This is a genomic window from Streptomyces sp. Root431 (assembly GCF_001426585.1).
Lineage (GTDB): Bacteria > Actinomycetota > Actinomycetes > Streptomycetales > Streptomycetaceae > Streptomyces > Streptomyces stackebrandtii.
In genome coordinates, this window is the sequence record NZ_LMEI01000006.1 from 238,956 (window position 1) to 352,170 (window position 113,215).

Consider the following 113,215-nt stretch of genomic DNA (forward strand, 5'->3'; position numbering starts at 1 on the left):
ACCCGCCAGACCCGCCAGACCCGCCAGACCCGCCAGACCCGCCAGACCCGCCAGACCCGCCAGACCCGCCAGACCCGCCAGACCCGCCCGCCGGAACCGCCCCGTCCTTCTCGTCCGTGATCGCCGGAGAGGCGTACCGGTACGCGAAGTGCAGGTCGGGCGCGTCGAATTCCCTGAGCGGATCGGAGTCCGCGATCTCCCGGCCCAGTGCGGCGCGGGCCCGTTCCCCCTCCTCCGTGTCGTCGCGCAGCGCGGCGGAGAGCCGGCGGTCGACGGTCCGCCGGAGGTTGCGGTGGCTCTCCTCCAGGCTGTTGACGGCGACGGGCCGCCGTTCGCTCTCGTACGTGTCGAGCAGCCCGGCCCCCGCCCAGCCCGCAAGCTCCGCCGCCAGCTTCCATCCCAGGTCGGCCGCGTCGCCCACGCCCGTCGCGAGACCGAACCCGCCCGAGGGCGACAGCGTGTGCGCCGCGTCCCCGGCGAGGAAGACCCGGCCGTCGCGGTACCGCGAGGCCACCCGGTGGGTCAGGTGCCAGGTGGTGTCCGACAGCACCTCGACCGGCACGTCGAGCACAAGCGCCCGCCGTACCACCCGCTCGGCGTCGGCGGGCCCGGCCGGACACGTCAGCCGGTACAGCTCCCGGCCGTCCATCGCCCGCAGCGGATAGCGCAGCCCGCCGGGCTCCGTGACGAAATGGACCAGCGCCGCGCGCGGCCCGAGCAGGGCGCCGAGCCCGGGGCACCGGAAGAGGATGTTGCGCAGGGTGCGGGTCCGGTGCCGCTCGGGCGCGTCGATCCCGCAGGCCTTGCGCACGGGAGAGGAGGCCCCGTCGCAGCCCACCACGTACCGGGCGTGCACCGTCGTCCGTACCCCCTCCCCGTCCACGAGCGCCGCGCCGACCCGGTCCGGCTTCCGGTCGAGCTCGACCAGGCGGGTGCCGAGCCGGACCGGTCCCAACGGCCGGACTCCCAGGCGCTCGGTGAGCAGGGGCGCCAGCCAGTGCTGCGGGCAGATCGCCTCGGGCTCCGGCGTGTACGCGGGCGGGGGCCGGTCACCGGCCGTGCCGAGCCGCAGCCGGTGCAGCTCGTAGGCGCCGACGGCCGTCACCCACGCGACGTCCAGGGTGTGGTCCGCCGGCCAGCCCGCGCCGCGGATCGCGTCGGCGACGCCCCAGCGCCGGAACGCCTCCATGGCGCGCGGGCCGACGGTGGAGACCTTCGGGTGCGCGACCCGGCCGTCCCCGGCCTCCACCAGGACGAAGTCCACGCCCCGGTGGGTGAGATCGAGGGCGAGCGCGAGCCCCACGGGCCCGCCGCCCACGATCAGCACCTCGGTCTCCTCGGTCCTCCGACGGGTCCTGCCGTTGTCCGACACGGTCTCAGCTCCTCCCCTCGTGTGCGAAGCGCTCCGCGTACCAGGTCATCAGCTCCGGCACGCGCTCCGGCACCCCCTCGCACTCCCGGGCCATGGCCGCGAGATGCCGGAAGCGCATCGCGAACCCGCGCCGGGCCACGTCGGGGCGCGCGATGTACGCGGGCGGCTCCTCCAGCTCGAAGGACGGCCCCGCCGTCCGCCCCCGCCACCCCGACTCCAGCGGCATCACCTGCTCGGCGAGCGGGCGCATCATCCCCGTCATCACGTCGATGGCGGCGTTCATCAGCTTCGAGCGGCGCAGGCTCGCGTCCGGGCTCTCCCCGAAGTGCTGCACGATCAGCTGGAGCATCATGAAGTAGCAGCGGTTGAAGAGCCGCATCACCTGCCGGGCGTGCGGATCGCTGACCGCCGCCCGCCCGGGGTGCCCGGGGGCGAGCGTCGGATTGCGCAGGCTCGGGTACGCCGGGTGCCACGGCGCCCCCTCCCCGTGCGGCCCGTCGGCGCGCTCTGTCATGAGCAGCTCGGCGAGGCGGACGAACGTCTCGTGGTGCGACTCGGAGCCGGCCTTCTCCGTGTCGAGGACGCCGCCCTCGCCCTGCTCCGTCACGAAGTCGACGGCGAAGAGCGCGCTCGACAGGTCGTCCACCTCCAACTGGTAGTCCGGATGCACGGCGTTGACCGCCCCGCCGATGAAGAGGTGGTGCTCGCCCCCGCCGCGCCCGCGGTCGACCGGGAAGAGGTCGGGGACCCGGATCAGGCCCTCCCGGATGCCCGCGTACAGCTCGCTCGGCGAGCCGAACGGGCCCGGCCCGTCCGTGCGCCCGGTGCCGCCCGCGAGCCGCTCGGGCCGCTCGATGGCGATGAACCGCTGGAGGCTGCCCAGGTGCAGCGGTTCGAGCGCGAAGTCCAGCGGCAGCGGCAGCCTGCCCGGGGTGCCGAAGTCGATCTCCGGGGCGTGGAACGGCTCGCCCATCGCCATCAGGATGTTGTTGACGACCAGGAAGTGCATCATCTCCTCCCGGGCCACGTCGAAGAGGCTGTCTCTGACGCCCTTGGCCAGGGTCTCCCCGCCGTCCCCGCAGGCCAGCCGCAGCTGGCGCGGAGTCCACACCCCGCTGCGGACGTACTCGAAACCGGTGCCGTGCGTCGGCACCGAGTACCCCGCGTACAGGTACTGGAGCGAGGTGGCGAGCTCGACCGTGACGGCCTGCCAGAGCGCCGACCGCAGCTGGGCCCGTGTGGTGATCTGCGGATACGAGCGGACCGGTGAGGGCACGGCGGCCGGGGGTACGGCCGCCGCCGCGCTCTGCGCGCGCAGGTACTTCAGGAGCAGCCGCGCCTTGGGCAGGGACAGGTCACGGGTCGGCGGCATGTAGTACGTCCGGTCCTTGTTCGCCGGATCGCACATCTGCCAGATGAGCTTCGCGTACGTCTCCACCTTGCAGCGGTCCGCCAGGCTGAACACCTCGTCGCGCATGAACGGGAACAGCTGCTCGTAGTACGCGAACACCTCGCGGTGCAGCAGCTCGAAGGTGACGTCCTGCTGGAGCACCGCGTCCAGCTGCCAGTCGTCGGGCAGGACGCGGACGGCGGCGGAGCCCGCCCAGGGCCAGAAGCCGAGTGCGTCGTCGTGGTCGTAGCAGGCCTCAGCGGAGCCCGGGGCGGCCGGATCGTGGGGCGGCAGCTCCTCGGGACCCGCCGCGAGCAGCAGCCGTGCCGTGCCGGCCCGCGCCCCGGAGACGGTGAACCAGCCGCGCCCGTGCGCGTCCGTGGCCAGTCCGCACCAGGACGATCCCGCCCCGCCGGGCCCTTCCTCGGCGAGCGGCTTCTCCCCGGCCGTCCTGCCGGCCCGCAGCCGGACGATCTCGACGTCCCCGCAGCGGGCCGCCGCATCCGAGGCCACCGGATCCAAGGGGAGGGCCCGGGGGTTGGCGAACTGCCGGACGACGACCCCGTCGAGCGCGGCCGGAACACCCCGCAGGAAGGTCCGCACGGGCACCTCGACCGCGTGCTCCTCACCGCGCTCGGGGTCCGGATGCTCCAGGATCAGGCAGGCCTCGTCGGTGAGGACGACGGCCTCGCGCTCCCGCAGCAACACCGCGCGCCCGTCCCCGCCGTCCGCCGCCGGGCGCACCAGCACCAGCCCTTCCTCCGCGGCACGCCGGACCCCCTCCGCCGACCCGGCCGGCACGGTCACCACCGCGCCTCCCTCCGCCGCTCCGGCCGGCAGCACGGCGACCGGCAGGTCCGAGCGGGCGGTCCGCAGCTCCAGGGCGGGTCCCCCGTCCCGTACCGCCGCACCGGTGGCGTCGAGGCGGTGCGCGAAGGGCCAGTTGAACGCCACCGAGTCCGGGGAGACCCTCACGGTGCACGGCCCCGGCGTCCCGTCGGCGTGGGATTCCCTCCCGTGCGGGACGAGCAACCGCCCCGCCGGATGCGTGCGCGGCTCGTCCGGCCGCCACGGCGCGACGGTGCCCCGCAGCCGCCACACCCCGGGCGCGTCCACCGGCTCCCGTACGCCCTCCGGGGGCGCGGCCGGCCGCTCCAGTACGAACTGGACGACGATCCCGCCGCCCTCGCACTCCTCCACGGCCGCCCGCAGGGCGCGGACGGCGGGGGAGTCCGCCGCCCCGGCCGGCCAGTCGAGCCCCTCACCGGCACCGATCGCGAACTGGTGCAGCGTGCGGCGCACCGGCGTGAAACCGTGCCAACGGGGCGGCATGAAACCGCCCACGTCCCCGACGCACAGATAGCCCGCGTCGTGCGAGCGACCCTCGCGCCCGAAGGCGAACCGGCCGCCCATCAGGGTCGTCGTCCACGCGGAGGCGGGATCGACGTCGAAGACCCGGGCCCGGTTCACCGTCGTGCCGAGATACGGGTTGTAGTGCCCCCACAGGTCCACGGCCCGCCCGACGACCGGATCGGCCGTCTCGACGGCGCCGTCCGCCCGCTCCACCCCGGTCACCCGGGCGTCCAGGACGAGATGGCCGTTCCCGGAGAAGTGCCCGCCGCGCGCGCCGTGCTCCGCCAGGTGCTCGTGGAAGGCCTCGGCGGGCCCGTCCTCCCCGAACGGGCCCACGGCCGACGGACGTTCGGAACCACCGCCCGCACCCCGCAGGGCCGTGTTGCGCGCGAGGTCCACCAGGCCGCCGTTCGGCCCCGTGGGCAGCCGCGTCACGGCCGTACCGCCGAAGTGCAGACGGGGCAGGTCGAACACGCTCATGCCGCCTCCAGTCCGGCCCGCGGGGCCACGCCCCGGCCCGGCGCGTGCCGGGCGATGAGGTCCACGGCCTCCAGGGCCGACTCGACCGCCCCCTCGATCCACGCGGGCTCGGTCGCGCAGTGCTCCCCGGCGAAGAACATCCGGCGCTGCGGCCGCACGGCCCGCCGCCGCTGCTCCTCGCACGCGGCGGCGTCCTGGCCCCACCGGATGGTGCAGCCGCCCTCCGTCCACGGATGCTCGCCCCACGCGAGGCTGGCGACGCCCCGCACCATCCCGCGCCGCAGCAGCTGCGGATGCATCCGGCCCAGCTCCTCGACGACCGTCCGGTGCCGCAGCGGGGGAGGCATCCGGCCGAGGTGGTCGGCGTCCTCGCCGATCGTGTAACTGGCGAGCAGGGCCGCGCCCTGGGCCGGATCGGTGGACCCGCCGGTCCCGGCCCCGTCGGCCGCCGCCGGCGGATAGTACGTCTGCCGGATGCGGCCCCCGCTGAAGGAGGCGCCGCCCCGGATCCCCTCGCGCTCCCAGAACGGCTCGCGGCAGTGCACCGCCACCTTGGTCGCCGGGCAGTAGTCCACCTCCCGCACGACCGCGAGCTTGTCCTCGTCGAAACCGGTCAGGGTGAGCCCCCGCAGGACGGAGAACGGCACGGTGCACAGCACGTAGTCGCAGCGCCGCACGGCCGCGCCCGGCCCGCCCCCGATCCGTACGAGGACGTGGTCGGCGGCCACCTCGAAGCCCGACACCCGCTGCCCGAGCCAGATGGGACCGCGCACGCGCGCGGCGAGCCGCTGCACGAGCTGGTCCATGCCGCAGGCGAGCCGCACCAGTTCGGGACTGGTCTCAGTGAGGATGTCGTCGAGGAAACCGTTCAGGCGCGTCCCGCAGCCGGCCCGGATCCCCGGGTGCGCGGCGAAGAGACCGTGCACGTCGATCCGGTCCTTGGCGTGGCCGAGGAGGTGCGGGGACAAGTCGACGTCCTCGACGAGGTCGAGGAGGTTGCGGGCGAGGTCGGCGCGGAGCCCCGCCCGCAGCCCCGGCGGGGCGACCGCGTCGACCACGGCCGCGAGCCACGCGCCGAACACCACGGTCTCCTCGCGGTAGTCGGCGCCGGGCAGCGAGGCGCGGACGTCGGCGATCAGCGCGCGGGGCGCGTCCCGCAGCCGGACGTGGCCGGTGCTGGTCGCCAGGTAGGCGTTCTCCTCGGACAGCAGGGTGGTGAACGGGCGGACCTGGTCGGCGAGGCCGAGGTGCTCGACGTACCGCATCGTGCGGTGGTGCGCGGTCGGGATGCGCATCGCGCCGAGCTCCACGAAAGGGGCGCCCTCGGACGCGCCGAACCGGTGGGTGTGGACGCGGCCCCCCAGCCTGCGGCTGCCCTCGATGACCTCGACGCGGAACCCGAGCCGCTCCAGCTCGTACGCGGCGACCAGACCCGCCATCCCCGCGCCCACGACACTGACCGTGCTGTTGGCGCGGGTGCGGCGGCGGGCGCGGGGCAGGAGCTGCTGTACGTGACCGGGCCGCGTGACGGCGGCGGGCTGCGTCACGGTCTGCGTGACGGTTGAGGTCTGCATGACGGTCCGACTCCCCCTCGAATCAGCGAATCAGCGAATCAGCGAATCAACGAATCAGTGCGTGCGGTGCGGGTGGTGCTCCTCGGACCGCCGGACGGGCATCCGGGCCTCGGCGGCGAGCGCCACGAGGTAGGAGCGGAGCAGAGCGGGACGGTCCAGCGGAGCGACCAGGCCGACGTATCCGTCGGGCCGGACGAGCCGCAGGTCGTCGGGGTGACCGAGCCGCCGGGCCTCGGCGCCGTCCCAGGGCGTCACCGGGAGGACGCGGACCGGGGCCGGGAACCCGTCGCAGGTCTCCCGCAGGGCGTCGAGCACGCCGGCGTCGGCCCGTTCGGCGTGCAGGACGAGCGTCCACCGCTCGTACCCGAGCAGCGTGTGCAGCCGGACTGCCGCGACGCTCGCGACGGACTGGACGGCGGTCCCGGTGCCGCACTCGGCGGAGCCGGTGGCGAGGGCGACGTCCGGCATCCGGTCTCCCGCGCGCGGACCGCCGGGGCGACCGTGGCGGCCGGGCCGGTGCCGGGACAGCGCGCCGTCCCGGTGGTTCCGGCTCAGGTCGCTCAGCCGCAGGTCCAGCCGGCGCTGGATGCCGCGCCGGGCGAGGGCCGCGGGCACGGTCGCCGTGAACACCCGGTAGCCGAGCGGCGGGAGAGGCAGCTCCATGAAGTTGAACCGCATCTCGCGGATGTACCGCACCGCGAGCAGCCGCTGCTCGTCGCTGTACGTGTCGAGGAGCTCCTCGCCGGCCTGCCCGTGGTGCACGGCGGCCAGCTTCCAGGCGAGGTTGTGGGCGCCGAGGACGCCGACGTTCATTCCGTGGCCGCCGACCGGCGCCCAGGCGTGCGCCGCGTCCCCGGCGAGCAGCCCGCGCCCCGAGCGGAGCCGGGCGGCGACCCGGTCGCTGAAGCGGGCGCGGTTGAGCCAGAGGTGCTCGGTGGCCTCCAGGCGCAGTCCGGGCATCCCGGCGGTCTCCGCGACCAGGTCCCGGAGCTCGCCGATGGTGGGTGCGGTGGTGAGGGTGGGATCGGGGTCGTCGCGGAAGCAGAAGAAACGGAAGCCCCCGCCGGGCAGCGGGAAGACGAGCAGGGAGCGGTGCGGGGCCAGGAAGATGTGGCCCCGGCCCGGCTCCTCGCCCAGCTGCCAGGTCGGTTGGGCGTTGCCCTGGACGACCTGGAGGCCCGTGCGGCGGCGCCCCTCGAAGGGGATGCCCAGCCGGTCCCTGACGACGCTGGCGGTGCCCTCGCAGCCGACGATCCACGGAGCGACCGCGGACTCCACCGTGCCGTCCTCGTGCCGCAGGGTGAACTCGGCCCGGTCGTCGTGCACCTTGACGTCCGTCAGCTCCGTGTTCCACTCGACCCGGGTGCCGAGCCGGGCCAGTTCCTCGGAGAGGAGGCGCTCGATGTCGTGCTGTTCGATGTTGAGGGGCCGGGCGTGGGCCGACCGCGCCCAGCCGGTGGTGAGTTCGCCGAGGGCCCGGTCGCGGGCGTGGATGGTCACCACCTCCAGCTCCACCCCGTGACGCCGGAGCGTCTCGCCGACCCCCAGGGAGTCGAGCGCCTCCCGGGCCCGCGCCCACAGCACCAGGGCCCGGGCCTCGCGCTTGGTCGCGGGCGCCTTGTCGACGATCCGGACGCGGAGCCCGAGCCGGCGCAGGCCGATGGCGAGGGTGAGGCCGACCGGCCCCGCCCCGACCACGCACACGTCCACGTCGCCGGCCGAGCCCTTGGCACCGTCCCCGCCGGCGTCTCCGTCCCTGCCTGTGTCCAACCGGGCCACCCCCCGCTCCTCGCTCACCTTTCCCGGTGTTCAGCGTGCTTGCGGAAGATCACCTTCAACAGGGCGTGTACGGGGGCGCGGGGATCACTGCGACCTGGGGGTATTACTACCTGTGCATCATCTGGTCCGTTTGAGTGACGAGCGGTGGAATTCGGCCGCCCGCACCGCTCCGGAGCCGTGGCCCGCCCGTGGCGGGCCTCCGCTCCCTGGCCTGATCAGGACCCTTCGACGCGGGTTCGTCCTCCCCGAGTTGACAGAAGTACGCCTCGACGAACGGGAACCGGAAGGTGGGGGTGGCCCTCCCGGGAAGAGGCGCGTGGCCAGTTCTGGACAGGCGTCACCCGGCCGCCGCACGCTCCGCGCACTCCAGGAGCGTGGGAAGGGCCGCCTCCAGGGCCGCGGTCCCGTGCGCGTACGGCAGTCGGAGCCGGTCCCGGAAGCCGTCCACCGGGGAGAACGCCGAGCCCGGGACGACGGAGACGCCGCGGCGCCGCGCCAGTTGGGCGAGGGTCTCGGTGTCGGCACCCGGGACGCGCACCCAGAGGGCGGCGCCGCCCGCCGGCCGGGTCCACTCCCAGTGCGGCGCCCCGGAGCGCAGCAGCGCCTCGGCCGTGTCCCGTTGGGCCCGCAGCTCGGCCCTGCGCCGGGCCCGCGCCTCGGGCAGCCGGTCGAGCAGGCGGACGGCCACCAGCTGGTCCATGACCGAGCAGGACAGGTCGACCGAGGTCTTGATCTTCGCGAGCCGGGCCACCACCTGGGGGGAGGAGCGGACCCAGCCCACCCGCAGGCCGCCCCAGAACAGCTTCGAGAGCGTGCCCACGGTCACCGTCGACGCCATGGGCAGCCCGGCGACCAGCGGTTCCGGAGCGCCCCCGTCGTCTCCCGGCCCTCCGCTCGCGGCCTTCTCCCCCACCCCGAGGGAGAGTTCGGCGCAGGCCGTGTCCTCGACCGTGAACAGCTCCAGGTCCCCCAGGACCCGCCGCCACTCCCGGCGCGCCGCGCCGTCCAGCGTCCGCCCCGTCGGGTTGTGCACGGTCGGCTGGAGGTACACCAGCCGGGGCCGGCCATGGGCGCTCAGCCGTCGCACGGCCGCCGCGCCCGAGCCGTCCCCTCCGCCGTCCCCGTCCGTGCCGACCGGTACCAGCCGGGCGCCCCGCGCCCGCAGCGCCTCCAAGGCGCCCCGGTACGTGGGGTCCTCCACGACGACCGTGTCGCCCGGCTCCACCAAAGCCTGCGCCACGAGCCACACCGCCTGCTGCGACCCCGCGGTCACCAGGATCTGCCCGGCCTCCGTCGGCACGCCGGCCGCCCGGTAGTACGCGGCGATGCCCTCCCGCAACGCCGGGATGCCGTACGGGTGGTAGCCGTCGGCCACGAGCAGCCCGCCGAGGTCGCCGGAGGTCAGCGCCCCCACCGCCTCGCCGACCGCGCCGAGCCCCGGGAGCGCCCCGCTCGACAGGTCCGCGATGCCCGCCGTCCCCGTCCCCGTACGGGCGTCGAAGCTCACCAGCCGCCCCTCGGCGACGTACCGGTCGAGCGCCCCCGAGGCCCGCAGCCGCGAGCCGCTGCCGCGCACGCTCTCCAGCCACCCCTCGGCCTCCAGGAGGCCGTACGCGGAGGTGACCGTGGACCGGCTGACGGCCAGGACCAGCGCCAGTTCGCGCTGCGAGGGCAGCACGGTCCCCGCCGGTACGTCGCCGCGCTCGGCCAGCTCCCGCAGCGCGTCCGCCAGTCGGCGTGGCAGCGGTCCCGCGCCCTCCGAGGACCAGCCGGTGAGGAGTCGGGACAAACGGGTCGAAGCAATCCTGGCCATGGCACCCATAGTGCGCCACGGCGCAGGCCAATCCGGCCGGACTGGTCGTTGTCGCCGCAGGTGGCGCGACGGAGGATCGACGAGAACGGGACCGGACCGCGGTACCGGACGCGGGACCGGGAGAAGGGTGGGGGCATGGCGACCGTCGTGCTGGTCGGGACGCTGGACACGAAGGGGGAGGAGTACGCCTGGCTGCGGGAGCGGCTCAGGGAGTACGGCAGCGACGTCCTCCTCGTCGACACCGGTGTCCTGCCGCCGCCCGCGCACGCGCCCGTGCCCGACGTCTCCGCCGACGTCGTCGCGCGCGCCGCCGGTCACGACCTGGCCAGGCTGCGGGCGGCGGGCGACCGGGGCGCCGCCGTCTCCGCGATGGCGCACGGCCTGACCCGCGTCGTCCTCGACCTCTACCGCAAGGGGAAGCTGCACGCCGTGCTCGCCGCGGCCGGCAGCGGCGGCTCCGCGATCGCCGCCCAGGCGATGCGGGCCCTGCCCATCGGCGTGCCCAAGATGCTCGTCAGCACCATGGTCGGCGGGGACGTCTCCCCGTACGTCGACAGCAGCGACCTCACCATGATGTACAGCGTCGTCGACATCTCCGGCCTCAACGCCGTCTCCTGCCAGGTCCTCGGCAACGCCGCGGCGGCCGCCGCCGGCATGGCCCGCCGGTACGAGCGCAACCACGACGAACCCGCAGGCCGGGGGCGCCCGGTCGTCGCGGCCACCATGTTCGGCGTGACGACCCCGGCCGTCGACGCGGCCCGCGCCCGGCTCGCCGAACTGGGCTACGAGGTCCTCGTCTTCCACGCCACCGGCGCGGGCGGCCGGGCCGTCGAGAAGCTCGCCAGGGACGGCATGCTCGACGGCGTGCTCGACCTGACGACCACGGAGCTCGCCGACGAGCTGGTCGGCGGCGTGCTCAGCGCGGGCCCCACGCGGCTCACCGCCGCCGGGGTCATGGGCATCCCGCAGGTCGTCGCCCCCGGAGCCCTCGACATGGTCAACTTCGGCCCGGCCGCGACCGTGCCGGAACGGTTCACCGAGCGCCGACTGCTCGTCCACAACGCGACGGTGACCCTCATGCGCACCACCGCCGCCGAGATGGCCGAGCTCGGCACCGGAATGGGCCGCAAGCTCCGCACGGCGCGCGGCCCCGCCGAGGTCTTCTGGCCGCTGCGCGGCATCTCCGCCGTGGACACCGCCGACGGCCCCTTCGACGACCCCGAGGCCGACCGGGCCGGTCTGGACGCCCTGCGCGCGGCCGTCCGCGGCGGCGAGGTCCGCGTCCACGAACTCGACGCGCACATCAACGACGCCTCCTTCGCGGTCGCCATGGCCGACCGCCTCCACCAGCTGATCGCCGAGAACACCCGCGGACCGGGCTACTGAACGACCTGCCCACCGGGTCGCCGAACGACGTGATGAATCGACGTGACGACCCGCGACCCGATGACCGGCGACCTGATGACCGGCGACCTGATGACCGGGCCACCCCACACTCCGAGGAGACATCCACAGTGAACACCGGATCCACCGTCAGCCGTCAGGACGTCCTCACCCGGCTGCGCGCCCAGGTCGCCGCGGGCCGGCCGATCGTCGGCGCCGGGGCGGGCACCGGACTCTCCGCCAAGTGCGCCGAGGCAGGCGGGGTCGACCTGCTGATCATCTACAACTCGGGCCGCTACCGGATGGCGGGCCGCGGCTCCCTCGCGGGCCTCCTGCCGTACGGGGACGCCAACGCGATCGTCCAGGACATGGCCCGCGAGGTGCTGCCCGTGGTCCGCGACACCCCGGTCCTCGCCGGGGTCTGCGGCACCGACCCGTTCCGCCGCATGGACCTCTTCCTGGACGAGCTGAAGGCCATGGGCTTCGCGGGCGTGCAGAACTTCCCCACGGTCGGCCTGTACGACGGCACCTTCCGCGTCAACCTGGAGGAGACCGGCATGGGGTACGGCCTGGAGGTCGACATGGTCAGGGCCGCCCACGAGCGGGACCTGCTGACCGCCCCGTACGTCTTCGATCCGGAGCAGGCCGCCGACATGGCCGCGGCGGGCGCCGACGTCCTCGTGCCCCACGTCGGGCTCACCACCAAGGGCGCCATCGGCGCGGGCACGGCCCTGACGCTCGACCAGGCGGCGGCAGCGGTCCAGGAGATGCACGACGCCGCCAAGCGCGTGAACCCCGACATCCTGGTCCTCTGCCACGGCGGGCCCATCGCGGAGCCGGAGGACGCGCGTTACGTCCTGGAGCACACCACCGGGGTCGTCGGCTTCTTCGGGGCCTCGTCGATCGAACGGCTGCCCACGGAACGGGCCGTGACCGAGCAGACCCGCGCCTTCAAGGCTCTCACCCTCGGCTGACGGCTCCCGGCGCGGCCTCCGGGCGTCGGCCCTGTCGGTGGCGTGGCGTACAACTGAGAGCGGGGAAAAGAGCACGACCGCACGACTGCGCGACCGACGTGCGACCGCACGAGGGGGACTGTACGTGGACACCATCGCGGACCAGGGGTGCGCCGACCGCGCGCCCCTCGTCGGGCGAGCCCGGGAACTGGACCGGCTGGACGGGCTGCTGGGCTGCCGCACGGAGGGTGCGGGCCCGGTGGCCGTGGACGTCACGGGCGAGCCCGGCATCGGCAAGACCCGTCTCCTGACGGAGTTCGGGATACGGGCCAGGGGCCGCGGGGCGACCGTCCTGCGGGGCAGGGCCGGGACCGCCGAAGGGCGCGCCGGCACTCCCTTCCAGGCCGTCCTGGACGCGTTCGCCGACCTCGACCACCGGGAGCGCGCCACCACGCCGGCCCTGGCCGAACTCGCCCGGCTCGTCGAGCACGACGGGCGTGACGCGTCGGGCGTGCGTGACGGGCGCAACGGGCATGACTCGTCGGGCCCGCGTGACGGGCGTGAGGTGCGGGACGGGCATGACTCGTCGGGCCCGCGTGACGTGTGTGAGGTGCGGGACGTGGAGGACGAGCGCGTGCGGCGGATCGGCGCCGCGCTCGGCCGGGTGCCCGCGCCCGGGCTCGTGCTCCTCCTCGACGACCTCCACCGTGCCGACCCGGCCACCGTCGCCCTCGTCGACCACCTCCTCCGGCACCCCCTGCGCGCCCCCGTCCTGGTCGTCGTGGCCCGACGGGAGCGCCAGACGCCGCCCGCCCTCGCCTCCTCCCTCGCCCGGGCCGCCGACTCCGGCGCGCTCGCCCGGCTGGACCTCGGACCGCTGGCGGCGGAGGACTGCGCCGAGGCCCTCGCCCCCGGGGCGCCGCCGGACACGGTGAGCGAGCTGTACGCGGCCAGCGGCGGCAACCCGCTCTACTTCCGCGCGCTCGCCCACACCCGTACACCGCACGGCCGCGCGCCCGGCACCGGCCCGGTGGCCGTCCTCCTCGACGAACTGACACCGCTCTGCGGGGTGGAGCGGGCGATCGTCGAGGCGATCGCCGTGCTCGACGGGAGGGCCACCTCCGAACTGGTCGCGGCCGTGGCGGCGCCCGGTCGAGGCGAGGGAGCCACGGAGTACGGGGCGGACAGGGAGCAGGGCCGGGGCGGTCAGGAGACGATCGACGCCGCCCTGCGCGCGCTGGCCCGCCGCGACCTCGTCCGGACCGACGAGGCAGGCCGTACCCTCGGCCTGCGCCATCCGGCCCTCCCGGAACTGGTCCGGGGCGCGCTCGACCCGTGGCGCCGCCGCGAACTGCACCGCCGGGCGGAGGCCGCGCTGGCCCGGTCCGGCGCACCCGCGAGCGCGCGGGCCCCGCACCTCGTGGGCGCGGCGACCGGTCCGGATGCCGCGACCGCGGCCGTACTCGTCGAAGCCGCCGAGCGGACCGGGACCGTCGACCCCGCGCGCGCCGCCCACTGGCTCGCGGCGGCCCTCGACCACCTCCCCGACACGGCCGAGCACCTCGCCCACCGGCTCGAACTGACGCTCCGCCGAGCCCAGGCACTCGGCTCGGCCGGCCGCGTCGCCGAGAGCCGGGACCTCCTCCACCGACTCATCGACACGTGCCGCCCGGGCTCCGGCCGCGGCCCGTGCGACACCCCCGGCGGCCACCCCCAGGACACGGCGGGGATCCGGACCTCCGCCGTCCTCCTGTGCGCGTTCATGGAGCGCCACCTGGGCCGCTACCCCGAAGCGGACGCCCTGCTCCGCCGCGAGCTGGAGCGCAACCCCGACCCCCGGGCGGGCCTGCGGACCGGGCTCGTCGTCGAGTGGGGCGCCCGCGCCCTCTTCGCCACCCGCTACCCCGAGGTCCGCGAGGAGGTCGACCGGACCCTCGGCGAGGCGCGGCTCCGCCACGACGAGGCGCAGACCGCGGAGGTCCTGACGCTCTCGGCCCTCGGCGAGGCCTACGAGGGCGGGACCACCAAGGCCCGCGCCCGCGCGACGGAGGCCGCGGCCCTCACCGACGCCCTCACGGACGGCGAACTGGCCGACCACGTCGAGTCGCTGGTGCGCCTGAGCTGGACCGAGGCCTTCCTGGAGGAGTACGGGACGGCCGAGCGTCACACCACGCGGGGCATCGCGGTCGTCCGCCGCGCCGGGCGGCCCTTCGCGCTCTCGCAGCTCCTCCTCTGCTCGGCGTACGTCCACTTCCTCACGGGCAGGGTCGGCGCCGCGCTCGACCTGGCGGAGGAGTCCCTCACCGTCGCCCACCCCCTGGGCGGCGCCGAGCTCCTCGGCTTCAGCCGGGCGATGCGCGCCACCGTCCTCCTCCACGCCCGGCCGCTCGGCGACCCCGAGGCACTGGCCGCCGCGGAGGAGGCCGCGGCCACCGTGGGCACCGCCCAGAGCTGGTGGGCCACGCAGGCCCGCTGCATGCTCGCCCACAACGTCCCGGTCGGCCAGGACCCGCACCGGGTCCGGGGGGCGCTCCTGCGCGCGGGCGGCGACCGGGACCTGTCCCGGCTCCAGCCGTCCCTGCGCCCCGGCTATCTCGAACTCCTCGCCGCGGCGGCCCTCGTGGCCGGCGACCCCGCCGAGGCCGAGCGCGTGGCCCGGCGCGCCCTGACGGAGGCGCAGCGGCTCGGGCTGCCCGTGCAGCGCGGTGCCGCCCAGCGCGCGTGGGGGCGGGTGCTGGCCCACCGCGGCGATGCGGCGGCCGCCGCCGAGGCCTTCACCGAGGCCGCACGGGAGAGCGCCCGCTCCGGGGCCGGGCTGCGCGAGGCCCACAGCCTGCTCCTCGCCGCCCCGCACGTACAGGCCGCGGGCGACGGGCCACGGGCCGCCGCCCTGTGGCGCAGGGGCCGCCGCCTGGCGGCCGACGGCGGCGCCCGCATGCTCGTCGATCTGGCCGACCGGACGCGACCGGCCCCACCGGACGCCGGCGCCCCCGGCGGACGCCTCTCCGTCCTCACCCCGCGCGAGCGCGAGATATCGGTCCTCGTCGCCGAAGGGCTCACCAACCAGGCGGTGGCCGACCGGCTCTGCCTGAGCCCCCGCACCGTCGAGAGCCATGTCGCCCGGGTCTACCGCAAGACGGGTGTGGAGACCCGGGCGGGCCTCGCCTCCCTGGTCGTCAGGACCGGGGTGGGCGGAGTTCAGTCCTCGCGCGGATGAGTGGACGTCACCCGGCCCTTCGTGTCGGCGTTGATGTAGGCCGCGCCGTAGGTGTCGGACAGGTAGATGCTCAGGCCCGGGCCGCTCCCGAGCATCGTCGAGCCCGGGGTGACGACGAGGTACCGGCTGGTGGGCCGGTCGATGCCCAGCTCCTTGTCGGCGCGCTTCAGGAGCGCGGGCAGGGCGTCCCAGTCGTAGGCGTCCAGGTCGGTCGGGATCGCGCCGGGGAAGGCGGTGCCGCCGGGGCCCTGACGGACGGCCACGTCCTCGCCCCGGTAGATGTACCGGTCGTAGCGCTTCGTACTGCCCTTGACCATGGACTGGGCCACCGCGTAGTCCGGGTACACGACGAAACTGGTGACCTTCGCCCCGTCCGTGGCGGCGTGGACCGCGGCGACGGCCGCCTTGATCCCGGCCGGGGTGAGCAGATCGAGCTCCTTCGGAGCCGGGGCCGAGGTCTTCACCGGCGCCGTCGAGGCGTCGGGGCGCTGGGCGGCCGGGCCCTGCTGGGAGGGCGGCGCTGAGCTCGCACCGTCGCCGGCCTCGCCGGGCCGCCAGTCCCAGGCCATGGCGCCGACGGGGATCCCGACGGCGAGCACCACGACGGCGGCGCTGCCGAGGAACCGGGCGACGCGCCCCCGCCGCGCGGGAACGGGTACGGGTGCCCGTCCCGGTACGGAAGGCGCTGTCTCGGGATGCGCGGACGAGGCAGGAGAGGGAGGCGGGGGAGACGGGGGAGTCGACGACGCTGACGGAGACGAGGGAGGCGCGAGCCGGAACGAGGTCACCGACCCGTCACCGGCCGATCCGTCACCGGCCGGCCCGTCACCGGCCGTTCCGTCACCGGCCGTCTCGCCACCGGCATCCCCCTCACCGACAGCCTGCTCCTCGCCGCGGCTCTGCTCCTCGACGGCCCCGGCCCCGTCCTGTGCCGTCGGCTTGGCGTCCGCCGGTTCCGAGCCGGTCGCGGCGGCAGCCAGGGCGCGGTCGAGTTCCTCCGTGTCCGGGCGGGCGGACGGATCGCGTACCAGCAGCCGGGTCAGGACATCGGTGAGCCCGCCTGCCCGCCGGGGCGGTGGCACGTCGTCGGAGAGCACGGCGGCCAGCGTCGCCAGGGTGTTCTCCCGGCGGAGCGGGTGGTGGCCCTCCACCGCCACGTACAGCAGCATGCCCAGGGACCACAGGTCGGCGGCGGGGCCGCTCGAACGGCCGCGGATCCGCTCCGGCGCCATGTAGTCGGGCGAGCCGATGATCGAACCCGAGGCCGTGAGGACCGTGGACTCGCGGATCGCGGCGATGCCGAAGTCGGTGAGGACCGGCCGCCCGTCCGGACGCAGCAGGACGTTGGCGGGCTTCACGTCACGGTGCTCGATGTCCCGCTCGTGGGCGGCCGACAGGGCGTCGAGCAGGCGGCGCCCGAGGACGGCGGCCTCGGTGGGCGTCATAGGGCCCCGGTCGAGGCGGTCCTGGAGCGAACCGCCGGTGACCAGCTCCATCACGAGCCAGGGGTACGTGCCCTCGCCCGCGTCGACGATGTGGTGGATCGTCACCACGCCGGGATGGTCGATGCGGGCCAGCGCCCGGGCCTCGCGGAGCACCCGCGCCCGCAGCGTCCGGGCGCCCTCGGCGTCGTGCTCGGCCATCGCGGGATCCGGCGGGCGCACCTCCTTGAGGGCCACGTCACGGTGGAGGGCCAGGTCGCGGGCGCGCCAGACCGTTCCCATCCCGCCGCCGCCCAGTCGCTCCACCAGCTCGAAGCGGCCGTCGATCACTCTGCTCACACGCACCCCTGTACTCGGGTCCCCGGGGCGGTGGCGGCCGGTGGGCCGGCCCCGCCCACATCTCCGTACACGTTCACCTGGTAGCGCCCTGACACTTCGTACGGATCCGGCGGCAGCCACAGCCCGGGGCCGGTGTCGTCGTCCGCGCCGGGGGTGACGAGATCCGTCAGCTCCTCACGGATCAGTACGAGTTCGGCGCGCAGCCGCTCGCGCTCCGCCGGCGCCGGAACGCCGCGCAGCCCGCGCTGGGCCTCCCGGAGGGCCTCCTCCAGGATCACCTCGGCCCGGGCGGCGCCCCACGCCGTCCGCACCTGACGGGCCCGCGCGCGCAGGGAGCGGGCGGCCGCGCCGTGGTCGCCGACCGAACGCCACAGGTCGGCGGCGCGTTCGTAGGCCCGGGCCGACTTCTCCGGCGCCCCGGCCGTACCGAGGGCGTGCGCGGCCCGGTGGCTCAGGGCCGCGCCGTGGCGGCTGTCGGCCCGGAGCCGGGCCTCGGCCGCCGCGAGGGCGTACTGCCGGGCGGCCCGTTCGGGCTCGCCCAGGCGCAGCGCGCAGAAGGCGAGCCAGGCCCTGGCCCGTACGCGAGCCGCCTCGTCCCCGTCCCGCGCGGGCCCGGCCAGGACCTGCTCCAGGACGGCGGCGGCCTCCTGCCACCGGCCGCGTGCCGCGTGGGCGGAGCCGAGGCGCAGCCGGGCGAGGGCGCCGAGACGGGGGTCCTCGCCGGAGCGGTCGGACAGGCGGACGGCCTCGGTGAGGAGGGACACGGCCTCCTCGTCGCCCGGGTGGCCCGGCCCGCCGTCCTTGTCGTCACGGCCCTTCCCGCCGTCCCCGCCCCGCGGGTCGAGTCCGTCGCTCGTCTCCGGTCCTTCGAGCGTCCGCGCGAGCGCGAGACGGAGGCGGGCCCGGTCGGCGGCCCGGAGCAGGACGTTCTCCTCGCCGGAGCCGACGGCGGTACGGAGCACGGTGGCCGCCTCCGTCCGTGCCCCGGTCGCCCGGAGCACCCCGGCGAGCAGCAGCTCGGCCTCCGTGGGCGGCCAGGGCCGTCCCGAGGCGCCGTGGTCGGCGACCGCCGCCCGAAGGTGGGCGAGGGCCGCGGGCGGGTCGTCCGGCGCGGTGACCCGCCCGAGGAGCGCGCGGGAGTCGGAGAGAGGGCCGAGGACGGCGGGGTCCGCGCGGTGCGGCAGGGCGAAGGCGACTAGCCCGGCGAGGTCGCGGCCCAGGGCGGCGGCCTCGGCAGCCGGGTCGGGCGTCGTGTCGAGGAGGTCGGCGCGGGCCCGGCAGCGCAGCAGGAGGACCGTCGCGGTCTGGGCGACGGTGGCGCGGCCGGCCGCGTGCAGGCCGGCGGCCCGCTCGCCGAGTTCCGCGAGTCCGGCGCAGACCGTCACCCCCGGCTCCGGGCCGGTGAGGAGCGCCCGGGCCCGGGAGATGAGCGCCTTGCCGAGCTGGCCGGACCGTTCGTGCAGTTCGGCGGCGCGCGAGAAGAGGGTCTCGGCGGCGGGCCGCGCCCCGCCCCGGCAGTCGAGGGCGGTCGCGTCCAGCGCGTCGGCGTGGTCCGCGGGCGTGATGGCCCCGCCCGCCCGCCGCAGGGCGGTCGCGGCCCGCTCCCAGGCCCCGCCCGCCGAGGGGTGCCCGCCGGCGGCGGAGAGCCGCCGGGCCCGGTCGAGCAGGGCGTGCGGGTCCTCGGGCTCACCGCCGCCGGGCCCCCGGTCGTACGGACGCGCGTCGGACGGGGGGCTGGTCATGCGGGGTACTCCGGGAACGGGAGGTGGAACGGCGGCACACGGGGACGCATACGTATCGGCGACGCATACGTATCTGCACGGATGGATGCGCATGCATGGAGGTCGCGACGACTCTCGCAGACGCCGGCCGCCCCGCACATCCGTAGAACTACGGAAGAAACGTGTAACCCGCCGGGCACCCTCCACCCCCCTCCACACTCTCTCCCACCACGCCCCCTCCGACTCCCCCCGGCCCCTCCGGACTCCCTTCGGACTGCCTCCGGACCGCCTCCCTGCTCCTTCCCGGTCCCTCTCCCGGCACCGCCCGGAATCGGACGGCCGCACTGCGCAGAGCCCGTAGTCAACGACTCCGCTAGGGTGATTCGGTAGGGATTGCGCCCTCTGGGGCCAGGCCGATGCGTAGGTCGATGCGTTGAAGACTCATCAGTCGTCGAGCAGGGTTCCGCAGCCGCCCAGGGCGGCCGTCGGGGACGCGGGCGTGCTCCGCGAGCTGCTGCCCATCGCCCTCTGGCGGGAGGACGCCGAGGGCCGCATCGTCGAGTGGTCCCTCGCCGCCCAGGACCTCCTCGGGCACCGGCCCGAGCACGTGCTCGGGCGGCTCGCCACGCCGCTCCTCGTCCCGGACGCCAACCGCGACCTGGCCAAGCGGCTCACCCAGCGGGTCCAGTCGGGCGAGACCATGGTCGGCACGCTCCCCGTCCGCCACCGCGACGGCCACTCCATCGCGATGGAGATGTGGATCGTGCCCGCCGCCGACCCCGACGGGCGTCCGGGGGCCATGCTCATCGCGGTGGAGACCTCCGAGGTCCTGCGCATGCGGGAGAACCTCGCGGCGATGGAGAGCCTCTTCACCCAGTCGCCCATCGGCCTCGCCCTCCTCGGCCCCGACCTGCGCTTCCTCCGCGTCAACGACGCCCTCGCCCGGATGAACGGCGTCCCGGCCGCCGCCCACGTCGGCCGCCGCCTCACCGAGGTCGTGCCCGGCGTCAACGCCGTCTCGCTCGAATCCCTGATGCGCCAGGTCCTCGACAGCGGAACGGCCGTCGTCGACGCCCGCAGAGTGGGCCGCACGCCAGCCGACCCCGACCGCGACCACATCTGGTCCTGCTCGTACGCACCCCTCAGCGACCCCACCGAGGAGCCCCTCGGGCTCATCGCCTCCCTCGTCGACATCACCGAGAGCCAGGAGGCGCACATCGAGGTCGAGCGGGCCCGGCACCGCTTCGCGCTGCTCGCCGAGGCCGGCGCCAAGATCGGCACGACCCTCGACCTGGAGCAGACGGCCGAGGAGGTGGTGCGCTTCCTCGTGCCCCAGCTCGCCGACTCCGCCGACGTACAGATGCTGGAAGCGGTCCTCGAACCGGACGACCCGGCCGCCTCCACGCGAGGAGTGCTGCGCCGCCTCGCGGCCGGCTTCCCCGACCCGACCGCCCCCACGTCCCTGCTCACCGCGGGCCAGACCTTCCAGCTCCCGCTGGACTCCGTGTACGAGCAGGTCGTTGCCAGGGGGAGACCCACGAACCTCTACACCTCCGACCTCCCGGCGCTCTTCACCGACCCGCGCACCGAGGCGCTCCGCACCTACTTCGCGACCCGCATCGGCTCGGCACGCCTCGTCCCCCTGGTGGCCCGGGGCAAGGTGCTCGGCGCGGTCACGGTGACGCGGCTGCGGACCCGCGAGGCCTTCGACGAGCAGGACTGCGTCCTCATCGACGAGGTCGTGGCCCGCGCCGCCCTCAACATCGACAACGCCCGCCTCTACACGACCCAGCGGGAGGCGGCCCTCACCCTCCAGCGCAGCCTCACCAACAGCGCGTTGCCCGCCGTCACCGGACTCGAACTCACCGGCCGCTACCTGCCCGCGAGCGCCCATGACGTCGGCGGCGACTGGTTCGACGTCATCGCCCTCCCCGGCGGCAGGACGGGCCTGGTCATCGGTGACGTCATGGGCCACGGCATCCACGCGGCGGCCGTCATGGGCCAATTGCGCACCGCCGTACGGACCCTGGCCCGGCACGACATCGACCCGGCCCGGATGCTCAGCTCGCTGGACGCCGTCGTCGCCGATCTCGGCGAGGACGAGATGGCCACCTGCGTGTACGCGGTCCACGACCCCGCGACCGGGAGCTGGGTCATCGCCCGCGCCGGGCACCCGCCGCCCGCGCTCGTCACCCCGGACGGCACCATCACCTTCCTCGAAGGCCCGCCCGGCACGCCCCTGGGCACGGGATCCCGCGACTTCGGCACGGAAGAGGTCGCCCTGCCCGACGGCGGCCTCCTCGTCCTCTACACGGACGGCCTCATCGAGGCCCGCGACCGGGACCTCGACGAGGGGATGAGCCAGCTCGCCCACGCGCTCCGGGACCTCGACCGGCCGCTGGACACCCTCTGCGACGAGGTCCTCGCGCAGCTCCTCGCGGGACCGGCCCAGGACGACGTGGCGATCCTCATGGCCCGCACGCGGACGACCCACTGAGACCCACGGGCGGGGCGGTGTCCCCGGGCCACCGTGAAGCCGGCGGGCTCAGAGCGTCACGACGGTCACCTCGGTCGCCTTGACCCCCGTCCACACCGGCACCCCGTCCGCGAGCCCCAGCTCGGCCGCCGCCTGCGGGGTGATCTCGGCGACGAGGTCCGGGGCCCGGTCGGACGTCACCAGGACCCGCAGCCGGCTGCCGCTCGTGGTGATCTCCCGCACGGTTCCGGGCCAGACGTTACGGGGACTGCCGCCCGGCTTCTCGCGGTGCACCGCCACCGCCTCGGGCGCGATGATCGCGAGCGCCCGTGTGCCGGGCGGCGGCGGCTCGGCCGCCACCAGGGCGCCGCCCCCGTCGAGAGCGAGCCCTTCGGCGCTCGCCGCCCCCGGCCACGCGTTGCTGCCCAGCATCCTGGCCACCCACGGCGACCGGGGGTGGCGCGACACCTCGGCGGGGGAGGCGTCCTGGAGGGTGCGCCCCTCTTCGAGGACGAGGACCCGGTCGGCCAGGGACACGGCCTCCACGGGGTCGTGGGTGACGATCAGGCAGACACCGCCGAACCCGGCGAGATGGCTGCGCAGGGTGTGCCGCACATGGGCCCGGGTCGTCTGGTCGAGCGCGGCGAGCGGCTCGTCGAGGAGCAGCAGCCGGGGCCGGACGGCCAGCGCACGGGCGAGGGCGACGCGCTGGGCCTGGCCGCCGGACAGCTGCGCGGGGCGGCGGTGCGCCAAGTGCCCCACGCCGAGCCGGTCGAGCCAGGCGCGGGCGGCCCGCCGCGCCTCGGCGCGCGGAACGCCGTGCGCCCGCAGGCCGTACGCGGTGTTCGAGAGCGCCGACAGGTGCGGGAACAGCGCGCCGTCCTGCGGCACCCACGCGACCTGCCGCCGGTGCGGAGGCAGACCGGTGACGTCGGTGTCGCCGAGCCGCAGCACGGCGTGGGCGCGGGGGGTGAGGCCGAGGAGGGCCCGGAGCAGGGTCGTCTTGCCGGCGCCGTTGGGGCCGACGACGGCGATGGTGGTGCCGGGTTCGGCGTCCAGGGTCAGCTCGGTGAAGCCGTCGACCTCGGCCCGCAGCGCCCAGCGCCCGCCGTCGGGCTCCGGGCCGGGTCCCGGTTCGAGAGTGGGTTCCGGGTCGGGGTCGGGGCCGGGATCGGGATCGGCGGTCGGGGCCGGCGGGGTCCGCCGGGGCGACGCGGCCGGTGTGCCGGTCCAGCGGCCGCGCAGGGCGACGAGTACGGCCATGGCGATGGCGAGCAGCAGCAGCGAGACGGAGGTCGCGGCCTCGGGTTCCTCCTGGAGCAGGAGGTACACGTGGAGCGGCAGCGTCTGTGTGGTACCGGGCAGGTTGCCGGCGAAGGTGATGGTGGCGCCGAACTCGCCCAGCGCCCTGGCCCAGGTGAGCGCGGCGCCCGCGAGCAGCCCCGGGGCGACCATCGGCAGGGTGACGGTGAAGAAGACCCGTACCGGCGAGGCACCGAGGGAGGCCGCCGTCTCCTCGTAACGGGGACGCAGCCCGCCGAGCGCGCCCTCCAGGCTGATGACGAGGAACGGCATCGCCACGAACGTCGCGGCGAGGACCGCACCCGAGGTGTGGAAGGGAAACGTGACGCCGAAGGTCGACTCCAGCCACGGCCCCAGGAGTCCGCGCCGCCCGAACGCGAGGAGCAGTGCCACACCCCCCACGGTCGGCGGCAGCACCATGGGCAGCAGGACGAGGGAGCGGACGATCGCCTTCCCGCGGAACGGCACCCGCGCGAGCAGCCAGGCCAGCGGGACGCCGAGCAGCAGCGACAGACCGAGCGACCAGAAGGAGACGACCAGCGACAGCCTCAGGGCCTGCACGGTGCCCGGATCCGTCAGGTGCGCGGCGAAGGCCCCCCACTCCGTACGTGCCAGGACCCCGACGAGGGGCAGGACCAGGAACGCCACGGCGAGCACCGCGGGGACGGCGAGGACGACGGGCGTGCGCGGGCCGTGACCGGAGGGGCGGACGCTGAGGCGTTTCATCGGAGTTCCCTGGGACAAGGTGGGGTGGGGGCTGTCCGTCCCCCCGGACGCGGACAGCCCCCACGGAGTGCTCCGGGACTCCGTCCGATGGACGAGGCCGACGCCCCGGAAGACCGTGGATCAGGCGCGGTCCGAACGGATCACACGCCGTCGGTGCGCATCACGCGGGCGATGGCAGTGGTGATCACGCGCGGGCGATGGACGAAGGGATCACGCACGGGCGAGGGAGGCGGTGATCACGCACGGTCGATGTGGACGCTGGTCGACTTCACCCGGGCGGTGGCCTGCATGCCGACCTCGAGCCCCAGCTCCTCCACCGCCTCGCGGGTGAGGAGGGACACGAGCCGGTGCGGGCCCGCCTGGATCTCGACCTGCGCGGCGATGTCGCCGAGCTTGACGGCGGTCACGATCCCGGGGAAGGCGTTGCGGGCCGAGGTGTACGACTCGTCCTCGTCGCCCGTGCCGCCCTGGGCGATCTCGATCGAGAAGGCGGCCAGATCGCGGCCGTCGACGACCCGCCGGCCGCTCTCGTCGCGATGGGTCGCGACCCGGCCGGCGTCGGCCCAGCGGCGTGCGGTGTCGGGGCTGACGCCCAGGAGACGCGCCGCCTGCCCGATGGTGTAGGACTGCATGTGCGCCACGTTAGGCCGTACGCCCTCCTATCTCCAATGAATCGAGCCGTATCTCGGCGCATTCGCCAGCCTCGTTGGAGGAATGGACAACACACGGGTGCCGTGCGCTCAGGAGGCGCCCGACCTGCGCCCGACCGCCTCGACGAGGGGGAGCAGCCGGTGCGGCACCCGCTCGCGCAGCGCGATCTCGGTCCGGGTGCGGACCACCCCCGGAAGCCGGATCAGCCGCTGGATGACGTCCTCCAGGTGCCCGGCGTCACGGGCGACCACCCGGGTCAGCAGATCCCCGCCGCCGGTGATCGAGAAGGCCTCCACGATCTCCGGGACGCCCGCGAGCGCGTCGCCGACCTCGTCGAGGTGGCCCTGCGTCACCTCGACGTGGACGAAGGCGAGCACCGGGTGCCCCAGGGCGGCGGGGGAGAGGACGGGGCCGGTAGCCGTGATCACCCCGTCCCGCTCCAGGCGGTCGATCCGCGCCTGCACGGTGCCCCGGGCCACGCCCAGGACCCGCGCGTACTCGCGCACGCTCGTCCGCGGCTGCTCGATGAGGAGCCGCAGGATGCGGGTGTCGAGTTCGTCCACCGCCATGGCCGGTCGGCCTCCTTCGCTCCCAGGGGTCGGGATGTCCGGTTCTCGACTCTACCCAGGGCGTGGCCTGCGGCGACGCGCCGCCCGGCCCGCCGCCCGTACGTCTCCCGGCCGCTCAGTAGCCCTCGACGCCCAGCTCGGTGACGGAGGCGAAGAGATGCTCCCAGACCTCCGCGCCGGGCGCGTCCTCCGCCAGCGCCTCCGCGTCCACGGTGGCCATCGCCCGGAGGAACGTCTCCGGGCCCTCCTCGCCGGAGTACGGGTCCCAGCAGGCGCCCATGTGGCGGCGTACGCCCTCCAGGAACCGGACGAACGCCTCCAGATCGCGTACGAGGGGGAAGGCCGCGTCCCCGCCCGGACCGTGGCTGCCGTCGGGCTGCCGCAGGGCGACCGCGCCGGTCGCCGGGTGGACGAAGACCTCGCCGGGATCGCAGTGGCCGAGGTCGAACGCGCCGACGCGGAGCAGGCCGTCGGGGCCGGGGCCCAACAGCTCGTCGTCCACGGCGAACGAGGTGACGCCCGCGCTCCAGTGGTGGGGCAGGCCGACCTGGTCGAGCAGGGCCCGGGTCGGCGCGTGCGTGAGGGCCTCGGGGAGCTCGGCGGCCGGGACCCGGACGACCTGACCGTTCCCGAACACGTGCTCAAGCCGCCCGGCGGTGAGCGGACCGCTGCCGTCCCTCGGGCCGGAGAGGGCACCGACAGCGTCGCTGGGCATGAACCACGGCCCGCCGCCACCCGGCGCGGTCCACCCGCGCGGCCCCGATCCCGCCGCGGACGAGCCCGTCTCGTTCCCCTGGACCAAGACCACTCCGCGCGCGTCGAGGAACAGGAACCGTCCCCCGTCCACCACCGCGGCCGGTTCTTCCCAGGTCTCCGGGCAGTCGAACTGCCAGGGCTCGTCCGGGTCCACGTCGTCGAGGGGCTCGGCGGCATCCTCGGCGGGGGCGGCGCGCCGCTCCCCGGTCGCCAGGTCGAACCACGTCTCCTCGCACCACAGGGCCCACACCTTCACGAGCCGCCGACCCTCGGCCTCGTACACCTCGGCCGACCGGTCGCCGCTCAGGTTCGGCTCCGCCTCGTACGCGCCGACCGGCCGCCACCAGGCCCACACCGTCCGCCAGGGCAGCCCGGGTTCGGCGGCGGCCACCCGCTCCGCGTAGGCGTGGTGGCCCAGGACGGTCGCCGCGAAGTGCAGCCACGAGGCGAACTCGGCGGAGGACACGTCGGCGCCCCCGAATACGCCCTCGGCCTGGGTGAACACCTCGCGGCCCACGCCGCCGTCTCCTTCGGGCAGGGCGGTCAGCCGGGCGCGCAGTGCGGCGCGGTCGTGGCGGAGGACGAGGGCGGGGTCGTCGAGGAGGGTGCGGAGGTCTCGGTCGGTCATCCGAGCAGGGTGCCATCCGCCGGGACCGGTGCTCGTACCCGGCCCCGGATCCGGCGCCCCGGATCCCTCACCCCCCGGCGGACAATTCGGCGGTCAGAGCCAGCCGTTGCGGCGGAAGCCCCGGTGGATGACGACGCAGGAGACGGCGATGACGCCGAGGACCAGCGGGTAGCCGTAGGTCCAGCGCAGCTCGGGCATGTGCTCGAAGTTCATGCCGTAGACGCCGCAGACCATGGTCGGGACGGCGACGATCGCGGCCCAGGCGGTGATCTTGCGCATGTCCTCGTTCTGGGCGACGGTCACCTGCGCGAGATGGGCCTGGAGGATCGAGTCGAGGAGCGCGTCGAACGACGTGACCTGCTCCGCGACGCGGGCGAGGTGGTCGTTCACGTCCCGGAAGTACGCCCTGATGTCCGGGTCGATCAATGGCATCGGGTGGGTGGCGAGGTGCTGGAGCGGCCGGGCCAGGGGCGTCACGGCCCGCTTGAGTTCGAGGAGTTCACGCTTGAGCTGGTAGATCCGCCCGGCGTCCCGGCGGTCGGCCTGCTCGGAGAAGACCGCGCTCTCGATCGCGTCGAGGTCGTCCTGCACGGCGTCCGCGACGGCGAGGTAGTCGTCGACGACGTGGTCGGCCATCGCGTGCAGCACGGCGGAGGGCCCCTTGGCCAGCTGCTCGGGCAGGTCCTCCAGGGCCTCGCGCAGCGGACCGAGGGAGCCGTGGCCGCCGTGCCGGATGGTGATGACGAAGTCGGGCCCGACGAAGGCCATCAGCTCGCCCGAGTCCACGACCTCGCTGGTGGCGGTGAGTTCCTCGTGCTCGACGTAGCGGACGGTCTTGAACACGGCGAACAGCACGCCGTCGTACTCCTCGACCTTGGGCCGCTGATGGGCGTTGACCGCGTCCTCCACCGCCAGCGGGTGGAGCCCGAAGAGCTCGGCGAGCCCCGTGAACTCCTTCTCGTCCGGCTCGTGCAGACCGATCCAGACGAAACCGTCGCCCGCCTTGCGGACCTTCCGCAGGGCCTCCTCGGCCGAGCCGCGTCCGCTGCGCCGTACGCCGTCGATGTAGACCACGCAGTTGACGACCGCGCTGCCGAGCGGGGAGCGGGCCGGGTGGCTGAGGTCCACGGCACGCCGGTACGTCAGACGGACGGCTCTGCGCAGACGCTGGATCATGGACACGACGTGCTCCTTCGGCGGATCGACGCGCCAGTGTGCCACCGGCGGCGATGCCTCCGCGAGTGCCCGCCCGGCGGAGCCGCCCCCCCTACGGGGTGACGAGGTCCGTCGGATCGGTGTTGGCGCCGCAGAGGACCACGCAGACCGTCTCGCCGGGCTCGGGCCGGTATCCGGCGCCGGGGACGTCCGGTGCGTGACCGGCCACGGCGGCCAGAGCGGTGGCGGCGGCGTGCTCGACGGCGAGCCGGCGGTCGTCCCAAAGGGCCTGCCGGGCGCGGACGATCGCGGCGTCGGGCACGAGCAGGGAGCGGACGCCGTCCTGCTGGGCCGCGCGCACGGCGGTGGCGGAGACGCGGCGGGCGCCGAGGGAGTCGGCGGCGACGGAGTCGACCGCGACGTCGACGGGCCGACCGGCCTGAAGGGCCGCGTCGAGGGCGCGGCAGTTCTCGGGTTCGACGGCGATGGTACGGATGCCGTGGTGCCGGGCCGCGGTGGCGACCCCCGCGAAGAGACCGCCGCCGCCGACCGCGACGACGACGGTGTCGAGTCCGGGGACCTGCCGGCGGATCTCGTCGAGGAGCGTGCCCGCTCCGGCGGCGATCAGCGGATGGTCGTACGCGTGGGAGGCGAGCGCCCCGGTCGTCCGGGCGAACTCCTCGCAGGCCGCGAGGGCCTCGGCGTACTCCGTACCGACCAGCCGGACGTCCGCGCCGTACGCACGGAGGCGGGCCACCTTCACCCGGGGCGCGGTGGCCGGCAGGAAGACGGTGGAAGGGACGCCCTGGCGGGCGGCGGCCCAGGCGCAGGCGAGACCGGCGTTGCCGCCGGAGGCGATCGTGATCCCGGCGTCGGGGAGGGTGCCGGCCTCGCGGTGGGCGAGCAGGAAGTTCTGCGCGCCGCGCGCCTTGAACGAGCCGGTGTGCTGCATCAGCTCCAGTGCGAGGTGCACCCCGCCGGGCTCCGTGGGCCCCGCGAGGGCGACGGGCCGGACGTGACCGGCGACGCGGTCGGCGGCGGTCGTGATGTCGTCGTAGACGAGGGTGTGCACGGGGGCTCCTGCGGGTGCTCGGCCGGGGCGCTCGCGGACCCCGCTGGACGTACCCCGAACCTACCGCGACGCTCCGGGGCGACCGCACGCCGACAGCACGCCGGCTGTCGCGGTGGCGGGGCGGGGAAGGGGCGGAGGCGGAGGCGGGGACGTCCAGGCAGGACGCGACCGGTTGTCGCCGGGCCCGGCACCGGCCGTGCGTCACCGGCCATGCGCCACCGGCCGTTCGACACCCGTCACCGGCGACGCGTCGCGGATCACTCGTCACGGTGGATCCGGCCCGCGCGGCGGGCGGGCCCCGGGCCCGCTCGGGCAGCGTGAGCCCCATGAACACCCGCCGAGCGATGGTCGCTCTCCTCGCCGCGCTCCTCACCACCGGATGCGTGGCCGTCCCCGAGGCCCCGGCTCCGAGCTCCCCGGCCCGGCCCGCCGAGCTCGCCCCCGCCGCCGAACGCCCGCCGGCCGCTCTCCCGACCTGGCCGGAGCCCACCCAGGCCCCGCCCCGCGAGAACCTCATGCCCACCGAGCCGCGCCCTCCGCACCCACCCGCGCAGGCCGCCCCGCGACCGGAGGCGCCGGCTCGCCGCGCGACACCGGGGAAGAATCCGAAGAACCCAGGGAAGAGCCCGGGGAGGAACCCGAGGACGGCCCCGGCGCCCGCCCCGGCCGAGAGGCCCACCCGGAAGACGATCGTCCCGAGCACGAAGCCCAGGCCCGTCAAACGACACGTGCCGCGACCCGCGGCACAGCCCGCGGAGCGACCCGCCCCGCGCCCGAGGCAATCGTCGACCGACCGGACCCGGACCCCCGAGATGCGCGAGCTCTGCCGCCAGGCCCGGGCCATCGACGCCCCGATGGGCGCCGCAGAGCTGTGCAGGGGCATGTACGGCCGCTGACCGACCGGCCTCGCTTGACCTTGACACGGTGACAACGTCTTCACTGTGGCCGAGGAGGTGGTGTCCCGATGACCATGCCGAAAGCGGACACGAACACGAACACGACGAGCGCACTCCAGGCACTGGAGAACAGCAGCTCGTCGGTGCGGCTGCGGGCAGCGCTCGCGGTCGGTACGACCCCCGACCCACGGTCGGTGGACACGCTCGTCGAGCGGTGCGCGGTCGAGCCCGACTTCTCCGTGCGCGAGATGCTGACGTGGGCGCTCACCCGCCACTCGGCGGCCACGACGGTTCCCTTGCTGCTCCGGGAAGTCCGCTCGGAGGGTGCGCAGGCGCGGAGCCAGGCTCTGCACACCCTGTCCAAGATCGGGGACCGGCAGGCGTGGCCCGCGATCACTCGGGAGCTGCTGACCGACGTCGACGACGAGGTGGCGCGGAGCGCCTGGCGGGCGGCGGTCGTCCTCGTGCCCGAGGACGCGGAGGCCGAGCTGGCGGGAGTGCTGGCGACGCAGCTCGGGCGCGGCGAGCGGGAGACGCAGCTGAGCCTGAGCCGGGCGCTGATCGCGCTCGGCGAGGTGATCACGCCGGTGCTGCGCGCCGCGATGTCGGCGGACGCCGTCCCTCGCGTGCGGCACCACGCGATCGCCACGGAGAGTCTGTTGCGCGACCCGGATGCCGGGTTCGAGTTCGCGATCGAGGAGGCGAAGCGCGTCGTAGCCTTGGGCCCGACGAGCCACGAGGAGTCATGAGGGGTCGCAAAGGGTGTTGATCGGTGATGTGGCACGACTCTCCGGGGTCAGCGCCCGCATGCTCAGGCATTACGAATCGCTCGGCCTGGTGCGCCCGACGGGTCGCACCGACGTCGGCTATCGGGAGTACGCGAGCGAGGACCTCCGGCGGATCTTCCACATCGAGAGCCTGCGGTCCCTGGGTCTTTCGCTGCGTGAGGTCGGCCGTGCGCTCGACGATCCCGGCTTCACGCCCGCGGAGCTCGTCGACGACCTGATCCGGCAGACACGGGAACGCATGGCACGGGAGACGGAGCTGCTCACGCGGCTCAGCCGGATCGGTGCCGCCGAGCCCAACGGCTGGGAGGACGTCCTCCAGATCACGGCGCTCCTCCAGGCGCTGGGGTCGACGAGCCCCCGGACGCGTCAGCGGGCGGCCCTGTCCTCGGTCGAAGAGGGTCCCGTGCCGGTGGAGGCCCTGATCGAGGCGGTACTGAGCGAGAAGGACCCGATCGTCGCCGGCGCCCTCCGATGGGCGCTGGCGCAATCGGGCGACGGCGGACTGGCGTTGCTTGCGGAGGCCCTCGACTCGCCCGCTGCCGCCGTACGGAAACGGGCCGTCCAGACCATCGCCGAGCTTCCGCACGACGAGGCGACCGCGCTGCTGCGGGACGCCCTCGCCGGCCCCGACATCGTGGTCCGCAGGTACGCGGCGGTGCAGCTCGGCGCGCGCGGAGTGGCCGACGCCGTCCCGACGCTCATCGACATGATCGCCGAGGACACGGACGACGTCGCCGCCGCCGACGCGCTGGGCGCGCTGGCGAGCCGTCCCGATGTGGCGGAGCGGATCGCCACCGGCCTGGTCGACCGCCTCGCCCACGGCACGTCCGCGTCGACCGCCCGCCGTCGCCTGACGGAGGCCCTCGCGGCCATCCCGGGGGCCACCACGTCCCGCGCCCTCGCGGACCTGTCACAGGACGAGGACCGCGCCGTCGCGCTGACGGCGACGTACATCCTCGACATGCGCAACGCGCCCCGGCCGGTCAGGCGCACCTCGACGCCACGCTGAAGACGGCGGCCCGGCATCCTCCGTCCGGCAGGCACCGGTGGCGAAGGCCGAACCGGCCGCCCCGATGGCGACGAGCTGCCCTTTCCCGGGTGACTACATGTATGTAGACTTCGATGGGTCTTGGGTGCCGTGCGCCCGGGGACCGCGTGTCCATCCATGTGAGACGAGGCGTCAAGGGGCCGTGTACGAACCGGAAGACTCCGGCCCCGCACCGGTGCAGGGTTCGCCGGAGGCCCATCGGGCTGTTGCCTGGCTGAAGGACGGCGGTGCCGTCGAGCACACACTGCACACCTCCTTGGGCGGCTTGCCCAACGAACGCGATGTCACCTTGGCCCGGATGGGGGCCGTGCTCCAGGGGGCCGCTCAGGGCCTGGACGTACCGGCCGCGGCCGTGTGGGCCGGGGTTCCCGAGCAGGTGCTGCGGGGCTGGATCGACGAGGACCCCGCCTTCGCCTCCGCCCTGTACGCCGCCCGCGCCCTGGCCTCCGCGCATGACGTGAAGCCCGGCGGGGGGCAGCACACGCCGGCCATGGTCCGCGTCCTCCTGGTCGCGATCGGCAACGGCGCCACCACGCTCGACGCCCTCAAGCTGGCGGACTTCCGCGAACGCCGGTTCCGTGCGCTCCTCAACGCCTCCTCCGGACTCAGGGCCCTCGTGGAAGCGGCGCGCCGCGCGCGGCCGGCGCGCACGCACGGCGCGTACGTACCCGGCTCCTACCGGCCACGCCGGCCCGGCAGGAAGCCCGCGGCTCCCCTGGGATTCCGCCTGGTCCGGCGCGACGCCCCGGAGGGCGACGCCGAAAGTTAGCGCGTGGCGAGCCGCTCCAGCAGGGCGGCGCTCCGGGCCAGCAGTGCCCGCTCCTCGTCCGTGAGTTCGGCCTCGATGGCCTGCGCGAGCCAGCCGGCCCTGCGGCCGCGCTCCGCTTCGAGCGCCGCCCGGCCCGCGTCCGACAGTTCGACCAGCGACTTGCGGCCGTCCGTGGGGTGCGCCCTGCGCGTGATCAGGTCCTGCTCCATGAGGAGCCCCACCGACCGGGCCATCGACTGGGGGCGTACGCGCTGATCGGCGGCGAGGTCGCTGGTGGTCATCGCGCCGTTGCGGTCGAGCGCGCCGAGCACGGCGGCCTGGCCGAGCGGAATGCGGTCCTCGTTCTTGACGCGCCGGGTGAGCTTGCCCATCGCGGTGCGCAGTTCGGCGGCGATGGCGGCGGCTTCCGAGGTGGGCATAGGGCACTTTACCCCGTGGTTCGGCACCGTCGCGCCCCTGATCTGTACAGCAATGCTGTACAGCAAAACTGAGCAGCATTGCTGTACTGTTTGGCTCGTCGGGCTCAGCGTCAGCGTTGTCGCAGCCGGGGCCACGGCACACGACAACGGGAAGGAACTCCCATGTCCACCACGACAGTCGGAAACATCGACGCCGTCATCGAGACCGTCACCGCCCGCCGGATCATCGACAGCCGGGGCAACCCCACGGTCGAGGTCGATGTCGTCCTGGCGGACGGATCCCTGGGACGCGCGGCCGTCCCCTCCGGCGCCTCCACCGGCGCCCGGGAAGCCGTGGAACTGCGCGACGGAGACTCCGCGCGCTGGCACGGCAAGGGCGTCGACCGCGCCGTTGCCCACGTCAACGGCGAGATCGCGGCCTCCATGCGCGGCCGGGACGCGGCGGACCAGGCGGGCCTCGACGCCGCCCTGGTCGCCCTCGACGGCACCGCCACGAAGTCCCGGCTCGGCGCCAACGCGGTCCTCGGCGTCTCCCTCGCCGCCGCCAAGGCTGCCGCCGCGGCGCATCGCCTGCCCCTCTACCGCTACCTCGGCGGCGCCGACGCCCACCTCCTGCCGCTGCCGATGATGAACATCGTCAACGGCGGTGCCCACGCCGACAATCCGCTGGACTTCCAGGAGTTCATGATCGCGCCCGTCGGTGCCGACACCTTCGCCGAAGCCGTCCGCATGGGCAGCGAGGTCTTCCACACCCTGCGCCGCGACCTCCTGGCCGCCGGGCACTCCACGGGCGTCGGCGACGAGGGCGGCTTCGCGCCCGCGCTGCGTACCGCCGAGGAGGCGCTCGACTTCGTGATGGCCGCCATCGAGCGCACCGGCTACCGCCCCGGCGCGGACATCGCCCTGCTCATGGACCCGGCGTCCTCGGAGTTCTTCCACGACGGCGTGTACGACTACAAGGGCGAGGGAGTGCGCCGCACCCCCTCCGAGAACGTCGACTACCTCGCCAAGCTCATCGACGCCTACCCGATCGTCTCCATCGAGGACCCGATGGCGGAGAACGACTGGGACGGCTGGCGCGAGCTGACCGCCCGCGTCGGCGACCGCTGCCAGCTCGTCGGCGACGACCTGTTCTGCACCAACGGGACGCTGCTGCGCGAGGGCGTCGACACCGGCGCCGGCAACTCGATCCTGATCAAGGTCAACCAGATCGGCACCCTGACCGAGGCGCTGGCCGCGGTGGCCACGGCCCACCAGGCGGGCTGGACGGCCGTCATGTCGCACCGTTCGGGTGAGACGGAGGACACCACCATCGCGGATCTCGCGGTGGCGACCGGCTGCGGCCAGATCAAGACCGGCTCCCTCTCCCGCTCCGACCGCACCGCCAAGTACAACCAACTGATCCGCATCGAGGAGGAGCTGGGCGACTCGGCACGCTTCGCGGGCCGCTCGGCACTGCGTCAGGCGTGAGCAGCGGGCAGGAGTAGAGCTCGCCCGGGCCCCCGAGCATGCCTGGACATCGGGCACGCCAGGGGGGCCGGGTCGCGGTGACATGGTCGGCGCGCGGCTCAGCCCCCGTCCGCGCCGATCAGCCGTCGCGCCGCCAACTCCACGTACTCGTGCAGGCCGTAGGTCAGCCCGAGCGCCGCGAAGGCCGCGACCACGACCGTGCCGGCCAGGGCGGCGACGCCGGCGCGCCGGGCGCCGCCCTGCGGCGCGGCCGGCTCCGGTAGGAGCAGGGCCTCGACCCGCCGGGGCACGGGCCCGCTCGTCGCCGACAGCAGCGGGTATCCGCCGACGCGGCCCCGGGCCGATCCGGCCAGCGCCGCCCGGGCGATCGCCGCGGCCGCCACCCGTCGGTCGCCGGTGACCGCGGCCGCCTCCTCGTCCGCCCACCGCTCCAGGTGGAAGGCCAAGGCCTCGCGCAGGCTCCGCAGCGCGGGGTGGATCGCCGCGGTGAGGTCGACCGCCGCCGACAGCAGATGGTGCCGCCCGGCGAGGTGCGCCCGCTCGTGGGCCAGCAGGACCTCGCGCTCGCCCGTCTTCAGCGACCGCACCATCCCGGACGTCACCACGACCCGCCCACGGCGCCCCCGGTAGCCGGGCAGCGCGAAGGCGTCCACGTCACTCCCCGGGATCACGAGCAGATCGCCGTCCCCGGTGCCCTCGTCCGCCGACAGCCAGGCGCGCTTGAGCAGGGAGCGGTGCCGGAGCCACCGTCGCACCAGGAGCACCAGCTGGCCGAGCATCACCACTCCGGCCGCGGCAGCCGAAGGCACCGCGGCGGGCCACTCCTCCAGCACGCGCGACAGGGACAGCCGCTCCAGCGACGCGAGGAACGGTACGTGGAACAGGCCGATCAGCGCCGAGACCGTCCCACCGGCCAGCAGCACCGCGGAACCCGTCAGAAGCCGGCACGCCCACCGAGGCGGCAGCCCCTCGGCAAGGCGCCGTGCGACGGCCGCCCCACCCCACGGAAACACCAGGGTCAGCGCGACAAGGGCCAGCACGTACGTCACTCGGAACTGCTTTCGGCCTCAAGAAGGAGCCGTCGCAACGTCTCCTCGTCGCCCTCGGACAACGAGGACACGAACCGCTTGAGCACCAGATCCCGCCGGGGCTCGCTCTCCAGCTCGCGCCGCATCCGGCCGGCGACGAGCCCCGCCGCGTCCTCCACCGGCTCGTAGGCGAAACCACGCCCCGCCGGGATCCTGCGCAGGGTGCCCTTCTCGTACAGCCGGGTCAGGATGGTGGCCGTCGTCGTCCGGGCCAGGCCCTTGCCGAGCACCGCGTTGACCTCCTGCGCGCTCATCGGCCTGCCCGACTGCCACAGCACGGCCAGAACGTCCGCGACGAGCTCGCCGTGCGGACGCCTCTCGTCCCCACCCTTGACCGGCATGTTTCTCCCGTGTGTCTATGCCCCTGGAGACGAATGGCGTGGCCTTTCGAAGGCATGCCTAACCTACCGTGCGAGGTGGCCGCGGAAGGGACGTACGGAACGGCCCCTCCGCGGTCAGCGCGAGGGCGTGACCATGAGTGATGCCTCGCACATGGAGGGGTGCGTACGGGAGGTCGAGCGCCGGCCGGAAGGCCATTGGCCGCCTCCGGCCACTCGACCGCCCCCGGGAGTGGGCCATTGGCCCACCCTTCCGACCGCAGGTTGAGCCGATGTGCCCCTGGGAGGCTATCCTTGTAGGCATCACATACCTTCGGCGCCGCGCAGCGCCGTCCGGCGACGAGGCCGGACCGGCCCGCGGTGCCTTCGTCGTGTCCGAGCCCCCACCACCCCCGGGGAGCCTCGTGCGTGGCGAGGATCAGGAACAAGGGGGGCGGGATTGGCCGCCGTGCAGAAGTACTTCATGGCCCCGGATCCGGGGCTCGTCCGGCTCAGGGTCTCGCTCCGTGCCGTCCTCGGCATCGCGCTCGCGGTCGCCCTGGCCGAACTCCTCGGCCTCTCCCTCACCGCCTCCATCACCGCCGGCCTGGCCGCCCTGCTCGCGCTGTTCACCGTCGGCGACCCCACCGTGCGCCGCCAGGCCGTCACCACCGCCCTGCTGCCGGCCGTCGGCTTCCCGGTCCTCGCGCTCGCGACCCTCCTGCACGGCGCGCCGCTCCTGCGCGACGCGGCCTGGCTGCTCGTCGTCTTCGCCGGCGTCTACGCCCGCCGCTGGGGACCGCGCGGGCACGCCCTCGGCATCTTCGCCTTCATGCAGTTCTTCGTGACCCAGTTCCTCCACGCGCTCCCCGCCCAGCTCCCCGAGCTGTACGCGGCGGTGGCCCTCGCGCTCCTCGTCGCCGGAGCGGTCCGCTTCGGGGCCTGGTGCATCGAGCGGCGCGTCCCGCCGCCCGCGGCGCCCGCCCCGCTGCCGGGCACCGGACTGGCCCGCCCCACCACCCGGCAGGCCTTCCAGGCCACCGCCGCCTGCGCCGTCGCCCTCGCCGCGGGCCAGTTCATCTCCCACGAGCGCTGGTACTGGGCCGTCGGCACCGCGTGGTGGATCTTCGTCAACACCGCCTCGCGCGGCGAGACGCTCGTCCGGGGCTTCCGCCGCGTCCTCGGCACCGTCGCGGGCATCGCGGCCGGCCTCCTCATCGCCGTCCCCCTCGCGGGCGCGCCCGGCCCGACCGCCCTCCTCGTGGCCGTCTGCGTCTTCGGGATCTTCTACACGGCCCCGCTCTCGTACAGCTGGATGATGTTCTTCGTGACCGTCATGGCCGGGCTCCTGTACGGGCTGCTCGGCGTCCTGCACCCCGGTCTCCTCGTCCTGCGCTTCCAGGAGACCGCCGTCGGCGCCATCGGCGCGGCGATCGGCGTGGCCCTGCTGCCGGTGACGACGCACGCCGCCACCAACGCCTGGATCGAGCGGGCCGTGACCTGCGTGCACACCTGCACCACGTCCGCCGCCCGGCGCCTCGCGGGCGACCCGGTCGCCGACCCGGCGCCGCACGCCGCCGAGCTGGAGATCCTGCTCGGCCGGGTCCGGCTCTCCCTCGCGCCGCTCGTGCACCCGCTGAGCCCGCTGCGCGCCCGCAAGGCCCGCGCCCGCCGCGTGCTCGCGCTCCTGGACGCCTGCGCGCGCGAGATCAGGGGCCTCGCCGCCGTCGCGGCCGACCCCGACGCCTCGCACGACGCCCGCCTCGCCGCCGCGGCCTGGCGGGTCGAGGCAGCCGTCCACGCCCTCGTACCCCCGGCGCGTCCCGTACGGGCCTCCGTCGGCGAGGCCGCCGCGACTCCGCGCCACCACCCCGGCGCCGAGGCGGCCCTCGGGCACCTGCACGGGCTTGAGCAGGCCCTCGTCGACCTGGCGGCGCCGCTGCGCACCTCGCCGCGCGCCCCGCTGGTCCCGGCGGCCTGATCCGGCGCGATGACCCGCGGGTAGTTGGTCTAGACCGCCTGCTACCGTCGGCCGGACGACGGCCGGTCGTCCGTGACCGGCCCCGCGACAGGGGAGGCGCCATGGGCGACACAGGGGCGGTACAGGGCCGGAGCGCGCCGCGGGCGTTCATCGGGTCGTTCACCTCGGCGGGCGGTCGCGGCGTCCTCGCCGCCGACCTCGACCCGGAGACGGGCGCGCTGACCGTCACCGGCGGCAGCGACGCCGTCGCCGACCCGTCCTTCCTCGCCCTCGCGGGGCCCGTGCTCCACGCGGTCTCCGAGACCGAACCCGGCGCCGTCGCCGCCTTCGGCGTCACCGGCCCCGTACCCCTGCCGCTCGGCGCGCCCGTCCCCGTCGAAGGCGCGGGCCCCACGCATCTCGCGCTCGCCGCCGGCCACCTCGTCACCGCCAACTACACCTCCGGCAGCGTCACCGTCCTGCCACTGGCCGCGGACGGCACCCCCCGCCCCGCCACGACCGTCCTGCGGCACGAGGGCAGCGGCGACGTCCCCGACCGCCAGAGCGGCCCCCACGCCCACCAGGTCCTCCCCGACCCCTCAGGCCGCTGGGTCGTCAGCGTGGACCTCGGCACCGACTCCGTACGGATCTGCGCCCTCGACCCCGCGACCGGCGCGCTCACCCTCCACGGCGAGACCGCGCTGCGCCCCGGCACCGGCCCGCGCCACCTCGCGTTCCACCCGGCGGGCACCCACGCCTACGTCCTGAACGAGCTGGAGCCCACCCTCACCTTCTGCCGCTGGGACGCGGAGGCGGGCGTCCTCGAACCCCTCGGCGAGACCCCGGTCGTCCCCGAGGGCACCCCGGGCCCCAGCTACCCCTCCGCGATCGTCGCGGCCCCCGACGGCCGCTTCCTCTGGGCCGCCGTCCGCGGCGACGACACCCTCGCCGTCCTCGCCCTCGACCCGGACGGCGCGAAGGCCGCCCTCGTCGCCTCCGTGCCCTGCGGGGGCGCCTGGCCCCGCGATCTGACCCTCGACCCCTCCGGACGGCGGCTGTACGCGGCCAACGAGCGCTCCGGCGACGTCACCTGGTTCGACCTCGACCCCGCGACCGGCGTCCCGGTCCGGGCGGGCTCGATCGAGGCCCCGGCGGCCTCCTGCGTCGTCTTCGGCTGAGCCGGACACCCCGCGCAGCCGGGTGCGAGGGCGTGCATGACACGAAGAAGGGCCCGAGCCGGATGCGTCCGGCGCGGGCCCTTCCCTCACGGCACGTCTCAGAGCGAGGGTGCGCCCTGCGGCTGCGGCGGGATGCCCAGCGTCGCCATGTACTGCGACAGCACCAGCCGGCCGATCGCCGGGTAGGCCCCCAGCGGCTCGGCGGCGGAGCACCCGGCCTCCTTCGAGGCCTCGTCGAGCAGACCCTCGGCCAGCTCCGGGCCGATCAGGTACGGCGCGAGAGCCAGCTGGACCGAGCCCGAGCCGCGCAGCTGCTCGGCGATGGAGGCGATCGAACCCTCCTGGTCGAGCGCGGCGGCCATCACCGGCACCGCGAGGCGCGCGGCCAGCAGCATGCCGGTGATCCCGGCGGCCTGCACGGCCTCCTCGCCGCCGACCGTGGCCAGGATGATGCCGTCGGCGGCCGTCGCGACCGTGAACAGCCGGGCGCGGTCGGCACGGGCGAGCCCCGCCTCGGACAGGCGCACGTGCAGCGCCTCGGCGAGCAGCGGGTGCGGGCCGAGGACCTCGGTCAGCTCGGCGGTGTTGCCGCTGTCCATGACGGCCTGGCGCACCTGGCGCATCAGGGCGCTGTCCGGGCCCGCGAGCAGCGGGACCACGACGGCGGCGGGACCGGTCGGGGCGGAGACCTCGCGGCCCGCCGCGACGGCCAGCTGGTAACGCTGGGTGCGCAGCGCGTCGGCCGACGCGAGGACGGTCGCGAGCGCGGGGTACTCGGCGTCGTCGCCGTCCAGGAAACCGATCACGGCCTCCAGGCCGGGCAGCTCCGAGCGGGCGATGCTCACGACCTCTTCGGCCAGCGAGCGTATGGCGGCCGAAGGCACACCGGGAACGGCGAGAACCAGTGCGGGAGCGCCCTCGGGCGCCGCCGCGGGTTCGGGGCGACGGTGCCGCCCGGACTGGCGGGGTCGAGGCATTCGTACAGGCAGGCCGGAAGCAGGCCCAGTGGGGGAGCTCATGGCGCCGCATGCTACTGGTTTCGTCGGCCACGCTGTTCGGTGAGGTGCGATCGCGCGCCGTCTGTCCCCCTATGTCCGATCTTCGTGACCGGTTCCGGCCCGGTCCGGGGTCACCGCACCACTCCCGACCTGGGCGGATGCCGCCGCCTCCACCGATCCGTCGTCGAACAGGCGGAGCAGCGACGGGTCCTCCGGCAGACTCAGGGTGCCCGTGGCGAGCGCCGAGGCGAGGATGACCGCCCCGGCCAGCGGATCGCCCGCCGGCGCCACCGTCCGGGCGTGCGGGACCCGCTCCCCGAGCGCGGCCCGCAGGGGTACGAGGAGGGGGTCGCCCATCTTGAAGAGGCCACCCGTCAGGGCGATCACGGCCCCGGGATCCGCCGGACACACGGCCTCGGCGGCGTCCGCGACGTGCTCGGCGGCCCGGACGAGGATGTCCGCGGCGACCGGGTCCCCGGCGGCGCAGTCCGCCACCTCCGGGGCGAAGGAGGCGAGCACCGCGGGCCGGTCCGTACGGGGATAGAGCGCGCCCGGCAGGCCGGCCACCTGCCCGAACAGCTTCTCGGCCCGGGCGAGCAGCGCCGCCGAACCGCCGCGCCGCCCGTCGTGGGCACGCATCGCCGCCTCCAGCCCCGCCCGGCCGATCCAGGCGCCGCTGCCGCAGTCGCCGAGGAGGTGCCCCCAGCCGTCGGCCCGGCGCCAGGACACCAGATCCGTACCGAGCGCGATCATTCCCGTGCCGCCCGCGACGACCGCGCCCGGCCGCTGTCCGAGCGCCCCCGCGTACGCGGTGACGGCGTCCGCCGCGAGCGCGAGCCGCCGCACGCCCCACGCCTCGGCGAAGGCGCCGGGCAGCTCGGCCCGCAGCTCGTCCCCGAGCGTCGCCATCCCGGCGGCGCCCACGGCCACGGCGAGGACCGGCCGCGCCCCGGGGGAGTCCGGCGCGGCGCGCTCGCGCAGGGCGCGGACGGCCGGCAGGACCTGCTCCAGGAAGTGGGCGGCGGAGATCCCGCCCGGCCCGGTCCGGACCGGCTCCCGGGAGGCGTGGGTGTCGAGGACCGCGCCGCTCGCCGCCTCGGCCAGGGCGATCCGCAGCCCGGAGCCGCCGGAGTCGACGCCGACGACGAGGCCCTCGAAGGGTTCGCTGACGGAGGGTTCGTTTCCGGATTCCACGGTGCACCGTCCTGGCGTGAGGGGGACAAGGGGCGGGCGGGTGGCGGGAGTCTAGGGCCTGTCCGGCGGATCAGGGCCGGAGAAGCCGTGAGAGGCCTCCGGCCGATGGGGCCGCGCCGACGCCCGGACCGGGCTGTCACTGTAGGCCGGTAGAGTGACGGACCGTGACAGCGCGACCCTTGAACGAACTGGTGGAGCCCGGCTGGGCGGAGGCTCTGAGCCCCGTCGCGGGCCGTGTGGCGGAGATGGGCGACTTCCTGCGCGCGGAGATCGCCGCGGGCCGGACGTACCTGCCGTCCGGACCGAACGTCCTGCGGGCCTTCCAGCAGCCCTTCGACGACGTCCGTGTCCTGATCGTGGGTCAGGACCCCTACCCGACACCGGGGATGGCGATCGGCCTGAGCTTCGCGGTCGCGCCCGAGATCAGGTCCCTGCCGGGGAGCCTGGAGAACATCTACCGCGAGCTGCACACCGACCTCGGGCTGCCCAGGCCGTCGAACGGCGACCTGACGCCGTGGACCCGGCAGGGCGTCCTGCTCCTGAACAGGGCCCTCACCACGGCCCCGCGCAAGCCGGCCGCCCACCGCGGCAAGGGCTGGGAAGAGGTGACCGAGCAGGCGATCCGCGCCCTGGCCGCCCGGGGCAAGCCCCTGGTGTCCATCCTGTGGGGCAGGGACGCCCGCAACGCCCGGCCGCTCCTCGGGAACCTCCCGGCGATCGAGTCGGCGCACCCCTCCCCGATGTCCGCTGACCGCGGCTTCTTCGGCTCCCGCCCCTTCAGCCGCGCCAACGAACTCCTCCTGAACCAGGGCGCCCAGCCCGTGGACTGGCGCCTGCCCTGACCGTGCCGCGCGGGGTGCTCAGATCACCGCCGCTCTGACGCAGAGCACGTCCGGCAGGTGCTCCGCCAGGAGCTGCCAGCTGTCGCCGTCGTCGGCGCTCGCGTACAACTCGCCGTTCCGGTTGCCGAAGTAGACGCCCGCCGGGTCCGCGTCGTCCGTACAGAGCGCGTCCCGCAGCACCGTGCCGTAGTGGTCGGTCTCGGGCAGCCCCCGCGTCAGGGGCTCCCAGCTGGCTCCGGCGTCGGTGGTCCGGTAGACCCGGCAGCGACGGCCCGCCGGGACGCGGTCGGAGTCCGCCGTGATGGGGAAGACGTAGGCCGTGTCCGGCCGGTGCGGGTGGGCGGCGATCGCGAAGCCGAAGTCGGAGGGGAGACCGGCGCCGATGTCGGACCAGTTGCGGCCCGCGTCGTCGCTGCGGAACACGCCCCAGTGGTTCTGGAGGTACAGCCGGTCCTTGTCTCCCGCGTCCTGGGCGATCTTGTGGACGCACTGCCCGAATTCGGGGTTGGGCTCGGGCAGGAAGACCGCGGACACCCCGTGGTTGGACGGCGCCCACGCGGCCCCGCCGTCCCGGGAGCGGAAGACCCCGGCGGTCGACACCGCGACCGTGAGCGCGTCCGGGTCGCTCGGGTCGGTGACGACGGTGTGGACGGCCTCGCCGCCTCCGCCGGGCACCCACCGGGAGCGGGTGGGGTGCTCCCAGAGCGGGCGGACGAGGTCGAAGGACTCCCCGCCGTCGGCCGAGCGGAAGAGCGCCGCCGGCTCGGTCCCCGCGTACACGACGTCGGGGGAGTGCTCCGGCGCCGGGTGCAGCTGCCAGACGCGCTCCAGGGAGGCGCCGGTGTCCTCGGGGAACTTCACCGCGGGCCGCGCGGGCTCGGTCCAGCTCTTGCCGAGGTCGTCGGAGTGGAAGACGGAAGGCCCCCAGTGGGCGCTGTCCCCGCCCGCGAGCAGGCGCGGGGTCGGCCGCCGGGTGTCGATCGCGACCGAGTAGACGGCCTGCGCGGGGAAGGCCGGATCGTCGAACTCCCATCGGCCGTCGTGCCGGTGGCCGATGAAGAGCCCCTTGCGGGTGCCTACGGTGAGGAGTACGTCGGGCATGGTGCAACCTCCAGGACGCCGTTGTCGCGGATACGGGCCAGTCTGCACCCGGCCACTGACAACGGCCCCCGGACACACCTGCGGAGCCCCGGACACGCCCCCGGCGACCCCCGAGGCACGTCAGCCGCGCCCGGGGCGACGCCCCCGTACGCGCCTCAGATCGCCCAGGCGTACTGCGACGGGGCGTGGACGTCCGCGCCGAGTTCGCGGGCCGCGCGGCGGGGCCAGGAGGCGTCGCGGAGGAGCTCGCGGCCGAGGAGGACCGCGTCGGCCTCGCCGTTGGCGAGGATCTTCTCCGCCTGGTCGCTCTCGGTGATCAGGCCGACGGCGGCCACCGGCAGCCCGGTCTCCGCCTTGACCCGGGCGGCGAAGGGCACCTGGTAACCGGGGCCCACGGGGATCTGCGCCGGACCGCCGTTGCCGCCGCTGGAGACGTCGAGGAGGTCGACGCCGTGCTCGCGCAGCAGCGCGGCGAACCGCACGGTCTCGTCGGGCGTCCAGCCCTGCTCCTCCAGCCAGTCGGTGGCGGAGATGCGGAAGAAGACGGGCAGCTCCTCGGGCCACACGGACCGCACCGCGTCGACGACCTCCAGGGCGAGCCGGGTCCGGTTCTCGAAGGAGCCGCCGTACTCGTCCGTGCGGTGGTTGCTGTGCGGGGAGAGGAACTCGCCGATGAGGTAGCCGTGGGCGCCGTGCACCTCGACGACCTCGAAGCCGGCGTCGAGCGCACGGCGGGCCGCGTCCGCGAACCGGCCGGTGATCTCGCGGATCCGCTCGACGGTCAGCTCGGTCGGCACCGGGTAGCCCTCGTCGAAGGCGACGGGGCTGGGGCCGACGGGCTGCCAGCCGGGGCCGCCGGGAGCGACGGGGCCGCGGCCCTGCCAGGGGCGGTTGGTGGAGGCCTTGCGTCCGGCGTGGCCGATCTGGATGCCGGGCACGGTGCCGTGCTCCTTGAGGAAGCCCGCGATCCGGCGCAGCCCCTCCGTCTGGGTGTCGTTCCACAGACCGAGGTCCGCCGGGCTGATCCGGCCCTCGGGGGCGACGGCGGTCGCCTCGACCAGGATGAGCCCGGCGCCGCCGGTGGCCCGGGAGGCGTAGTGGGCGAAGTGCCAGTCGCCGGCCACGCCCGCGTTCGGCCCGGTCATCTCGGCCGAGTACTGGCACATGGGCGCCATCCAGACCCGGTTGGGCACGGTCAGCGAACGCAGGGTGTAGGGCTGGAAAAGGGCGACGCTCATGACGGACTCCGTTTCGGGGGTGGCCTCGAAGGATGCTCGTACGATACTCGTCGTAGTACGGCATCTGTCAAACTACGAGAGTTCTCGTACAATGAGGGCCACCCGGATGAAGTGGAGCCGCCGTCATGACGACCGCCACCAGCCCCCGCGCCCTCGAACACCCGTCGCGGGAGCAGATCAGCCTCGAAGGAGTGCTCCACGCGCTCTCGGACGCCGTGCGGCTGCGCATCGTGCGGGACCTGGCCCGCGAGGGCGACGCCTTGAGCTGCTCGTACTTCGACCTTCCGGTCACCAAGTCCACGACGACGCACCACTTCCGCGTCCTGCGCGAAAGCGGCGTCATCGAGCAGACGTATCAGGGCACGGCCAAGCTCAACGCCCTGCGCAAGAGCGACCTGGACGCCCTCTTCCCCGGCCTCCTGGCCACCGTCCTGACGGCGGCCGAGGCACAGGCCGACCGCCAGGGCGTCACCGAAAGGGCGTGACCCCGGCGCCCGCGAGGACACGGGCGAGGGCCACCCCCTCGATCCCGTAGGCCGCTCCAGGGCCGCCCCGGAGTCGTCCTAGAGCGACTGCATGCGGTTGATCTCCGAGGTCTGCTGGGCGATCACGTCGTTGGCCATCTCCTCCACCAGGACGTTGTTGCCGTCGCTCAGCACCTCGGCCGCCATCGTCACGGCCCCCTCGTGGTGCGTGATCATGAGCTTCAGGAACAGCTTGTCGAAGGCCGCGCCCTTGGCGTTCCTCAGCTCCTTCAACTGGGCCTCGGTCGCCATGCCCGGCATCGAGTGATGGTCGTGGCCGCTCTGTTCGCGCGGCCCGCCGTTGTTCTTCAGCCAGCCCTCCATCGCGGCGATCTCCGGCAGCTGCGCCGCCGAGATCCGCTCGGCCACCTTCTTGACCTGCGTGGATCCCGCCCGCTGCGGGGCGAGTTCCGTCATGGTCAGCGCCTGGCGGTGGTGGACGATCATCATCTGCGCATACCGGAAGTCGGCGCTGTTCGGGCTCTCGTCGGGGAGGAGCCGGGCGGCCTCCTCGGGCGATATCCGTTTGGCGGGCTCGCCGGGCTTCCCCGGAGCCACCACCGAGCCTCCTGCCGTGGCCCCGGCCTGCGGCTTCGCGTCGGTCCCGGACCCCGAATCGCAGGCGCCCAGGGCGAGTACGGCGAGGGCGGACAGGGCCACGGCGACGACGGCACGCTGACGGCGGATCAACAACGCGACCTCCAGGTGTTCTTGCGGGGACAGTGACCGTTCCTAGCACTTTTCTCGGGGGGATCGATCAAAATCCTTCATTACGTCTGTGTTGCCATCTGTTGAGATGCGCACGCCAAGGACCATACTGCCGGGGTCCAACATCCGTTCATGGCTGAACGGATACCAGCGAGGACGGAGTGACTTCGTTGCGAATCCCGCGTACCCCGCGTACCCCGCGTGCACGGATCAGACGCCTGGGCGTGGCAACCGCCGCGGCCGGACTGCTGGCCACCATGCTGGCGGCCGGCCCGTCGGTCGCCACCCCCGACCCCGGAGACGCCCTGACCCAGGGCACCGTCTCCACGGAGCAGGCGGCCGAGGCGCGTTCCGCCATCCAGAGCGGTGAGATACCCGGCGTGGACGAGGTCGTCCACAGCCAGAACATCGAGCACCTTGTCAACATCCCCAAGGACGCCCTTCCGGGCACCAACTCGGACCTCGCCTTCCAGGGCAAGTACGCCTTCGCAGGCAACTACGACGGCTTCCGGATCTTCGACATCAGCAACCCGAAGAGCCCGAAGACCGTCGCCCAGGTCCTCTGCCCCGGCTCCCAGAACGACATCTCCGTCTCCGGGAACCTCCTCTTCCTCTCCACCGACTCCTCCCGAAGCGACAACTCCTGCGCCAGCACGAGTCAGCCCGCCTCGGTGAAGGAATCCTGGGAGGGCATGAAGATCTTCGACATCAGCGACATCAGGAACCCGAAGTACGTCGCCGCCGTCGAGACCGCCTGTGGCTCGCACACCCACACGCTCCTGCCCAAGGGCAAGAACGTGTACGTGTACGTCTCCTCCTACTCGCCCAACGCCGCCTTCCCGGACTGCCAGCCCCCGCACGACGGCATCTCCGTCATCAAGGTGCCCCGCAAGGCGCCCGAGAAGGCCGCGATCGTCAACTTCCCCGTCCTCTTCCCGGGCGAGGGCCCGGACGGCGGCGGCAACCCGGGCGGACCGACCAACCCGGGCGTCTCCAAGACCACCGGCTGCCACGACATCACCGTGCTGCCGGAGAAGGACCTCGCCGCCGGCGCCTGCATGGGTGACGGCATCCTCTTCGACATCGAGGACCCCGAGCACCCGCGGGTGATCGACCAGGTCCAGGACAACGTCAACTTCGCGTTCTGGCACTCGGCGACCTTCAACCAGAAGGCCAACAAGGTCGTCTTCACCGACGAGCTCGGCGGTGGCGGCGGCGCCACCTGCAACGCCGTGGTCGGCCCGAACCGGGGTGCCGACGGCATCTACGACATCGTCGGCAAGGGTGACAAGCGCAAGCTCGTCTTCCGCAGCTACTTCAAGATCCCGCGCCACCAGGCCGACACCGAGAACTGCGTCGCGCACAACGGCTCGCTCATCCCGGTCAAGGGCAAGGACCTCATGGTCCAGGCCTGGTACCAGGGCGGCGTCTCCGTCTGGGACTTCACCGACTCCTCCCGCCCGAAGGAGATCGGCTACTTCGAGCGCGGCCCGCTGTCCGCCACCACGATCGCCACCGGCGGCTCGTGGTCCGCGTACTACTACAACGGCTACATCTACTCCAACGACATCGCCAAGGGCTTCGACGTCCTGAAGCTCTCCGACCGTCGTACCGACCCCGCGAAGCGGATCCGCATGGACGAGCTCAACGTCCAGACGCAGCCGGACTACTTCGACTTCGACGACTGATCCAGTCGCGCGACCGGCGCGCCGTCGGGCGGACCTCCGTCCGGCGGCGCGCCCTGCTCCCAGCCGAGCCCGTACCGCTGGAAGAGCTCCCACCGCAGCCGTGCCATCGGCATCGGCGCCCCCGGCAGCAGCACCGCCACCACCGCGCCCATCAGCAGCGCGCGCAGCAGCGGATAGTCCGTGTCCACGTCCTCGGAGCCGTACTGCGTGACCGTGTCCCGCAGCAGGTACGCGAGGCGCTGCTGCTCCGGGCACTGCACGAAGCCCTCGGCCTGAAGGATTCCCGCCATGTGGGTCCGCATCAGGGTGGGCCGTGCCACCGCGAGCCCCAGGATCGCGTCGATCGCCCGGGCCAGCCGCTCCCGTCCGTCCTCGGTGTGCGGCTCGCGCTCCAGCGCCTCCTCCAGCGTCAGGTGCATCAGCCGGTGCACCGCCGACTGCAGCAGCTGCCGCTTCCCCGGGAAGTAGTACGAGATGAGTCCGCGCGCCGAACCGGCCCGCTCCGCGATGTCGCCGAGCGTGGTCGCCTCGTAGCCGTGCGTCGACACCAGGTCCACGGTGGCCTGCAGAATCCGCTCACGTGAGCGGCGTCTGAGTTCTTCATTGACCGATGGGCTACGCGGGGACATGCTTGGCTCCTGCGTTGACTGGCTGCCGGCCAATATACTCAGCGCATCCCGTCGGCGCGCCCCCGTGGCAGGCCGGCGGGGAGGCCGTCTGTTCTGGGCGACACGGGGGATCGTCCAGAACAGGCGGCTTCGTCGTGTTCATCGTGTTTCTCCCATTCTCCTCCCCGCACTCCGGTACGTGAGGACGGCCACGGCCACGCAGCACCAGCCGAGCAGCCAGCCGCCGAGCACGTCCGACGTCCAGTGCACGCCCAGGTAGATCCGCGTCCAGCCGACGCCGAGCACCGACACGACCGCGACGCTCGCGAGGACGCTCCAGCCGCGCCACTCCGACCGCCAGTGCAGGGCGAGCACCCACAGGAGCAGTCCGCAGGTGACCATCGCCGTCATCGCGTGCCCCGAGGGGAAGGCCGCGTACCGCGCGGAGTCGACCGGGTCGGGCCATGCGGGCCGGTCCCGCCCGACCAGGTACTTCAGCCCCTGCTGGAGTCCGACCGCGACGAGGCTCGTGCCGGCCACCCACAGGGCGAGCACCCGCTCGCGCCGCCACCACAGCAGCAGTACGGCCACCGTGGCCAGGGCGCGCATCGTCCATGGATCCCACACCCAGTCACTGAGGAAGCGGTTGAGGTCGGTGAGGCCGGGGCGGGCGACGGCGTCGCGGTGCAGATCCTCGGCGACCGATCTGTCGAAGGAGAGAAGAGGAGACCAGCCCGCGGCGACGAGCACGAGGAGGAGAACGAACAGGACTCCGGAGACCACGGCGGAGGAGCGCATGCGCCGATCCTGCCCGACACCCCACCCCGGGCCGCGATCCGCCCCACCCCTGGCGGCGATCGGCCCCGACCGGGCGGCGACGGCCCCCGCCTTGGTCGGCACCGGCACACCCGCCTTGGTCGGCATCGACACACCCCGGGTCGCGATCCGGAACACCACCGCGGGGAGGTGCTCCCTATCCCAGCGCGGTGAGCGCCGGGACGAAGGCCACCAGGACCGGGACCACCGGGACCAGGGACGCGACGGCGGTCAGCCGCAGCCGGCGCCCCGCCGTCAGTCGCGGGGCCGCGGTGAGGAGTCGGTGCACCCGCTGCGGCAGATCCGCGTCCGGTGCCGGGCCGGGGCCGAACACCCCCCGGTCCTCGTTCAGTTCGACGAGGGCCAGCGCGATCGTCAGCCGCCCGAACCGGCGCGAGGCCACGTCGTCGGCGGCCAGCTCCACCAGCCGGTGCATCTCCTCGCGGAAGGCCGTGAAGACCGGGATCCCGGGGAAGCCGCCGGCGAGCGCGGCCGAGCAGTGCAGCAGCCAGTCGTGCCGGGCCCGGGCGTGCCCCTGCTCGTGCGCCAGGACCGCGTCCAGCTGCCGGCCCTTCAGGCGCCGCAGCGCGGCCGTGGTGATGACCAGTTGGGGCGTCGTCCCCGCCATCCACCACGCGTCCGCCCGCTCGCCCTCCAGGACGACGAGCCGCTCGCTGCCCGACTGTTCCCCGGGCAGCAGGGGAGCGCGGACGAGGAGGTCGCAGCGGCGCTGCCTGCGCCGGGCGCGCGCCTGGCCGATCTCGCGGCCGAGCATCGCGCCGGACCAGACGCCGCCGCAGGCCAGGGCGACCGCGAGGACCCCCGACCACGGGCCGGTCGTGCCGAGTTCGTACGCGTCGACCACCGCGCGCGGCGCGGGCGCGAAGAGCTGGCCCCGTACCGCCTGCCAGGCCGCCGACGCACTGAACGTCATCGACAGCGCGAAACTCAGCAGCACCGCCGCCACCACGCACTGCCACACCCAGAGCGCGACCACGGGTTCTCGCTCCACCCAGTCGGCCCGCGCCAGCAGCCGGGGGGCGGCGAGGGCGGTCAGGAAACCGAGCAGGAGCAGCGCGAGGGAGACCCACATGAGCGTCACCCTATGAGCGCGGTACGGGTCGGGGGTATGGCCGCGGACGTCAAGTGACGTACGCCACGGTTTCGTTGTGCCCGTCGAGGGCCCGCGGGCCCGTGGATCAGAGCGTCACCAGCATCGCGACCATCGCCAGGGCCATCGAGACCCGGCACGCGAGGGTGAGCTCCGGTCTGGCCGCCCAGACCGGGCCGGGGCCGCCCGCCGTCGCCACGGCCACCGCCGCCGGCGCGAGCCGCGCCCCCGCGCGCAGCACGTACACCGCGTAATAGAGGAGCAGTCCGCCCGTCAGTACGGGTATGCCGCCCGCCGTCCCCATGGCGTGCCCCGTGTGCGCCCCCTGTGCCCCAGGGGCGGCCATCGCCACCGCCATGTAGAGCATGGCGAGCGAGCCGACGAGGTGGTGCAGGTGGTGGCCGCCCCGCCGGGCCGCCCCGGCCAGGCCCAGCAGCGCCGTCCCGCCGAACACCACCGCGTACACCGCCCAGCTCCACCCCGGCTGCGGCACCACCGCCGCGGGCAGCGCCATGACCGCCATGCCGAAGCCCATCAGCGCCTCGCCGCCCGCTGCCCTTCGCTCCTCCCCGTCGCACGCGCGCATCCGCAGCAGGCAGTACATGCCCGTCGCGGCGCAGAGGACGACCAGCAGCCACCCCGACACGGTCGCTCCGTGCACAGCTCACCTCCCCCTCATCCGGGAGGAATGCCCGCCGCCGGGGGGACGTACGCGGGCGCACGGGCGCGCACGGATGTACGAGGGGGAGTGAAAGGTGCGCGCGTTAGGCTCGGGACGATCGCGCACGTCGATCGTCAGCGCTTGAGGGGAGCCCGCACACATGGACACCGTCACGTCCCAGGAGACCGGCCGGATCGAGTACCGCGAGGCGGTCCTGGACGACGTCCCGGTCCTCGTCCCGCTCGTCGAGTCGGCCTACCGGGGCGATGCCAGCCGGGGCGGCTGGACGACGGAGGCGGACATCCTCCAGGGGCAGCGCACCGACCCCGAGGGCGTGGCCGCCGTCATCACCACGCCGGGCAGCCGTCTCCTGGTCGTCGAGCGCGACGGGGAGGTCGTCGCCTGCTGCCAGCTGGAGCACCGCGGCGAGGCCGCCTACTTCGGGATGTTCGCCGTCCGTCCCGAGCTCCAGGGCGCGGGCCTCGGCAAGCGGATCATCGAGGAGGCCGAGCGGCGCGTGCGCGAGCTGTGGGACGTCCGCGAGATGCACATGACGGTGATCTCCGTGCGCGAGGAGCTCATCGCCTGGTACGAGCGGCGCGGCTACGCCCGTACGGGCCGGATGACCCCCTTCCCGTACGGGGACGAGCGCTTCGGCCTGCCCCAGCGTGACGATCTGCAGTTCGAGCTCCTGATCAAGCCGCTCGGCTGACGCGACGGAACCGCTCCGTACGGCGGAAGGGTGGCTTCAAGCCCGACAGACAGGAAAAACTTCGGTCTCCATGGGGGTAGCGCAGGATAATTTCTCTTGCTCCCCTTGTGGCAAGGAACCGTCAATGGTTACGGTGTCTTGACGCAAGGTTCTCCTGTGGAGGAAGAGGCATGACGGAAATTCTTGTGCAGGACGCGACCGGTGGGGCGATAGCCGCCGACGCCCGGGTCATCGACCACCCGGCTTGGGCCGAGCTCAAGAATGCCGTGGAGGAGATCCGCGTCTGGCAGAGCGCGGACGGCTCCATCGACTTCGAGGCCGAGGGCGCACCCGCCCGCGCGCTCGTCGAGCTGACCGTCGACCGGGTCACCGCCGCGGTCGAGCAGCTCTCCCCGCTCGTTCCGCACGACGGCGCCTACCACCGCGCGCTCGTCTCCGACCTGCGCAAGTGGGCCGAGAGCGGCTTCACGGTCCCGGACTTCCTGGACTCGCTGCTGGCCTTCCAGCCGGCCGCCGACCGCGCCGACGGGCTCCAGCACCTCGTGCTCTTCCCGATGTACACGCAGAACGGCAACCCGGACCGCAACTTCGAGGCCGTCGTGCTCCGCATGGTCTGGCCCGAGTGGCTGGCCGAGCTCGAGAGCACGCGCTACGACAACCCGCTCTTCTGCGGCATCACGTTCGAGGACTTCACCGCCGGGTACGACACCCACTCGGCCGTCCTCTTCCCCGAGACCATCGCGGTCCGCGAGGCCCCCGAGCGCTTCAGCTGGGGCGGCATCTTCTGCGACCGCGAGGCCGCGCGCTTCCGCAAGGTCACCGAGGCCGCCGTCGACACCCTGGGCATCCAGCTGCCCGCGGACATCGCCGCCATGATCGACGACCAGACCCGCTGCGAGCAGGCCTTCGTGCTCTGGGACATGGTCCACGACCGCACCCACAGCCACGGCGACCTGCCCTTCGATCCCTTCATGATCAAGCAGCGCCAGCCGTTCTGGATGTACGGCCTGGAGGAGCTCCGCTGCGACCTCACCGCCTTCAAGGAGGCCGTGAAGCTGGAGGCCGAGGGCAACGCGCACGGGCGTGACGTGCAGTACGCGGTCCTCTTCGACCGGATGTTCCGCTTCCCGCTCTCCGGCGACCGCAACCGGAACTACGACGGTCTGGGCGGCCAGCTCCTCTTCGCGTACCTCCACAAGCACGACGTGGTGCGCTGGACGGACAACACCCTCAAGATCGACTGGCAGCGCGCCCCCGAGGTCACCAACCAGCTCTGCGCCGAGATCGAGACCCTCTACCGCGACGGCATCGACCGCCCGAAGCTGGTCCACTGGTTCAAGGCGTACGAGCTCGTCTCCACCTACCTCGCCCCGCACCCGGGCTCGACGTGGGCCAAGGGTCCCGACGCCCTGGACCTGTCCCTCCCGCCGCGCAAGCTCGTCGACGACGTGCTTCCGGACGAGTTTCCGCTCAGCATGTTCTTTGAGGCCCTCGCCAAGAAGCTGAAGGGCGTGATCGCCGACACCAAGGGGATCACCGCCGCCGACGTCCCGCGCACCGAGCGGGCCGCCGCGTGAGCGACTCCACCGACAGCACGCAGAGCACGGAGGAGGCGTCGCCCATGAACGCCAACGGAAACGGCGGGCCGCTCGACGGCGCCGTCATCGCGGTGGCCGGCGCGGCCGGCCCCGCGGGCCGCGCGACCCTGATGCGCCTCGCCGAGGCCGGCGCGACCGTCGTCGGCTCCGACGCCGACCCGGCGCGCCTCGCGGAGGCCGTCGACGCCGCCCGCTACGCCCACGGCGGCGCCCGGGTCATCGGCGACACGGTCGACCTGCTCGACCTGGACGCCACGCGCGACTGGGCCGCGAAGACCGAGAAGGAGTTCGGCCGGATCGACGGCCTGGTCCACCTCGTCGGCGGCTGGCGCGGCAGCGCCTCCTTCACGGAGACCGACCTCAAGGACTGGGACTTCCTGGAGAAGCTCCTCATCCGCACCGTCCAGCACACCTCGCTCGCCTTCCACGACGGGCTGCTGCGCGCCGGCGGACGCGGCCGGTACGCGCTGATCAGCCAGGTCGGCGCGCACAAGCCGCTCGCCAACAACGCCGCGTACAACGCCGGCAAGGCGGCCGCCGAGGCCTGGACCCTCGCCATGGCCGACTCGTTCCGCAAGCTGGGGGGCGACGACGGCCCGCAGGCCGCGGCTGCGATCCTGGTGATCAAGGCGTTGGTGCACGACGCGATGCGCGCCGAACGCCCCAACGCGAAGTTCGCGGGCTTCACCGATGTGAAGGACCTGGCCGACGAGATCGCCGGCCTGTGGAACAGGCCCGCCCAGGAAGTGAATGGACAGCGTCTGTGGCTGACCCCCAAGCCGTGACAGGGGCCCTCGGCCCGCGGACCGACGCGCGTCGTCACCACGACCCGTCGGTCCGGGGCTTCGCCAGCGACAACTACGCCGGCGCCCACCCCGAGGTCCTCGCGGCCCTCGCCCTCGCCAACGAAGGCCACCAGGTCGCCTACGGCGAGGACCAGTACACCGAGCACCTGCAGCGCATCATGCACAGCCACTTCGGTTCCAGCGCCGAGGCCTTCCCGGTCTTCAACGGCACCGGGGCCAACGTGACCGCGCTCCAGGCCCTGACCGACCGCTGGGGCGCCGTGATCTGCGCCGAGTCCGCGCACATCAACGTGGACGAGGGCGGGGCGCCGGAGCGGATGGGCGGCCTCAAGCTGCTCACCGTGCCGACCCCGGACGGCAAGCTCACCCCCGAGCTCATCGACCGGCAGGCCTGGGGCTGGGAGGACGAGCACCGGGCGATGCCGCAGGTCGTGTCGATCACCCAGAACACCGAGCTGGGCACGGTCTACACGGTCGAGGAGATCCGCGCGATCGTCGAGCACGCCCACTCCAAGGGCATGAAGGTCCACCTCGACGGGGCCCGCATAGCCAACGCCGCCGCCTCGCTGGACGTGCCGATGCGCGCGTTCACCAACGCGGTGGGCGTGGACGTGATCTCGTACGGCGGCACGAAGAACGGCATGCTCTTCGGCGAGGCCGTCGTCGTCCTCAACCCGGACGCCGTCAGCCACATGAAGCACCTGCGCAAGCTGTCCATGCAGCTCGCGTCGAAGATGCGCTTCGTGTCGGTCCAGCTGGAGGCGCTCCTCGCCAAGGACCTGTGGCTGCGCAACGCCCGCCACGGCAACGCGATGGCCCAGCGCCTCGCGGCGGGTGTGCGGGCGGTCGACGGGGTGGAGATCCTCTACCCGGTGCAGGCCAACGCGGTCTTCGCGCGGCTCCCGCACGAGGTCAGCAGGCGGCTGCAGGAACGCTTCCGCTTTTACTTCTGGGACGAGGCAGCCGGCGACGTGCGCTGGATGTGCGCCTTCGACACCACGGAGGACGACGTGGACGCGTTCCTCCAGGCGCTGAAGGAAGAGATGGCGCGCCAGTAGCCGTCACTCGCGAGCGCTGCATGAATATACGGCTGGACGGAAAGTCATTGACTTCCGTCCGGCCGTTTCCTTACGCTCTCACCGCATGAAACTCGTGCAGCAGCACCCCGAGATCTCGGCCTACCTGGCGGTCGGCGAGGCCGTCGACCATGACCACCCCCTGGTCGGGGAAGTAGCGGACCGCCTCACCGCCGATCACCCCGACGCATACTCATACGCCGAGGCGTCCTACGCGTACGTACGCGACACCATCCCGCACTCCCAGGACTCCGGCGACCTCCGCGTCACCTGGCGCGCCTCCGACGTCCTGGAACAGCGCACCGGCGTCTGCTACGCCAAGTCCCTGGCGTACGCCGCGCTCCTGCGCGCCCGCGGCATCCCTGCCGCCCTCTGCTACCAGCGGCTCGCGGACGACGACGGCTCGAACCCGGTGATCCACGGGCTCGTGGCCCTGCTGCTGCCCGGGGAGCGGGCATGGGCCCGGCAGGACGTGCGGGGCAACAAGCCGGGCGTCGACGCCCGCTTCTCCCTGACGGAGGAGCGCCTCGCCTGGACCGTGCGGCCGGAGCTCGGCGAGGTGGACTACCCCCTGCTGTACGCCGAACCGCACCCGGCCGTCCTGGGCGCGCTGAAGGCCGCCCCGGACCGGCCGCACCTCTGGCGGACGCTCCCTACGGAGCTGTGAGGCCGCGTACGGCCGTGATCGGCCGGGCGGCTCCGGTGGGCCGGGACGGCCTCTGTCGGCTTGCTCAGCCGGCTTCCTTGACCTGGGCCGGCGTCGGAGCCGTACCGCCGAGGTGCGCGGGCACCCACCACGTGTCGTTCGCGTCCTTCGGACGGACCGGGTAGGCGCGCTGCGCGGCCTCGAGGAGCTCCTGCACGCGCTCGCGCAGCCGCCGCGTGATCGCGCCCGCGTACTGGTCGGCGGGGGCCTCGACGGGCTCGCCGACGCGGATCGTCACCGGGATGTGGCTCCGCTTGAAGTTCCGCGGACGCCCCTTCGTCCACACGCGCTGGGTGCCCCAGAGCGCCATCGGGATCAGCGGGACGCCCGCCTCCTGCGCCAGCCGCGCCGCACCCGTCTTGAAGCTCTTGAGGGTGAAGGACTGGGAGATGGTCGCCTCGGGGAAGACGCCGATGATCTCGCCGGCCCGCAGCGACTCCAGTGCGTGCTTGTAGGCGTGCTCACCCTGCGAGCGGTCGACGGGGATGTGCTTCATGCCGCGCATGAGCGGTCCCGAGACCTTGTGCTTGAAGACCGAGTCCTTCGCCATGAAGCGCACCAGGCGCTTCTGGGGGAGGGCCGCGAGACCGGTGAAGATGAAGTCCAGATAGCTGATGTGATTGCTCACGAGCACCGCCCCGCCCGTGCGGGGGATGTTCTCGGAACCCTGCGTGTCGATCTTCAGGTCGAGCGCCTTGAACAGCGTGAGCGCGGCACCGACGACCGGTCGATAGACGAGTTCTGCCATCGGAGAGGAACCTCTTCTTCGTGTGCCCGGAGCGGGTTCTCCCGGCGAAGTTACGCGGCCGTAGGTTTTCGGCTTTGGGCAGATGGTGCCCCATGTGGGGCCCCGTGACCAGTCCAGGCGGCTTCGTACAGGGAGATTCTCGTCACCCCCGGTGGCCGTGGCGGGAATCGAACGGTCCCGTGCGACGCTGCTGGAGGGGGAGAAGTGACGTAAGGGAAAGGGGAGACGCGTGATCGAGGTCCTGGGGCCGGAGACGCTCGGCGCCGAGCTGGGGGAGCGGGCCACCCTCGTGCAGTTCTCGACCGCCTTCTGCCAGCCCTGCCGCGCCACCCGCCGCACCCTCGCCGAGGTGGCCGCCATGGTGCCGGGCGTCGGACACGTGGAGATCGACGCCGAGGAGCGCCTCGACCTCGTACGGGAGCTGGGCATCGTGCGGACGCCCACCGTCCTCGTCCTCGACCGCGCGGGCCGGGTCGTCCGCCGGGCGGCCGGACAGCCCCGCAGGGCGGACGTCATCGCGGCGCTGGGGCGGGCGGTCTGACGCGGTGACACTTCTCCCACATCCCGGTACGCACTTGACTGCACCCCGCAACGATCGTCACCCTGACGGAGTGCCCCCAGAACTCCTTCTCTACGGCCGGGTCCACGTCGACCTGGCCCGCAACGCGAGCGCGCGCTGTCCGGGTGTCTGACCACCCCAGGACTCCCCTCATGACGCCCTCGCAGAAGGACAATTCCATGACGGTTACGCCGGAACTCCAGCTCAGCACCGCACCCACGATCGGCGCACCCCGGCAGGCCTCTCCCGACCTGCTCCGCTCCGTCTTCCGCCGGCACGCCGCCGGTGTCGCGGTGATCACCGCGCACGGCGAGCGCCCGGTCGGCTTCACCGCGACCTCGCTCAACTCCGTCGCCGCCGAACCCCCGCTGATCTCCTTCGGCGTGGGCACCTCCTCCTCCAGCTGGCCCGTGGTGGCCGAGGCCGAGCACATCGGCGTGCACATACTCGGCGAGCACCAGCAGGAGCTGGCCGCCACCTTCGCGCGCAGCGGCGCCGACCGCTTCGGCGGGGAGACCCGCTGGAGCGTGGGCCCGGAGGGCGTGCCCGTCCTGGACGGCGTACTGGCCTGGCTGGTCTGCCGCGTGGTGGCCCGGGTGCCCGCAGGCGACCATCGGATCGTGATCGCGCAGGCGGTCGCCGGGGACCCGGACGGGGCGGGCCGGCCGCTCCTCTACCACCACGGGCGCTTCAACGCGCTGCGCGACTGAGAGTTCCCGCCCGCGCCCCTCTCCGCGCGTTGTCAAGGTCACATGGCTGAGCGCTTGCTTACTGGTAACGGACTGGGTGTACTGGCGAGTAATATTTCGGTCGGGGCGTCCGGCGCCCCGACCGGAAACCCGCCCTTCAGGCGCCTATGCTGCGAGCAACAAGGCAGCCAAGTTATGACGATGCAGTAGGAGAGCCGGCGTGAGCTTGAGGATCGTTGTCTGTGTGAAGTACGTGCCCGACGCGACCGGAGACCGTAAGTTCGCTGACGACCTGACGGTCGACCGCGACAACGTCGACGGCCTGCTGTCGGAGCTCGACGAGTACGCGGTCGAGCAGGCCCTGCAGATCGCCGAAGAGGCGGACGACGCGGAGGTCACCGTGCTGACGGTCGGCCCCGAGGACGCCAAGGACGCGCTGCGCAAGGCGCTGTCCATGGGCGCCGACAAGGCCGTCCACGTCGAGGACGACGACCTGCACGGCAGCGACGTCATGGCCACCTCCCTCGTGCTCGCCAAGGCGATCGAGAAGACCGGCTACGACGTCGTCATCGCCGGTATGGCCTCCACCGACGGCACCATGGGTGTCCTGCCGGCGATCCTCGCCGAGCGCCTGGGCGTCCCGCAGGTCACGCTGCTCTCCGAGGTCAAGATCGAGGACGGCAAGGTCACCGGCCGCCGCGACGGCGACAGCGCTTCCGAGCAGCTGGAGGCCTCGCTCCCGGCCGTCGTGTCCGTGACGGACCAGTCGGGCGAGGCGCGCTACCCGTCCTTCAAGGGCATCATGGCCGCCAAGAAGAAGCCGGTGGAGTCCCTGGACCTCGACGACCTCGACATCGAGGCCGAGGAGGTCGGCCTGGAGGGTTCCTGGACCCTGGTCGACTCGGCCGCCGAGCGTCCGGCGCGCACCGCGGGCACGATCGTGAAGGACGAGGGCGAGGGCGGCAAGCAGCTCGCCGAGTACCTCGCGAGCCAGAAGTTCATCTAAGGCTCGCGCGAGCCGACCGTCCCGCCCCTTTTCGTTCGCAGGAGACTGAAGTCCCATGGCTGAGATTCTCGTCTACGTCGACCACGTCGACGGTGCCGTCCGCAAGCCCACCCTGGAGCTGCTGACCCTCGCCCGCCGCCTCGGCGAGCCGGTCGCCGTCGCGCTCGGCAACGGCGCCGCCGACACCGCCGCCGCGCTCGCCGAGCACGGCGCCGTGAAGGTCCTCACCGCCGACGCCCCCGAGTTCGCCGAGTACCTCGTCGTCCCGAAGGTCGACGCGCTCCAGGCCGCGTACGACGCGGTCTCCCCGGCCGCCGTGCTCGTCCCGTCCTCCGCCGAGGGCAAGGAGATCGCCGCCCGCCTCGCCGTCCGCATCGGCTCCGGTGTCATCACCGACGCCGTGGACCTGGAGGCCGGTGACGAGGGCCCGGTCGCGACGCAGGCCGCCTTTGCCGCCTCGTTCACCACCAAGTCCCGTGTCTCCAAGGGCACTCCGGTCATCACGGTCAAGCCGAACTCGGCCCCCGTCGAGGCCGCCCCGGCCGCCGGCGCCGTCGAGGCCCTCGCGGTCTCCTTCGGCCCGCTGGCCACCGGCACCAAGGTGACCGCGCGCACCCCGCGCGAGTCGACCGGCCGCCCGGAGCTGACCGAGGCCGCGATCGTGGTCTCCGGTGGCCGCGGCGTCAACGGTGCCGAGAACTTCGGCATCATCGAGGCGCTCGCCGACTCGCTCGGTGCCGCCGTGGGCGCCTCGCGCGCCGCCGTCGACGCCGGCTGGTACCCGCACTCCAACCAGGTCGGCCAGACCGGCAAGTCGGTCTCGCCGCAGCTGTACATCGCCTCCGGCATCTCCGGCGCGATCCAGCACCGCGCGGGCATGCAGACCTCGAAGACCATCGTCGCCATCAACAAGGACGCCGAGGCTCCGATCTTCGACCTCGTCGACTACGGCGTGGTGGGCGACCTCTTCGACGTCGTCCCGCAGCTGACCGCCGAGGTTCAGGCCCGCAAGGGCTGACCTGCGGTTCTGTACGGTCCGGGGGCCGCGTGGCGATTCGTCGCCGCGCGGCCCCCGGCCGTTTCGGACACCCATTGACGTGGGTCCCGACCGACTATTAACTTCGCTATACGGATTGTTGATTCCGTGCAGCGGAAAACAGGAGGGTGTGGGATGGGTCAGCAGGAGAAGGTGTCGACGAGCCTCGCGGGCGCGGTCAGCGAGGGCATCAGCGCCTCCCTGGCGGCGGTGGACGCAGAGCTCGACCGCCGCTACCCGGGAGACCCCGGCACCCGCCAGCCCGTCCACACGGTCTACGTCCCCGGCAACGTCTTCGACGCCGACACCGTCCGCTCCTGGGGCGACCAGGCCCTCGCGGCCCTCGACGAGCATGCCCCGGACGCTGCCTCCTTCGCCGCGGTCCTCGGCCTCGCCGACGACCTCGCCGAGGACGTCTACGGCCGCGTGCGCGCCAAGCTGGAGCGCGAGCCCATCGAGGACCTGCGCGTCGACTTCGAGGACGGCTACGCGGGCGACGACGAGGACCGGGACGCCGCCCGCGCCGCCCGGCTGATCTCGGAGGCGTACCGGAACGGCACGGCCGCCCCGTACATGGGCATCCGGATGAAGTGCATGGAGTCCGCCGTACGCGACCGGGGCATCCGCACCACCGATGTCTTCCTCACCGGTCTCCTGGAGAACGGCGGCCTCCCCGACGGGCTCGTCCTCACCCTCCCGAAGGTGACCTACCCCGAGCAGGTCTCCGCCTTCGTCCGCCTCCTGGAGGCCTTCGAGAAGGCCCACGGCCTGGACGCCGGCCGCCTCGGCTTCGAGATCCAGATCGAGACCAGCCAGTCCATCCTGGCCTCCGACGGCACCGCCGCCGTCGCCCGCATGATCGGCGCCGCCGAGGGCCGCGCCACCGGCCTGCACTACGGCACCTTCGACTACAGCGCCTGCCTCGGCGTCTCCGCCGCCTACCAGGCCAGCGACCACCCCGCCGCCGACCACGCCAAGGCGATCATGCAGGTCGCCGCCGCGGGCACCGGCGTCCGCGTCTCCGACGGCTCCACCAACGTCCTCCCGGTCGGCTCCAAGGAGCACGTCCACGAGGCCTGGCGCCTGCACTACGGGCTGACCCGCCGCGCCCTCGCCCGCGCCTACTACCAGGGCTGGGACATGCACCCCGGCCACATCCCCACCCGCTACGCCGCCGTCTTCGCCTTCTACCGCGAGGGCTTCGAGGCCGCTGCCAAGCGCCTCTCCGCGTACGCCAACCACGCGGGCGGCGACGTCATGGACGAGCCCGCCACCGCCAAGGCGCTCTCCTCGTACCTGCTGCGCGGCATCGACTGCGGCGCCCTCGACACGGCCGAGGTCGACGCCCTCACCGGCATGACCCGTGCCGCGCTCGACCGCTTCGCGGCCCCGCGCCGCGGCGACCTCACGGCCTCGGCCGAGTAGACACGAAGATCAGACAAGGATCTCGATCCGGCCAACTGCCCCGTACCCTGTACGAGTTCGCGCGCGGTGCGCGCACGTGCTCGACAGGGGAACGGGGCAGCGGTGTCATCGGGGGAGAACGAGCGGCTCGCGGGCCGCTACAGAATCGTGCGCAGACTCGGCCGCGGCGGCATGGGGGTCGTCTGGCGCGCCGTCGACGAGGTCCTCGGGCGCGAGGTCGCCGTCAAGGAACTCCGCACGTTCACGGACGCGGCCGCGCCCGAACTGGCCGACCTGCGCCTGCGGATGACGCGCGAGGCACGCGCCGCCGCCCGGGTCCGCCACCCCGGAGTCGTGGCCGTCCACGACGTCACCGAGCACGAGGGCCGGCCCGTCATCGTCATGGAGCTCGTCGACGGGCCCTCCCTCGACGACGTTCTCGGAGAACGCGGCACCCTGGACCCGGTCGAGGCCGCCCGGATCGGCGCCCACGTCCTGGAGGCGCTGGCCGCCGCGCACGACGTCGGCGTGCTCCACCGGGACGTGAAGCCCGGCAACATCCTGCTCGACCGCTCGGGCCGGATCGTCCTCACCGACTTCGGCATCGCGACCATGGAGGATCCGGGCGACGGCTCCGCGACCCACCTCACGCGCAGCGGCGAGATCGTCGGCTCCCTCGACTTCCTCGCCCCCGAGCGGGCGCGCGGGCAGGACCCCGGCCCCGCCTCGGACGTGTGGGCCGTCGGCGCCACCTTGTACGCGGCGGTCGAGGGCGCCTCGCCCTTCCGCCGTACGTCGACCTGGTCGACCCTCGCGGCCATCGTCGGCGAACCCCTCCCGGAGCCCGTGCGTGCCGGGCCCCTCGCCCCGGTCCTGACCCGGCTGCTGGACAAGGACCCCGCCTCACGGCCGGGCGCCCGCGAGGCGGCACGCCTCCTCGGAGCGGTGGCGGTGGAGGTGGCGGAGTCGGGGCCGGTGCCGGTGCCGGAGTCCGTGCCGGAATCGGCGGTGGAGGCACAGGCTGGGTCGGGAGCGGGAGCGGGAGCGGGAGCGGGAGCGGGACCGGGAGCGGGAGCGGGACCGGGAGCGGAGGCCGGGCCGCCCGCCGTGTCGGTCGAGGGCTTCGGCCCGCCGGTGATGCCCGTGGCGCCGCTGATACCGCCCGCACCCGCGATGGCCGCAGGACCCGTGCCGCCGGTGCCCGCCGGGCCCGACACCGTCGGCGCGAGCGGCCGACGGGCCCGCGCGGGGCGGCGTGGTGCGGCGAAGCGACGCCGGGGCAGTGCGCTGATCGCCGCCTCCGTGGCCGCCGTCCTGCTGGCCGGGGGCGGCCTCACGTACCTCCTCATGGAGCACGGCACGACGGAGCAGGTCTCCGACGGGAACCTTGCGGGTGGCGGCCCGGGCGACATCCCGGACGAGGACACCGGCCGCGTACTGGATCCGGGGAGCAGCGGCACGCCCTCCTCCGGCGCGACCGGTGGCACCGGGGCGCCCTCCCTCACGGGATCCGGCGGGGCGAGCCCCTCGGACCGGGAGTCCGGGGAGCCGGGCGACGACCGGGGCCCGGCCACCGACGGCACCGGGCGCGACGGATCGGAACGCGGCTCGGAACCCGGTGACGGGTCCGATACCGGCACGGGCACGAGTACGAGGGATACGACGACGGGGGCGGGTGGCGGCGACGGTTCCGGCTCCGCTTCCGGGGGCGGTTCGGCCACCGGCGGCACGACGGCCGCGAGCTCCCCCGGCAGTGGCACCGCGACGACGGACGCCCCCTCCGAGGGCGGCGCCGGGGCCGGCGGCACGACCGCGCCGGCCACCGAGGCCCCGGCGCCCGCGGGGTGCGAGTCCGCGGGTTCCTCCTCGACCTGCCAGGTCGTGCGGAGCGCGACGACGACCCGCTACGACGGCGGTGAGATGGGGACGGTCGGCGCGGGCCCGCACGTCCTCTACTGCCAGGTCGACCTCGACCGCAGCGAGACGTACGGCGGACGGACCAGCCGGTGGTTCGCCAGGACCGACGACGACAGCGGCAACACCAACGTGTACCTCAGCGTGCTGCACCTCGCGGGCGGTGCGGCGGGTGGTCCCGTGGAGGGGCTGCGGATCTGCTGACAGGGGGACGAGCTGCGGGGCCCCAAGGCCTCAGGCTGCCGGTGCGCGCGGGCCGCAGTGTGCTCTCTCAGGCCGTCGGCGGCGCGATCTCGCCCGAGCCGCGGGCGATGAGCGTCGTGCCGAGCACGACCCGCTCCGGTGCCCCGCCGGCCCCGTCGAGGCGCCGGAAGAGCCGCTCGGCCGCCGTCCGGCCGAGCGCGGCGGCGTCCTGGGCGATGACCGTGATGCCGAGCAGATCGGCCAGTTCGATGTCGTCGAAGCCGACGAGGGCGACCGGGGACGCGTGACCGGCGAGGGTCCGCACCGCCGTCACGGTGACCCGGTTGTTCCCCGCGAACAGCGCCGTCACCGGCTCCGGCGCGGTCAGCATCGCCCGTACGGCCGCGCCCACCCGCTCCGGGTGCGTCGACCCGAGCGAGACCCAGTCGTCCTTGACGGGCAGGCCCGCGTCCTCCATCGCCGCGTGGTAGCCGCGCAGCCGCTCGGCGCCGGTGTGGATGCGGGGACGGTCTCCGATGAAACCGATCCGGCGGTGTCCGTGGGCGATCAGATGGGCCACGCCGGTGCGGGCCCCGCCGAAACTGTCGGAGAGGACGGCGTCGGCGTCGATCCGCCCCGCCGGCCGGTCGACGAAGACCGTGGCGACGCCCGCCCTGATCTCCGGTTCGAGATAGCGGTGGTCGTCGCCGGCGGGGATGACGATGAGGCCGTCGACCCGGCGCGCGCACAGGGCGAGCGCCAACTCCTGCTCCCGGTCCGGGTCCTCGGCGCTGGAGCCGTTGATGAGGAGCGCGCCGTGTGCCCGCGCGACCTCCTCGACGGCGCGGCTGAGCGGCCCGTAGAAGGGGTCGGCGAGATCCTCCAGGACCAGCCCGATGGTGGCCGTCCTGCCCTTGCGCAGGACCCGTGCGCTGTCGTTGCGGCGGAATCCGAGGGCCTCGATGGCCTCCTGGACGCGGCGCTCGGTGTCCGGGGTGACGCCCGGTTCGCCGTTGACGACCCGGGAGACCGTCTTGAGGCCGACACCGGCGCGGGCGGCGACGTCCTTCATCGTGGGCCGGTTGCCGTAGCGGTGATCGGTGCGGCGGGCGATGTCGGCCACGGTGCGGGGGTCCTCCGTCGTGTGGGGGTCCGGTGTCGGTTCCGGGGCGGATTCCGGTTTCGCTTCCGGTTCCGGATCCGTTACCGGTCCGGGATCTCGGTCTCAGGTCGAGCATAGAGCCTGGACAACGTTGTCATACGCCGGGAGACTGGGCAGACTGTACGGATCACCACCGGCCGTTTCCGGCCGCCGACTGGAGGATCCGTGCCCCTGCACCCCGACCCCGCAACCGGCCCCGTCCCCGGTCTCGTCGTCGCACTCGACATCGGCGGCACCAAGATCGCCGGGGCGCTGGTCGACGGCGAGGGGCGACTCCGGGTGCGGGCCCAGCGGCCCACGCCCGCCCGGGAGGACGGCGAGACGGTGATGAAGGCCGTCGAGGCCGTCCTGGAGGAGCTCGCCGCCACGCCGCTGTGGGCGGCGGCGGGAGCCGTCGGCATCGGCAGCGCGGGCCCGGTGGACGCCTCGCGGGGGACCGTGAGCCCGGTGAACGTCCCCGGCTGGCGCGACTTCCCGCTCGTCGAGCGGGTCCGCCGCGCGACGAGCGGACGCCCCGTCACCCTGGTCGGCGACGGGGTGGCCATGACGGCCGCCGAGCACTGGCTCGGCGCCGCCCGCGACCACGACAACGCCCTCTGCCTCGTGGTCTCCACCGGTGTCGGCGGAGGTCTCGTCCTCGACGGCCGGCTCCACCCGGGCCCCACCGGCAACGCCGGTCACCTCGGACACATCTCCGTCGACCTGGACGGCGATCCCTGCGCCTGCGGCGGCCGCGGCTGCGTCGAACGGATCGCCAGCGGCCCGCACATCGCGCGCCGCGCCCTGGAGAACGGCTGGCGGCCGGGGCCGGACGGCGACGCCTCCGCGGCGGCGGTCGCCGCCGCCGCGCGCGCCGGGGACCCGATCGCCGTCGCCTCCTTCGAGCGGGCCGCGCAAGCGCTCGCGGCGGGCATCGCCGCCACGGCGACGCTCGTCGAGATCGACATCGCGGTCGTCGGCGGCGGGGTGGCGGGCGCCGGCGAGGTCCTGTTCGGCCCGCTGCGGCGCAGTCTCGCGACCTACGCGACGCTCTCCTTCGTACGGGACCTGACGGTCGTCCCGGCCGTCACGGGCACCGACGCCGGCCTGCTGGGCGCCGCCGCGGCGGCCGGGAGCGGGGGGACCGGGGCGGCCTGGCCGGGCTCCGGCAGCTGACCACGACGATCCGCCCGGACACGTGCCGGACCTGTGTTCGTGGTTTTCGTGGCAGGGTGTTGCGGGCAATCCACTGGGGGCTACCGAAGAGGGGGAATCGTGATCGTCTGGATCAACGGTACGTTCGGCGCGGGGAAGACCAGTACCGCGCGCGAACTGGTCGATCTGATCCCGCAGAGCACTCTGTTCGACCCCGAGCTCATCGGTGGGGCCATGAGCCGGCTCCTCCCGGCCAAGCGGCTCGCCGAGGTCGAGGACTTCCAGGACCTGCCGATCTGGCGGCGCCTGGTCGTCGACACCGCCGCCGCCCTGCTCGCCGAGGTCGGCGGAGTCCTGATCATCCCCATGACCCTGCTCCGGCAGGAGTACCGGGACGAGATCTTCGGCGGGCTCGCCGCCCGCCGGATCGAGGTGCGGCACATCCTGCTCGCCCCGGAGGAAACGATCCTGCGGCAGCGGATCGACGGCCGGACCGAGCACGGCGAACCCGAGGCCGACGCCCGCGTCCGGCGGTGGTGCCACGGCCACATCCCGCCGTACCGCGCCGCGCTCGACTGGCTCGCCGGCGACGCGTACACCGTCGACACCTCGGCGCTCACCGCGGCCGAGGCCGCCCGGGCCGTCGCCGACGCGGTCCGGGCCGACCTGGCCGCGCCCTGCGGCATCGTCCAGACACCCGAACCGACCGGCGAGACCCTGGCCGCGGGCGTCCTGCTCTTCGACGAGGAGGACCGCTTCCTGCTCGTCGACCCCACGTACAAGCCCGGCTGGGAGTTCCCCGGCGGCGTCGTCGAACCGGGCGAACCGCCGGCCCGCGCCGGAATGCGCGAGGTGGCGGAGGAGGTCGGGCTCGAACTCGACTCCGTACCCCGCCTGCTGCTCGTGGACTGGGAACGGCCCAAGCCCCCGGGATACGGCGGCCTCCGCCTCCTCTTCGACGGCGGCACGCTCCACGCCGCCGACACCGCGCGCCTCCGCCTCCCCGGCGCCGAGCTCCGCGAGTGGCGCTTCGTCACCGAGGAGGAGGCCGCCGACCTGCTCCCACCCGTCCGGTACGACCGCCTCCGCTGGGCGCTGCGCGCCCGCGAACGCGGCACGGTGCTCAACCTGGAGGCGGGGGTCCCGGTGGGCCGGGACGCACCCGAGGAGTCGTTCGTACGGGAGAGCCTCGAAAGCCCCTAAGGGGCTCCGTCGCCCTCGACGTTGGCGACCATCCGGCGCAGGACCTTCAGCGCGGCCACGTACTCCTCGTCGCTGATGCCCGCGTGCACCTCGGCCCGCAGTTCGGTCACCAGCTCGCGGAGCCGCACGCGGGCGGCCTCGCCGGCGTCGGTCAGGTGCAGGCGCAGTGCGTCGTCCGCCCGGAGCCAGCCGCGGTGCAGCAACCGGTCGACGACGCGCGCGATCTCGTGCGGCCCGTCCGCGAGGGGCGTCAGCTGGCTGACGACCTCCTCACGGCTCGGTGCCGAGGGCCCGCCGTTCACGCGGTTGAGCACCCAGTACTGCGGCTGCGTGACGTCGATCCGGGCCATGGCGTCCCGCAGGTGCCGGGTGACGGCGTCATGGGCGAGGCCGCTCCAGTAGCCGATGGGCTGGGTGGCGAGCGCTTCGTCGACGGCGGACGGGTCGGCGGGCGCTTGGTCGGTCCTGGAAGGGGCACCGGACTTCATGGCCGTCATGCTGCCGCCTGCTCGGCCGCGGCGGCGAGTCGGGCCGCCGTGTCCGTGGTCACAGGGGCCCCGTGGCCGCAGCAGAGCACCGAGGGGGCCAGCTTCGCCAGCCGGCGCATCGAGTCCAGGGCGAGGGCTCGGTCGGCGTGGAAGACGCCGAACATCACGTCCGGCACGGACGCCACCGTGTCCCCGGCGAACAGCACGCCGTGGCGCGGGAGATGGACCGCGAGGGAGCCCGGCGTGTGGCCGGGGGCGTGGACGACCACCGCACCGTCGCCGAAGCCGAGGTCCTCACCGTCCTCGACCTCCCGGTCCACCCGGGTCGGCGGTGCCTCCGGCACGGTCATCCCGTGCTCGAACAGCGGGCGCTCCCAGTCGAGCAGGTCCGGCGCGGGGAGCGGGGCGTCGCCCCGGATGATCGGGGCGTCCAGGCGGTGGGCGATGATCTCGGCGCCGTGACGGTCGGCCAACTCCTGGGCCGCGCCCACGTGGTCCTTGTGACAGTGGGTCAGGACGATCCGCCGCAGGCGGTCGGGATCGAGGCCGGCCGCCCGGATCGCCTCCGCGACCGCGTCCGCCGAGCCCGCCCACCCCGCGTCGACGAGGGTCAGCTCCTCTTCGTCCTGCCAGAGGTAGGCCTGGCCGATGGTGAAGTCGAGGAGGTGCAACCGTGAGGTGATCGGGGTGAGTTCCATGCCACGAACCTACGCAGCGCCGTAGGCCCGTGACATGGTTGTCCGCTGTCGGCGAGCTTCGCCGAACGCTGAATCAGAGCCCGTCGGCTCCGCAGGTCAGGTCGTCAGTTCTGCTTCGACCCGGCGTAGTTGAGGAGGAAGTGCGCCTCGGCGACCGAGAGCCGCTCCAACTCCTCGGGCGAGACCGACTCGTTGGGCGCGTGGATCTGCGCCTCCGGCTCGCTCAGACCGATCAGCAGGATCTCCGCCTCCGGGTAGAGCGAGGCCAGCGTGTTGCACAGCGGGATCGAGCCGCCCATGCCCGCCGTCTGCATCTCCTGACCGGGGTACGCGATCCTCATCGCCTCGGCCATCGACGCGTACGCCGGGCTCGACGTGTCCGCCTGGAAGGCCTGGCCCTGGCCGACCTGCTCCAGGGTCACCCGGGCGTTCCACGGCGTGTGCTTCTCGATGTGCGCGAAGAGCAGCTTCGTCGCCTCGACCGCGTCCTGGCCGGGCGGCACCCGCAGGCTGATCTGGGCGCGGGCCGACGCGGGGATCGACGGGGTCGCCCCGGCCACCGGGTGGCAGTCGATGCCGATGACGGTCACGGCCGGGCGCGCCCAGATCCGGTCCGCGACGGTGCCGGCGCCCGGCAGGGCCACGCCCGAGAGGACCTTGGCGTCCTGGCGGAAGTCCTCCTCCGGGTACTGGAGGCCGTCCCACGCCTTGTCGCCCGGGAGGCCGTCGATGACGGTGGAACCGTCGGGGCCGCGCAGCGAGTCGAGGACGCGGATCAACGCGGCCAGCGCGTCCGGCGCGGCGCCGCCGAACTGACCCGAGTGCAGATTGCCCTCCAGGGTGTCGATCTGGACCCGGATCATCGTCATGCCGCGCAGGGTCGCGGTCACCGTGGGCAGGCCCACGCGGAAGTTGCCCGCGTCGCCGATGACGATCGTGTCGGCGGTCAGCACCTCGGGGTGCTGCTCCGCGTAACGCTCCAGACCGCCGGTGCCCTGCTCCTCCGAACCCTCGACGATCACCTTGACCGTCACCGGCACGCCGCCGTTCGCCTTCAGGGCGCGCAGCGCGAGCAGGTGCAGGATGAAGCCGCCCTTGCAGTCGGCCGTACCGCGTCCGTACCAGCGGCCGTCCCGCTCGGTCAGCTCGAACGGCGGGGTGAGCCAGGCGGACTCGTCCAGCTTCGGCTGCACGTCGTAGTGCGCGTAGAGGAGGACGGTCGGCGCTCCGGCCGGGCCGGGCAGGATGCCGTACACGGCCTGCGAGCCGTCGGGCGTGTCGAGCAGCGCCACGTCCTGGAAGTCCTCGGCGCGCAGCGCGTCCGCGACCCAGTTCGCCGCCCCCTCGCACTCGCTGCGGGGCGCCACGGCCTCGTCCGCCACCGACTCGAATGCCACGAGCTCCGTGAGCTCGGCCTTCGCCCGGGGCATCAGGGACCTGACGGTCTCGGCGATCGGATTCGCGGTCATGGGCACGCTCCTGGTGGGTGCGACGTTACGACGTAGGGGAGGGCGTTCGCCGTATGTCGTGGTACGGCGAACGCACCGTAGATCCTACGGCGCGGGGCTCCGGCTACCGAGCCGTAGGATGCGTCGAGAGCAGACCACCGGTCGGATCAGGAGCAGAAGCACATCGTGAGCAGCGAGCACGCAGAGAACGCCGGTCCCGAGAACGCCGCCAACGCTGACGACGCCGCCGTATATGACGACGCCGCCGACGCTGCCGCCGACGACATCGCCACCGCAGCCGACATCGATGCGGACACCTCCGTCGGCACCGGTGCGGACGAGGGGGTGGAGGTCTGGGACGTGGTCGTGGTCGGCGCGGGTCCGGCCGGCGCGTCCGCGGCCTACGCGGCGGCGGTCGCGGGCCGCCGGGTCCTGCTCCTGGAGAAGTCGGAGCTGCCCCGGTACAAGACCTGTGGCGGCGGCATCATCGGCCCCTCCCGGGACTCCCTCCCGCCCGGCTTCGAACTGCCCCTCCAGGACCGGGTGAACGCCGTCACCTTCTCCCTCGACGGCCGCTTCGCCCGCACCCGCCGCTCGCGCCGGATGCTCTTCGGGCTCATCAACCGGCCCGAGTTCGACGCCCAGCTCGTCGAGCACGCGCAGAAGGCCGGCGCCGAGCTGCGGACCGGCGCCTCGGTGATCCGGGTGGAGCAGCACGGCCCGTCCGTCCCGGACCGGCGGACGGTCGCCGTCGTCCTGGCCGACGGCGAGACCGTCCTCGCGCGCGCGGTCGTCGGCGCCGACGGCAGTGCCAGCCGCATAGGAGCGCACGTGGGGGTGAAGCTCGGTCAGGTGGACCTCGGTCTGGAGGCGGAGATCCCCGTGCCGCCGTCCGTGGCCGAGGACTGGAAGGGCCGCGTCCTCATCGACTGGGGTCCGATGCCCGGCAGTTACGGCTGGGTCTTCCCCAAGGGCGACACGCTGACCGTCGGCGTCATCTCGGCGCGCGGCGAGGGCGCCGCCACCAAGCGGTACATGGAGGACTTCGTCGCCCGGCTCGGCCTCGCCGGCTTCGAGCCCACGATCTCCTCCGGGCACCTGACGCGCTGCCGCACCGACGACTCGCCGCTCTCCCGCGGCCGGGTCCTCGTCTGCGGCGACGCGGCCGGTCTCCTGGAGCCGTGGACGCGCGAGGGCATCTCGTACGCGCTCCGCTCGGGACGGCTCGCGGGGGAGTGGGCGGTTCGGGTCGCGGAGGCGAACGACGCGGTCGACGCCCGGCGGCAGGCCCTGAACTACGCGTTCGCCATCAAGGCCGGTCTCGGTGTGGAGATGGCGGTCGGACGGCGGATGCTCGCGCTCTTCGAGCGGCGCCCGGGGCTGCTGCACGCCACGATCACGGGCTTCCGCCCCGCCTGGAACGCCTTCGCCGACATCACCCGTGGCTCGGCCACCCTCGGCGGCATGGTCCGCTCGAACGGCATGGCACGGCGGGCGCTGGAGATCCTGGACAAGCGGATGGACACGTCGTCCGGCGTGGGCCCCGCCGGCCGGGGCGTCACCGCGCGCGAGCGCGCGGAGGCGGAGTCCGAGACGGAGCCGGGGACCGAGCCGGGGACGGGGACCGACCGCGAGGTGGGCGGCCACGGGACCGCGGCGGCTTCGGAGGCCGCGGAGCAGCTCTGACGGATCGCCACCGGCGCCGTCCTCGGCGCCGTGGGTGCCATAGGTGCTGCCACGGGTGCCATCGGCGTCATCGACGCGTACGGGCTCCGCTGCCCCGGCCGTTTCACACGGCCGGGTGGGCGGGGCCCGTCGTCGTGATGCGGAAGACGGGGTGCTTGGGCGCGATGGCGCGGAGTTCCTCGTCGGAGGAGTCGGGGCCGACCCCGCCGAAGAAGACGCCGACCTCGGCCTTCCAGCGCTTGAGGTAGGCGCGGAGCAGCGCGGGCTTGTCGTCGTCGGCCAGCTCGACGGCGGTGAACGTCTTGGCGTGCTTGCCGAGGTGCAGCTCTCCGCCGCCGGCGGCGCGCATGTTGTGGGTCCACTGGACGTGGCCGCGCGGGGCGACCAGGTACTGGGCGCCGTCCACCGTCAGGAGATTGACGGGGGTGCGGCGCCATTCGCCGCTCTTGCGGCCGCGGACCGCGAGGACGCGGGAGCCCCAGACGCTGATGCCCCGGCGGGTCATCCACGCGACGGCGCGGTTGAGGACGTTGACCGTGAACCAGCCGGGCTTCATGACGTGGGCGGCGGGCTGAGCGGACATGGGGTTCCTCCTGTGGAACTGTGGGCGCAAAGCGTGAGCAGTGCTCTCGCTTGTCTCCAGTCTGCACGGATCAGCGCTCTCATGCAAGAGCAGTGCTCTCGTTTCAGGTCGGTGCTCTGGAAATGGCACACTGCTCCCCATGACAACCGTTAGAGGAGCCCGCGCCCGCGCACGCGTAGAGATCACCGCCGCCATCAAGGCCGAGGCCCGCACCCAGCTCGCCGCCGAGGGCGCCGCGAAACTGTCGCTGCGCGCCGTCGCCCGCGAGTTGGGCATGGTGTCCTCCGCGCTCTACCGGTACTTCCCCAGCCGCGACGACCTGCTGACCGCCCTCATCGTCGACGCGTACGACGCCGTCGGAGCCGCCGCCGAGGGCGCGGCCACCGAGACCGCGGGGCGGCGTCCGCTCGACCGCTGGACCGCCGTCTGCCGGGCCGTCCGCGCCTGGGCCGTCGAGCACCCGCACGAGTACGCCCTGATCTATGGTTCCCCCGTCCCCGGCTACACCGCACCCCAGGACACCAACGCCCCCGCCGCCCGCGTCGGCCTCGTCCTGGTCGGAATCGCCCGCGAGGCCCACGAGGGCGAGGGCATCGCCCTCCCCCCGCTCCCGGACCCCCTCCGCCCCGAGGCCGTCCGCATCACCGCCGACATGGCCCCCGACCTGCCCCCGGCGCTCGTCGTCGCCCTCGTGGCGGCCTGGTCGCAGCTCTTCGGCCTGGTCTCCTTCGAGGTCTTCGGCCAGTTCCACCGCCTCGTCGAGGACCGCGACGTCTTCTTCACGCACGCCGCCCGCCGCCTGGGCCAGGACGTGGGCCTCCTTCCACGAGGCTGAGCTCCTCCCTCTCCCACCGCCCTACTCCGGCGGGAGTACGGGCGACCACCCCGCCCGGGTGACGTCCTCGCGGGGCGGACGCGGCTAGCGTGGCCGGCATGGACGAGGAACGGACCGCCGCGCGCGGTGTCGGAGGCCCGGACCGGGCGCCCTGGGGGTGGTGGGCGAGGGAGCGGGCCGCGGGCGTGCTGCCGTGGCGGTCGACGCTGGTGATCGCCGTACTCGTCATGGCGGGGACCGGCTTCGCCGCGCGGAACCAGCCCGACCGGGAGGCGCTCGACGTCCTCGGGCGGGCCCTGCTGCTCCTCGGGGCGGCGCCGCTGGTGCTCCGTCACCGCAGGCCCGTCCCCGTGGTGTTCGCCGTCGCGGCCGTCACCCTCGGCTACCTGGCGGCCGGATACCCGTACGGTCCGGTCTTCGTCCCGGTCGCCGTCGCCTGCTTCGCCGCCGTCGTCCACGGGCACCGGACGGCCGCCTGGTGGGCCCTCGGCCTGCTCTGGCTGGGCCATCTGCTGCTCTCGCACTGGCTCTACCGATGGCTGCCCCCGGCCGGCGACGGCCCCGCCCCCTGGGGCCAGGAGCTGCCCGCGGCTGCCTTCGCCGTCGCCGTACTCGCCGCCTCCGAGCTCGTACGGGTGCGGCGCGAGCAGTGGGCGCAGCAGCGGGCCGAGCGGGCCGCCGCAGAGCGGCGCCGCGCCGACGAGGAGCGGCTCCGCATCGCCCGCGAACTCCACGACGTGCTCGCCCACTCGATCTCCGTGATCAACGTGCAGGCGGGGGTCGGACTCGCCCTGCTCGACGCCGACCCCGAGCAGGCCCGCACCGCGCTGACCACCATCAAGGCGGCCAGCAAGGAGGCTCTCGGCGAGGTGCGCCAGGTCCTCGACACCCTCCGTACCCCCGGCGACGCCCCGCGCGCCCCGGCCCCCGGACTCGGCCGCCTCCCCGAACTCGTCGAGCAGGCCGCCGCCGCGGGCCTGACCGTCACGGTCACCGCGAGCGGCCCGCCCGCCGCCGCCCTGCCGCCCGGCGCCGATCTGGCCGCCTTCCGCATCGTGCAGGAGGCGCTCACCAACGTGGTCCGGCACTCCGGCTCCCGTACCGCCCGGGTGGAGATCGCGCACGGGCCCGCCCGCCTCGACCTCCGCGTCGACGACGACGGCCCCGCCACCGGCACCGAGGCGGGCGGCAGCGGCAACGGCCTCGCCGGAATGCGGGAGCGGGCCGCCGCCCTCGGTGGCACGATCGAGGCGGGCGTCCGGCCCGACGGCGGCTTCCGCGTACACGCCGTCCTCCCGCTCGGTCCGCTCGACCCGCCCAGTCCCGAGGAGAGTCCGTGATCCGTGTGCTGCTCGCCGACGACCAGTCGCTGGTCCGCGCGGGATTCAGGGCACTGCTCGACGCCCAGCCGGACATCGAGGTGGCGGGGGAGGCCGCGGACGGCGCCGAGGCGGTGGAGCGGGTGCGGTCGCTGCGCCCCGACGTCGTCCTCATGGACATCCGGATGCCGCGGCTCGACGGCCTCGACGCCACCCGGCGCATCACGGACGACCCGGACCTCGCCGAGGTCCGGGTCGTCATGCTGACCACCTTCGAACTCGACGAGTACGTCTTCGAGGCGATCCGTGCCGGTGCCTCCGGCTTCCTGGTGAAGGACACGGAACCGGAGGAGCTGCTGCGGGCGGTGCGGGCCGTCGTCCACGGGGACGCGCTGCTCTCCCCGGGGGTGACCCGCCGGCTGATCGAGGAGTTCGCGGCCCGCTCCAAGGCTCCGGCGGCAACGGCCTCGCTCGGCGCGCTGACCGACCGGGAGCGGGAGGTGATGGCCCTCGTCGGGATCGGCCTCTCGAACGAGGAGATCGCCCGCCGGCTGGTCGTCAGCCCGCTCACCGCCAAGACGCACGTGAGCCGCGCGATGGTGAAACTGGGCGCCCGGGACCGCGCCCAACTGGTCGTCCTCGCTTACGAGTCGGGGTTGGTGCGCCCAGGCTGGCTGGGCTGACCGAAAAGCGGGATGCCGTCACCACTCGGGTGACGGCATCCGGCCCACGGCTCTCAGTCGCGGACCGCGACCTTCACCGGCGATTCGGCGTCGATCGCAGGCGCGTCCGCGGAGCGCGCCACCACGACCGACTCGGTCGTGCCCCGCCGCTTCCGGAGACCCGGCAGGGTGATCAGCAGTCCGGCCAGGGCGATGACGGTGACCACGGCGAGACCCGGGCGGAAGTTGTCCAGGGTCGCCTGCGGGGAGGCCGCGGCGCCTCCGTCCGCGGTGATGACGGCGGTGACGACGGCGAGGAAGAGCGCGCCGCCGACCTGGATCGAGGTGTTGAGCAGCCCCGAGACCATGCCCTGCTCGTGGTCGTCCACGCCGTTGGTGGCCTGGATGTTGAGCGAGGGGAAGACCAGGGCGCAGGCGGCGCCGAGCAGCAGCATCGAGGGCAGGATCACCGCCGCGTACTGCGGGGTCAGCGAGATGCGCAGAAAGAGCGCGTACGCGACGACGAGCAGGGTGAAGCCGACGGCGATCACCCGCGGCGTGCCGAAGCGGTCCACGACCGCGCCGATCTTCGTGGAGGAGAGTGCGACGAGCACGCCGGCCGGCAGGAAGGCCAGCGCCGTCTGGAGCGCGGTCCAGCCGAGCAGCGACTGCATGTACTGGGTCACGATGAACTGGAAGGCCACGTACGAGCCGAAGAACGCCGCCGCGCCGAGCTGGGCGCGGACCTGGGAGCCGGAGCGCAGGACCCCGAGCCGTACGAGCGGGCTCGCGCTGCGCCGTTCCACCAGGACGAAGGTGACGAGGAGGGCGGCGGCCACGAGGAAGGACAGCAGGGTCCGGGCGGAGGTCCAGCCGACCTCGGGCGCCTGGACGACGGTGAAGACGAGCAGCAGCATCGCGGCCGTGCCGGTGACGGCGCCCGGCAGGTCGTAGCCGCCGGAGGAGTCCTCGCGGTCGCTGTGGGGGATGAGGCGGAGCGCGAAGACGAGGGCGATCAGGGCGACGGGGGCGGGCAGGAGCATGGTCCAGCGCCAGCTGAGCTCGGTGAGCAGGCCGGACAGGACCAGGCCCATGGAGAAGCCGGTGGCGGCGCAGGTGGTGTAGATCGACAGGGCGCGGTTGCGCTCCGGGCCCTCCTTGAAGGTCGTGGTGATGATCGACAGACCGGCGGGGGCGGTGAAGGCCGCGCTGAGGCCCTTGATGAAGCGGCTGGCGATCAGGAGCGGGCCGGAGTCGACGAGTCCGCCGAGGAGCGAGGCGAGCGCGAAGACGGCGAGGGCGATGAGGAAGACGCGCCGGCGGCCGAGGAGGTCGGCCGCGCGACCGCCGAGGAGCAGCAGACCGCCGTAGCCGAGGATGTAGCCGCTGACGATCCACTGGAGCGTGGCGGTGGACAGGCCGAGATCGGTGGCGATCGAGGGCAGGGCGACGCCGACCATGGAGACGTCGAGGGCGTCGAGGAACATCGCGGCACAGAGCACGAGCAGGGTGCCCCAGAGCCGCGGACTCCAGCGGTTCTGCACGGCGGGCGTGGGTGCGGCGGTGAGCGGAGAGGTCATGGGCAGCACGGTACATGCACGTGCATTGAATGCAAGCGCATTTAATTCCCATGCAACAAAATGGGTGGATTCTGCTACCGTGCGGTCATGGCAGCGAACAAGTCCGAACGCGCGCTCGTGGACGAGTGGCGTGACGTCCTCGCACTGCACGCCCGTACGACCTGTGAGCTCGACCGGGCCCTCCAGCCGTACGGGCTCGGGGCCAGCGACTTCGAGGTCCTCGACGTCCTCGCCGAGGGCGCGGCCGAGGACGGCCCGGGCTCCTGGCGCGTCCAGGAGCTCGCCGGGCGGGTCCACCTCAGCCAGAGCGCGCTGTCCCGGACGGTCGCGCGTCTGGAGAAGGACGGCCTGGTCCTGCGCGGCATGTGCGCCGAGGACCGGCGTGGCGTCCAGGTGAAACTCACGGAGAAGGGGCTCTCGCGGCACGCCGAGGCGCAGCCCCTCCAGCGCGAGGTACTGACGAGGATGCTGGACCGCAGCTCCTGATTCGAGCGGGCGGGGGACTCCTCATGTGAGGGCGGTCCGACGCGTCCCTTCCCTCACTTCCAGGTGACGCCCGAACTCTCCCGCCACAGCCGGGCGACCGAGTCGTCCCCGGTCACCGTCACGGCGTCGGCCGGCAGCCGGTTCCATAGCATCAGGTACAAGAGGTCGGCGGCCCCGCTGAACTCCACGTCCGCAGCCTCCCGTTCCCCCTCCGGGGCCTCGCCGCCCCGCTCCGTCCGGGGCGGCTCCGTCGCCGAGAGCCGTACGGTCCAGACGTCACCCGTGTCCGTGGCCCGCACCCGCAGGATCCGGGGCTCCGGCGTGCGCACCCGGCTGCCGTCGCGGCCGTGGAAGCCGCGCAGCAGCTCGTCGATCCCGTCGGCGGCCAGCACCGGGTCGACCGCCCCCGGCCCGGCCGCGAGCGCCGACTCGGCGTCCGCGCGATGGACGGTCGTCTCGTGGGCCTGCCGCCGCGCCCAGAAGGCGAGCGGCGAGGGAGCCGGGAGGAAGGCCCACGACTCCAGCGTCTCCGGCGCCACGCGCAGGGCGGCGACCAGGGCCGCGTGGCCCTCGCGGTAGTGCGTGAGCAACTCGTCGCCGTCGAGGTCCGGTTCGCCGCCGCCCGGGTGGTAGGAGGTGTGCCCCTCGACCACGAAGGCCGTGGCCCAGCGGTGCACCATCGTCGTGTGCCGCAGGAGGTCCCGGATCCGCCACCCCGGACAGGTCGGGACCTGGGCGTCCGGCCCGGCCTCGGCCGCCGCGTCGGCGAGTGCCAGGCCGGCCGCTTCCAGCGCCGTGATGTGCTCCGTGATCTTCATCGCGCCCCCGTCGGTCGCTCCCATGGGGCGGATTCTGGCACCCCACACGGAGGAACGTACTCAACTCACGTTCTGGGTGCCCGCGTTCCGCGCCCAGTACCCCATTGCGGCGGCTCCGGCGGCGAGGGCCGCGACGGTGGTGAGGGCCACCGGAAGCGAGAACCAGTCGGCGAGGAACCCGATGGACGGCGGGCCGAGCAGCATGCCCCCGTAACCGAGCGTGGAGGCCGTCGCCACCCCGCCGGGGCCGGCGATCGCGCCGGCGCGGGCGACGGCGACGGGGAAGATGTTGGCGAGGCCGAGGCCGGTCACCGCGAAGCCGAGGAGCGTGGCCCACACGGTCGGGGCGAGCGCGCCGAGGAGCATTCCGGCGGCCGCCGTGGCCCCGCCCGCGACGAGGGTACGGGTCTGGCCCAGGCGTTCCAGGAGCAGCGTGCCGGAGAGCCGCCCGGCGGTCATGGTCAGCGCGAAGACGGAGTACCCGGCCGCGGCCACGCCCGGGTGGGCGCCCAGGTCCTGTTCGAGGTGGAGCGCGCCCCAGTCGGCCAGCGCCCCTTCGCCGTACGCCGTGCAGAGCGCGATCACACCGAAGACGACGACCGTGCGGCGGGCCGCCCGCGAGGGCTTCCCGGCCTTCCGGGCGCCGGAGGGCGCAGCGAGGGTCTCGGGCAGGACGGGCGCGGGGTGGCGCAGCAGTACGGGCCCGGCGGCGGCCGTCAGGGCAAGGCCGACGACCGTGAGGCCGAGGAGATGGGTGGTGGGGGACAGGCTGCCGGCGAGGAGCCCGCCGATACCGGCGCCGAGCATGCCGCCGAGGCTGAACGCGGCGTGGAAGCTCGGCATCACGGGGCGGCGCAGCGCGGCCACCAGGTCCACGGCGGCGCTGTTCATGGCGACGTTGATCCCGCCGTACGCGGCGCCGAAGACCAGCAGGACGAGGCCGAGGGTGAGCGGGGAGCGGGTGAGCGCAGGCAGGGCGACCGAGAGGGAGAGCAGGACGGCGGTGGCGACGGTGACGGCGTGGGAGCCGTAGCGGCGGCAGAGCCGACCGGTCAGGGTCATCGTCACCACGGCGCCCGCCGAGACGCCGAGCAGCGCGAGTCCGAGATCTCCGGCCGAGGCACCGGTCTGCTGCTTGACGGCGGGGATGCGGACGACCCAGCCGGCGAAGAGGAATCCGTCGAGGGCGAAGAAGAGGGTCAGGGCGGAGCGGAGGCGGGACAGGGAGTGGGTGGCGGTGTCTCCGCCGGGGCCCCCCGATACGGCCGTCCGCACTTTGTTTAGTAGCGGCACAAACTCAGGATAGGGGGAGCCCCGGGCCGCAATCAAGCGAGCGACGGGCGGAGGCGCGAACGACCCTTGATCATCGACGAGGGCGACCGCACCTCCTCGACGAGCTCCTCCCCGGAGCACGAAGCTCCGTGCCGTGCAGGCTGTCCGGGTGACAAAGGCCAGGTCATCGCGGTGAGGACACTCCCCAACGGGCCCATGGAGAGCATCGTTTCTGCGCCCGTGTGCCCCCGGGATCCGGCCGCCCGGCATTGGAGTGAGACGCCGTGACCCGCCATTTCCCGAGGCGTTTGACCGGCAGACGAGCCGCTTCCGGCACGTCATTCCGAGATCTTGAGGAGTAGTCATGCGTTCTCTCGCCGCTTCCGTCCTGGCCGTGGGCATCCTGCTGGGCGGCGCCGGTTCCGCGCTCGCCAACGACGGATTCGGGACGGGGTACTTCTCCGGCGGTGGCTCCGGCTTCAGCTCGCACTGCTCGGCGACCGGCGTCCCGTCCGTGTACGGCACGATCTTCACCGGCTCGTGTTCGGAGAAGGGCTGGGAGAAGGGCCCGGAGGGTGCCTTCCTCGGCGCCCACTGACCTGACGCCGGCCCCCGGCTCGGACGAGGCCGCAGCCCTCGCCCGAGCCGGGGGGCCAGTCGGCGACGTACGGGAGTGGGGGACGCGCAGGGACCGCGTTCGGGACGTAAAGCGTGATTTGTGGCGCAACAGGATGCTGGACTCTCCAGGCCCGGCACGCGCTGTAAATCATGCAGTCCCGAACGCGGTCCCGGAGCGTCCCCCACGGCGGGACCCACGACAGGCCCCGCTCACCCGCCCAACGGCCACACGCCCCACCCGCCCACCCGCCCAGCGGCCACGCCCCACCCGGCCAAGGGCAGACGCCCAGGGGAACACCCCACCCCCCGATCATGGGAGACTCGCCCCCATGAACGGCAAGGCGACGACGATCCGGACACGGCTGGACAGGGGGCGCAACGCGCTCGGCCCCGCGCTGGAGCTGGTGCACACCGGCAGGGCTCCGACACGGGCCGTCCTCACCGCCGAACTCGGCGTCACCCGGGCCACCGCGGGCGCGGTCGCCGCCGAGCTGGAGGCGCTCGGCCTCATCCGCGTCGACTCCAACCCCGGCGCCGCCGCCGGCTCCCAGGGCCGCCCCTCCCACCGGCTCGCCGTCGACGAGAAGGGCCCCGTCGCCCTCGCCGCCCAGGTCCACGCGGACGGCTTCCGCGCCGCGCTCGTCGGTCTCGGCGGCACCATCGTCGCCACGGCTCCCGGCTGCGTCACCGTCTCCGCCGACCCCGCCCAGGTCCTCGGCGCCGTGGTCGACGCAGGAGCCGCGCTGCTCCGGGAGAGCGGCCGGCGCTGCGTCGGCGCCGGACTCGCCGCACCGTCCGCGGTGGCGGAGCCCGAGGGCACCGCGCTCAACCCGCTCCACCTCGCCTGGCCCGCCGGCGCGCCGGTTCGGGAGATCTTCGCCGAGCGGGTGCGGGCCGCCGGGATCGAGGGTCCGGCCTTCACCGGAAACGACGTCAACCTCGCCGCCCTCGCCGAGCACCGCCACGGCGCCGGGCGCGGGGCTCGCGACCTTCTCTGCGTGGCCACCGGCCACCGGGGCGTCGGCGGCGCGCTCGTCCTCGACGGGCGCCTGCACACCGGCAGCGCGGGCCTCGCCCTGGAGGTCGGCCATCTGACGGTCAATCCGGAGGGGCGCCCCTGCCACTGCGGCAGCCGCGGCTGCCTCGACGTCGAGACGGACCCGCTCGCCTTCCTGACGGTCGCGGGACGGGACCCCGGACCCGAGGTCTCCCTGCTCCAGCAGGCCCGTGACCTGCTGCGGACGAGCCGGGACGACCCGGGTGTCCGGGTCGCCACCGGGGAGCTGATCGACCGCCTCGGTCTCGGCCTCGCGGGCCTCGTGAACATCCTCAATCCGGACCGGATCATCCTCGGCGGGCTCCACCGCGAGCTCCTCGACGCCGACCCCGAGCGTCTCCGCGCGGTCGTCGCCGACCGCAGCCTCTGGGGTCGCAGCGGCGGGGTCCCGATCCTGCCCTGCACGCTGGACCACAACAGCCTGGTGGGCGCGGCCGAGCTCGCCTGGCAGCCGGTGCTCGACGATCCGCTGGCCGCGCTCGGCCGGGAGCCCGCCTGAGCGACTCGCGCGGCTGGGGCCGGAGCGGTCGACCTGCGGACGCGCTACTCCAGCCACGCCCCCTCGCGCATCACGACCCTGCCGCGCAGTTCCGGCTCGCCGCGCCAGGCGCGCACCGTCCGGGGCGTCACGCACAGGTACACGTAGGGGGTCTCCTCCCTCCGCGGATCCCAGCCGAACTTGCCCAGGAACGCGTCCGCGGCCTCCTGCGGCACTTCCTGCGCGGAGTGGCACGTCGCCTCCCCTTGCAGCAGCACCACGTCGAAGGCATCCGGCAACGCCAGCCGTACGCGCGGTTCCTCGCGTGCGTTGCGCGCGGTCGCGGAGTTCGCGCCGGTACACATCCACACGGCCCGCCCGTCCCACAGGAACCACAGGGGCACCTGATGCGGGCCGTGGTCGGGGTGGGACGTCGACACCCAGATGTCGCGCTCCGAGCCGAGCCGTTCCAGGGTGTCCCGCCTGCGCTCCGCCGTGTCGCGGCGGATGGTCTCCGTTGCTTGCATGGGCGCCGACCCTAGTCAGCGGGCTCGCGGTACGCATGGGGCAGAGGTCCTAGGCCGGGAGGCGGACCGCTACCCGGGCCCCCACCAGCGGGTTCGGGGACCCGGGGCTCAGGACGTGTGACGCATCCGGTGTGGAGGCGGCCGAAAATCGCTGGGAGGGAGAGGGCGGACGACGTAGCGTTCCGCCTCGTGATCACTTCGGACTCCGGTCTCCCCCCACGCCTCGGCAGCCTCACCTTCCACGGACCCCTCTCCGAGGCCCGCGCCACCCGCATCATCGAACGGCTCGCCGCCGAGCAGCCCGCCGACGTCCTCGACATCGGCTGCGGCTGGGGCGAGTTGCTGCTCCGCCTCCTGGAGAAGGCCCCGGGCGCCAAGGGGGTCGGGATCGACATCAACGCCGAGGACCTGGCCCGCGGCCGGGCGCTCGCCGAGGAGCGCGGTCTCGCCGAGCGCATGCTCTTCGTCGAGGAGTCGGCGCTCGGCACCGACCGGGGTCCGGTCGACGCGATCCTCTGCCTCGGGTCGAGCCAGGCGCTCTGCGACCCCGAGCAGCCGTACGATCCCGCCGCCGTCCTCCGCGAACTGCGGCGCCTGGTCCGGCCCGGCGGCCGGGTCGTCCTCGGCGAGGGCTTCTGGGAGCGCACCCCGGCGGAGGAGGAGCTGGCCGGGATGTGGCCCGGCGCGCAGGCGGGCGACCACTACTCGCTCGGCGCCCTCGTGGAGCTCGCGATCGAGGCGGGCTTCCGGCCGGCGTGGATCGAGACGGCGAGCGCCGAGGAGTGGGAGGAGTTCGAGTCCGGCTACCGGTACGACACCGAGGTCTGGCTCGCCGCCCACCCGGACCACCCGCTCGCCGCCGAGACCCGCGAGCGCGTCGACCGCCAGCGGTCGACCTGGCTGAACGGCTACCGGGGGATCCTCGGGATCACGTACCTCACCCTCGTCGCCGTGGCCTGAGGCCGCGTCACCACCGGCGCCGTCCGGCCCCCAACCCGTCGCGGCCGGGGGCCGAGAGGTGCAGGACCCGGAAGCGCTCGCCCTCGTCGGCGGGCGCTTCCGCGCCCGCCTCATCCGCATCGCCCACCCCGTCCGCCCAGAGGGTGAAGGCGAGCAGCTCCCAGTGGCGCGGATCCACCGCCAGGGCCGAGGCGACCACGCCGTCCCTGCGTGCCTCCCGGGCGTGCCGGGCCACCGCGTCCGCCACGGCCTCGCCCGGCGGCACCCCTTCGCCGAGCGGCGTCCTGCGGCGCGTGGCGGTACGGGGAGCCGACGCGGCCGCCGGCCCCTCCTCGTACGAGACGCCCGTCCAGTGCTGCACCACCGGCCGGCCGAAGTCGTTCACGATGCCCTGGAAACCCGGCCCCCAGAGAAAGGAGTTCATGCCCTCGGGGGTGGCCCAGAGGTAGAACGGCGTGTACTGGTTGACCGGCGATCCGTCCTCCCGCTCCCGGACCAGATAGGCCTTCAGACCGAGCCCGGGGAAGGCGTCGAGCAGATGGCCCCTCGTCGCGACCCGCTCGCGGATGATCCCCATGTCGTAGTCGGCGGGCAGAGTGATCTCGTACTGCATCGCGTGCACGGAACTGTCTCTCCGGTCTCTTCGGAATTCCCCCGGTGGAGGGGGCGGTCAGGGAGTCGCGAGCAGCGACAGCAGACCGCGTACGGCGCTGTCGAACGGCGCCCGTGAGCCCGTGGCGCGGGCCAGGACATAGCCGCCCTGTACGGTCGCCACGACCGTCGCCGCGATCTCCACGGGATCGATGGAGGCCCTCAACTCACCACTGTCCAGGCCTTCTCGGACCACCTCGGCGAGCCGGTCGCGCAGCCGGTCCAGCACTTCCTCGACGGGGGCGCGCAGTTCGGGGTGGGCGATCACCTCCGGGTCCATGGTCAGCCGCCCCACCGGGCAGCCGCGCAGGACCTCGCGCTCGCGCAGCAGGTACGCCTCGATCCGCTCGTACGCCGAGCCCTCGCCGCCCAGGACGGCCTCGGCCGCGGCGCCCATCTCCTCGGCCGTACGCCGGATCGCCGCGAGCGCCAGGTCGGGCTTCCCCGAGAAGTGGTGGTACATGCTGCCCTGGCCCGCGCCCGCCGCCTGCTGGACGGCCTTGGGGCTCGTGCCCACGTAGCCGCGCTCCCACAGCAGCTCGCGGGTCGCCTCGACGAGGCGCTCGGCGGTGGTCTTCGGAGTGCTCATGACCGCACTGTACATATCAGTAGGTACAGAGAGGAAGGCCGTCCGGACCGCCCGCGTACTCCCGCTGTCGTACGCGCGAAGCCGCTGCCCGTACGACGCCCCGGACCCCCTCCCCGCGCGAGTCTCGAAGCACGGACATCACCCCAGCGCACCGAGGAGCTGAACCCTCATGAACACCCTCGCCGACACCCTCGCCCACGCGGGCCCCGGCCCGTGGATCCTCCTCTTCCCCCTGATCTGGGCCGTCGTCATCGCGGGCGTCGTCACGCTCGCCCGCCGCGCCGGATGGCGCCCGGGCCGCGGCGGCCGTCCCCACCGGGACGGCGGGCCGGACGAGCACTCGCCGATCGCCCTGCTCGGCCACCGGTTCGCCGCCGGGGAGATCGACGAGGACGAGTACTGGCGCCGCCTCACCGTCCTGGAGGAGCAGTTCGGCCGCGCCGCGACCACCAAGGAGCGCCGGGCATGACCACCGCGACCCACACCCCCGCCGCGCACGCCGCCCGGGTCCTGGACGCCGTCAAGGTCTACGGGCGGGGCGACACCGAGGTCAGGGCCCTCGACGGGGTGAGCGTCGACTTCCCGGCCGGCCGCTTCACCGCCGTCATGGGCCCCTCGGGCTCGGGCAAGTCCACGCTCCTGCACTGCGCGGCCGGGCTCGACACCCTCACGTCCGGTGCCGCCTTCGTCGGCGGCACCGACCTCTCCACCCTCGACGACCGCCGTCTGACGCTGCTGCGCCGCGACCGCGTCGGCTTCGTCTTCCAGGCCTTCAACCTGCTGCCGACCCTGACCGTCGCGGAGAACATCACCCTCCCGCTCGACCTCGCGGGGAGGACCCCCGACCGGGCCCGCTTCGACCGGCTCGTCGACACCGTCGGTCTGCGCGACCGCCTGCACCACCGGCCGGGCGAGCTCTCCGGCGGACAGCAGCAGCGCGTGGCCGTCGCCCGCGCCTTCGCCGGCGACCCGGACGTCGTCTTCGCCGACGAACCGACCGGGAACCTCGACTCGCGCTCCGGCGAGGAGGTCCTGCGGCTGCTCGGCCGTACGGTGCGGGAGACCGGCCGTACGGTCGTCATGGTCACCCACGACCCGGTCGCCGCCGCCCACGCCGACGAGGTGGTCTTCCTCGCCGACGGGCGGCTCGTCGACCGGATGACCGGCCCGACGGCCGACCGCGTCCTCGACCGCATGAAGGCCTTCGAGACCGACACCGGCCGACCCTCCGCGGCGCCCCCCGCCACGGCTTCCCTCACGACCCGAGGAGGGGCGACATGAGACCCCCCGCCACCCTCCGCCTCACCCTCTCCTCCCTCCGCGCCCACCGGCGCCGCTTCCTCGGTACCTTCGCCGCCGTCCTCCTCGGGGTCGCCTTCCTCACCGGCACCCTCGTCATGGGCGACACCCTGCGCGCGAGCTTCGACACGATGTTCACCGGCGCCACCCGGGGCACGGACGCCGTCGTCCGCAGCGCCACCACCGTCACGGCGGCAGGCGAGGCCCAGGGCACCCGCGGCCCCGTCGACGCCGACCTCGCCGACCGGATCGCCCGGGTCCCCGAGGTCGCCGCCGCCGCGCCCCTCATCGAGGGCGCCGGCCAGCTCCTCGCCGCCGACGGGACCCCCGTCGGCGGCAAAGGCCCGCCCACCCTCGCCGGGAACTGGATCGAGGACGAGGCCCTCAACCCGTACCGCCTCTCGGAGGGACGCACTCCGCACGCGCCCGGTGAGGCCGTCGTCAACCGGGGCGCGGCGAAGGCCGCAGGCCTCCGCGTCGGCGACACGACCGTCCTGCGCACCCCCGACCCCGTGCGGGTCACCGTCGTCGGCCTCGCCACCTTCGGCGGCGCCGACGGCATGGGCCAGGTCACCTGGACCGGCCTGACCCGCGCCGACGCCGAGCGGTACCTGACGGCCCGCCCCGGCGAGGCGACGAGCATCGCCGTACGCGCCGGGCCCGGCGTCAGCCAGAAGGAGCTGGTCGCCGCGCTCGCCCCCGCCCTGCCCGAGGGGGTCGAGGCGATCACCGGACAGCGCGCGGCCGAGGAGAACACCGAGATGGTCTCCGGCCGGTTCCTCGGCCTCTTCACCACCTTCCTGCTGGTCTTCAGCGGTGTCGCGGTGCTCGTCTCCGTCTTCACCATCCACAACACCTTCGCCGTCCTCGTCGCCCAGCGGACCCGCGAGAACGCCCTGCTCCGCGCCGTCGGCGCCGCCCGCCGCCAGGTCGTCACCGGCACGCTCGCCGAGGCGCTCGCCGTGGGGCTGCTCGCCTCCGCCGCCGGACTCCTCGCCGGGATCGGCGTGGCCGCCGGCCTCCAGGCACTCTTCCCGGCCATCGGGTTCCCGTTCCCCGAGGGCGACCTGGTCGTCACCGCAGGCTCCCTCGCGCTCCCGCTCGGCGTCGGACTCGCGGTCTGCGCCGGCTCGGCGCTCCTGCCCGCCGTACGGGCGGGGCGCACGGCCCCGCTGGCCGCGCTCCGCGAGACGGACGTCGACGGCTCGGGCACCTCCCGCGCCCGCGCGCTGACCGGCGGCACGCTCCTCGCCGCCGCCGTCGGCACCGTCCTCGCGGGAGTGCTCGGCGACGACCCCTCGCTGTGGCTCGCCGCCACCGGCGCGGGGATCGCCGTCGCCGCCTTCGTGGTCCTCGGACCGGTGGCCGCATCGGTCGCCGTACGCGCGCTCGGCAGACCCCTGCGCGGCGCCAACCGCGGCCTCGCCCGCCGCAACGCCCTGCGCAGCCCCGGACGGACGGCCGCGACCGCCACCGCCCTCATGATCGGGGTCGCCGTCGTCACCCTCTTCACCGTCTTCGGCGCCTCCCTCAAGGCGACCATGGACCGCACGGTCGACCGCTCCTTCGCGGGCGACGTGGCCATCGGAGCGCCCTCGTTCGGCGCGGGCGGCAGCGGGCTCAGCCCCCGACTCGCCCCGGCGGTCGCCGCGCTGCCCGAGGTCGGCACGGCCGTCGGCCTGGGGAGCGGAGTCGCGGAGGTCGACGGCCGGGGCCGCGCCCTGACCGTCACCGACCCGGCCGCGCTCGCCCGCACCCTCGACCTCGGAGAGGTACGGGGCACCCTCACCGGACTCGGTGCGGACGGGCTCGCCGTCGCCGCCGACGAGGCCGCGGCCTCGGGCCTGGCGCCCGGGCGCACGGCCGAGCTGGCGTTCACGGACGGCACCCGGCGGACGTTCACCGTCCGGGCGGTCTACGAGCGCGCCGACCTCGCCGGGGACTACCTGATCACCCGCGAGGCCTGGGCCCCGCACCGCACCCAGGACGCCGACCGGCTGGTCGCCGTCGCCTTCGCGGACGGCGTGTCCGCGGCGGACGGCAAGGCGGCCGTGACCGCGGTCGCGGACCGCTACGGCCAACCGGAGGTGCAGACCCGGGAGGAGTACGCGGAGGCCTCGGCGGGCGGCATCGACATGATGCTCACCCTCGTCTACGCGCTCCTCGCGCTCGCGGTCCTCATCGCCCTGCTCGGCATCGCGAACACGCTGACCCTCGCCGTCCACGAACGGACCCGCGAGCTCGGCCTGTTGAGGGCCGTCGGACAGACCCGCGCCCAGCTGCGCGCCATGGTCCGCTGGGAGTCCGTCCTCGTCGCCGCCTTCGGCACCCTCGGCGGGCTCACCCTCGGCGGCTTCCTCGGCTGGGTGCTCGTCCGCGCCTTGGAGGGATCGGGCGACAGCGCGCTCGCCTTCGCCGTACCGTCGGCGCGACTGGCGGCCGTGGCCCTGATCGGCCTGGCGGCGGGCGTCGTGGCGGCCTGGCGCCCGGCCCGCCGCGCGGCGCGCCTGGAGATCCTCCGGGCGATCGGCACGGAGTGACGTTCAGGCGGTGGCCTTCGGGCCGGCCGGGTGGGCGTCAACCCGCCCGGCCGGCCGGGACCGGTCCGGCGACGACGGGGGCCAGGGCCGGTCCGGCGACGACCGGCGCGAGGACCGGCTCGGCCGGGGTGCCGAAGGGCACGTCGGGGACGCCCGGGAAGGGGCCGTACGTCCCGAAGGGGACCTCGGGCGCGGGGCCGTGCACGGTGTGCGCGCGCTCCTCGACCGGGGCGGCGGACGGCGGCGCCGTGAGCGTGAACCACACGACCTTCCCGTCGGCGCCGCACGGGCGGACGCCCCAACTCTCGCTGACCGCACCGACGATGGCGAGGCCCCGGCCGGAGGTGGCGAGTGAGTCGAGCGCGTCGAGTGGGTCGAAGGCGTCGAGTCCGTCACCGTCGACCGGGAATCCGGCCTTCGGTATTCGGGGGTCGTGGTCCCTGACCGACACGGTCAGCCGGTCGAGCAGCAGCTCGATCTCGACCGTGCAGCGCTTGTCGGGCTGCGCGTGGCGGTGGACGTTGGTCAGAAGCTCGGTGACACCCAGCGCGGCATGGTCGATCAAAGCGTCGAGATGCCAGTGGCGCAGATGCGCGGAGACGATTCTGCGGACCTGACCGATCCGCGACGGCAGGGCATGGAGCTCCACCGCGTAATACCTGCTCGGCTCGCTGATCACGGCTGCGACTCCCCGAAGTAGTCCGGAAGAAGACGAAGATTCGGATCTCTCATGCGGTACAGCGGTACAGCAGGGTGGCGACCGAGCGGTCGAAGCGCAATGTCACCACCGGTGAACCCTCGGTGAGGTGGTTCCAGCGTGAACCAGCGGTGACCGTGCCGCAACTCGCGGCGAACCGTGGCAGGTCAGGACCGGCGGGCCGCCCGCTTGAGCGCCGCGAGGAAGCGCCCCGACTCCTCGGCCTGGCCGCCGTCCCCGTGGTGCAGGGTCAGCCGGTACCGGGTGCCGTTCACCGTCGCCACCGCCTCGTCGGCCTTCGCGAACCACGGCCGCCCCGCGCGTACGGCGCTCACCGGCGCGCTGTCGATCTCGCTGCCGTAGCTCGTGAGCAGCGCGAGCCGGCCGTCCTCGATCCGCACCTCTCCGGCGCGCGTCAGAGCGCGCGGCCAACGTGCGATCCGTACGCCCCGCGCGCTGAACTCGGGTCCCTCCATGCCGGTCCACCCCTCTCACCCGGTTTCCGTCACCAGTGTGCCGGGCCGCCCGCGCCCGCACCAGTGGCCGCGCCACAAGGGAGGCCTATGGGACATCAAAGGGAACGTTTGCCCAGGTGGGAGGGGTATTGTCGGCAACGGGCACCAGTGCAGTGAGCGAGGAGTGGGACGGATGAGCACCACCGAGAACAGCGTGACCGCCGCGCCGGAGACCTTGGACGTCGACCGCAGCGACCCGGCGTACCGGGCGTGGCTGAAAGAGGCCGTCCGCAAGGTCCAGGCCGATGCCAACCGCTCCGCCGACACCCATCTGCTGCGCTTCCCGCTCCCCGAGAAGTGGGGCATCGACCTCTACCTCAAGGACGAGTCGACCCACCCGACCGGCAGCCTCAAGCACCGGCTCGCCCGCTCCCTCTTCCTCTACGGGCTCTGCAACGGCTGGATCCGGCCCGGGAAGCCCGTCATCGAGGCCTCCAGCGGTTCGACCGCCGTCTCCGAGGCGTACTTCGCCAAGCTCGTCGGCGTGCCCTTCATCGCCGTGATGCCCCGCACGACCAGCCCCGAGAAGTGCCGGCTCATCGAGTTCCACGGCGGCGAGTGTCACTTCGTCGACGACTCGCGGACGATGTACGAGGAGTCCGCGGCCCTCGCGGCGCGCACCGGCGGCCACTACATGGACCAGTTCACCTACGCGGAGCGGGCCACCGACTGGCGGGGCAACAACAACATCGCCGAATCGATCTACCAGCAGCTGAAGCTGGAGCGCTACCCGGAGCCCGCCTGGATCGTGGCCACGGCCGGCACCGGCGGCACCTCGGCGACCATCGCCCGCTACGTCCACTACATGCAGCACGACACCCGGATCTGCGTCGCCGACCCGGAGAACTCCTGCTTCTTCGCCGGGTGGACCGACAACGACCCGGACGCGACCTCCGACTGCGGCTCGCGCATCGAGGGCATCGGCCGGCCCCGCATGGAGCCGAGCTTCGTCCCGGGCGCGATCGACCGCATGATGAAGGTCCCCGACGCCGCGAGCGTCGCCGCCGTCCGCGCCCTGGAGAAGGCCATAGGGCGCAAGGCGGGCGGCTCCACCGGCACCGGCCTGTGGAGCGCCTTCAAGATCGTGGCCGAGATGGTCGAGCAGGGGCGCACCGGCAGTATCGTGACCCTGATCTGCGACCCGGGCGAGCGCTACCTCGACAAGTACTACTCCGACACCTGGCTGGCCGCCCAGGGCCTGGACATCGCCCCGTACAGCGCCGCTATCGAGCGGTTCCTGGAGACGGGGGCCTGGCCGGAGTGAGCCGCCGGTCCAGGCGGCGCGCCGCGTCCCGGAAGGACAGCCCGAGACCGGGGCGGGCGACGAGGAGCGCGAGCCGGAACGGCGCCGCGCCGTCGACGGCCATGGTCCACCGCAGGCGCGTGCCCTTCCCGGCGGGGGAGAGGGCCCACTCCTCCGCCATGGCCGTGACCCCGGGCGCGTTCGTCAGGTCCACCCGGTAGCCGTACCGGACGTCGGGCTCGGCGGCGAGGATCGTCTCCTCGAAGACGATCCCGCCCCGCAGCCGGATGGTCCGGCCGGCGCCGTCCCCCGTCGGGACGGCGGAGACCACGGCCGTGAACCAGGAGGGCATGCTGCCCACCTCCACGGCCAGCGACCGGTAGACGGCCGGCGGTGGCGCTTCCAGCGTCGCCGTGTGGACGAGACGGACGGGTGCGCTTGCGGTGAAGTCGAGCTCCACCGGCCTCAGTCGGCGTGCCATGGACCGGACCTCCCCAGGACGGACGCGGAAGTGCACCCTAGCTGACAGGATGTCAACGGCACAGGGTGCCGACCGACGAGGACCCCGGGCAAGGCCTCAAGGCCTCAAGGCCCTCAGGCCTTAGGCCTTAGGCCTCAGCCCTCAGGCCTCAAGGCCCCACGTCCCTAAGGTCGGAGCAGACCGTCCACCGCCCGGCCGAACAGAACCCGCCCCGCTCGCGCCAGGACCGGGTCGAAAGCGCGCGGCAGGCCCCGTACCGCGAGCTCCTCCGTCCACTCCACCCGGCACCCGCCGCCCGGAGCCGCTGACACCTCGACCTGCGCCCAACCCCGCACGACCCGGCCGGACTTCTCCAGGCGGCACACGCCGGGCCGTCCCGCCGCCGGCGGCTCCCACCGCACGACCTCCATCGGGTCGTCGAAGGCCAGCCGGCCGATCCCGGTCCGCGCGGTGAACCGCGTCCCCGCACCGTTCGGGCCCGAGGTCAGGACCCTCGTCCGGGTGAGCGGCACCTGGCGGCCGTGCGCCGGCCAGTCCGTCAGCCGCCGCCACACCTCGTCCGGTGCCAGCGGTACGGTCCGCTCGACCCGGAAGAGGGTCATGCCGGCTCCTCGCCCGCCACCACGAGCCCCGGCAGGTGCTCCGTCACCTCGCCGCGCACCCCCTCGCCGAGGCCGCGGTCCGTCACCCAGGTGTCCACCTCGCCCAGGTCGGCGAAGGAACTCAGGCCCACCGTCCCCCACTTGGTGTGGTCGGCGACCACGACCACCCGGCGCGCCGACCGCATCAGGCACCGGTTGGTCTCCGCCTCCGCGAGGTTCGGCGTCGACAGGCCGGCCTCGACCGAGATGCCGTGCACCCCGAGGAACAGCAGGTCGAAGTGGAGCGAGCGGATCGCCCGGTCCGCGACCGCGCCGACCAACGCGTCGGACGGCGTACGGACCCCGCCCGTCAGGACGACGGTCGCCGCGCCGCGCCGCACCTCGGCCCCGCCGCCCGTCAGTTGCGCCTCGTGGAACACGTCGGCGACCCGCACCGAGTTCGTCACCACCGTCAGGTCCGGCACGTCGAGCAGATGCCGCGCCAGCGCGTACGTCGTCGTCCCGCCGGACAGGGCGATCGCCGTGCCCGGCGCGACCAGCGCCGCCGCGGCCCGCGCGATCTCGTCCTTGGCGCTCGGTTCGAGCACCGACTTCGCCTCGAAGCCCGGCTCGTGGGTGCTCGCCTCGACCACCGGCACGGCCCCGCCGTGCACCTTCGCCAGCATGCCCTGCCGCGCCAGCGCGTCCAGGTCGCGGCGGATCGTCATGTCCGAGACGTTCAGCCGGCGGGTCAGCTCGTTCACCCGCACACCGCCGCGCCGCCGGACCTCGTCGAGGATCAGGGCGCGCCGCTGCTCCGCGAGGAGGTTCTGGTTGTCAGTCACCGCCGGGGCCGGTCCTTCCGCAGAGAACAAGGGGATCTTGTCGGAACAGCGTCGGATTCGGTGAGAGTCCGTGCGCGGGCGCACGGCTGTCCGCGATCCTGTTTCCGACGTCGCATCCTCCCACTCAGAGAGGAAGTCCCCTAAGTGTCCCCTGCCACACCCGCCCCGGAGACCGGGGGCGCGGCGCTCGAACTCCTCGTCCACGGAGTCGGCGGAGCCACCCCGCAGTCCATGCTCGACGACCCCAGGACCGTACGCGTCACCGGCGACGGCACCGCCGCCGTGTACCGGCGCGCCGAGGACCTGGACGCCGAGGACCACCCCGAGCGGTACGCCGCGCGGCCGGTGCCGGAGGCGTACTGCTGGTCCAATCTCACCTCCGGTGACGGCACCCGCGCCCTGTGGCTGCTGCTCCTGCCCTTCATGGTCGCCAACCTGGCCCACTGGATGCGCCCGCCCGCGCAGGGGATGCCGGGACTCGTCCGGCTGTACGGAGTCCTCGTCCGGCTCGTCGCGCTCACCCTCACCGTGCTCCTCACCGCCGCGGCCTGCGAGGTCGCGCTCGATCTGACGGCCTGGCAGTGCGCCGGCACCGCGGCCTGCTCCGACGCGTACTCCTGGCTCGGCTTCCTCGCCGCCGACCGGGGCGGCTGGTGGTCCGCGCCCGGGCGGCGCCTCGCCCTCGCCGCGCTCGTGCCGACGGCGCTCGTCGGCCTGCTCTGGTACCTGTCCAACCGGACCTGGAGCGCGTACGAGGCCCAGCGTCCGCCCACCGGCTACGACGCTCCCGCGCCGGAGCCGCAGCCCGGGACACCGAGCGACACGGAGGCCGCCGACCTCGCGGAGCCGCCCACCCCCGCCGAACTCCGCCCCGCCCTCGGCCGTCCCGGTTTCTGGTACGGGCGCCGCCTCGTCGCCCGGCTCCGGGCCGCACACACCGCCGCCGGCTTCCTCACCGTCGCCGCGGCCATCGCCACCGCCACCGCCCGCCACGACACCGGGGCGCGCGCGGTCTTGGGCCTCGCTCTCCAGACCGCCCTCGTCGCCCTCTGCGCCGTCGTCCTGTGGGTCGTCTGCCGCCGGGGCCGCAGCGAGCGCCGCCTCGACCTGCGCGTCGAGCGCACCCTCGTGTCCTGGCTGCCCGGCTCCGCCCTCGTGCTGCTCGCCCTCACCGCCCTGCACGCCGGCTGGTCCCGCCCCGGCTGGGCCTCCGGCGGCACCCTCCCCGGCGACGCCGCCTTCGGCGCCCTCACCCTCGCCCAGGGCGGTCTGGTCGTCGCCCTCGGTGCGGTCGCGCTGCTCCTCCAGCGGCCCCGCAGGGACCCGCGCACCGCGCTGCGCGGACTCGGCGGCCCCGCCGTCGCCATGCTCGCCTGCGCCCTCGCCGGGGTCATGTCCGGCGGTGTCGCCCAGCGCGTCGCCGACTGGCTCGACGGTTCCGGCGCGGGCGAGGGCGGCCCCCGGATCGGCCCGCCCGTACTGCTCAGCTGGCAGGCGTCCGTCATCCCCGTCCTGCTCCTGCTGCTGCTCGTGCCCGCCGCCCTCCTCGCCGTACGGACCGTGGTCGACGCCCGGCGGCTGCGGCCCGCCGTCGAGGCCGACTACGACGCCGCGGACGAACCGGACCCCGTCCGTACGGGGCAGATCGCGGCCGGCCGGGCCCGCGCGGCGCTCACCGACTCCGCGCCCGTCCTCGTCGGTGTCGTCTCCGGCGCGACCCTGCTCCTCGGAGCCGCGTCCGTCGCCGGCGCCTGGGCCAGCGGAAACGTCCCCGGCCGGGCCTTCGACGGAGCCCACCCCGCGATCGCCTCGGCCGCCTCGGCCGCCCAGGCCATCGGCTCCTGGATGATCGGCCTCGGCTTCCTGCTCTTCGTCACCTGGGGCCGCCGCGCCTACAAGGACGCGTCGGCCCGCCGTACGATCGGCATCCTCTGGGACGTGGGCACCTTCTGGCCGCGCGCCGCCCACCCCTTCGCCCCGCCCTGCTACGCCGAACGGGCCGTCCCCGACCTCACCTGGCGCATGAGCTCCTGGACCCGAGGCACCGGCGGCAGGCTCGTCATCTCCGGCCACTCCCAGGGCAGCGTCCTCGCCGCGGCCGCCGTCTGGCAGCTGACGCCCGCCACCCGCGGCCGGGTCGCGCTGCTCACCTACGGCTCACCTCTGGAGCGGCTCTACGGGCGCTGGTTCCCCGCCTACTTCGGCCCCGAGGCGCTGCGCTCACTGCACCGCACGGTCCACTGCTGGAGCAACCTCCACCGCGCCACCGACCCCATCGGCGGCCCCGTCCGCGTACCCGCCGAGGCGGGCCGCCCGGCCGTCGACGGAGACGTGCTGCTCGACCCCGTCGCGTACGGCCGCACCCGCGAGCACCCGCTGCCGGAACCGATCCTGGGCCACTCCGACTACCAGGCGGACCCGGCGTTCGCCGAGCGGCGCTCCGCCCTCCTCGACCGCCTTCCGCCCGCTCTTCCCCGCCAGCGCGAGCCGAACGGCCAGGAACATCAGGGGAGTTCGGGGAGGTCCTCCGGATAGAGCAGGGTCAGGTCGTCCGTGCTCGGCTCGGCGAGCGCGGCGACCCGGCCCGCGTGCCGCTCCACCATCGACTCGAACGTCTGCCGCGCCGTGCGGCCGTTGCCGAAGGCCGGGCCCTTGGGCAGCTTCGTGAAGTACGTGAGCAGGGCGTCGTCCGTGCCCGGCACCAGCCGGTACTCGTGCTCGTCGGCCTGCTGCCCCACGATCCGCAGGAGCTCGTCCGGCGCGTAGTCACCGAAGCTGATGGTCCGTGAGAAACGGGAAGCCACACCGGGGTTGACGGTGAGGAAGCGCTCCATCTCCGCCGTGTACCCGGCGACGATGACGACCACCGCGTCCCGGTGGTCCTCCATCAGCTTCACGAGCGTGTCGATCGCCTCGCGGCCGAAGTCCCGACCGGAGTCCTCCGGCGACAGCGCGTACGCCTCGTCGACGAACAGCACCCCGCCGCGCGCCCGGTCGAAGGCCTCCTGCGTCCGGATCGCGGTCGAGCCGATGTGCTCGCCGACCAGGTCCACCCGGGAGACCTCCACCAGGTGGCCCCGCTCCAGGACGCCGAGCGAGGCGAGGATCTCGCCGTACAGCCGGGCCACGGTCGTCTTGCCGGTGCCGGGGTTGCCCGTGAAGACCAGATGGCGGCGGACCGAGGCCGCCTTGAGCCCCGCCTCCTGTCGCCGGCGGCCCACCTCGATCATGTTGGTGAGCGTCCGCACCTCGTGCTTGACGCTCTCCAGGCCGACCAGCGCGTCCAGTTCGCCGAGCACGTCCTGCGAGGAGCGGGCCTCGGGCGCCGGCTCCACGGGCGCCGGGGCCGCCGGCTGGGTACGCGGCACGGGGACCGTCCCGAGGAGCCCCGCCGGCTGCGTGGCCGTCAGGACGGTGCCGACGTCGGGGACGGAGGAGCGGACGGCGCTCTCGTCGCTGGTGCAGTCCTCCGCGACCGCGCCCTCCTCGGGGAACTCGTACCCGCCGCGCGCACACCGCTCCGTACGGCACTTGCGCAGGCTCGTCCGGCAGCCGTCCGTCACGTGGAAGCCGTAGCCGCCGCTGCCCGTGACCCGGCAGCCGGTGAAGGAGCCGCGACCCTCGGCCGACACGTAGAAACCGGCCTCGGCGGGCGAGGTGACCGTGCACCGGTCGATCGTGGGGTCGGCGCCCTTGGTGACGATGACCCCGGTCTGCACGGCGTCGATCGTGCACCCCGCGAGGGTGCCGCCGCTGCCGTGGTCCCGGAACCAGGCACCCGTGGAGGCCTCCCGGATCCGGCAGTCGTCGAGCTGGGCCGTCGCCCCGTCGCTCACCGACACCGCCGTGTTCTTCACCTGCGACAGGTCGCTGTCGACCACGTCCACGCGCGAACCCCGGTCGAGGACGAAGAGCGCGTCCGGCACGTCGTGCACCCGGCAGGCGTCGAGGACGACGGTCGCGCCGTCGCTCACCCACACCGCCGGATAGTCGCCCGTACTGTCGTGGATCTCGCACTGGTTGGCGTCCACGCGCGTGCCCGGGTCCCAGACCGACAGTCCGTTGCGGCCGAAACGGCGGACCGTCGACCGGGTCAGGGTCAGCACGGAGCGCGAGCGCAGGTCGACCGCGTTCTCCGGGACGTCGTGGATGTCGCAGTCCGAGAGCGTCAGCACCGCGTCCGTGTCGAGGGTGATGCCGTCCGCCGACGTGCGGTGCACCGAGGAGTCGGTGAAGTGCGCGGTGGCGCGGGCCGCGATCTGGATGCCGGCGCCCTTGATCTCGTACACCTCGCAGCCGAGGCCCTCCAGGCCGCTGCCCTCGCCGGTGACCGCGATCCCGGCGCCGGATGCGTGGTGCACCCGGCAGCGCTCCAGCCGCGGATGCGCCCCGCCGCGCACCGATACGCCCGCCTGCCCGGCGGAGACCACCTCGCACTCCTCGAACACCCCGCCCGCGCCGTCGACCACGGCGATGCCGACGCCGGCCGGGTTGTCGATCGTGCAGCGGCGGACGGTCGGACGGGCGGCTCCCCGCACCTCGATCCCGGCGGCCGAGCGGGTCATGATCCGCAGGTCGAGCAGCTCGGGCGTGCCGTCCTCGACGAGCAGCGCGGGCGCGGCGACGTCCTGTCCCTCGATGTGCAGGTCCTGGACGGTGACGGAGGCGCGGACCGTCAGTGCCACCCCGTCCGGCGGCGCGATCCGCACGGAACCGACCGAGCCCTCGGGGCCGCGCAGGGTGACGGCCCGCCGCACGACCAGGTTCTCCCGGTAGGTGCCGGGCGCGACGGTCAGGATGTCCCCGTCGCTCGCGGCCTCCAGCGCGGCGGCGAGAGAGGCGTACTCACCCGTGCGGCGCCGCCACCGCGAAGTGCCGGTGTGCGTCACCTGGACCGTGCCCTGTGCCATGGGTGTGCCCTGCCCCCGCCTGATGCCTCGCCGGTGTTTCGATGCCCCACCGTAGCGCGCGCGGTGGGTGGGGGTTGACGGGTCGCGAGGGCTTGTCCCGACGGGACAACGGGGAGGGCGTCGGGGGAGGGCCGCGGGGTCAGCTGCCGGTGTCGGCGCGGCCCCAGTCGGGGCCCACCGAGGCCCATGCGCGGTCCAGGCGCGCGTACCGCCGCAGGACGAGGCGGCGTACGGCGAGGCGGCGGACGGTCTCCACCAGCAGGCCGGTGAGGAGGGCCGCCATCAGACCGGCGATGACCGCGTGCGCGCGGGCCGTGCCCGCCGGCATCGGCGGGGACACCGGGTGTCCGGCGCGGTTCGTCCAGAGGGCGAAGGTGTCGCCGGGGGCGGAGTGGCGCCGGGCCGTGGCCACCGTGCCCGTACGGGTCGTGCCGTCGGGCGCGGTCCAGCGGGCCACCACGGAGCGGCGCAGGCGCTCCTCGCCGGCGGACTCGGCGGTGCGGGGGCCGCTCGCGGGCCCGTCGTCGAGGCGCACGACCCGGGCCGTCGTCGGCAGCCGCTGCTCCTGCTGCGTGTGGACCGCGCGCTGGAGCGAGTCGTTCGCCGAGGAGCCCGCGGCACAGCCGACGAGGGGCACGAGCAGGCAGAGGAGCGCGGCGGCCGTGAAGGCGACCCACGCCTCGACCAGGTCCGTGGTCCGGCGCAGGGGATTGCGTCGCCAGCGCCAGACTCCGGTGGCTGCCCGCACGTCAGGACCCCCTCGTTGTTCGCCGCTCCTCCAACGAGTGTGCCCCGGGGCCGCGTTCCCCGCCTGTCGGGCGCGGGTTCCTCAGTCGAGGATCTTCACGGGGTCGCCGACCCGGACCGTGCCGCGGTGCTCGGGGACGAGGTTCTGGCCGAAGATGACCCGGCCGTCGCGCTTGCGGTGCAGGGCGAGGGAGCGCAGCGGCTCCTTGCCGCGCTCGGCGGTGAGCTGGTTCGTCGTGGTGACGACACAGCGCCCGCAGGGCCTGGCGACGCGGAAGGTGACCTCGCCGACGGCGAGCCGGGTCCAGCCGTCCTCCGCCCACGGGTCGGTCCCCTCGATCACGAGGTTCGGCCGGAACCGGTTCATCGGCAGGGGGCCCTCGTGGGCGTGGTCACCGGCCGCGATGAGGGAGTTGAGGGCGTCGAGCGAGGCCGTCGTGGCGGCGAGGAGCGGATAGCCGTCCGCGAAGCTCACCGTCTCGCCGGGCAGCGCGTACTCCGGGTCGACGGGCCGCCGGTGCTCGGGGGCGTCCATGTGGACGAGCCGGGCGTCCGTCTCCAGGTACGCGGAGACCCAGGCGGCCGCCTCGTCGCCGGCCGGGACCGCCTCCACGTACTTGTCGAAGATCTCCATCGTGATGGTGGCCGTGGGGGACGGCGCCTCGATCCTGACCGTCGGGTGGCCGGGCGCGGACAGCGCGACGCCGCCGTCCGCCAGGGGTTCGGCCGTGGCCAACGCCATCCGGGGGTGACGGCGTTGGGTCACGACCTTGCCCGCGGCGTCGACGACGGCCCAGCGGCGGTCCCCGGCGAGCCCCCAGGGCTGCACCTCGGCCTCCGTGGGGGCCAGTGCGCGCATGGCCTTCACCGGATGGACGTGGACGGAGCGGAGAACAGGAGTGGACATGCGGTCATCCTGCCAGCCGCTCCGGACCTCCGTCGCCCGGTTTGTCCGGCCCGGTCAGTAACCCCCGCCCTGGTAGGGGCGGTTGTAGGGGTCCTGGTACATCGCCGGGGCCGGGACGGGCGCCGGTGCCGGTACGGGCCGCGGGGCGGCCGGGCGCATCGCCTCGTACCCCGCGGCGGCCGGGCGGGGCTGCTGCGGGTACCCGCCACCCTGGTAGCCACGGGGGGCCACAGGCTGCTGCGGGATGTACGGGGTGGGGGCGTGCTGGAGCGGTGCGGGGGCCATCTGCGGCGAGGGCTGCGGATAGCCGTACCCGCCGCCGTAGGCGGGGGCGGGGTGCGGGCTGGGCGCCGCCGGGAGGGCGGGCAGTGCCGCGGGGAGCGCCGGCAGGTAGGAACCGCTTCCGGGGAAGCTGCTGCCGGTGTCGTAGGCGGCGGGCACTCGGATCGGGGCGATCTGAGGCGTGCCCCGCTCCGCGACCAGGGAGTCGTAGATCGGGGTGTCCGGGAAGGACGGCGCGGTGTGGTAACCGCCTCCATAGGTGGAGCGGGGGGAGGTCATGGCACATAAGTTAAGCCCACGATGTGCTGGTTGGGGAGCCTGATTAGAGGGTTGTTTGACGGGCTTGGTGAAGAGGCGGATCCCTAATCCGAGCGAACGTGACAAAAACGGGCGGCGGCGGACGCCAAGATCGTGTAAAAGCCGAGTTCGGAGGGGGTTACCGACGGGTCACGGTCGTGCGGGCCCCCCGGCGTACCCCGGCATGAAGAACGCATAAAGAAAAGGTGCCGGGAAGGCGTGGGAGAAGTGATCATGGGCATGCTTAGACGTCAATCCGAGGGAACAGGGGTCGATGTGCACGCGCCGAATTGACGGCGCTACTCCCCGTGTCGGGAAACGTAATTCCCGGTGTACGTACGCCCCTTCCACGCCGAACCCCGCCCGCGGTAGTGCTGCACGGCGGAGTCCACGGTCATCAGGAGGTAGAGGAGGGCGGTGAAGGGGAGCAGGGGCGCGAGCCACAGCGGCTGCCGGTAGTAGCGGAGCATCGGCACGTACGTCCCCGCCATCACCGCCCAGGCCGCCCCGCCCGCCCAGGCCGCCGCCGCGTCCCCCGTCGGCCCGCCCGCCGCCAGGGCCACCGGCGGCACCAGGTAGACCACCGCGAGACCCGCCACCGTCCCCGCGAGCACCAGCGGGCTGTACCGCAGCTGTGCGTACGCGCTCCGCGACACCATCCGCCACAACTCGGCGAGGCCCGGGTAGGGGCGGATGCTGTCGACCCGCTCCGCGAGCCCGAGCCAGATCCGCCCGCCCTCACCCCGTACCGCCCGCGCCAGCGACACGTCGTCGATCACCGCGTGCCGGATCGCGTCCGGCACGCCGGCCACCACCGCCGTCTCCGTCCGCAGCAGCACGCAGCCGCCCGCGGCGGCCGTGGCGAGGGGCCGCGCCCGGTTGATCCAGCGGAAGGGATAGAGCTGCGCGAAGAAGTAGACGAACGCGGGCACGACGAGCCGCTCCCACCGGCTCGCCACCCGCAGACGCGCCATCTGCGAGACCAGGTCCAGGCCGTTCGCCCGCGCCGACCCTACGAGCAGCCGCAGACTGTCCGGCTCATGGGCGATGTCCGCGTCCGTGAGGAGCAGGAACTCCGGCTCGCGCGCGCGGGCCAGGGCGATGCCGTGGCGCAGCGCCCACAGCTTCCCCGTCCAGCCGGGCTCCGGCTCACCCGGCGACACGACGGTGAGCGGCAGCCCGCCGCGAGGCTCGGGCCCCCGCCGCTCCCTGAGTCCTCCCGCCAGCTCGTGGGCGAGCTCGCCCGTGCCGTCCGTGCTGCCGTCGTCGACGAGGATCACCTCGGCCTCGCCGGGATAGTCCTGCGCCAGCAGCGACGGCAGACTCAAGGGCAGTACCGCTGCCTCGTCCCGCGCCGGTACGACCACGACCACCCGCGGCCAGCCGCCCTCGGCGGGCACGGACCGGCCCCCGCCGACCGGCGGCAGGCGCTGGTCCGTGCGCCAGAAGAAGCCCTGGCCGAGCAGCAGCCAGAGCCAGGCGGCCAGGGAGGCGATCGCGAACCAGGCAAGGGTGCTCATTCGCCGCAGTCTGCCCCAGATCGCCGGGCGTGCGAGGCCCATCGGCTAGGGTGACCGGGTGAAGATCGCGCTCATGGATTCCGGAATCGGCCTGCTCCCGGCGGCAGCCGCGGTGCGTCGGCTGCGGCCGGACGCGGATCTGCTCCTCTCCAACGACCCCGACGGCATGCCGTGGGGTCCGCGCACCCCCGAGGACCTCACCGAGCGGGCCCTCGCGGTCGCCCTCGCCGCCGCCGAGCACGGGCCGCGCGCGCTCATCGTGGCCTGCAACACCGCCACCGTGCACGCCCTGCCCGCCCTGCGCGCCGCACTCGAACCGGGCATTCCCGTCATCGGCACCGTCCCCGCCATCAAGCCCGCCGCCGCCGGCGGCGGCAAGGTCGCCATCTGGGCCACCCCGGCCACCACCGGCAGCCCGTACCAGCGCGGACTCATCCGCGACTTCGCGGACGGCGCCGAGGTCACCGAGGTGCCCTGCCCGGGACTCGCCGACGCCGTCGAGCACGCCGACGGGGACGCCGTGGACCGGGCCGTCGCCGCGGCCGCCGCCCTCACCCCGGCCGACGTCCGCGCCGTCGTCCTCGGCTGCACCCACTACGAGCTGGTCGAGGAGCGCATCCTCGCCGCTCTGGCGGAGCGCCGCCCGGCCGGTCTGCCGCCGATCGTCTTCCACGGCTCCGCCGACGCCGTCGCCGCGCAGGCGCTGCGCCGGATCGGCGCCGAGCCCGCGCCCGGAGCGGACCCCACCGGCAGCCTCTCCGTCCTGCTCAGCGGGCGCCCCGGACGGCTCCCCGCCACCGCCCTCGGCTACGCCGAAGGCCGCATCCTCGGGGCCACCGCGCCCGCTCACTGACCGTGAGGGAGCGACCGCGCTCCGCCGCGCTGTGCCGCGCGAACCTGGGTACGCTTCCTGGTATGAGGCAGTACCCCCGGGACCAGCGCGCCGACGAGCGGAAACCCGCCGTCTGGACCGGCCGCGCCACCAACCGCCTCCAGTGGCTGGCGGCGGCCGCCGGTGCCGCCTGCATGGCCCTGGGCATCACGATCGCCGTCGAGTCGGCCTGGACCTCCGGCATCGCGGCCCTCCTCATGGCAGTGATCGGCTGCGTCGCGGCCGGACTGCTCGTCCTCTTCGGCACGCTCGCCTTCGTCCACGTGGCCGTCAAGGTCGACGACCGCGCGATGGAGGTCCGCTGCGGCCACATCGGCCTGCCGCGCCGCCGCATCCCCCTCTCCCACGTCGTCGGCGCCGACTTCGCCCCGAGCGTCACCCCGCGCCAGTGGGGCGGCTGGGGCTACCGCTGGCGCCCCGAGAAGGGCACGGCCGTGATCGTCCGGCGCGGCGAGGGGCTGGTCCTGCGCCTCGGCGACGGCCGTACGTTCACGGTCACGGTCGACGACGCCGAGTCCGCGGTCCGCGTCATCCGCGACCGCCTCCGCCACCCGGCCCCGCCGGGACCGCCCGCCCCGACGGGCGTCTGAGCCCCGACGCTCCCGGCGCCGTCCCGCCACCGTCCGGACGGTGGCGGGACCGCGCCTGGGTGCCGGCGGGAGGGACGGCCGGAGAGTGGCGGGACAGCCGTGGGACGCCGGCCGGAAGACGGCGGGAGGGACGGCCGGAGGGACGGCCGGAGGGTGACGGGGCAGCGGCCGGACAGCGGCCCGACGGCCGGTCACCGCGCTCGTACCCGCCTCTGCGCCGACAGGGACGCCCCGTAGACTCCGCAAGGTGAGCGCCACCATCACCCCCGCACCCGCCCCCGCGTCCGGAGCCGAAGGCTCGTCCGCGACGGGTTCCCCGCTGCGACGGTTCGTGCGGCCCGCGACGGCCCTGCTGTCCGGGCTCCTGCTCTTCCTGAGCTTCCCGCCGCGCCCCCTGTGGTGGCTCGCCCTGCCCGCCTTCGCGCTGCTCGGCTGGACCCTCCGGGGCCGCCGCCTGCGCGCGGGATTCGGCCTCGGCTACCTGGCCGGGCTCGGCTTCATGCTCCCGCTGCTCGTCTGGACGGGCGAGGAGGTCGGCCCGGTCCCGTGGCTCGCCCTCGCCGCGATCGAGGCGCTCTTCGTGGCCGCCGCCGGGCTCGGCATCGCAGCCGTCTCCCGGCTGCCGTGGTGGCCCTTCTTCGCCGCCGGGGCGTGGATCCTCGCCGAGGCGGCACGCGCGCGCGTGCCCTTCGGCGGCTTCCCCTGGGGCAAGATCGCCTTCGGGCAGGCGGACGGCGTCTTCCTGCCGCTCGCGGCCGTCGGCGGCACCCCGGTGCTCGGCTTCGCGGTCGCGCTCTGCGGTTTCGGTCTGTACGAGGCGTACCGCCGGTTCCGCGCGTACCGCGCCACCGGCACCGTCCCGCGCGGCCCGCTCGCCGTCGCCGCGCTCTCGGTGCTCCTGCCGGTCACGGGCGCGGTCGCGGCGCTGCCGCTCGTCGACGACACGGCGGAGGACGGCACCGCGACCGTCGCCGCAGTCCAGGGCAACGTGCCGCGCCTCGGCCTCGACTTCAACTCCCAGCGCCGGGCCGTCCTCGACAACCACGCCGCCAGGACCCGCGAGCTCGCCGACGCCGTCAAGGCGGGCCGCGAGCCGCAGCCCGACTTCGTCCTGTGGCCGGAGAACTCCTCGGACATCGACCCGTACGCGAACCCCGACGCGGCCGACGTCATCGACGGCGCCGTCCGGGCCATCGGCGTGCCCACCGTGATCGGCGCGGTCATCTCCCCGCCGACCGGCAAGCTCCGCAACACGCTCATCGAGTGGGACCCGGAGCGCGGCCCCGTGGCCACGTACGACAAGCGGCACGTCCAGCCCTTCGGCGAGTACATCCCGATGCGCTCCGTCGTCCGCCTCTTCAACAGCAACGTCGACCGGGTCAGCCGCGACTTCGGCCCCGGTTCGAAGGTCGGCGTCTTCGACCTCGCCGGGACCAAGGTCGGCCTCGCCACCTGCTACGAGGCGGCCTTCGACTGGGCCGTGCGCGACACCGTCACCCACGGCGCCCAGCTCATCTCCGTCCCCAGCAACAACGCCACCTTCGGCCGCAGCGAGATGACCTACCAGCAGCTCGCCATGTCCCGCGTGCGGGCCGTCGAGCACAGCCGGTCCGTGGTCGTGCCCGTCACCAGCGGGGTCAGCGCGATCATCCGCCCCGACGGCGAGATCGTCGCGCAGACGAAGATGTTCACCCCCGACGTCCTCGTCGAGAAGGTGCCACTGCGCTCCTCGCTCACCCCGGCGACCCGCATGGGCACCCTGCCCGAGGCCCTGCTCGCGGCACTCGCGGCCGCCGGCCTCGGCTGGTCGGCGTTCCGTTCCGTACGGGCCCGCCGTACGTCCGCCAAGTGATGATCATCCGATGATCTAGGGTCGGTGTCATGGGTACCCCTGACTTCATCCGCGCACTGCGCGAGACGGCCGGACACCAGCTCCTCTTCCTGCCGGGGGTGAGCGCCGTCGTCTTCGACGACCGGGGCCGGGTCCTGCTCGGGCGGCGGTCCGACAACGGGACGTGGGCGGTCATCGGCGGCATCGTCGAGCCCGGCGAGCAGCCCGCCGACTGCGCGGTGCGCGAGGTGTTCGAGGAGACCGCCGTGCACTGCGTGCCCGAGCGGATCCTGCTCGTGGAGACCCTGCGCAAGCCCGTCGTCTACCCCAACGGCGACACCTGCCAGTACATGGACGTGGCCTTCCGCTGCCGTGCGGTCGGGGGAGAGGCCCGGGTCAACGACGACGAGTCGACCGAGGTCGGCTGGTTCGAGGTCGACGACCTGCCGGAGATGAAGCGCTTCTCGTACCTCCGGATCGAGAAGGCGCTCGCCGACGACCCCACATGGTTCCGCACCACAGAGACCGGCTGAACTATGGGATGGGACCACATCGGTGGGGGAGTGGGCCGTTCATAGGGTGCGAGCATGAGCGCCCCCATCACCGTCCCCGCATCCGACTCGGCCTCTCCCACCCCCCTGCCCGGGGTCGTCGCCCTCGACCTCACCGGCCGCACCGCGCTCGTCACCGGCGCGGCCAGCGGCATCGGGCGGGCCTGCGCGCTGCGGCTCGCCGCCGCCGGGGCCCGGGTCAGAGCCGTCGACCGGGCGGCCGAGGGCCTGGAGACCCTGGCGGGAGAGACCGCCGGCCTCCCCGGGAGCGTCGAGCCCCGGCTCCTCGACCTCACCGACCTGGACGCCGCAGAGAGCGCCGCCGCCGGAGCCGACATCCTCGTGAACAACGCCGGACTCCAGCTCGTCCGCCCCATCGAGGATTTTCCGCCGGACGTCTTCCACACCGTGCTCACGGTCATGCTGGAAGCGCCCTTCCGCCTCATCCGGGGCGCACTGCCGCACATGTACGCCCAGGGCTGGGGCCGGATCGTCAACCTCTCCTCCGTCCACGGGCTGCGCGCCTCCGCCTTCAAGTCCGCCTATGTGGCCGCCAAACACGGTCTGGAAGGCCTCTCGAAGACCGCCGCCCTCGAAGGCGCCCCGCACGGCGTCACCTCCAACTGCGTCAACCCCGGCTACGTACGCACCCCGCTCGTCGAGCGCCAGGTCGCCGACCAGGCCGCCGCCCACGGCATCCCCGCGGAGCGGGTCCTCTCCGAGGTGATGCTCAAGGACTCGGCGCTCAAGCGGCTCATCGAACCCGAAGAGGTCGCCGAAGCCGTCCTCTACCTCTGCACCCCGCAGGCCTCGTTCATCACCGGCACCTCGCTCACCCTCGACGGCGGCTGGACCGCTCACTGAGGGACACCCCTGCGGATGCCGCGGCGAAGGTCGTCCACAGGGGTGGTGCGACCACACGTTCGGCAGGTATCCCAGTGTCCATGTCCCACGAACACGTCTCCTACCTGGAACTCCTCGCCCGAGGAGCCGCGACGGAGGCCTACGACCGGCCCGTACTGCTCGCCCGTGCGAGCGGCGCGGGCCCCGAGGCGCTGGCCGAGCTTGAAGAGGCCAAGCTGCTCGCCCTGCGCGTCCGGGCCGAGCTGGAGGGGCGGCGGCGCCGCGAGGCGGAGCTGTCCGCGCTCTTCGCGACCGCCCACGACCTCGCGGGACTCCGCGACCTCGACGCCGTGCTGCGCGCGATCGTCCAGCGCGCCCGCTCGCTCCTCGGGACCGAGGTCGCCTATCTGAGCCTCAACGACCAGTCCGCCGGGGACACGTACATGCGGGTCACCGAGGGCTCCGTCTCCGCGCGCTTCCAGCAGCTGCGGCTGGGCATGGGCGAGGGACTCGGCGGACTCGTCGCCCAGACCGCCCGCCCGTACGTCACCGACGACTACTTCGACGACGCGCGCTTCCAGCACACCCGGACCATCGACACGGCCGTACGGGACGAGGGCCTCGTCGCCATCCTCGGCGTGCCGCTCAGCCTCGGCAGCCAGGTCATCGGCGTCCTCTTCGCCGCCGACCGCAGGGCCAGGGTCTTCGAACGCGAACAGGTCGCGCTACTCGGCTCCTTCGCCGCGCACGCCGCCGTCGCCATCGACACCGCCAACCTCCTCGCCGAGACCCGCTCGGCCCTCGCGGAGCTGGAGCGGGCCAACGACATCATCCGCGAGCACAGCGGCGTCATCGAGCGGGCCTCCGAGGTCCACGACCGGCTCTCCGAACTCGTCCTGCACGGCGGCGGCGTCCACGACGTGGCCGACGCGGTCTCCGAAGTCCTCGGCGGAACCGTCGAGTTCACCGAGGCGGATGCCGGATCCGCCCGCCGCGGGGAGGGCCACGCCGTCCGCGAGGGGGACGACTGGGTCGCCGCCGTCTCCGCCGGCGGGGAGACCCTCGGCGCCCTCGTCCTGCGCGGCCGGCCCGACCTCGACCCCGTCGACCAGCGGACCCTGGAGCGGGCCGCGCTCGTCACCTCCCTGCTGCTGCTCGCCCGCCGCTCGGCCGGCGAGGCCGAACAGCGGGTACGCGGCGAACTCCTCGACGACCTCCTCGACGCCCCCGACCGCGACCGCCGCCTCCTGCGCGAGCGCGCCGCCCGGCTCCGTACCGACAGCGACGCACCCCACGTCGTGCTCGCCGCCCGCATCGACCGGGCCGACGGGACGGCCGACCCCGACACCGGCCGCCGGGAGAGCGCCGACCGCCGGCGCCTCGGGGCGGCCGCCTCGCACCTCGCCGCCACCCGGCACGGCCTCGCCTCGGCCCGCGACGGCGGCACGGTCCTGCTGCTGCCGCTCGGTCCCGGCGAGAGCGCCGCCGACCTGGCCCGCCAGACCGCCCGCCACCTCGGCGGCACCCTGCGCGAGCCGGTCACCGTCGGTGCCTCCGCCCCCGTACGCGCGCCCCTCGACCACCCGGACCAGGTCGCCGTCGCGTACGAGGAGGCCCGCCGCTGCCTCGACGCGCTCCGGCTCCTGCACCGCTCCGGCGAGGGCGCCGCCGCCGAGGACCTGGGCTTCCTCGGACTGCTCCTCGCGGACAGCCGGGACATCGACGGCTTCGTCGACCGGACCGTGGGCCAGGTCGTCGCGTACGACCGCCGCCGCGGCACCGACCTCGTCCGCACCCTCGACGCCTACTTCGCGAGCGGGATGAGCCCGGCCCGCACCAAGGACGAACTCCACGTCCACGTCAACACGGTGGCCCAGCGACTGGAGCGGGTCGGCCGGCTCCTGGGCCCGGACTGGCAGTCCCCGGCCCGCGCCCTGGAGATCCAGCTGGCCCTGCGCCTGCACGCCCTTGCGGCGACGGTCCCGGGAAAGTAGAAGCGAAAAACCCCGTGCCCCGCTCGCGAAGAGCGGGGCACAGGGGCACGGAGGCGAGGGAACTCACCACCACCCGTCAGACGTCGGCGCCGACCCGGGACTCCCGAGGGGTGCGCTCCTCGATCTCCCCGAGGTCGCGGTCGCGGGTCTCCTTCGCACAGGCGATGGCGACGACGGTGAGCAGCGCGGCGGCGATCACGTACAGGGCGATCGGGGTCGAGTTGCCGTAGTCGGCGAGCAGCGCGGTCGCGATGAGCGGCGCCGGGGCGCCGGCGGCCACGGAGGAGAACTGGGCGCCGATGGAGGCGCCGGAGTAGCGCATCCGGGTCGCGAACATCTCGGAGAAGAACGCGGCCTGCGGCGCGTACATCGCTCCGTGGAGGACCAGACCGACCGTCACGGCGAGCAGCAGGGAACCGAAGGTGCCCCGGTCGATCAGCGTGAAGAAGGGGAACATCCAGGCGCCGACACCGATCGCACCGATCAGGTACACGGGACGGCGGCCGAGCCGGTCGGAGAGCGCGCCCCAGAGCGGGATCACCGCGAAGTGGACGGCGGAGCCGATGAGGACGGCGTTCAGGGCGGTCTGCTTGGAGAGGCCGACCTGGGTGGTCGCGTAGACGAGGATGAACGCGGTGATGACGTAGTACGAGATGTTCTCGGCCATGCGGGCGCCCATCGCGATGAGCACGTCCCGCCAGTGGTGGCGCAGGACCGCGACCAGCGGGAGCTTCTCGACCTGTCCGGCGACCGCCTTGCGCTCCTCGGCGGCGGCGAGTGCGGCCTTGAAGACGGGAGACTCGTCGACGGAGAGCCGGATCCAGAGCCCGACGATCACGAGGACGCCGGAGAGCAGGAACGGAATCCGCCAGCCCCAGGAGGCGAAGGCGGCGTCGGAGAGCAGCGCGGTGAGCGCGGACAGCACACCGGTCGCGAGCAACTGCCCGGCCGGCGCCCCGGTCTGCGGCCACGAGGCCCAGAACCCGCGCCGCTTCGCGTCCCCGTGCTCGGACACGAGGAGCACGGCCCCGCCCCACTCACCCCCGAGCGCGAACCCCTGCACGAGCCGCAGGACGGTCAGCAGCACCGGAGCGGCGGAACCCACGGTCGCGTGCGTCGGCAGCAGCCCGATCGCGAACGTCGCCCCACCCATCAGGAGCAGGCTCAGCACGAGCAGCTTCTTCCGCCCGAGCCGGTCCCCGTAGTGCCCGAACACCAGCGCCCCGAGCGGCCGGGCGGCGAACCCGACGGCGTACGTGAGGAAGGACAGCAGCGTCCCGACCAGCGGATCGGACTCGGGGAAGAACAGCTTGTTGAACACGAGCGCCGCGGCCGACCCGTACAAGAAGAAGTCGTACCACTCGATGGTGGTGCCGATGAGACTGGCGGCGACGATCCGCTTGAGCGAACCGGGTGGCGTCGGGGAGGTTGTTGCGGCGGCCATGTGCACCACTTCCAGGCAGGGCGGGGACGATTCGGTGTCGCCATACCGTAGGAAGACGCAGGTCAGGGGCGTATGTGGTGGGACACCATAGTTCGGGTGCGCCGTGTGCGCCCGGCGTCCATGGCCTGCTGTTGCGATCCGTCATGTGTGGCGCTGCTGGCCCCGTGGGTCGGATAGCCGTTCGCGGAGGCTGGTTCGAGTCGCCTTCGCGACCTTGAAAGAGCACGCGACACCTCACGTACTCGCGAAGGCCCCACCGCCCAGGCGGTACTGGCGCTTCGCGAGGTTCCTGGGAGCGGTCAGAAGAGGACCGATGCCGTACGGGGAGGCGTATGGGGGGATCCCGATCGTCGATGCCACGGCCGAAGAGGGCTGCCCACGAACAGGTGAAAGTGCCGGGTGATTCCCAAGCCTGCAGCGCGGGTTCGATTCCCGTCATCCGCTCTTGAGCGAAGGTCCGGGTCAGCGACCTGGGCTCCTTGTCGTGATCATGCTAGTGCCTCGCAGTCACTGCCGCGTCACCTGGCGACGCCCCGCCACCCCGCACAGGCCGAGCGCGATGACGCCGACGCCGCGTCGGGTCGGCGTCGGGTCACCACTGGGCGATCAGTGGCGTGTCCGGTTCGTGTTGCCGCCACGCTTCGGTGAGGCGAACGAGGCGGGCGGGGGCGGCAATGCCGCGCACGGCTGCGACCTTGTCTTCGGCGACGTCGAACGTCACGGCGCCCAGGACCTGGCCGCCGAGGACGAAGAGGATCGCGGGGGCGCCGTTGACGACCGCGTAGTGGAGGGCGGGCGCGCCGCCGGCAAGCCGCCGCTTCGCGGGCGTGGGCTTGAAGCCGCCCCGCATGACGGCGGCGACGCGCTGCGGAGTGTCGTACCGCAGCAGCTTCTCGGCCAGGCCGGCGCCGTCGGAGAGCGCGATCACGTCGTCGGTGAGCAGCGCCACCAGCCGTTCGGTGCGGCCCGAGGTGGCAGCGGTCAGGAATTCCTCGACGATCCTGCGGGCGGACGCCGGGTCGACTTCGCCGCGGCGGCGGCGCGTGGCGGTGATGCGGGTCCGGGCGCGGTGGAGGTGCTGCTGGCTCGCGGACTCGGTGAGGTCGAGGATCTCCGCGATCTCGGCGTGGCCGTAGGAGAACGCCTCGCGCAGGATGTAGACGGCCCGCTCAACGGGTGACAGGCGCTCCATGACGATCAGCATGGCCAGGGAGACCGATTCGCGCTGCTCGAAGGTGTCGGCCGGGCCGAGCATCGGGTCACCGTCGAGGAGCAGTTCGGGGAACCAGGCACCGGCGGTGCGTTCGCGGCGGACCTGTGCCGAGCGGAGCCGGTCGAGGCACAGGTTGGTGACGACCTTGGTCAGCCATGCCTCCGGCACCTTGATCTGCTTCCGGTCGGCGGCCTGCCAGTGCAGGAACGCGTCCTGCACGGCGTCTTGGGCGTCGGCGGCGGAGCCCAGCAGCCGGTATGCCAGCGAGGCCAGCCGGTTCCGGCTGGCCTCGAACCGACTGGCGTCGAAGCGATCAGTGGCGGTGCGGTCCATGCGAACCACCCTAAGTGGTAGGGCAGAAGGCTCGCCTCGGGGCTCTTCTTGCGTGGGTGGGGTGTTGCACGCTGAGCCGGTGGAGGGAGAGGTCGGTCGTGGCGCGAGGGTCCCCGGCGAGGTCCCTGTTGTGCCCACCTGGGCGCATCCGTCACGGCCCGGTCGACGACACGTCCTGAGCCGGCGGGTGCTGTGTGTGTGGGAGGCAGACCGTCGCATGCGTGGCCGGCTGCGCGGCCGTGCCCTCGACGGTGGCGACAGGACGGCGGCGCAGGTTGCCGGCCAGGCACAGCACCAGACCAAGCGTGAGCCACGCCGCCAGTGTGGTGGCGGATTGGGCGGCGCCGTGACCGTCGAAGAAGGCGGTGGAGCGCAGCAGTTGGCCACCGGCCCCGGGCGGAAGCAGTTGGCCGAGGGTGCCGGACCGGCCGGGCAGCATCTCGGGTGCGGTCGCGGTGCCCGACAGGGGGTTGCCGATGAGCATCATGGTGGCGGCGCCGAGGCCGAAGCCGACGTACCCGAGCAGTGACTCGAGACCGAGGATGGTCAGGGAGGTGGCCGCGATGGCCAGGGCGATGGCGCCGCAGTTTGCCCAGTAGGAGCCGTCGAGTGAGCCGAACCAGAATTGGAGGGTCGCCGTCACGGCAAGTCCGCCGGTGACGGCGAAGGCGAGCGCTCCGGTGACACGGCGGACGCTGCCGCGGACGAGCCTGGTCAACAGCAGGGCGGCGAGCAGGCCGCCCATGACCAACGGCAGGACTCCGGCGGCCAGTCCGGAGCCGCGCGGGTCGTCGGCCGGCAGCGGGACGAGGTCGCGGGCGGCGACCGCGGTGCCGGTTCCCTGCGCCTGGCCGAGGCCGGTCGCGATGCTGTTCAAGGTCTGGGCGACGGCGACGCTTCCGGCGGACGCGGTGATGACCTGCGGTGTGCCGGAGCCGAGGTCGATCGCCCCGTACACCTCGCGGTCACGGATCAGCCGTTCGGCGGCGGCGGTGTCGGCGACCTCGGTGATCTGGAAGCCGTCGGGAAGCCGTTGGTCGAGCACGGACGCGATCTGCTTGACGGCGGGGGCGGGCCCGGCGACGGCGATCGGCACGTCATGCACCGATGAGCGTACCGACGGCCAGGCGAAGGCGGTGAGCAGCAGGCTGATGCTCACCGTGAGCAAGGCGACTGCCCTGGCCACGGTCGGCCAGGGTGAAGGCGACGCGTCGGCTGCGGGCGCGGCCTGAGTGGACATGCCTTCTCCTTCAGAGGAGGGAGTTCATCGCCGGGCCGGGCGCGCGGGGTTTCGGACTCGGCCCGGTCGGCTCTTCCGGATCGCGGACGTAGCAGACGCCGCTGATGGGGGCCTTCTCGACGTGGACTGCCAGGACGCCTTCGAGTTCGGCGGACAGGCAGGGAACGGTTGCCGGGTTGCCGGGTTGCCGTGTTGCCGTGTGCCACGGTGGACTCACCGGTAACCACGGCGTCGAGTGGCTCACGATGTGGAAATACGACCGGAAGGCGGTTACGCGACCGTCTTCTCGGCAGGGCACGCCTTCGGCGCGGTGGCCAGGTGGTGCTTGCGCTTGGGCAGGCCGAAGGTCGGGTGCGAGGTGGCCCACAGCGACATCCTGACGATGGCGGCCTTGATCCGGGCGGCCTTGCGGCCGCCCATGTACGTCGGCTTTGCCTGCCCTTCGTCGTCGACCATCTGCAGGATCCCGTCCCGCCGCCCGAGGCTGATGTGGTTGCCCGGGTACTCCAGCTTGGTGTTCGCGATCTTGCTGCCGGTCAGGCGTCCGACGATCGCGTCCACGGCCTGCCGGCCGGTGTAGCCGGCCGAGGCGCAGGACATGGGCAGAGGCCGGCCGTTGTCGCCCACGGCGTACACACTGTCGCCGGCGGCGTAGACGTCGGGGTGCGAGACCGACCGCATGGTGCGATCGACCACGATCCGACCGTTCTCGGTGACCTCAAGACCGCTCGCGGCGGCGATGGGGTTGACCGTGAACCCGGCCGTCCACACGGTCGCGTCGGCCGCCAGGGCGGTTCCGTCGGCACACAGCACCCGCGTCGCTTCGACGGCCTCGACGCTCGTGTGCTCCAGGACGGCGACGCCCAGCCGGTCGCAAACCTGGCGCAGGTGGCCGCGGCCTGCGGCGGAGAGCTGGGCCCCCAGTTCCCCGCGGGCGACCAGCGTCACCGACAGGCCGGGCCGGGATTCGGCGATCTCGGTGGCGGTCTCGATTCCGGTCAACCCGTCGCCGACGACCAGCACATTCACGCCTTTGCCCCGCTTCTCCAGGCTGTCCAGGCGCTCCCGCAGGCGCAGCGCGGAGGGCCGGGCGGCGACGTCGAAGGCGTGCTCGGCCACGCCGGGGACGCCACGGTCGTCACCGTGGCTGCCGAGCGCGTAGAAAAGCGTGTCATAGCCGAGCTCACCGACGCCGTCGGCGTCGGCCACAGCGACGACCTGGCGCTCGGGGTCGACGGCCGTGACACGGGCCAGGCGCAGCCGTATCTCCGTGCCCGCGAAGACGTCGGCGAGCTGCGGAGCCTCGATCTCCTGGCCGGCCGCGAGCTGGTGCAGCCGCAGCCGCTGGACGAAGTCCGGTTCGGCGTTGACCACGGTGACCTCGGTGTCCTTGGGGGACAGCCGACGGGCCAGGGTCCCGGCCGCGTAGGCCCCGGCGTAGCCGGCTCCGAGGACGACGATGCGGTGCTTCATGTCTTGCTCCTGTCGGTTCGCTTGGCTCTCGGTGACTTGAGCGGAACAGCGCCCCGATTCCTGACAGGAAATAGATGTGACGTGGGTCACGGAACGGCAGGGGCTTCGCCCACTGCTGCTCACGACGCCCGGGCAGCGCAGATGCAGGCTGAGCCGAACAAGGTGATCTGATGCTGATCATCGTCGACATCGACGTCATGCTCGCCGAGCGGAAGAGATTTTCGTGCGAAGTCGCCGAACGTGGCGCGGGGCTGGGTGGCGAGGGTGTGGGCCGTGTGCTGGAAGCCGTAGAAACGGAAGCCTTTCGGCAGCGGACCGCCGCGCGTGCTTGCGCCCGCAACGAGGCTGTCGCTGTACTTCTGGACGAGGCGGTTTGGACAGCTTCCGGATCCGGGTGTTCTGGTCCGGGCCGAGCTCCTCGTCCTGGACGAGCCGACCTCAGGGCTCGACCCCCTGGTGCAGCAGACCTTCCTGGATCTGGTCAGCAAGACGGCGGCGGCCGGACGGACGGTCTTCATGTCCAGCCATGTGATGAGCGAGGTCGAAGCGGTCGCCGACCGCATCGGCATCATCCGTGACGGCGCCTCGTCGCCCTCGACACCGTGGCCCACCTGCGGGCCGGAGCCGTCAGAGACGTCGAGGTCACCTTCGAGACACCGGTGCCTCCGCACGCGTTCGCCGACCTGCCCGGTGCCGACCGGCTACGCCTCGACACCACCTGCACCACCCTCAGCGGTCAGGTGATCGACAGCCCCGACGCCCTGATCAAGGCTCTCGCCGGTTACCCGGTGACCGGCCTTCGCGCCACCGAGCCCGCCCTTGAGGACTCGGTCACGGCTCAGGGTGCACGGCCATGGCGGCGGGGCGTGGCGCGGGTGGCCCGTCTTCCTCTGCGGGCGGAGTGGGTGTGGCGCCCAGAACGGCTGTGAGGATCAACGCAAGCAGCGCGATGACGGACAGCACGACGGCGGCCACGACGCGAGGGCTGCGGCGAGCGGATCGGGCGGCCTTGGGTCGCTCGGGTGTCTCCGGGAACTGCTGGTTCAGCGCGTCGATCAGGGTGGCCAGGGCGGGGTCGTCGCGGGTGAGGCCCCGCTCGATTTCGCCGAGGATCCGCTGGTCGTCGGTGGAGTAACTCATGGTGACCGCCTTGGTGCGGACAAGAGCGGTGGACAGACGTAGCTGCCGCGTCCCTTCTCTTCGGAGTGTGCCCGTCCTGTCCCGTGCCCGCCCTTTCGGGGTCACAGCGGTTGGTCGGGCCAGCCGAGAGACGCCCTGGCGAGGTCCCCCGGCGCTCGCTAGGGTGTAAAGAACGCGTCAATGCGACGCGCTGGTGTGCCGGGAAGTCTGGTCGGCGTCGAGGGGCCTTGTGCCCGCCCGTCAACCCATCCCGGAGGCCTTTCCCCCATGACGCAGTCACGCCCGCGCAAGGTGATTCTCGGCCTGCTGCCCTGGCCCGAACGGCAGGCCGTCGCCGAGGCCCTGCGCACCGAGACCGTCGGGGGACTGGTCCTGCTCGCCGCCGCGGTCGTCGCGCTCGCATGGGCGAACAGTCCGTGGAGCGAGGCGTACGAGCAGATACGCGACTTGCACTTCGGCATCCCCGCCCTCGACCTGGACCTGTCGGTCGCCCACTGGACGGCCGACGGCCTGCTCGCGGTGTTCTTCCTCGTCGCCGGCATC

100 protein-coding genes (1 of these 100 running past the window's edge) are annotated in these 113,215 nt (G+C 73.8%); 48 read left to right on the forward strand and 52 right to left on the reverse strand.

What is annotated here, in order from left to right; all coding sequences use genetic code 11:
- The 5 genes from ASC82_RS05570 to ASC82_RS05590 all read right to left on the reverse strand — a co-directional run.
- Positions 1-1,372: FAD-dependent monooxygenase (locus ASC82_RS05570; protein WP_079039116.1), on the reverse strand; the 1,372-nt coding region annotated here is incomplete at its 3' end.
- Positions 1,373-1,376: 4 nt separating this feature from the next.
- A complete protein-coding gene (locus tag ASC82_RS05575; RefSeq protein ID WP_056642388.1) occupies positions 1,377-4,595 on the reverse strand; it encodes a ferritin-like domain-containing protein in 3,219 nt (1,072 codons plus the stop codon).
- On the reverse strand, positions 4,592-6,169 hold the full coding sequence (locus ASC82_RS05580) for an NAD(P)/FAD-dependent oxidoreductase (RefSeq protein WP_056642392.1): 1,578 nt from the start codon (positions 6,167-6,169) through the stop codon (positions 4,592-4,594). The genes ASC82_RS05575 and ASC82_RS05580 overlap by 4 nt, the downstream gene beginning before the upstream one ends.
- 54 nt (positions 6,170-6,223) lie before the next feature.
- Positions 6,224-7,948, reverse strand: coding sequence for an FAD-dependent monooxygenase (locus ASC82_RS05585; protein WP_056642396.1), 1,725 nt, complete (start codon positions 7,946-7,948; stop codon positions 6,224-6,226).
- A 337-nt stretch (positions 7,949-8,285) separates the two neighbouring features.
- A complete protein-coding gene (locus ASC82_RS05590) occupies positions 8,286-9,761 on the reverse strand; it encodes a PLP-dependent aminotransferase family protein (protein WP_199862472.1) in 1,476 nt (491 codons plus the stop codon).
- Between the two features lie 135 nt (positions 9,762-9,896).
- On the opposite strand from ASC82_RS05590, the gene ASC82_RS05595 reads away from it, so the two are divergent.
- The 3 genes from ASC82_RS05595 (at position 9,897) to ASC82_RS05605 (ending at position 15,314) form a co-directional block, all read left to right on the forward strand.
- Positions 9,897-11,147: a Tm-1-like ATP-binding domain-containing protein gene (locus ASC82_RS05595; RefSeq protein WP_056642402.1), complete on the forward strand. Its 1,251-nt coding sequence runs from the start codon at positions 9,897-9,899 to the stop codon at positions 11,145-11,147.
- Positions 11,148-11,275: 128 nt separating this feature from the next.
- On the forward strand, positions 11,276-12,118 hold the full coding sequence (locus tag ASC82_RS05600) for a phosphoenolpyruvate hydrolase family protein (RefSeq protein ID WP_056642405.1): 843 nt from the start codon (positions 11,276-11,278) through the stop codon (positions 12,116-12,118).
- A gap of 124 nt (positions 12,119-12,242) precedes the next feature.
- On the forward strand, positions 12,243-15,314 hold the full coding sequence (locus ASC82_RS05605; RefSeq protein ID WP_056642408.1) for an AAA family ATPase: 3,072 nt from the start codon (positions 12,243-12,245) through the stop codon (positions 15,312-15,314).
- Here the strand turns inward: ASC82_RS05605 and ASC82_RS30545 are convergent.
- The gene (locus ASC82_RS30545; protein WP_242427595.1) at positions 15,296-17,038 is read right to left on the reverse strand and encodes a serine/threonine-protein kinase; all 1,743 of its coding nucleotides are present in this window, start codon (positions 17,036-17,038) and stop codon (positions 15,296-15,298) included. The two genes, ASC82_RS05605 and ASC82_RS30545, sit on opposite strands and share 19 nt — an antisense overlap.
- Positions 17,039-17,091: 53 nt before the next feature.
- Positions 17,092-18,837 carry a tetratricopeptide repeat protein gene (locus ASC82_RS05615; protein WP_056642416.1) on the reverse strand — a complete coding sequence of 582 codons (1,746 nt, stop codon included), beginning with the start codon at positions 18,835-18,837 and terminating at the stop codon, positions 17,092-17,094.
- A gap of 412 nt (positions 18,838-19,249) precedes the next feature.
- Here ASC82_RS05615 and ASC82_RS05620 point away from each other — a divergent pair, with 412 nt between their 5' ends.
- Positions 19,250-21,313, forward strand: a complete 2,064-nt coding sequence (locus tag ASC82_RS05620) for a SpoIIE family protein phosphatase (protein WP_056642420.1) — start codon at positions 19,250-19,252, stop codon at positions 21,311-21,313.
- 48 nt (positions 21,314-21,361) lie between these two features.
- On the opposite strand, the gene ASC82_RS05625 is transcribed toward ASC82_RS05620, so the two are convergent.
- The 6 genes from ASC82_RS05625 to ASC82_RS05650 all read right to left on the reverse strand — a co-directional run bounded on the left by ASC82_RS05625 (position 21,362) and on the right by ASC82_RS05650 (position 28,151).
- Entirely contained in the window at positions 21,362-23,320 is a 1,959-nt protein-coding gene (locus ASC82_RS05625; protein WP_056642423.1) for an ABC transporter permease, read from the reverse strand.
- Positions 23,321-23,556: 236 nt separating this feature from the next.
- Positions 23,557-23,952 (reverse strand): helix-turn-helix transcriptional regulator, encoded by a 396-nt coding sequence (locus ASC82_RS05630; RefSeq protein ID WP_056642424.1) that lies wholly within the window; start codon positions 23,950-23,952, stop codon positions 23,557-23,559.
- A 108-nt stretch (positions 23,953-24,060) separates the two neighbouring features.
- The gene (locus tag ASC82_RS05635; protein WP_056642427.1) at positions 24,061-24,540 is read right to left on the reverse strand and encodes an Lrp/AsnC family transcriptional regulator; all 480 of its coding nucleotides are present in this window, start codon (positions 24,538-24,540) and stop codon (positions 24,061-24,063) included.
- 115 nt (positions 24,541-24,655) lie between these two features.
- On the reverse strand, positions 24,656-25,924 hold the full coding sequence (locus ASC82_RS05640; RefSeq protein ID WP_056642430.1) for an SUKH-4 family immunity protein: 1,269 nt from the start codon (positions 25,922-25,924) through the stop codon (positions 24,656-24,658).
- 93 nt (positions 25,925-26,017) lie between these two features.
- Positions 26,018-27,100 carry a magnesium and cobalt transport protein CorA gene (locus ASC82_RS05645; protein ID WP_056643294.1) on the reverse strand — a complete coding sequence of 361 codons (1,083 nt, stop codon included), beginning with the start codon at positions 27,098-27,100 and terminating at the stop codon, positions 26,018-26,020.
- Positions 27,101-27,191: 91 nt separating this feature from the next.
- The gene (locus ASC82_RS05650; protein ID WP_056642432.1) at positions 27,192-28,151 is read right to left on the reverse strand and encodes a serine/threonine dehydratase; all 960 of its coding nucleotides are present in this window, start codon (positions 28,149-28,151) and stop codon (positions 27,192-27,194) included.
- 326 nt (positions 28,152-28,477) lie between these two features.
- Between ASC82_RS05650 and ASC82_RS30335 the strand changes: the two genes are divergently transcribed.
- From ASC82_RS30335 to ASC82_RS30340, 4 genes are all read left to right on the forward strand, one after another.
- Positions 28,478-29,047, forward strand: coding sequence for a hypothetical protein (locus ASC82_RS30335; RefSeq protein ID WP_157863441.1), 570 nt, complete (start codon positions 28,478-28,480; stop codon positions 29,045-29,047).
- 68 nt (positions 29,048-29,115) lie between these two features.
- Entirely contained in the window at positions 29,116-29,796 is a 681-nt protein-coding gene (locus ASC82_RS05655) for a HEAT repeat domain-containing protein (RefSeq protein WP_056642435.1), read from the forward strand.
- A gap of 13 nt (positions 29,797-29,809) precedes the next feature.
- The gene (locus ASC82_RS05660) at positions 29,810-30,844 is read left to right on the forward strand and encodes a HEAT repeat domain-containing protein (protein ID WP_079039066.1); all 1,035 of its coding nucleotides are present in this window, start codon (positions 29,810-29,812) and stop codon (positions 30,842-30,844) included.
- Between the two features lie 337 nt (positions 30,845-31,181).
- Positions 31,182-31,652: a hypothetical protein gene (locus ASC82_RS30340; protein WP_157863442.1), complete on the forward strand. Its 471-nt coding sequence runs from the start codon at positions 31,182-31,184 to the stop codon at positions 31,650-31,652.
- On the opposite strand, the gene ASC82_RS05670 is transcribed toward ASC82_RS30340, so the two are convergent.
- A complete protein-coding gene (locus ASC82_RS05670) occupies positions 31,649-32,071 on the reverse strand; it encodes a MarR family transcriptional regulator (RefSeq protein ID WP_056642441.1) in 423 nt (140 codons plus the stop codon). The two genes, ASC82_RS30340 and ASC82_RS05670, sit on opposite strands and share 4 nt — an antisense overlap.
- A gap of 162 nt (positions 32,072-32,233) precedes the next feature.
- Here ASC82_RS05670 and eno point away from each other — a divergent pair, with 162 nt between their 5' ends.
- Positions 32,234-33,541 (forward strand): phosphopyruvate hydratase, encoded by a 1,308-nt coding sequence (gene eno / locus ASC82_RS05675; protein WP_056642443.1) that lies wholly within the window; start codon positions 32,234-32,236, stop codon positions 33,539-33,541.
- A gap of 98 nt (positions 33,542-33,639) precedes the next feature.
- Here eno and ASC82_RS05680 read toward each other — a convergent pair whose 3' ends face one another.
- Together ASC82_RS05680 and ASC82_RS05685 are read right to left on the reverse strand one after the other, a co-directional pair.
- Positions 33,640-34,464: a M56 family metallopeptidase gene (locus ASC82_RS05680; RefSeq protein ID WP_242427561.1), complete on the reverse strand. Its 825-nt coding sequence runs from the start codon at positions 34,462-34,464 to the stop codon at positions 33,640-33,642.
- 122 nt (positions 34,465-34,586) lie between these two features.
- The gene (locus ASC82_RS05685; RefSeq protein ID WP_056642449.1) at positions 34,587-34,970 is read right to left on the reverse strand and encodes a BlaI/MecI/CopY family transcriptional regulator; all 384 of its coding nucleotides are present in this window, start codon (positions 34,968-34,970) and stop codon (positions 34,587-34,589) included.
- Positions 34,971-35,430: 460 nt separating this feature from the next.
- Between ASC82_RS05685 and ASC82_RS05690 the strand changes: the two genes are divergently transcribed.
- Positions 35,431-36,927 carry an FUSC family protein gene (locus ASC82_RS05690; protein ID WP_056643301.1) on the forward strand — a complete coding sequence of 499 codons (1,497 nt, stop codon included), beginning with the start codon at positions 35,431-35,433 and terminating at the stop codon, positions 36,925-36,927.
- A gap of 101 nt (positions 36,928-37,028) precedes the next feature.
- Entirely contained in the window at positions 37,029-38,084 is a 1,056-nt protein-coding gene (locus tag ASC82_RS05695; protein WP_056642452.1) for a lactonase family protein, read from the forward strand.
- A 98-nt stretch (positions 38,085-38,182) separates the two neighbouring features.
- Here the strand turns inward: ASC82_RS05695 and ASC82_RS05700 are convergent, their stop codons facing one another.
- Entirely contained in the window at positions 38,183-39,103 is a 921-nt protein-coding gene (locus tag ASC82_RS05700) for a hypothetical protein (RefSeq protein ID WP_079039068.1), read from the reverse strand.
- Between the two features lie 69 nt (positions 39,104-39,172).
- On the reverse strand, positions 39,173-40,276 hold the full coding sequence (locus ASC82_RS05705; RefSeq protein WP_079039069.1) for a BadF/BadG/BcrA/BcrD ATPase family protein: 1,104 nt from the start codon (positions 40,274-40,276) through the stop codon (positions 39,173-39,175).
- Positions 40,277-40,440: 164 nt separating this feature from the next.
- Between ASC82_RS05705 and ASC82_RS05710 the strand changes: the two genes are divergently transcribed.
- The gene (locus ASC82_RS05710) at positions 40,441-41,118 is read left to right on the forward strand and encodes a uracil-DNA glycosylase (RefSeq protein ID WP_056642456.1); all 678 of its coding nucleotides are present in this window, start codon (positions 40,441-40,443) and stop codon (positions 41,116-41,118) included.
- 18 nt (positions 41,119-41,136) lie between these two features.
- On the opposite strand, the gene ASC82_RS05715 is transcribed toward ASC82_RS05710, so the two are convergent.
- Complete coding sequence (locus tag ASC82_RS05715) at positions 41,137-42,219, reverse strand: hypothetical protein (protein ID WP_056642459.1); 1,083 nt, start codon at positions 42,217-42,219, stop codon at positions 41,137-41,139.
- A 155-nt stretch (positions 42,220-42,374) separates the two neighbouring features.
- Entirely contained in the window at positions 42,375-43,457 is a 1,083-nt protein-coding gene (locus ASC82_RS05720; protein ID WP_056642461.1) for an NADH:flavin oxidoreductase/NADH oxidase, read from the reverse strand.
- Positions 43,458-43,582: 125 nt separating this feature from the next.
- Here ASC82_RS05720 and ASC82_RS05725 point away from each other — a divergent pair, with 125 nt between their 5' ends.
- Positions 43,583-43,942, forward strand: coding sequence for a helix-turn-helix transcriptional regulator (locus tag ASC82_RS05725; protein ID WP_056642464.1), 360 nt, complete (start codon positions 43,583-43,585; stop codon positions 43,940-43,942).
- Between the two features lie 78 nt (positions 43,943-44,020).
- On the opposite strand, the gene ASC82_RS05730 is transcribed toward ASC82_RS05725, so the two are convergent.
- Positions 44,021-44,674, reverse strand: a complete 654-nt coding sequence (locus ASC82_RS05730; RefSeq protein WP_056642466.1) for a DUF305 domain-containing protein — start codon at positions 44,672-44,674, stop codon at positions 44,021-44,023.
- 272 nt (positions 44,675-44,946) lie between these two features.
- Here ASC82_RS05730 and ASC82_RS05735 point away from each other — a divergent pair, with 272 nt between their 5' ends.
- Positions 44,947-46,377, forward strand: a complete 1,431-nt coding sequence (locus ASC82_RS05735) for a hypothetical protein (protein ID WP_079039117.1) — start codon at positions 44,947-44,949, stop codon at positions 46,375-46,377.
- Here the strand turns inward: ASC82_RS05735 and ASC82_RS05740 are convergent.
- From ASC82_RS05740 to ASC82_RS05755, 4 genes are all read right to left on the reverse strand, one after another.
- Complete coding sequence (locus ASC82_RS05740) at positions 46,356-47,006, reverse strand: TetR/AcrR family transcriptional regulator (protein ID WP_056642472.1); 651 nt, start codon at positions 47,004-47,006, stop codon at positions 46,356-46,358. The two genes, ASC82_RS05735 and ASC82_RS05740, sit on opposite strands and share 22 nt — an antisense overlap.
- A gap of 138 nt (positions 47,007-47,144) precedes the next feature.
- Positions 47,145-47,783 (reverse strand): phosphatase PAP2 family protein, encoded by a 639-nt coding sequence (locus tag ASC82_RS05745; RefSeq protein WP_056642475.1) that lies wholly within the window; start codon positions 47,781-47,783, stop codon positions 47,145-47,147.
- A 175-nt stretch (positions 47,784-47,958) separates the two neighbouring features.
- Positions 47,959-48,894, reverse strand: coding sequence for a M56 family metallopeptidase (locus ASC82_RS05750; RefSeq protein WP_056642478.1), 936 nt, complete (start codon positions 48,892-48,894; stop codon positions 47,959-47,961).
- 106 nt (positions 48,895-49,000) lie between these two features.
- A complete protein-coding gene (locus ASC82_RS05755) occupies positions 49,001-49,573 on the reverse strand; it encodes a DUF5134 domain-containing protein (RefSeq protein ID WP_056642481.1) in 573 nt (190 codons plus the stop codon).
- Positions 49,574-49,733: 160 nt separating this feature from the next.
- Here ASC82_RS05755 and ASC82_RS05760 point away from each other — a divergent pair, with 160 nt between their 5' ends.
- The 5 genes from ASC82_RS05760 (at position 49,734) to ASC82_RS05780 (ending at position 54,432) form a co-directional block, all read left to right on the forward strand.
- A complete protein-coding gene (locus ASC82_RS05760; RefSeq protein WP_056642484.1) occupies positions 49,734-50,285 on the forward strand; it encodes a GNAT family N-acetyltransferase in 552 nt (183 codons plus the stop codon).
- Between the two features lie 170 nt (positions 50,286-50,455).
- Positions 50,456-51,862, forward strand: coding sequence for a DUF6421 family protein (locus ASC82_RS05765; protein ID WP_056642488.1), 1,407 nt, complete (start codon positions 50,456-50,458; stop codon positions 51,860-51,862).
- A gap of 44 nt (positions 51,863-51,906) precedes the next feature.
- On the forward strand, positions 51,907-52,668 hold the full coding sequence (locus tag ASC82_RS05770) for an SDR family oxidoreductase (protein ID WP_056643305.1): 762 nt from the start codon (positions 51,907-51,909) through the stop codon (positions 52,666-52,668).
- The gene (locus ASC82_RS05775) at positions 52,665-53,747 is read left to right on the forward strand and encodes a low specificity L-threonine aldolase (protein ID WP_056642491.1); all 1,083 of its coding nucleotides are present in this window, start codon (positions 52,665-52,667) and stop codon (positions 53,745-53,747) included. Before ASC82_RS05770 ends, ASC82_RS05775 begins: the two co-directional genes overlap by 4 nt.
- A gap of 85 nt (positions 53,748-53,832) precedes the next feature.
- Positions 53,833-54,432, forward strand: coding sequence for a transglutaminase family protein (locus ASC82_RS05780; protein WP_056642495.1), 600 nt, complete (start codon positions 53,833-53,835; stop codon positions 54,430-54,432).
- Between the two features lie 64 nt (positions 54,433-54,496).
- Here ASC82_RS05780 and ASC82_RS05785 read toward each other — a convergent pair whose 3' ends face one another.
- Positions 54,497-55,219 (reverse strand): lysophospholipid acyltransferase family protein, encoded by a 723-nt coding sequence (locus ASC82_RS05785; protein WP_056642497.1) that lies wholly within the window; start codon positions 55,217-55,219, stop codon positions 54,497-54,499.
- A gap of 229 nt (positions 55,220-55,448) precedes the next feature.
- Between ASC82_RS05785 and ASC82_RS05790 the strand changes: the two genes are divergently transcribed.
- From ASC82_RS05790 to ASC82_RS05815, 6 genes are all read left to right on the forward strand, one after another.
- Positions 55,449-55,760 carry a thioredoxin family protein gene (locus ASC82_RS05790; RefSeq protein ID WP_056642500.1) on the forward strand — a complete coding sequence of 104 codons (312 nt, stop codon included), beginning with the start codon at positions 55,449-55,451 and terminating at the stop codon, positions 55,758-55,760.
- 197 nt (positions 55,761-55,957) lie between these two features.
- Entirely contained in the window at positions 55,958-56,488 is a 531-nt protein-coding gene (locus ASC82_RS05795) for a flavin reductase family protein (protein WP_056643308.1), read from the forward strand.
- Positions 56,489-56,687: 199 nt separating this feature from the next.
- Entirely contained in the window at positions 56,688-57,473 is a 786-nt protein-coding gene (locus ASC82_RS05800) for an electron transfer flavoprotein subunit beta/FixA family protein (protein WP_079039071.1), read from the forward strand.
- Between the two features lie 55 nt (positions 57,474-57,528).
- Positions 57,529-58,491 (forward strand): electron transfer flavoprotein subunit alpha/FixB family protein, encoded by a 963-nt coding sequence (locus ASC82_RS05805; protein ID WP_024761386.1) that lies wholly within the window; start codon positions 57,529-57,531, stop codon positions 58,489-58,491.
- Between the two features lie 153 nt (positions 58,492-58,644).
- Complete coding sequence (locus ASC82_RS05810) at positions 58,645-59,934, forward strand: aldolase/citrate lyase family protein (protein WP_056642508.1); 1,290 nt, start codon at positions 58,645-58,647, stop codon at positions 59,932-59,934.
- 102 nt (positions 59,935-60,036) lie between these two features.
- Positions 60,037-62,031 (forward strand): serine/threonine-protein kinase, encoded by a 1,995-nt coding sequence (locus ASC82_RS05815; protein WP_056642510.1) that lies wholly within the window; start codon positions 60,037-60,039, stop codon positions 62,029-62,031.
- A gap of 67 nt (positions 62,032-62,098) precedes the next feature.
- Here ASC82_RS05815 and ASC82_RS05820 read toward each other — a convergent pair whose 3' ends face one another.
- Positions 62,099-63,082, reverse strand: a complete 984-nt coding sequence (locus tag ASC82_RS05820; RefSeq protein WP_242427596.1) for a LacI family DNA-binding transcriptional regulator — start codon at positions 63,080-63,082, stop codon at positions 62,099-62,101.
- A gap of 255 nt (positions 63,083-63,337) precedes the next feature.
- On the opposite strand from ASC82_RS05820, the gene ASC82_RS05825 reads away from it, so the two are divergent.
- Positions 63,338-64,327, forward strand: coding sequence for an ROK family protein (locus ASC82_RS05825; protein ID WP_242427562.1), 990 nt, complete (start codon positions 63,338-63,340; stop codon positions 64,325-64,327).
- A gap of 99 nt (positions 64,328-64,426) precedes the next feature.
- Entirely contained in the window at positions 64,427-65,509 is a 1,083-nt protein-coding gene (locus ASC82_RS05830; protein ID WP_056642515.1) for an NUDIX hydrolase, read from the forward strand.
- Here the strand turns inward: ASC82_RS05830 and ASC82_RS05835 are convergent.
- From ASC82_RS05835 to ASC82_RS05845, 3 genes are all read right to left on the reverse strand, one after another.
- On the reverse strand, positions 65,506-65,997 hold the full coding sequence (locus tag ASC82_RS05835) for a MarR family winged helix-turn-helix transcriptional regulator (protein ID WP_056642519.1): 492 nt from the start codon (positions 65,995-65,997) through the stop codon (positions 65,506-65,508). The genes ASC82_RS05830 and ASC82_RS05835 overlap by 4 nt on opposite strands.
- Positions 65,998-66,002: 5 nt before the next feature.
- Positions 66,003-66,695, reverse strand: a complete 693-nt coding sequence (locus tag ASC82_RS05840) for an MBL fold metallo-hydrolase (protein WP_056642522.1) — start codon at positions 66,693-66,695, stop codon at positions 66,003-66,005.
- A 104-nt stretch (positions 66,696-66,799) separates the two neighbouring features.
- Positions 66,800-68,164 carry a dipeptidase gene (locus tag ASC82_RS05845; protein WP_056642525.1) on the reverse strand — a complete coding sequence of 455 codons (1,365 nt, stop codon included), beginning with the start codon at positions 68,162-68,164 and terminating at the stop codon, positions 66,800-66,802.
- Between the two features lie 282 nt (positions 68,165-68,446).
- Here ASC82_RS05845 and ASC82_RS05850 point away from each other — a divergent pair, with 282 nt between their 5' ends.
- Positions 68,447-69,829 (forward strand): geranylgeranyl reductase family protein, encoded by a 1,383-nt coding sequence (locus ASC82_RS05850; protein ID WP_079039119.1) that lies wholly within the window; start codon positions 68,447-68,449, stop codon positions 69,827-69,829.
- Between the two features lie 103 nt (positions 69,830-69,932).
- Here ASC82_RS05850 and ASC82_RS05855 read toward each other — a convergent pair whose 3' ends face one another.
- Entirely contained in the window at positions 69,933-70,412 is a 480-nt protein-coding gene (locus tag ASC82_RS05855; protein WP_056642528.1) for a nitroreductase family deazaflavin-dependent oxidoreductase, read from the reverse strand.
- Positions 70,413-70,551: 139 nt separating this feature from the next.
- Between ASC82_RS05855 and ASC82_RS05860 the strand changes: the two genes are divergently transcribed.
- From ASC82_RS05860 to ASC82_RS05870, 3 genes are all read left to right on the forward strand, one after another.
- Entirely contained in the window at positions 70,552-71,247 is a 696-nt protein-coding gene (locus ASC82_RS05860) for a TetR/AcrR family transcriptional regulator (RefSeq protein ID WP_056642530.1), read from the forward strand.
- Between the two features lie 98 nt (positions 71,248-71,345).
- Positions 71,346-72,587, forward strand: a complete 1,242-nt coding sequence (locus tag ASC82_RS05865) for a sensor histidine kinase (protein WP_056643315.1) — start codon at positions 71,346-71,348, stop codon at positions 72,585-72,587.
- Entirely contained in the window at positions 72,584-73,249 is a 666-nt protein-coding gene (locus ASC82_RS05870; protein WP_056642533.1) for a response regulator transcription factor, read from the forward strand. Before ASC82_RS05865 ends, ASC82_RS05870 begins: the two co-directional genes overlap by 4 nt.
- A gap of 53 nt (positions 73,250-73,302) precedes the next feature.
- Here the strand turns inward: ASC82_RS05870 and ASC82_RS05875 are convergent, their stop codons facing one another.
- On the reverse strand, positions 73,303-74,808 hold the full coding sequence (locus tag ASC82_RS05875; protein WP_056642536.1) for an MFS transporter: 1,506 nt from the start codon (positions 74,806-74,808) through the stop codon (positions 73,303-73,305).
- Between the two features lie 87 nt (positions 74,809-74,895).
- Here ASC82_RS05875 and ASC82_RS05880 point away from each other — a divergent pair, with 87 nt between their 5' ends.
- The gene (locus ASC82_RS05880) at positions 74,896-75,294 is read left to right on the forward strand and encodes a MarR family transcriptional regulator (protein ID WP_056642537.1); all 399 of its coding nucleotides are present in this window, start codon (positions 74,896-74,898) and stop codon (positions 75,292-75,294) included.
- Between the two features lie 53 nt (positions 75,295-75,347).
- On the opposite strand, the gene ASC82_RS05885 is transcribed toward ASC82_RS05880, so the two are convergent.
- Together ASC82_RS05885 and ASC82_RS05890 are read right to left on the reverse strand one after the other, a co-directional pair.
- Entirely contained in the window at positions 75,348-76,112 is a 765-nt protein-coding gene (locus tag ASC82_RS05885) for a maleylpyruvate isomerase family mycothiol-dependent enzyme (RefSeq protein ID WP_056643318.1), read from the reverse strand.
- 60 nt (positions 76,113-76,172) lie between these two features.
- Positions 76,173-77,405 carry an MFS transporter gene (locus ASC82_RS05890; RefSeq protein WP_056642540.1) on the reverse strand — a complete coding sequence of 411 codons (1,233 nt, stop codon included), beginning with the start codon at positions 77,403-77,405 and terminating at the stop codon, positions 76,173-76,175.
- Positions 77,406-77,748: 343 nt separating this feature from the next.
- On the opposite strand from ASC82_RS05890, the gene ASC82_RS05895 reads away from it, so the two are divergent.
- Together ASC82_RS05895 and ASC82_RS05900 are read left to right on the forward strand one after the other, a co-directional pair.
- On the forward strand, positions 77,749-77,982 hold the full coding sequence (locus ASC82_RS05895) for a hypothetical protein (protein ID WP_056642543.1): 234 nt from the start codon (positions 77,749-77,751) through the stop codon (positions 77,980-77,982).
- A 349-nt stretch (positions 77,983-78,331) separates the two neighbouring features.
- The gene (locus ASC82_RS05900; RefSeq protein WP_024761404.1) at positions 78,332-79,558 is read left to right on the forward strand and encodes an ROK family protein; all 1,227 of its coding nucleotides are present in this window, start codon (positions 78,332-78,334) and stop codon (positions 79,556-79,558) included.
- Between the two features lie 44 nt (positions 79,559-79,602).
- On the opposite strand, the gene ASC82_RS05905 is transcribed toward ASC82_RS05900, so the two are convergent.
- Positions 79,603-80,064 carry a pyridoxamine 5'-phosphate oxidase family protein gene (locus ASC82_RS05905; RefSeq protein ID WP_056642546.1) on the reverse strand — a complete coding sequence of 154 codons (462 nt, stop codon included), beginning with the start codon at positions 80,062-80,064 and terminating at the stop codon, positions 79,603-79,605.
- A 189-nt stretch (positions 80,065-80,253) separates the two neighbouring features.
- Between ASC82_RS05905 and ASC82_RS05910 the strand changes: the two genes are divergently transcribed.
- On the forward strand, positions 80,254-81,024 hold the full coding sequence (locus tag ASC82_RS05910) for a class I SAM-dependent methyltransferase (protein ID WP_056642549.1): 771 nt from the start codon (positions 80,254-80,256) through the stop codon (positions 81,022-81,024).
- Positions 81,025-81,031: 7 nt separating this feature from the next.
- Here the strand turns inward: ASC82_RS05910 and ASC82_RS05915 are convergent, their stop codons facing one another.
- Positions 81,032-81,646 carry a DUF4865 family protein gene (locus ASC82_RS05915; protein WP_056642552.1) on the reverse strand — a complete coding sequence of 205 codons (615 nt, stop codon included), beginning with the start codon at positions 81,644-81,646 and terminating at the stop codon, positions 81,032-81,034.
- 48 nt (positions 81,647-81,694) lie between these two features.
- The gene (locus ASC82_RS05920) at positions 81,695-82,279 is read right to left on the reverse strand and encodes a TetR/AcrR family transcriptional regulator (protein ID WP_056642555.1); all 585 of its coding nucleotides are present in this window, start codon (positions 82,277-82,279) and stop codon (positions 81,695-81,697) included.
- Between the two features lie 154 nt (positions 82,280-82,433).
- Between ASC82_RS05920 and ASC82_RS05925 the strand changes: the two genes are divergently transcribed.
- The 3 genes from ASC82_RS05925 to ASC82_RS05935 are packed head-to-tail and all read left to right on the forward strand — an operon-like array spanning position 82,434 to position 86,103.
- Positions 82,434-82,733, forward strand: coding sequence for a hypothetical protein (locus ASC82_RS05925; RefSeq protein WP_056642560.1), 300 nt, complete (start codon positions 82,434-82,436; stop codon positions 82,731-82,733).
- Positions 82,730-83,545 carry an ABC transporter ATP-binding protein gene (locus tag ASC82_RS05930; protein WP_056642562.1) on the forward strand — a complete coding sequence of 272 codons (816 nt, stop codon included), beginning with the start codon at positions 82,730-82,732 and terminating at the stop codon, positions 83,543-83,545. The genes ASC82_RS05925 and ASC82_RS05930 overlap by 4 nt, the downstream gene beginning before the upstream one ends.
- Entirely contained in the window at positions 83,542-86,103 is a 2,562-nt protein-coding gene (locus ASC82_RS05935) for an ABC transporter permease (protein WP_056642566.1), read from the forward strand. Before ASC82_RS05930 ends, ASC82_RS05935 begins: the two co-directional genes overlap by 4 nt.
- Positions 86,104-86,140: 37 nt before the next feature.
- Here the strand turns inward: ASC82_RS05935 and ASC82_RS05940 are convergent, their stop codons facing one another.
- Positions 86,141-86,782: an ATP-binding protein gene (locus tag ASC82_RS05940; RefSeq protein WP_079039072.1), complete on the reverse strand. Its 642-nt coding sequence runs from the start codon at positions 86,780-86,782 to the stop codon at positions 86,141-86,143.
- 185 nt (positions 86,783-86,967) lie between these two features.
- Positions 86,968-87,276 (reverse strand): hypothetical protein, encoded by a 309-nt coding sequence (locus ASC82_RS05945; protein WP_056642572.1) that lies wholly within the window; start codon positions 87,274-87,276, stop codon positions 86,968-86,970.
- Between the two features lie 172 nt (positions 87,277-87,448).
- On the opposite strand from ASC82_RS05945, the gene ASC82_RS05950 reads away from it, so the two are divergent.
- On the forward strand, positions 87,449-88,579 hold the full coding sequence (locus ASC82_RS05950; protein ID WP_056642575.1) for a PLP-dependent cysteine synthase family protein: 1,131 nt from the start codon (positions 87,449-87,451) through the stop codon (positions 88,577-88,579).
- Here the strand turns inward: ASC82_RS05950 and ASC82_RS05955 are convergent.
- The 3 genes from ASC82_RS05955 to ASC82_RS05965 all read right to left on the reverse strand — a co-directional run bounded on the left by ASC82_RS05955 (position 88,539) and on the right by ASC82_RS05965 (position 90,465).
- Entirely contained in the window at positions 88,539-89,039 is a 501-nt protein-coding gene (locus tag ASC82_RS05955) for an SRPBCC family protein (protein ID WP_079039073.1), read from the reverse strand. The genes ASC82_RS05950 and ASC82_RS05955 overlap by 41 nt on opposite strands.
- A gap of 164 nt (positions 89,040-89,203) precedes the next feature.
- Positions 89,204-89,641 carry an SRPBCC family protein gene (locus tag ASC82_RS05960; protein ID WP_056642581.1) on the reverse strand — a complete coding sequence of 146 codons (438 nt, stop codon included), beginning with the start codon at positions 89,639-89,641 and terminating at the stop codon, positions 89,204-89,206.
- Positions 89,638-90,465 (reverse strand): DeoR/GlpR family DNA-binding transcription regulator, encoded by an 828-nt coding sequence (locus ASC82_RS05965; protein ID WP_056642585.1) that lies wholly within the window; start codon positions 90,463-90,465, stop codon positions 89,638-89,640. The genes ASC82_RS05960 and ASC82_RS05965 overlap by 4 nt, the downstream gene beginning before the upstream one ends.
- 144 nt (positions 90,466-90,609) lie before the next feature.
- On the opposite strand from ASC82_RS05965, the gene ASC82_RS05970 reads away from it, so the two are divergent.
- Positions 90,610-93,000 (forward strand): hypothetical protein, encoded by a 2,391-nt coding sequence (locus ASC82_RS05970; protein WP_056642588.1) that lies wholly within the window; start codon positions 90,610-90,612, stop codon positions 92,998-93,000.
- Here the strand turns inward: ASC82_RS05970 and ASC82_RS05975 are convergent.
- The 5 genes from ASC82_RS05975 to ASC82_RS05995 form a co-directional block, all read right to left on the reverse strand.
- Positions 92,970-95,375, reverse strand: coding sequence for a right-handed parallel beta-helix repeat-containing protein (locus ASC82_RS05975; protein ID WP_056642591.1), 2,406 nt, complete (start codon positions 95,373-95,375; stop codon positions 92,970-92,972). The two genes, ASC82_RS05970 and ASC82_RS05975, sit on opposite strands and share 31 nt — an antisense overlap.
- A gap of 139 nt (positions 95,376-95,514) precedes the next feature.
- Positions 95,515-96,123, reverse strand: coding sequence for a hypothetical protein (locus ASC82_RS05980; RefSeq protein WP_056642594.1), 609 nt, complete (start codon positions 96,121-96,123; stop codon positions 95,515-95,517).
- 81 nt (positions 96,124-96,204) lie between these two features.
- Positions 96,205-97,029, reverse strand: a complete 825-nt coding sequence (locus tag ASC82_RS05985; RefSeq protein ID WP_056642597.1) for an MOSC N-terminal beta barrel domain-containing protein — start codon at positions 97,027-97,029, stop codon at positions 96,205-96,207.
- 54 nt (positions 97,030-97,083) lie between these two features.
- Complete coding sequence (locus tag ASC82_RS05990) at positions 97,084-97,590, reverse strand: DUF6643 family protein (RefSeq protein WP_056642600.1); 507 nt, start codon at positions 97,588-97,590, stop codon at positions 97,084-97,086.
- 317 nt (positions 97,591-97,907) lie between these two features.
- Complete coding sequence (locus ASC82_RS05995) at positions 97,908-99,128, reverse strand: glycosyltransferase (RefSeq protein ID WP_056643321.1); 1,221 nt, start codon at positions 99,126-99,128, stop codon at positions 97,908-97,910.
- Positions 99,129-99,186: 58 nt separating this feature from the next.
- On the opposite strand from ASC82_RS05995, the gene ASC82_RS06000 reads away from it, so the two are divergent.
- The 6 genes from ASC82_RS06000 (at position 99,187) to ASC82_RS06025 (ending at position 105,829) form a co-directional block, all read left to right on the forward strand.
- Positions 99,187-99,981 carry an aspartate/glutamate racemase family protein gene (locus ASC82_RS06000; RefSeq protein ID WP_056642603.1) on the forward strand — a complete coding sequence of 265 codons (795 nt, stop codon included), beginning with the start codon at positions 99,187-99,189 and terminating at the stop codon, positions 99,979-99,981.
- Positions 99,982-100,043: 62 nt separating this feature from the next.
- Positions 100,044-100,610, forward strand: coding sequence for a hypothetical protein (locus tag ASC82_RS06005; RefSeq protein ID WP_056642606.1), 567 nt, complete (start codon positions 100,044-100,046; stop codon positions 100,608-100,610).
- A gap of 247 nt (positions 100,611-100,857) precedes the next feature.
- Positions 100,858-102,462, forward strand: coding sequence for an apolipoprotein N-acyltransferase (gene lnt / locus ASC82_RS06010; protein ID WP_056642609.1), 1,605 nt, complete (start codon positions 100,858-100,860; stop codon positions 102,460-102,462).
- Positions 102,463-102,491: 29 nt separating this feature from the next.
- The gene (locus ASC82_RS06015) at positions 102,492-102,974 is read left to right on the forward strand and encodes an NUDIX domain-containing protein (protein WP_056642611.1); all 483 of its coding nucleotides are present in this window, start codon (positions 102,492-102,494) and stop codon (positions 102,972-102,974) included.
- 54 nt (positions 102,975-103,028) lie between these two features.
- Positions 103,029-103,856: a 3-hydroxybutyrate dehydrogenase gene (locus ASC82_RS06020; protein ID WP_242427563.1), complete on the forward strand. Its 828-nt coding sequence runs from the start codon at positions 103,029-103,031 to the stop codon at positions 103,854-103,856.
- Between the two features lie 80 nt (positions 103,857-103,936).
- Positions 103,937-105,829 (forward strand): GAF domain-containing protein, encoded by a 1,893-nt coding sequence (locus ASC82_RS06025; protein WP_056643327.1) that lies wholly within the window; start codon positions 103,937-103,939, stop codon positions 105,827-105,829.
- Positions 105,830-105,905: 76 nt separating this feature from the next.
- Here ASC82_RS06025 and ASC82_RS06030 read toward each other — a convergent pair whose 3' ends face one another.
- The 4 genes from ASC82_RS06030 to ASC82_RS06045 form a co-directional block, all read right to left on the reverse strand.
- Complete coding sequence (locus tag ASC82_RS06030; RefSeq protein ID WP_056642614.1) at positions 105,906-107,273, reverse strand: MFS transporter; 1,368 nt, start codon at positions 107,271-107,273, stop codon at positions 105,906-105,908.
- Positions 107,274-107,865: 592 nt separating this feature from the next.
- Positions 107,866-108,819, reverse strand: a complete 954-nt coding sequence (locus ASC82_RS06035; RefSeq protein ID WP_079039074.1) for a sigma-70 family RNA polymerase sigma factor — start codon at positions 108,817-108,819, stop codon at positions 107,866-107,868.
- Between the two features lie 151 nt (positions 108,820-108,970).
- The gene (locus ASC82_RS06040) at positions 108,971-110,059 is read right to left on the reverse strand and encodes an ABC transporter permease (protein ID WP_199862474.1); all 1,089 of its coding nucleotides are present in this window, start codon (positions 110,057-110,059) and stop codon (positions 108,971-108,973) included.
- A gap of 270 nt (positions 110,060-110,329) precedes the next feature.
- Positions 110,330-111,532, reverse strand: a complete 1,203-nt coding sequence (locus tag ASC82_RS06045) for an FAD-dependent oxidoreductase (protein ID WP_056642619.1) — start codon at positions 111,530-111,532, stop codon at positions 110,330-110,332.
- 324 nt (positions 111,533-111,856) lie between these two features.
- Between ASC82_RS06045 and ASC82_RS29885 the strand changes: the two genes are divergently transcribed.
- On the forward strand, positions 111,857-112,276 hold the full coding sequence (locus ASC82_RS29885; protein WP_242427564.1) for an AAA family ATPase: 420 nt from the start codon (positions 111,857-111,859) through the stop codon (positions 112,274-112,276).
- An 87-nt stretch (positions 112,277-112,363) separates the two neighbouring features.
- Here the strand turns inward: ASC82_RS29885 and ASC82_RS06055 are convergent, their stop codons facing one another.
- Complete coding sequence (locus tag ASC82_RS06055) at positions 112,364-112,672, reverse strand: DUF3040 domain-containing protein (protein WP_056642626.1); 309 nt, start codon at positions 112,670-112,672, stop codon at positions 112,364-112,366.
- Between the two features lie 267 nt (positions 112,673-112,939).
- On the opposite strand from ASC82_RS06055, the gene nhaA reads away from it, so the two are divergent.
- Positions 112,940-113,215, forward strand: partial view of a Na+/H+ antiporter NhaA gene (gene nhaA, locus ASC82_RS06060; RefSeq protein ID WP_056642629.1) — the 5' end (the start) only. It continues 1,026 nt past the right edge of the window; 276 of the gene's 1,302 nt are visible here — the first part of the coding sequence; it begins with the start codon at positions 112,940-112,942; the stop codon falls past the right edge of the window.

Excerpts from the sequence above, each read along its gene's own strand:
- ASC82_RS05860 (WP_056642530.1), top strand. The coding sequence starts at position 70,552 with ATGACAACCGTTAGAGGAGCCCGCGCCCGCGCACGCGTAGAGATCACC.
- ASC82_RS05695 (WP_056642452.1), top strand. The coding sequence starts at position 37,029 with ATGGGCGACACAGGGGCGGTACAGGGCCGGAGCGCGCCGCGGGCGTTC.
- ASC82_RS05590 (WP_199862472.1), bottom strand. The coding sequence starts at position 9,761 with ATGGCCAGGATTGCTTCGACCCGTTTGTCCCGACTCCTCACCGGCTGG.
- ASC82_RS05895 (WP_056642543.1), top strand. The coding sequence starts at position 77,749 with ATGCGTTCTCTCGCCGCTTCCGTCCTGGCCGTGGGCATCCTGCTGGGC.
- ASC82_RS05880 (WP_056642537.1), top strand. The coding sequence starts at position 74,896 with ATGGCAGCGAACAAGTCCGAACGCGCGCTCGTGGACGAGTGGCGTGAC.
- ASC82_RS05810 (WP_056642508.1), top strand. The coding sequence starts at position 58,645 with ATGGGTCAGCAGGAGAAGGTGTCGACGAGCCTCGCGGGCGCGGTCAGC.
- ASC82_RS30340 (WP_157863442.1), top strand. The coding sequence starts at position 31,182 with ATGGGGGCCGTGCTCCAGGGGGCCGCTCAGGGCCTGGACGTACCGGCC.
- ASC82_RS05900 (WP_024761404.1), top strand. The coding sequence starts at position 78,332 with ATGAACGGCAAGGCGACGACGATCCGGACACGGCTGGACAGGGGGCGC.
- ASC82_RS05750 (WP_056642478.1), bottom strand. The coding sequence starts at position 48,894 with ATGTGGGTCTCCCTCGCGCTGCTCCTGCTCGGTTTCCTGACCGCCCTC.
- ASC82_RS05725 (WP_056642464.1), top strand. The coding sequence starts at position 43,583 with ATGACGACCGCCACCAGCCCCCGCGCCCTCGAACACCCGTCGCGGGAG.
- ASC82_RS06005 (WP_056642606.1), top strand. The coding sequence starts at position 100,044 with ATGAGGCAGTACCCCCGGGACCAGCGCGCCGACGAGCGGAAACCCGCC.
- ASC82_RS05735 (WP_079039117.1), top strand. The coding sequence starts at position 44,947 with ATGCTGGCGGCCGGCCCGTCGGTCGCCACCCCCGACCCCGGAGACGCC.
- ASC82_RS05785 (WP_056642497.1), bottom strand. The coding sequence starts at position 55,219 with ATGGCAGAACTCGTCTATCGACCGGTCGTCGGTGCCGCGCTCACGCTG.
- ASC82_RS05745 (WP_056642475.1), bottom strand. The coding sequence starts at position 47,783 with ATGCGCTCCTCCGCCGTGGTCTCCGGAGTCCTGTTCGTTCTCCTCCTC.
- ASC82_RS05670 (WP_056642441.1), bottom strand. The coding sequence starts at position 32,071 with ATGCCCACCTCGGAAGCCGCCGCCATCGCCGCCGAACTGCGCACCGCG.
- ASC82_RS05925 (WP_056642560.1), top strand. The coding sequence starts at position 82,434 with ATGAACACCCTCGCCGACACCCTCGCCCACGCGGGCCCCGGCCCGTGG.
- ASC82_RS05690 (WP_056643301.1), top strand. The coding sequence starts at position 35,431 with ATGGCCCCGGATCCGGGGCTCGTCCGGCTCAGGGTCTCGCTCCGTGCC.
- ASC82_RS05840 (WP_056642522.1), bottom strand. The coding sequence starts at position 66,695 with ATGGAACTCACCCCGATCACCTCACGGTTGCACCTCCTCGACTTCACC.
- ASC82_RS05615 (WP_056642416.1), bottom strand. The coding sequence starts at position 18,837 with ATGACCAGCCCCCCGTCCGACGCGCGTCCGTACGACCGGGGGCCCGGC.
- ASC82_RS05805 (WP_024761386.1), top strand. The coding sequence starts at position 57,529 with ATGGCTGAGATTCTCGTCTACGTCGACCACGTCGACGGTGCCGTCCGC.
- ASC82_RS05905 (WP_056642546.1), bottom strand. The coding sequence starts at position 80,064 with ATGCAAGCAACGGAGACCATCCGCCGCGACACGGCGGAGCGCAGGCGG.
- ASC82_RS05930 (WP_056642562.1), top strand. The coding sequence starts at position 82,730 with ATGACCACCGCGACCCACACCCCCGCCGCGCACGCCGCCCGGGTCCTG.
- ASC82_RS05770 (WP_056643305.1), top strand. The coding sequence starts at position 51,907 with ATGAACGCCAACGGAAACGGCGGGCCGCTCGACGGCGCCGTCATCGCG.
- ASC82_RS30335 (WP_157863441.1), top strand. The coding sequence starts at position 28,478 with ATGAACACCCGCCGAGCGATGGTCGCTCTCCTCGCCGCGCTCCTCACC.
- ASC82_RS05960 (WP_056642581.1), bottom strand. The coding sequence starts at position 89,641 with ATGACCCTCTTCCGGGTCGAGCGGACCGTACCGCTGGCACCGGACGAG.
- ASC82_RS05975 (WP_056642591.1), bottom strand. The coding sequence starts at position 95,375 with ATGGCACAGGGCACGGTCCAGGTGACGCACACCGGCACTTCGCGGTGG.
- ASC82_RS05855 (WP_056642528.1), bottom strand. The coding sequence starts at position 70,412 with ATGTCCGCTCAGCCCGCCGCCCACGTCATGAAGCCCGGCTGGTTCACG.
- ASC82_RS05645 (WP_056643294.1), bottom strand. The coding sequence starts at position 27,100 with ATGATCCAGCGTCTGCGCAGAGCCGTCCGTCTGACGTACCGGCGTGCC.
- ASC82_RS06020 (WP_242427563.1), top strand. The coding sequence starts at position 103,029 with ATGAGCGCCCCCATCACCGTCCCCGCATCCGACTCGGCCTCTCCCACC.
- ASC82_RS05760 (WP_056642484.1), top strand. The coding sequence starts at position 49,734 with ATGGACACCGTCACGTCCCAGGAGACCGGCCGGATCGAGTACCGCGAG.
- ASC82_RS05820 (WP_242427596.1), bottom strand. The coding sequence starts at position 63,082 with ATGAAGGACGTCGCCGCCCGCGCCGGTGTCGGCCTCAAGACGGTCTCC.
- eno (WP_056642443.1), top strand. The coding sequence starts at position 32,234 with ATGTCCACCACGACAGTCGGAAACATCGACGCCGTCATCGAGACCGTC.
- ASC82_RS05780 (WP_056642495.1), top strand. The coding sequence starts at position 53,833 with ATGAAACTCGTGCAGCAGCACCCCGAGATCTCGGCCTACCTGGCGGTC.
- ASC82_RS05845 (WP_056642525.1), bottom strand. The coding sequence starts at position 68,164 with ATGACCGCGAATCCGATCGCCGAGACCGTCAGGTCCCTGATGCCCCGG.
- ASC82_RS05655 (WP_056642435.1), top strand. The coding sequence starts at position 29,116 with ATGACCATGCCGAAAGCGGACACGAACACGAACACGACGAGCGCACTC.
- ASC82_RS05625 (WP_056642423.1), bottom strand. The coding sequence starts at position 23,320 with ATGAAACGCCTCAGCGTCCGCCCCTCCGGTCACGGCCCGCGCACGCCC.
- ASC82_RS05990 (WP_056642600.1), bottom strand. The coding sequence starts at position 97,590 with ATGACCTCCCCCCGCTCCACCTATGGAGGCGGTTACCACACCGCGCCG.
- ASC82_RS05630 (WP_056642424.1), bottom strand. The coding sequence starts at position 23,952 with ATGCAGTCCTACACCATCGGGCAGGCGGCGCGTCTCCTGGGCGTCAGC.
- ASC82_RS06040 (WP_199862474.1), bottom strand. The coding sequence starts at position 110,059 with ATGTCCACTCAGGCCGCGCCCGCAGCCGACGCGTCGCCTTCACCCTGG.
- ASC82_RS05835 (WP_056642519.1), bottom strand. The coding sequence starts at position 65,997 with ATGAAGTCCGGTGCCCCTTCCAGGACCGACCAAGCGCCCGCCGACCCG.
- ASC82_RS05920 (WP_056642555.1), bottom strand. The coding sequence starts at position 82,279 with ATGTACAGTGCGGTCATGAGCACTCCGAAGACCACCGCCGAGCGCCTC.
- ASC82_RS05945 (WP_056642572.1), bottom strand. The coding sequence starts at position 87,276 with ATGGAGGGACCCGAGTTCAGCGCGCGGGGCGTACGGATCGCACGTTGG.
- ASC82_RS05575 (WP_056642388.1), bottom strand. The coding sequence starts at position 4,595 with ATGAGCGTGTTCGACCTGCCCCGTCTGCACTTCGGCGGTACGGCCGTG.
- ASC82_RS05995 (WP_056643321.1), bottom strand. The coding sequence starts at position 99,128 with ATGAGCACCCTTGCCTGGTTCGCGATCGCCTCCCTGGCCGCCTGGCTC.
- ASC82_RS06035 (WP_079039074.1), bottom strand. The coding sequence starts at position 108,819 with ATGGACCGCACCGCCACTGATCGCTTCGACGCCAGTCGGTTCGAGGCC.
- ASC82_RS05635 (WP_056642427.1), bottom strand. The coding sequence starts at position 24,540 with ATGGCGGTGGACGAACTCGACACCCGCATCCTGCGGCTCCTCATCGAG.
- ASC82_RS05685 (WP_056642449.1), bottom strand. The coding sequence starts at position 34,970 with ATGCCGGTCAAGGGTGGGGACGAGAGGCGTCCGCACGGCGAGCTCGTC.
- ASC82_RS06045 (WP_056642619.1), bottom strand. The coding sequence starts at position 111,532 with ATGAAGCACCGCATCGTCGTCCTCGGAGCCGGCTACGCCGGGGCCTAC.
- ASC82_RS05700 (WP_079039068.1), bottom strand. The coding sequence starts at position 39,103 with ATGAGCTCCCCCACTGGGCCTGCTTCCGGCCTGCCTGTACGAATGCCT.
- ASC82_RS05865 (WP_056643315.1), top strand. The coding sequence starts at position 71,346 with ATGGACGAGGAACGGACCGCCGCGCGCGGTGTCGGAGGCCCGGACCGG.
- ASC82_RS06015 (WP_056642611.1), top strand. The coding sequence starts at position 102,492 with ATGGGTACCCCTGACTTCATCCGCGCACTGCGCGAGACGGCCGGACAC.
- ASC82_RS06055 (WP_056642626.1), bottom strand. The coding sequence starts at position 112,672 with ATGAGTTACTCCACCGACGACCAGCGGATCCTCGGCGAAATCGAGCGG.
- ASC82_RS06025 (WP_056643327.1), top strand. The coding sequence starts at position 103,937 with ATGTCCCACGAACACGTCTCCTACCTGGAACTCCTCGCCCGAGGAGCC.
- ASC82_RS05740 (WP_056642472.1), bottom strand. The coding sequence starts at position 47,006 with ATGTCCCCGCGTAGCCCATCGGTCAATGAAGAACTCAGACGCCGCTCA.
- ASC82_RS30545 (WP_242427595.1), bottom strand. The coding sequence starts at position 17,038 with ATGGGAACGGTCTGGCGCGCCCGCGACCTGGCCCTCCACCGTGACGTG.
- ASC82_RS06030 (WP_056642614.1), bottom strand. The coding sequence starts at position 107,273 with ATGGCCGCCGCAACAACCTCCCCGACGCCACCCGGTTCGCTCAAGCGG.
- ASC82_RS05595 (WP_056642402.1), top strand. The coding sequence starts at position 9,897 with ATGGCGACCGTCGTGCTGGTCGGGACGCTGGACACGAAGGGGGAGGAG.
- ASC82_RS05640 (WP_056642430.1), bottom strand. The coding sequence starts at position 25,924 with ATGACCGACCGAGACCTCCGCACCCTCCTCGACGACCCCGCCCTCGTC.
- ASC82_RS05885 (WP_056643318.1), bottom strand. The coding sequence starts at position 76,112 with ATGAAGATCACGGAGCACATCACGGCGCTGGAAGCGGCCGGCCTGGCA.
- ASC82_RS05985 (WP_056642597.1), bottom strand. The coding sequence starts at position 97,029 with ATGTCCACTCCTGTTCTCCGCTCCGTCCACGTCCATCCGGTGAAGGCC.
- ASC82_RS05580 (WP_056642392.1), bottom strand. The coding sequence starts at position 6,169 with ATGCAGACCTCAACCGTCACGCAGACCGTGACGCAGCCCGCCGCCGTC.
- ASC82_RS05715 (WP_056642459.1), bottom strand. The coding sequence starts at position 42,219 with ATGCCCGACGTACTCCTCACCGTAGGCACCCGCAAGGGGCTCTTCATC.
- ASC82_RS05935 (WP_056642566.1), top strand. The coding sequence starts at position 83,542 with ATGAGACCCCCCGCCACCCTCCGCCTCACCCTCTCCTCCCTCCGCGCC.
- ASC82_RS05950 (WP_056642575.1), top strand. The coding sequence starts at position 87,449 with ATGAGCACCACCGAGAACAGCGTGACCGCCGCGCCGGAGACCTTGGAC.
- ASC82_RS05955 (WP_079039073.1), bottom strand. The coding sequence starts at position 89,039 with ATGGCACGCCGACTGAGGCCGGTGGAGCTCGACTTCACCGCAAGCGCA.
- ASC82_RS05765 (WP_056642488.1), top strand. The coding sequence starts at position 50,456 with ATGACGGAAATTCTTGTGCAGGACGCGACCGGTGGGGCGATAGCCGCC.
- ASC82_RS05795 (WP_056643308.1), top strand. The coding sequence starts at position 55,958 with ATGACGGTTACGCCGGAACTCCAGCTCAGCACCGCACCCACGATCGGC.
- ASC82_RS05720 (WP_056642461.1), bottom strand. The coding sequence starts at position 43,457 with ATGAGCGTCGCCCTTTTCCAGCCCTACACCCTGCGTTCGCTGACCGTG.
- ASC82_RS05875 (WP_056642536.1), bottom strand. The coding sequence starts at position 74,808 with ATGACCTCTCCGCTCACCGCCGCACCCACGCCCGCCGTGCAGAACCGC.